This window comes from Paenibacillus nicotianae (genome assembly GCF_042681745.1).
Classification (GTDB): Bacteria; Bacillota; Bacilli; order Paenibacillales; family Paenibacillaceae; genus Saccharibacillus; species Saccharibacillus nicotianae.
In genome coordinates this window covers 115344-228813 of record NZ_JBHUGF010000009.1, presented here as the reverse complement: position 1 = coordinate 228813, position 113470 = coordinate 115344, and the positions used below count along the sequence as shown (strand labels likewise).

The 113470-nt window shown below is 39.6% G+C and carries 108 protein-coding genes, 1 riboswitch and 1 other annotated feature (1 of these 110 running past the window's edge); of the genes, 77 read left to right on the top strand and 31 right to left on the bottom strand.

Annotated elements, in window-relative coordinates; genetic code table 11:
• The first annotated feature begins 355 nt into the window (after nucleotides 1-355).
• The 13 genes from ACFSGI_RS04205 to ACFSGI_RS04145 all read left to right on the top strand — a co-directional run bounded on the left by ACFSGI_RS04205 (nucleotide 356) and on the right by ACFSGI_RS04145 (nucleotide 12617).
• Nucleotides 356-685 carry a hypothetical protein gene (locus tag ACFSGI_RS04205; RefSeq protein ID WP_204826870.1) on the top strand — a complete coding sequence of 110 codons (330 nt, stop codon included), beginning with the start codon at nucleotides 356-358 and terminating at the stop codon, nucleotides 683-685.
• A gap of 271 nt (nucleotides 686-956) precedes the next feature.
• Nucleotides 957-1628 carry a PspA/IM30 family protein gene (locus ACFSGI_RS04200; RefSeq protein WP_204826869.1) on the top strand — a complete coding sequence of 224 codons (672 nt, stop codon included), beginning with the start codon at nucleotides 957-959 and terminating at the stop codon, nucleotides 1626-1628.
• A 1-nt stretch (nucleotide 1629) separates the two neighbouring features.
• Nucleotides 1630-2130 (top strand): PspC domain-containing protein, encoded by a 501-nt coding sequence (locus ACFSGI_RS04195; RefSeq protein ID WP_204826868.1) that lies wholly within the window; start codon nucleotides 1630-1632, stop codon nucleotides 2128-2130.
• 1 nt (nucleotide 2131) lies between these two features.
• Nucleotides 2132-2869 (top strand): PspA/IM30 family protein, encoded by a 738-nt coding sequence (locus ACFSGI_RS04190; RefSeq protein ID WP_204826867.1) that lies wholly within the window; start codon nucleotides 2132-2134, stop codon nucleotides 2867-2869.
• A gap of 172 nt (nucleotides 2870-3041) precedes the next feature.
• On the top strand, nucleotides 3042-3710 hold the full coding sequence (gene liaF / locus ACFSGI_RS04185) for a cell wall-active antibiotics response protein LiaF (RefSeq protein WP_204826866.1): 669 nt from the start codon (nucleotides 3042-3044) through the stop codon (nucleotides 3708-3710).
• A gap of 170 nt (nucleotides 3711-3880) precedes the next feature.
• Nucleotides 3881-4942, top strand: a complete 1062-nt coding sequence (locus tag ACFSGI_RS04180; RefSeq protein ID WP_204826865.1) for a sensor histidine kinase — start codon at nucleotides 3881-3883, stop codon at nucleotides 4940-4942.
• Nucleotides 4943-4946: 4 nt separating this feature from the next.
• Nucleotides 4947-5597, top strand: coding sequence for a response regulator (locus ACFSGI_RS04175; RefSeq protein ID WP_379282510.1), 651 nt, complete (start codon nucleotides 4947-4949; stop codon nucleotides 5595-5597).
• A 140-nt stretch (nucleotides 5598-5737) separates the two neighbouring features.
• Nucleotides 5738-7294, top strand: coding sequence for a glucose-6-phosphate dehydrogenase (gene zwf / locus ACFSGI_RS04170; protein ID WP_204826864.1), 1557 nt, complete (start codon nucleotides 5738-5740; stop codon nucleotides 7292-7294).
• Between the two features lie 260 nt (nucleotides 7295-7554).
• Nucleotides 7555-9006, top strand: coding sequence for an alpha/beta hydrolase family protein (locus tag ACFSGI_RS04165; RefSeq protein WP_204826863.1), 1452 nt, complete (start codon nucleotides 7555-7557; stop codon nucleotides 9004-9006).
• 48 nt (nucleotides 9007-9054) lie between these two features.
• Nucleotides 9055-9447: a MerR family transcriptional regulator gene (locus tag ACFSGI_RS04160; RefSeq protein WP_204826862.1), complete on the top strand. Its 393-nt coding sequence runs from the start codon at nucleotides 9055-9057 to the stop codon at nucleotides 9445-9447.
• Between the two features lie 85 nt (nucleotides 9448-9532).
• Nucleotides 9533-11116: a peptide chain release factor 3 gene (locus ACFSGI_RS04155; RefSeq protein WP_204826881.1), complete on the top strand. Its 1584-nt coding sequence runs from the start codon at nucleotides 9533-9535 to the stop codon at nucleotides 11114-11116.
• Nucleotides 11116-11823 carry a potassium channel family protein gene (locus ACFSGI_RS04150; protein WP_379282528.1) on the top strand — a complete coding sequence of 236 codons (708 nt, stop codon included), beginning with the start codon at nucleotides 11116-11118 and terminating at the stop codon, nucleotides 11821-11823. Before ACFSGI_RS04155 ends, ACFSGI_RS04150 begins: the two co-directional genes overlap by 1 nt.
• The gene (locus ACFSGI_RS04145) at nucleotides 11820-12617 is read left to right on the top strand and encodes a TrmH family RNA methyltransferase (protein WP_204826860.1); all 798 of its coding nucleotides are present in this window, start codon (nucleotides 11820-11822) and stop codon (nucleotides 12615-12617) included. The genes ACFSGI_RS04150 and ACFSGI_RS04145 overlap by 4 nt, the downstream gene beginning before the upstream one ends.
• Before the next feature lie 150 nt (nucleotides 12618-12767).
• On the opposite strand, the gene ACFSGI_RS04140 is transcribed toward ACFSGI_RS04145, so the two are convergent.
• Nucleotides 12768-13997, bottom strand: a complete 1230-nt coding sequence (locus ACFSGI_RS04140) for a multidrug effflux MFS transporter (RefSeq protein WP_204826859.1) — start codon at nucleotides 13995-13997, stop codon at nucleotides 12768-12770.
• A gap of 241 nt (nucleotides 13998-14238) precedes the next feature.
• Here ACFSGI_RS04140 and lipA point away from each other — a divergent pair, with 241 nt between their 5' ends.
• Nucleotides 14239-15132: a lipoyl synthase gene (gene lipA / locus ACFSGI_RS04135; protein ID WP_204826858.1), complete on the top strand. Its 894-nt coding sequence runs from the start codon at nucleotides 14239-14241 to the stop codon at nucleotides 15130-15132.
• The gene (locus tag ACFSGI_RS04130; RefSeq protein WP_379282506.1) at nucleotides 15133-15753 is read left to right on the top strand and encodes a YutD family protein; all 621 of its coding nucleotides are present in this window, start codon (nucleotides 15133-15135) and stop codon (nucleotides 15751-15753) included. It abuts the gene before it with no gap.
• Nucleotides 15754-15852: 99 nt separating this feature from the next.
• On the opposite strand, the gene ACFSGI_RS04125 is transcribed toward ACFSGI_RS04130, so the two are convergent.
• Nucleotides 15853-16659: an NAD kinase gene (locus tag ACFSGI_RS04125; protein ID WP_204826857.1), complete on the bottom strand. Its 807-nt coding sequence runs from the start codon at nucleotides 16657-16659 to the stop codon at nucleotides 15853-15855.
• A 547-nt stretch (nucleotides 16660-17206) separates the two neighbouring features.
• Between ACFSGI_RS04125 and ACFSGI_RS04120 the strand changes: the two genes are divergently transcribed.
• Both ACFSGI_RS04120 and ACFSGI_RS04115 read left to right on the top strand, forming a co-directional pair.
• Nucleotides 17207-17584 carry a globin domain-containing protein gene (locus ACFSGI_RS04120; RefSeq protein ID WP_204826856.1) on the top strand — a complete coding sequence of 126 codons (378 nt, stop codon included), beginning with the start codon at nucleotides 17207-17209 and terminating at the stop codon, nucleotides 17582-17584.
• Between the two features lie 24 nt (nucleotides 17585-17608).
• Nucleotides 17609-18322: a DUF2225 domain-containing protein gene (locus tag ACFSGI_RS04115; RefSeq protein ID WP_204826855.1), complete on the top strand. Its 714-nt coding sequence runs from the start codon at nucleotides 17609-17611 to the stop codon at nucleotides 18320-18322.
• An 81-nt stretch (nucleotides 18323-18403) separates the two neighbouring features.
• On the opposite strand, the gene ACFSGI_RS04110 is transcribed toward ACFSGI_RS04115, so the two are convergent.
• Together ACFSGI_RS04110 and ACFSGI_RS04105 are read right to left on the bottom strand one after the other, a co-directional pair.
• Complete coding sequence (locus tag ACFSGI_RS04110) at nucleotides 18404-18637, bottom strand: hypothetical protein (RefSeq protein WP_204826854.1); 234 nt, start codon at nucleotides 18635-18637, stop codon at nucleotides 18404-18406.
• Between the two features lie 2 nt (nucleotides 18638-18639).
• Nucleotides 18640-18792, bottom strand: coding sequence for a YycC family protein (locus tag ACFSGI_RS04105; RefSeq protein WP_204826853.1), 153 nt, complete (start codon nucleotides 18790-18792; stop codon nucleotides 18640-18642).
• A gap of 215 nt (nucleotides 18793-19007) precedes the next feature.
• Between ACFSGI_RS04105 and ACFSGI_RS04100 the strand changes: the two genes are divergently transcribed.
• Together ACFSGI_RS04100 and ACFSGI_RS04095 are read left to right on the top strand one after the other, a co-directional pair.
• The gene (locus ACFSGI_RS04100) at nucleotides 19008-20813 is read left to right on the top strand and encodes a M3 family oligoendopeptidase (protein WP_204826852.1); all 1806 of its coding nucleotides are present in this window, start codon (nucleotides 19008-19010) and stop codon (nucleotides 20811-20813) included.
• A 320-nt stretch (nucleotides 20814-21133) separates the two neighbouring features.
• Nucleotides 21134-21541 (top strand): O-methyltransferase, encoded by a 408-nt coding sequence (locus ACFSGI_RS04095; RefSeq protein ID WP_204826851.1) that lies wholly within the window; start codon nucleotides 21134-21136, stop codon nucleotides 21539-21541.
• A 299-nt stretch (nucleotides 21542-21840) separates the two neighbouring features.
• Here the strand turns inward: ACFSGI_RS04095 and ACFSGI_RS04090 are convergent, their stop codons facing one another.
• Nucleotides 21841-22821, bottom strand: a complete 981-nt coding sequence (locus tag ACFSGI_RS04090; RefSeq protein ID WP_204826850.1) for an aldose 1-epimerase — start codon at nucleotides 22819-22821, stop codon at nucleotides 21841-21843.
• A 103-nt stretch (nucleotides 22822-22924) separates the two neighbouring features.
• Nucleotides 22925-23199 (top strand) — a binding site (T-box leader).
• A gap of 45 nt (nucleotides 23200-23244) precedes the next feature.
• Here ACFSGI_RS04090 and trpS point away from each other — a divergent pair.
• Nucleotides 23245-24234, top strand: coding sequence for a tryptophan--tRNA ligase (gene trpS / locus ACFSGI_RS04085; protein WP_204826849.1), 990 nt, complete (start codon nucleotides 23245-23247; stop codon nucleotides 24232-24234).
• Between the two features lie 23 nt (nucleotides 24235-24257).
• On the opposite strand, the gene ACFSGI_RS04080 is transcribed toward trpS, so the two are convergent.
• On the bottom strand, nucleotides 24258-24443 hold the full coding sequence (locus ACFSGI_RS04080) for a hypothetical protein (RefSeq protein ID WP_204826848.1): 186 nt from the start codon (nucleotides 24441-24443) through the stop codon (nucleotides 24258-24260).
• Between the two features lie 308 nt (nucleotides 24444-24751).
• Between ACFSGI_RS04080 and ACFSGI_RS04075 the strand changes: the two genes are divergently transcribed.
• Genes ACFSGI_RS04075 through ACFSGI_RS04065 form a run of 3 tightly spaced genes read left to right on the top strand, consistent with a single transcriptional unit; the run spans nucleotide 24752 to nucleotide 27786 of the window.
• The gene (locus ACFSGI_RS04075) at nucleotides 24752-25747 is read left to right on the top strand and encodes a FecCD family ABC transporter permease (protein WP_379282500.1); all 996 of its coding nucleotides are present in this window, start codon (nucleotides 24752-24754) and stop codon (nucleotides 25745-25747) included.
• 2 nt (nucleotides 25748-25749) lie between these two features.
• The gene (locus ACFSGI_RS04070; RefSeq protein WP_204826846.1) at nucleotides 25750-26775 is read left to right on the top strand and encodes a FecCD family ABC transporter permease; all 1026 of its coding nucleotides are present in this window, start codon (nucleotides 25750-25752) and stop codon (nucleotides 26773-26775) included.
• A gap of 60 nt (nucleotides 26776-26835) precedes the next feature.
• Nucleotides 26836-27786 carry an ABC transporter substrate-binding protein gene (locus ACFSGI_RS04065; protein ID WP_379282526.1) on the top strand — a complete coding sequence of 317 codons (951 nt, stop codon included), beginning with the start codon at nucleotides 26836-26838 and terminating at the stop codon, nucleotides 27784-27786.
• Nucleotides 27787-27917: 131 nt separating this feature from the next.
• On the opposite strand, the gene ACFSGI_RS04060 is transcribed toward ACFSGI_RS04065, so the two are convergent.
• Nucleotides 27918-28913, bottom strand: a complete 996-nt coding sequence (locus ACFSGI_RS04060; protein WP_204826845.1) for a metal-dependent hydrolase — start codon at nucleotides 28911-28913, stop codon at nucleotides 27918-27920.
• A 481-nt stretch (nucleotides 28914-29394) separates the two neighbouring features.
• Between ACFSGI_RS04060 and cyoE the strand changes: the two genes are divergently transcribed.
• Entirely contained in the window at nucleotides 29395-30336 is a 942-nt protein-coding gene (gene cyoE / locus ACFSGI_RS04055; RefSeq protein ID WP_379282498.1) for a heme o synthase, read from the top strand.
• A gap of 78 nt (nucleotides 30337-30414) precedes the next feature.
• Here the strand turns inward: cyoE and ACFSGI_RS04050 are convergent, their stop codons facing one another.
• On the bottom strand, nucleotides 30415-30750 hold the full coding sequence (locus ACFSGI_RS04050) for a toprim domain-containing protein (protein ID WP_204826843.1): 336 nt from the start codon (nucleotides 30748-30750) through the stop codon (nucleotides 30415-30417).
• Nucleotides 30751-30931: 181 nt separating this feature from the next.
• On the opposite strand from ACFSGI_RS04050, the gene ACFSGI_RS04045 reads away from it, so the two are divergent.
• The 16 genes from ACFSGI_RS04045 to ACFSGI_RS03970 all read left to right on the top strand — a co-directional run bounded on the left by ACFSGI_RS04045 (nucleotide 30932) and on the right by ACFSGI_RS03970 (nucleotide 49073).
• Nucleotides 30932-31390, top strand: a complete 459-nt coding sequence (locus ACFSGI_RS04045) for an ATPase (RefSeq protein WP_204826842.1) — start codon at nucleotides 30932-30934, stop codon at nucleotides 31388-31390.
• Nucleotides 31391-31420: 30 nt separating this feature from the next.
• Nucleotides 31421-32575 (top strand): CvpA family protein, encoded by a 1155-nt coding sequence (locus tag ACFSGI_RS04040; RefSeq protein ID WP_204826841.1) that lies wholly within the window; start codon nucleotides 31421-31423, stop codon nucleotides 32573-32575.
• A gap of 131 nt (nucleotides 32576-32706) precedes the next feature.
• Nucleotides 32707-34728: a peptidoglycan D,D-transpeptidase FtsI family protein gene (locus ACFSGI_RS04035; protein WP_204826840.1), complete on the top strand. Its 2022-nt coding sequence runs from the start codon at nucleotides 32707-32709 to the stop codon at nucleotides 34726-34728.
• A 167-nt stretch (nucleotides 34729-34895) separates the two neighbouring features.
• Nucleotides 34896-36902 carry a peptidoglycan D,D-transpeptidase FtsI family protein gene (locus ACFSGI_RS04030; protein WP_204826839.1) on the top strand — a complete coding sequence of 669 codons (2007 nt, stop codon included), beginning with the start codon at nucleotides 34896-34898 and terminating at the stop codon, nucleotides 36900-36902.
• A gap of 200 nt (nucleotides 36903-37102) precedes the next feature.
• Nucleotides 37103-38134 (top strand): metal ABC transporter solute-binding protein, Zn/Mn family, encoded by a 1032-nt coding sequence (locus tag ACFSGI_RS04025; RefSeq protein ID WP_204826838.1) that lies wholly within the window; start codon nucleotides 37103-37105, stop codon nucleotides 38132-38134.
• Between the two features lie 50 nt (nucleotides 38135-38184).
• Nucleotides 38185-38988, top strand: a complete 804-nt coding sequence (locus tag ACFSGI_RS04020) for a metal ABC transporter ATP-binding protein (protein WP_204826837.1) — start codon at nucleotides 38185-38187, stop codon at nucleotides 38986-38988.
• Between the two features lie 190 nt (nucleotides 38989-39178).
• Nucleotides 39179-40096 (top strand): metal ABC transporter permease, encoded by a 918-nt coding sequence (locus ACFSGI_RS04015; RefSeq protein WP_204826836.1) that lies wholly within the window; start codon nucleotides 39179-39181, stop codon nucleotides 40094-40096.
• Nucleotides 40089-40979, top strand: a complete 891-nt coding sequence (locus ACFSGI_RS04010) for a metal ABC transporter permease (protein WP_204826835.1) — start codon at nucleotides 40089-40091, stop codon at nucleotides 40977-40979. The genes ACFSGI_RS04015 and ACFSGI_RS04010 overlap by 8 nt, the downstream gene beginning before the upstream one ends.
• 287 nt (nucleotides 40980-41266) lie before the next feature.
• Nucleotides 41267-42019 (top strand): Cof-type HAD-IIB family hydrolase, encoded by a 753-nt coding sequence (locus ACFSGI_RS04005; RefSeq protein ID WP_204826834.1) that lies wholly within the window; start codon nucleotides 41267-41269, stop codon nucleotides 42017-42019.
• 77 nt (nucleotides 42020-42096) lie between these two features.
• Nucleotides 42097-42582 carry a DUF456 domain-containing protein gene (locus tag ACFSGI_RS04000; protein ID WP_204826833.1) on the top strand — a complete coding sequence of 162 codons (486 nt, stop codon included), beginning with the start codon at nucleotides 42097-42099 and terminating at the stop codon, nucleotides 42580-42582.
• Nucleotides 42583-42718: 136 nt separating this feature from the next.
• Nucleotides 42719-44338 carry a putative polysaccharide biosynthesis protein gene (locus tag ACFSGI_RS03995; RefSeq protein WP_204826832.1) on the top strand — a complete coding sequence of 540 codons (1620 nt, stop codon included), beginning with the start codon at nucleotides 42719-42721 and terminating at the stop codon, nucleotides 44336-44338.
• A gap of 13 nt (nucleotides 44339-44351) precedes the next feature.
• The gene (locus ACFSGI_RS03990) at nucleotides 44352-44708 is read left to right on the top strand and encodes a thioredoxin family protein (protein WP_204826831.1); all 357 of its coding nucleotides are present in this window, start codon (nucleotides 44352-44354) and stop codon (nucleotides 44706-44708) included.
• Nucleotides 44709-44947: 239 nt separating this feature from the next.
• Nucleotides 44948-45895, top strand: coding sequence for a COX15/CtaA family protein (locus ACFSGI_RS03985; protein ID WP_379282524.1), 948 nt, complete (start codon nucleotides 44948-44950; stop codon nucleotides 45893-45895).
• A 179-nt stretch (nucleotides 45896-46074) separates the two neighbouring features.
• A riboswitch (SAM riboswitch) is annotated at nucleotides 46075-46223 on the top strand.
• Between the two features lie 183 nt (nucleotides 46224-46406).
• Nucleotides 46407-47423, top strand: coding sequence for a methionine ABC transporter ATP-binding protein (locus ACFSGI_RS03980; RefSeq protein ID WP_204826829.1), 1017 nt, complete (start codon nucleotides 46407-46409; stop codon nucleotides 47421-47423).
• Nucleotides 47423-48091, top strand: a complete 669-nt coding sequence (locus ACFSGI_RS03975) for a methionine ABC transporter permease (protein WP_204826828.1) — start codon at nucleotides 47423-47425, stop codon at nucleotides 48089-48091. Before ACFSGI_RS03980 ends, ACFSGI_RS03975 begins: the two co-directional genes overlap by 1 nt.
• A 148-nt stretch (nucleotides 48092-48239) precedes the next feature.
• Entirely contained in the window at nucleotides 48240-49073 is an 834-nt protein-coding gene (locus tag ACFSGI_RS03970) for a MetQ/NlpA family ABC transporter substrate-binding protein (RefSeq protein WP_204826827.1), read from the top strand.
• 106 nt (nucleotides 49074-49179) lie between these two features.
• Here the strand turns inward: ACFSGI_RS03970 and ybaK are convergent, their stop codons facing one another.
• Nucleotides 49180-49689 carry a Cys-tRNA(Pro) deacylase gene (gene ybaK / locus ACFSGI_RS03965; RefSeq protein ID WP_204826826.1) on the bottom strand — a complete coding sequence of 170 codons (510 nt, stop codon included), beginning with the start codon at nucleotides 49687-49689 and terminating at the stop codon, nucleotides 49180-49182.
• A 234-nt stretch (nucleotides 49690-49923) separates the two neighbouring features.
• Here ybaK and ACFSGI_RS03960 point away from each other — a divergent pair, with 234 nt between their 5' ends.
• Complete coding sequence (locus ACFSGI_RS03960) at nucleotides 49924-50694, top strand: SDR family oxidoreductase (RefSeq protein ID WP_204826825.1); 771 nt, start codon at nucleotides 49924-49926, stop codon at nucleotides 50692-50694.
• A gap of 168 nt (nucleotides 50695-50862) precedes the next feature.
• Here the strand turns inward: ACFSGI_RS03960 and ACFSGI_RS03955 are convergent, their stop codons facing one another.
• Nucleotides 50863-51108, bottom strand: a complete 246-nt coding sequence (locus ACFSGI_RS03955) for a NifU family protein (RefSeq protein WP_069326216.1) — start codon at nucleotides 51106-51108, stop codon at nucleotides 50863-50865.
• Between the two features lie 175 nt (nucleotides 51109-51283).
• Between ACFSGI_RS03955 and ACFSGI_RS03950 the strand changes: the two genes are divergently transcribed.
• Nucleotides 51284-51538, top strand: a complete 255-nt coding sequence (locus tag ACFSGI_RS03950) for a YuzB family protein (protein ID WP_204826824.1) — start codon at nucleotides 51284-51286, stop codon at nucleotides 51536-51538.
• 79 nt (nucleotides 51539-51617) lie between these two features.
• Here the strand turns inward: ACFSGI_RS03950 and ACFSGI_RS03945 are convergent, their stop codons facing one another.
• A complete protein-coding gene (locus tag ACFSGI_RS03945) occupies nucleotides 51618-52694 on the bottom strand; it encodes an NAD(P)/FAD-dependent oxidoreductase (RefSeq protein ID WP_204826823.1) in 1077 nt (358 codons plus the stop codon).
• Between the two features lie 286 nt (nucleotides 52695-52980).
• Nucleotides 52981-54087, bottom strand: coding sequence for an aminofutalosine synthase MqnE (gene mqnE, locus ACFSGI_RS03940; RefSeq protein ID WP_204826822.1), 1107 nt, complete (start codon nucleotides 54085-54087; stop codon nucleotides 52981-52983).
• A gap of 456 nt (nucleotides 54088-54543) precedes the next feature.
• On the opposite strand from mqnE, the gene ACFSGI_RS03935 reads away from it, so the two are divergent.
• A complete protein-coding gene (locus ACFSGI_RS03935; RefSeq protein WP_204826821.1) occupies nucleotides 54544-54906 on the top strand; it encodes a HesB/IscA family protein in 363 nt (120 codons plus the stop codon).
• A gap of 337 nt (nucleotides 54907-55243) precedes the next feature.
• Here the strand turns inward: ACFSGI_RS03935 and ACFSGI_RS03930 are convergent, their stop codons facing one another.
• The 3 genes from ACFSGI_RS03930 to ACFSGI_RS03920 all read right to left on the bottom strand — a co-directional run bounded on the left by ACFSGI_RS03930 (nucleotide 55244) and on the right by ACFSGI_RS03920 (nucleotide 56480).
• Complete coding sequence (locus ACFSGI_RS03930) at nucleotides 55244-55426, bottom strand: hypothetical protein (protein ID WP_204826820.1); 183 nt, start codon at nucleotides 55424-55426, stop codon at nucleotides 55244-55246.
• A 34-nt stretch (nucleotides 55427-55460) separates the two neighbouring features.
• Nucleotides 55461-55841, bottom strand: coding sequence for a cupin domain-containing protein (locus ACFSGI_RS03925; protein ID WP_204826819.1), 381 nt, complete (start codon nucleotides 55839-55841; stop codon nucleotides 55461-55463).
• 93 nt (nucleotides 55842-55934) lie between these two features.
• Nucleotides 55935-56480 carry a TetR/AcrR family transcriptional regulator gene (locus ACFSGI_RS03920; RefSeq protein WP_204826818.1) on the bottom strand — a complete coding sequence of 182 codons (546 nt, stop codon included), beginning with the start codon at nucleotides 56478-56480 and terminating at the stop codon, nucleotides 55935-55937.
• Nucleotides 56481-56613: 133 nt separating this feature from the next.
• Between ACFSGI_RS03920 and ACFSGI_RS03915 the strand changes: the two genes are divergently transcribed.
• Both ACFSGI_RS03915 and ACFSGI_RS03910 read left to right on the top strand, forming a co-directional pair.
• Nucleotides 56614-57861, top strand: a complete 1248-nt coding sequence (locus ACFSGI_RS03915) for an acyl-CoA dehydrogenase family protein (protein ID WP_204826817.1) — start codon at nucleotides 56614-56616, stop codon at nucleotides 57859-57861.
• A gap of 197 nt (nucleotides 57862-58058) precedes the next feature.
• A complete protein-coding gene (locus ACFSGI_RS03910; RefSeq protein WP_204826816.1) occupies nucleotides 58059-58832 on the top strand; it encodes a hypothetical protein in 774 nt (257 codons plus the stop codon).
• Nucleotides 58833-58905: 73 nt separating this feature from the next.
• Here the strand turns inward: ACFSGI_RS03910 and ACFSGI_RS03905 are convergent, their stop codons facing one another.
• From ACFSGI_RS03905 to ACFSGI_RS03880, 6 genes are all read right to left on the bottom strand, one after another.
• Nucleotides 58906-59727 (bottom strand): hypothetical protein, encoded by an 822-nt coding sequence (locus tag ACFSGI_RS03905; protein ID WP_204826815.1) that lies wholly within the window; start codon nucleotides 59725-59727, stop codon nucleotides 58906-58908.
• A gap of 290 nt (nucleotides 59728-60017) precedes the next feature.
• Complete coding sequence (locus tag ACFSGI_RS03900) at nucleotides 60018-60617, bottom strand: hypothetical protein (protein WP_204826814.1); 600 nt, start codon at nucleotides 60615-60617, stop codon at nucleotides 60018-60020.
• Between the two features lie 378 nt (nucleotides 60618-60995).
• A complete protein-coding gene (locus tag ACFSGI_RS03895; protein WP_204826813.1) occupies nucleotides 60996-61223 on the bottom strand; it encodes a hypothetical protein in 228 nt (75 codons plus the stop codon).
• A 149-nt stretch (nucleotides 61224-61372) separates the two neighbouring features.
• On the bottom strand, nucleotides 61373-62011 hold the full coding sequence (locus ACFSGI_RS03890; RefSeq protein WP_379282482.1) for a TraX family protein: 639 nt from the start codon (nucleotides 62009-62011) through the stop codon (nucleotides 61373-61375).
• A gap of 12 nt (nucleotides 62012-62023) precedes the next feature.
• On the bottom strand, nucleotides 62024-62221 hold the full coding sequence (locus tag ACFSGI_RS03885; RefSeq protein ID WP_204826811.1) for a hypothetical protein: 198 nt from the start codon (nucleotides 62219-62221) through the stop codon (nucleotides 62024-62026).
• Between the two features lie 163 nt (nucleotides 62222-62384).
• Nucleotides 62385-63383, bottom strand: a complete 999-nt coding sequence (locus ACFSGI_RS03880) for an NAD(P)/FAD-dependent oxidoreductase (protein WP_069326229.1) — start codon at nucleotides 63381-63383, stop codon at nucleotides 62385-62387.
• Nucleotides 63384-63947: 564 nt separating this feature from the next.
• Here ACFSGI_RS03880 and ACFSGI_RS03875 point away from each other — a divergent pair.
• Both ACFSGI_RS03875 and ACFSGI_RS03870 read left to right on the top strand, forming a co-directional pair.
• Nucleotides 63948-65141, top strand: coding sequence for an NAD(P)/FAD-dependent oxidoreductase (locus tag ACFSGI_RS03875; protein WP_204826810.1), 1194 nt, complete (start codon nucleotides 63948-63950; stop codon nucleotides 65139-65141).
• 1 nt (nucleotide 65142) lies between these two features.
• A complete protein-coding gene (locus ACFSGI_RS03870; RefSeq protein WP_204826809.1) occupies nucleotides 65143-65400 on the top strand; it encodes a hypothetical protein in 258 nt (85 codons plus the stop codon).
• A 61-nt stretch (nucleotides 65401-65461) separates the two neighbouring features.
• Here ACFSGI_RS03870 and ACFSGI_RS03865 read toward each other — a convergent pair whose 3' ends face one another.
• From ACFSGI_RS03865 to hemQ, 3 genes are all read right to left on the bottom strand, one after another.
• Complete coding sequence (locus tag ACFSGI_RS03865; RefSeq protein WP_204826808.1) at nucleotides 65462-67489, bottom strand: methyl-accepting chemotaxis protein; 2028 nt, start codon at nucleotides 67487-67489, stop codon at nucleotides 65462-65464.
• A gap of 293 nt (nucleotides 67490-67782) precedes the next feature.
• On the bottom strand, nucleotides 67783-69801 hold the full coding sequence (locus ACFSGI_RS03860; RefSeq protein WP_204826807.1) for a methyl-accepting chemotaxis protein: 2019 nt from the start codon (nucleotides 69799-69801) through the stop codon (nucleotides 67783-67785).
• A 318-nt stretch (nucleotides 69802-70119) separates the two neighbouring features.
• The gene (gene hemQ / locus ACFSGI_RS03855) at nucleotides 70120-70869 is read right to left on the bottom strand and encodes a hydrogen peroxide-dependent heme synthase (RefSeq protein ID WP_204826806.1); all 750 of its coding nucleotides are present in this window, start codon (nucleotides 70867-70869) and stop codon (nucleotides 70120-70122) included.
• A 320-nt stretch (nucleotides 70870-71189) separates the two neighbouring features.
• Here hemQ and ACFSGI_RS03850 point away from each other — a divergent pair, with 320 nt between their 5' ends.
• From ACFSGI_RS03850 to uvrC, 4 genes are all read left to right on the top strand, one after another.
• On the top strand, nucleotides 71190-72752 hold the full coding sequence (locus ACFSGI_RS03850) for a replication initiation and membrane attachment family protein (RefSeq protein WP_204826805.1): 1563 nt from the start codon (nucleotides 71190-71192) through the stop codon (nucleotides 72750-72752).
• A gap of 29 nt (nucleotides 72753-72781) precedes the next feature.
• Complete coding sequence (gene dnaI, locus ACFSGI_RS03845; protein WP_204826804.1) at nucleotides 72782-73744, top strand: primosomal protein DnaI; 963 nt, start codon at nucleotides 72782-72784, stop codon at nucleotides 73742-73744.
• A gap of 175 nt (nucleotides 73745-73919) precedes the next feature.
• Complete coding sequence (gene trxA / locus ACFSGI_RS03840; RefSeq protein ID WP_465264549.1) at nucleotides 73920-74246, top strand: thioredoxin; 327 nt, start codon at nucleotides 73920-73922, stop codon at nucleotides 74244-74246.
• Nucleotides 74247-74453: 207 nt separating this feature from the next.
• The gene (uvrC, locus tag ACFSGI_RS03835) at nucleotides 74454-76520 is read left to right on the top strand and encodes an excinuclease ABC subunit UvrC (protein ID WP_204826803.1); all 2067 of its coding nucleotides are present in this window, start codon (nucleotides 74454-74456) and stop codon (nucleotides 76518-76520) included.
• 133 nt (nucleotides 76521-76653) lie between these two features.
• Here uvrC and ACFSGI_RS03830 read toward each other — a convergent pair whose 3' ends face one another.
• Nucleotides 76654-78453, bottom strand: coding sequence for a CPBP family glutamic-type intramembrane protease (locus tag ACFSGI_RS03830; RefSeq protein ID WP_204826802.1), 1800 nt, complete (start codon nucleotides 78451-78453; stop codon nucleotides 76654-76656).
• 235 nt (nucleotides 78454-78688) lie between these two features.
• Between ACFSGI_RS03830 and ACFSGI_RS03825 the strand changes: the two genes are divergently transcribed.
• Nucleotides 78689-80029 carry a TrkH family potassium uptake protein gene (locus tag ACFSGI_RS03825; RefSeq protein ID WP_379282475.1) on the top strand — a complete coding sequence of 447 codons (1341 nt, stop codon included), beginning with the start codon at nucleotides 78689-78691 and terminating at the stop codon, nucleotides 80027-80029.
• Between the two features lie 10 nt (nucleotides 80030-80039).
• Here ACFSGI_RS03825 and ACFSGI_RS03820 read toward each other — a convergent pair whose 3' ends face one another.
• Entirely contained in the window at nucleotides 80040-80957 is a 918-nt protein-coding gene (locus ACFSGI_RS03820; protein WP_204826801.1) for a LysR family transcriptional regulator, read from the bottom strand.
• Between the two features lie 277 nt (nucleotides 80958-81234).
• Here ACFSGI_RS03820 and ACFSGI_RS03815 point away from each other — a divergent pair, with 277 nt between their 5' ends.
• From ACFSGI_RS03815 to ACFSGI_RS03775, 9 genes are all read left to right on the top strand, one after another.
• Entirely contained in the window at nucleotides 81235-81903 is a 669-nt protein-coding gene (locus tag ACFSGI_RS03815) for a succinate dehydrogenase cytochrome b558 subunit (protein WP_204826800.1), read from the top strand.
• A gap of 178 nt (nucleotides 81904-82081) precedes the next feature.
• Nucleotides 82082-83824 carry a succinate dehydrogenase flavoprotein subunit gene (sdhA, locus tag ACFSGI_RS03810; protein ID WP_204826799.1) on the top strand — a complete coding sequence of 581 codons (1743 nt, stop codon included), beginning with the start codon at nucleotides 82082-82084 and terminating at the stop codon, nucleotides 83822-83824.
• Nucleotides 83825-83876: 52 nt separating this feature from the next.
• On the top strand, nucleotides 83877-84665 hold the full coding sequence (gene sdhB / locus ACFSGI_RS03805; RefSeq protein WP_204826798.1) for a succinate dehydrogenase iron-sulfur subunit: 789 nt from the start codon (nucleotides 83877-83879) through the stop codon (nucleotides 84663-84665).
• Nucleotides 84666-84784: 119 nt separating this feature from the next.
• Entirely contained in the window at nucleotides 84785-85582 is a 798-nt protein-coding gene (locus tag ACFSGI_RS03800) for an AAC(3) family N-acetyltransferase (protein WP_204826797.1), read from the top strand.
• Nucleotides 85583-85651: 69 nt separating this feature from the next.
• On the top strand, nucleotides 85652-86428 hold the full coding sequence (locus ACFSGI_RS03795) for a DUF3891 family protein (protein WP_204826796.1): 777 nt from the start codon (nucleotides 85652-85654) through the stop codon (nucleotides 86426-86428).
• Nucleotides 86429-86723: 295 nt separating this feature from the next.
• On the top strand, nucleotides 86724-87665 hold the full coding sequence (locus ACFSGI_RS03790; RefSeq protein WP_379282522.1) for a metallophosphoesterase: 942 nt from the start codon (nucleotides 86724-86726) through the stop codon (nucleotides 87663-87665).
• Nucleotides 87666-87944: 279 nt separating this feature from the next.
• Nucleotides 87945-88688: a metallophosphoesterase family protein gene (locus ACFSGI_RS03785; RefSeq protein WP_204826794.1), complete on the top strand. Its 744-nt coding sequence runs from the start codon at nucleotides 87945-87947 to the stop codon at nucleotides 88686-88688.
• 17 nt (nucleotides 88689-88705) lie between these two features.
• A complete protein-coding gene (locus ACFSGI_RS03780) occupies nucleotides 88706-89347 on the top strand; it encodes a GNAT family N-acetyltransferase (protein ID WP_204826793.1) in 642 nt (213 codons plus the stop codon).
• Entirely contained in the window at nucleotides 89344-90279 is a 936-nt protein-coding gene (locus ACFSGI_RS03775) for a DMT family transporter (protein ID WP_204826792.1), read from the top strand. Before ACFSGI_RS03780 ends, ACFSGI_RS03775 begins: the two co-directional genes overlap by 4 nt.
• 321 nt (nucleotides 90280-90600) lie before the next feature.
• Here the strand turns inward: ACFSGI_RS03775 and ACFSGI_RS03770 are convergent, their stop codons facing one another.
• Both ACFSGI_RS03770 and ACFSGI_RS03765 read right to left on the bottom strand, forming a co-directional pair.
• Nucleotides 90601-91410: a histidinol-phosphatase gene (locus ACFSGI_RS03770; protein WP_204826791.1), complete on the bottom strand. Its 810-nt coding sequence runs from the start codon at nucleotides 91408-91410 to the stop codon at nucleotides 90601-90603.
• Nucleotides 91411-91693: 283 nt separating this feature from the next.
• Complete coding sequence (locus ACFSGI_RS03765) at nucleotides 91694-92596, bottom strand: LysR family transcriptional regulator (RefSeq protein ID WP_204826790.1); 903 nt, start codon at nucleotides 92594-92596, stop codon at nucleotides 91694-91696.
• A gap of 407 nt (nucleotides 92597-93003) precedes the next feature.
• On the opposite strand from ACFSGI_RS03765, the gene ACFSGI_RS03760 reads away from it, so the two are divergent.
• The gene (locus ACFSGI_RS03760; protein ID WP_204826789.1) at nucleotides 93004-93462 is read left to right on the top strand and encodes a chemotaxis protein CheX; all 459 of its coding nucleotides are present in this window, start codon (nucleotides 93004-93006) and stop codon (nucleotides 93460-93462) included.
• A 123-nt stretch (nucleotides 93463-93585) separates the two neighbouring features.
• Here ACFSGI_RS03760 and ACFSGI_RS03755 read toward each other — a convergent pair whose 3' ends face one another.
• Entirely contained in the window at nucleotides 93586-94722 is a 1137-nt protein-coding gene (locus tag ACFSGI_RS03755) for a S1C family serine protease (protein WP_204826788.1), read from the bottom strand.
• A 12-nt stretch (nucleotides 94723-94734) separates the two neighbouring features.
• Nucleotides 94735-96051 (bottom strand): zinc-ribbon domain-containing protein, encoded by a 1317-nt coding sequence (locus ACFSGI_RS03750; RefSeq protein WP_204826787.1) that lies wholly within the window; start codon nucleotides 96049-96051, stop codon nucleotides 94735-94737.
• A 299-nt stretch (nucleotides 96052-96350) separates the two neighbouring features.
• Here ACFSGI_RS03750 and ACFSGI_RS03745 point away from each other — a divergent pair, with 299 nt between their 5' ends.
• The 15 genes from ACFSGI_RS03745 (at nucleotide 96351) to ACFSGI_RS03675 (ending at nucleotide 112613) form a co-directional block, all read left to right on the top strand.
• Nucleotides 96351-96755: a hypothetical protein gene (locus ACFSGI_RS03745; RefSeq protein WP_204826786.1), complete on the top strand. Its 405-nt coding sequence runs from the start codon at nucleotides 96351-96353 to the stop codon at nucleotides 96753-96755.
• A gap of 100 nt (nucleotides 96756-96855) precedes the next feature.
• Complete coding sequence (locus ACFSGI_RS03740) at nucleotides 96856-97635, top strand: SDR family NAD(P)-dependent oxidoreductase (protein WP_204826878.1); 780 nt, start codon at nucleotides 96856-96858, stop codon at nucleotides 97633-97635.
• A gap of 206 nt (nucleotides 97636-97841) precedes the next feature.
• Nucleotides 97842-99323 carry a DEAD/DEAH box helicase gene (locus ACFSGI_RS03735; RefSeq protein WP_204826785.1) on the top strand — a complete coding sequence of 494 codons (1482 nt, stop codon included), beginning with the start codon at nucleotides 97842-97844 and terminating at the stop codon, nucleotides 99321-99323.
• Between the two features lie 10 nt (nucleotides 99324-99333).
• Nucleotides 99334-100080, top strand: a complete 747-nt coding sequence (locus ACFSGI_RS03730; RefSeq protein WP_204826784.1) for an ABC transporter ATP-binding protein — start codon at nucleotides 99334-99336, stop codon at nucleotides 100078-100080.
• A 2-nt stretch (nucleotides 100081-100082) separates the two neighbouring features.
• Entirely contained in the window at nucleotides 100083-101309 is a 1227-nt protein-coding gene (locus ACFSGI_RS03725; RefSeq protein WP_204826783.1) for an ABC transporter permease, read from the top strand.
• 405 nt (nucleotides 101310-101714) lie between these two features.
• Nucleotides 101715-102929 carry a PucR family transcriptional regulator gene (locus tag ACFSGI_RS03720; RefSeq protein WP_204826782.1) on the top strand — a complete coding sequence of 405 codons (1215 nt, stop codon included), beginning with the start codon at nucleotides 101715-101717 and terminating at the stop codon, nucleotides 102927-102929.
• A 231-nt stretch (nucleotides 102930-103160) separates the two neighbouring features.
• Nucleotides 103161-104297 carry an alanine dehydrogenase gene (ald, locus tag ACFSGI_RS03715; RefSeq protein ID WP_204826781.1) on the top strand — a complete coding sequence of 379 codons (1137 nt, stop codon included), beginning with the start codon at nucleotides 103161-103163 and terminating at the stop codon, nucleotides 104295-104297.
• Nucleotides 104298-104547: 250 nt separating this feature from the next.
• Nucleotides 104548-104820 carry a DUF6809 family protein gene (locus ACFSGI_RS03710; RefSeq protein ID WP_204826780.1) on the top strand — a complete coding sequence of 91 codons (273 nt, stop codon included), beginning with the start codon at nucleotides 104548-104550 and terminating at the stop codon, nucleotides 104818-104820.
• A gap of 250 nt (nucleotides 104821-105070) precedes the next feature.
• On the top strand, nucleotides 105071-106222 hold the full coding sequence (locus ACFSGI_RS03705) for a YhgE/Pip domain-containing protein (protein ID WP_204826779.1): 1152 nt from the start codon (nucleotides 105071-105073) through the stop codon (nucleotides 106220-106222).
• Between the two features lie 129 nt (nucleotides 106223-106351).
• Entirely contained in the window at nucleotides 106352-106945 is a 594-nt protein-coding gene (locus tag ACFSGI_RS03700) for a TetR/AcrR family transcriptional regulator (protein WP_379282465.1), read from the top strand.
• Nucleotides 106946-107434: 489 nt separating this feature from the next.
• Complete coding sequence (locus ACFSGI_RS03695) at nucleotides 107435-108646, top strand: branched-chain amino acid ABC transporter substrate-binding protein (RefSeq protein ID WP_204826777.1); 1212 nt, start codon at nucleotides 107435-107437, stop codon at nucleotides 108644-108646.
• 132 nt (nucleotides 108647-108778) lie between these two features.
• The gene (locus tag ACFSGI_RS03690; protein WP_204826776.1) at nucleotides 108779-109765 is read left to right on the top strand and encodes a branched-chain amino acid ABC transporter permease; all 987 of its coding nucleotides are present in this window, start codon (nucleotides 108779-108781) and stop codon (nucleotides 109763-109765) included.
• Nucleotides 109766-109774: 9 nt separating this feature from the next.
• On the top strand, nucleotides 109775-111043 hold the full coding sequence (locus ACFSGI_RS03685) for a branched-chain amino acid ABC transporter permease (protein ID WP_204826775.1): 1269 nt from the start codon (nucleotides 109775-109777) through the stop codon (nucleotides 111041-111043).
• A gap of 65 nt (nucleotides 111044-111108) precedes the next feature.
• The gene (locus ACFSGI_RS03680) at nucleotides 111109-111912 is read left to right on the top strand and encodes an ABC transporter ATP-binding protein (RefSeq protein ID WP_204826774.1); all 804 of its coding nucleotides are present in this window, start codon (nucleotides 111109-111111) and stop codon (nucleotides 111910-111912) included.
• Nucleotides 111909-112613 (top strand): ABC transporter ATP-binding protein, encoded by a 705-nt coding sequence (locus ACFSGI_RS03675; protein WP_204826773.1) that lies wholly within the window; start codon nucleotides 111909-111911, stop codon nucleotides 112611-112613. Before ACFSGI_RS03680 ends, ACFSGI_RS03675 begins: the two co-directional genes overlap by 4 nt.
• Before the next feature lie 156 nt (nucleotides 112614-112769).
• Here ACFSGI_RS03675 and ACFSGI_RS03670 read toward each other — a convergent pair whose 3' ends face one another.
• Nucleotides 112770-113470 carry the 3' portion of an aminotransferase class I/II-fold pyridoxal phosphate-dependent enzyme gene (locus ACFSGI_RS03670; RefSeq protein WP_204826772.1) on the bottom strand. The gene runs 598 nt beyond the window's last position, so the window shows 701 of its 1299 coding nt (coding positions 599-1299); the start codon falls outside the window, past its right edge; its stop codon occupies nucleotides 112770-112772.

Genomic DNA, 113470 nt, shown 5'->3' with positions numbered 1-113470 from the left:
AGTATGTAGTATGTAGTATGTAGTATGTAGTATGTAGTATGTAGTATGTAGTATGTAGTATGTAGTATGTAAAAAATCATTAAATACTGTTAATTAAGTATCCCTCTGATATTTCATAATGACTCCCCGTCTAAGGTCTAGGATAAAAAACCACCTATAGTCCATTTTGCAGAAACCCATTCTACTTTACAATGTGTATATAAGGCAAAGACAACATTTGCTACAACCAGATATGAAAGTGAAAAGATACATACTTTATAACTCTAAAGTATTGTTATCTGGCTCAAAATTGCGATCTAAGAAGTGTATACCGAAATTGACGAGTATCTATATCTAGGTAAAGGAGGTGGAACATTTGCGTATAAATCGTAAAAGTATAGCTGCTTTTGCTTTAATTATTATTGGTGTGTTAATGGTTTTTGGCAAATTTGTACCTGTTTTACATAGTCTGTTCGGTTACCTGATTGGACTATTATTCCCGGTCGCATTGCTTGTACTTGGATATTATGCTTTACAAAGTGGACGTCGATTTTTGGGGATTACATTATCGGTTATAGGTGCTTGTATCCTTTTTGCTAAATTGTCTTGGATTATCGGACCTGCTATTGGAATCGCATTAGTATGGTGGGGTTATTCATTACTAAAAAATCGTCACCATCAACAAGAACAGAATAGAATGTTCTAACCAGATAACATCATTGATGTAAATCACTTCTTACTTGTTAGTGTGTAGTCTACGAATGGGTAACATTCTAATAAAGACCTTTATAATGTACGATATAAAAATAGTAAGATGTAATTGCAAAATATCGTAAATTATTATTGGAAAAGTAGTAAACTATTATTCATAGTTGATTTCATCTGTTATTCATACTTGTTCGATATGATGCAATACGATATAGATGAATATCAAAAAAAGATCATTTGTGATCAAGCAAGGGAGGGAGCAATTATTCATGAACGTTTTTAAACGTGTACGTGATATTACAGTGGCTACTTTAAATGAAAGATTAGAACAGAGTCAAGATCCTGTGAGAATGATTGATCAATTTCTTTTAGATACACGACGTGCTATTACGGAAGCTGAACAATTGCAACATCATGTTACTCAACATACACGTCAGTTGAAACAACATGTAGATCAAGCATCTGCGATGCGTAAAAAACGCGAAGAACAAGCGATGTTAGCTTTACAAGCAGAAGAAGAAGATTTGGCTCGTATGGCTTTGCAAGAAAAAGTAATGTATGAAGAAAAAGAGAATCAATATAATGAGTTGTTGGATCAAAATACTGAAGCTTTGCGAGAAGTACAGGTTCAATTAAATACATTAAAGTCAGAGTATCAAGCAGTCTATAGCAAACGTGAGTATTATTATGCTCGTATGGAGACTCTTCGTTTGCAACAACAGATGAATCGTCGTTTTGGGAATGCTGTACAAAGCACACCTCAAGCATTTGGACGTTTAGAAGATCGAATCTCAGATTGGGAAATTGAAGCCAAAGCGTTACGAGATTTGCGAAATGGTGATTCTTATTCTTCTGGTTCAGGCACAACAAATGGTGTGTCATTAGATGAAGAATTAGAACGTTTGAGACGTAAGCTTGATGCAGATCGTAAGGAGGAGTAATATGCGTCCGAAGTTATATCGTTCAAATCATGATAGGATTTTGACGGGACTGAGTGGCGGTCTAGCTGAATATTTTCAGATTAATCCAACATTGTTACGGGTTCTGTTAATATTAAGTATTCCTTTTACCGGAACAACGACAGTGTTGATCTATATTATTGCAGCACTGATTGTGCCTAAGCAGCCACCGGTCTATCGTCCTTTTGAACAAAATCCTTTTCATGAAGAATATCCTGAGGATCGTTATGGTCCACGTCAAAGTTATGGCGGATACTGGGGTACTTCACAAAATGCGTATGAACCTAATACGTATGATGCTCCACACAAAAGCAATTCTCGTTATTTTGGGAAAAATCGCCCTCCACAACAAGCTCCAGATCAGACATCAAAATCAAATGGTGATCTTGATTCGATGATGGAAGGTATTGAAAATAAAGCTTTGCGTAAAGAAGTAGAACAATTAAGAAAAAAAGTCGCTCAATATGAGAAGGGAGATTTATAATATGGGAGTTTTTAAAAGATTGAAAGATATGACTAAGGCATCGGTGAATGATTTACTAGATAAGGTAGAAGATCCAATTGTAATGTTAAATCAATATCTACGTGATATGGAAGCAGAAATTCATCAAGCAGAGGTTACTGTAGCTAAACAAATGGCAAATGAACGTCGTATGAAACAACGTTTTGATGAAGCTGCACGTGTAGGTATGCAACGTGAAAGCCAGGCAACGGCTGCACTTAAAAATGGTCAAGAAGAAGTTGCTCGTAAATTGCTAGAAGAAAAATTGTATTTTGATCAAAAATTCACTGAGTATTCTGAAATGCACAGTCAAGCTAAAGATCAAGTAACAGATATGATGAACCAATTGCATGAAATGAAAGACGAGTTCTACAAAATGCGTAACAAACGTAATGAATTGGTTTCTCGTGCTCAAATGGCAAAAGCGAAAAAACAAATGGCTCAAGTGAGTTCTGTGAACTCGATTGACAAAGGCGGCGCTTCGCTTGGATTTAACCGTATGGAAGAAAAAATCATGCAAATGGAAGCAGAAGCAGATGTAATGCGTGCTCCTTACCGTTCTGGTTATGGATCAAGCCCGTATGTAAGTGCAGAAGATGCAGAAAAACAACTTAGAGTGGATGAGCAATTGAATTTGCTGAAAAGTAAATTAGCACCTAAAACGATTGAATCTAATCCATCTGAAGGCCCATCTCTTTCTAAAGACGATACACAATATTAATCTATCTTTGTGAGCATACTACGTGTTCATAGATATAATATAGCTATTCATAAATGTAAATTATAGTTATTGAAATGACAATATGATATGCTAGAACAGGCGAAGCCATACAGCGTATGTGTCATCATGCGGGTATGGCTTTTCTATTATTAGCAGTAAAGGAGGTGCGGTTATGGGAAGAAAAAGAAAAATATTTGCAGTGTTATTAATTGCGATTGGGTTGCAGGTGCTTTTAGGTGTATCATTTGGCTTTTTTACGGTTGCCGCACTTCTTTTGTTGCTAATTGGAATTATGCGTTTACGTAGTGGAGCCATGAGACAAGGATATATTTTTGGCGGAATAGGATTAGGGTTATTATTATTAGATCATTTGATGATTGTAATCGGGGTTACTTTGATATCGTTAGGATGGTTTTACGTACATGCGAATAAGGCACACCGGGGACAGCCGTATCGTTTGCAACAGAGGTTTATCACGAATGTTCGTTACGACCGTGAACCCTGGATGATGCAAAGTTCTAGTTCATGGCATGCTATCGGAGATATTGATTGTGATCTGTCGCTGGCTATGCCTGATGAGTCGGAGACGGTTCTTTATTTTCAAGGGATATTAGGAGATTTGGATTTTTCGATTCCAGAAGATTATGGTGTAGAAATTGAAGCGTATTTATTGTTCGGTCAAATTGGTTGTGAATCGAATGGATATCCTGTAGGAGAGCGTCAACAAGGAGTTCAGAATCGATTACAATGGAAATCGGCTAATTATGTGACCAGTAAACAAAAAGTGAAATTGGTTATTTCGTATATTGCAGGAGATCTGAATATTCGATTGTCCTCGTAATCTTTTTTATTAAAAAGTAAACTTTTATAGCACAAGCACAAGCACAAGCACAAGCACAAGCACAAGCACAAGCACAAGCACAAGCATAAAATATCTGTATGAAGCTGTTGAAATTGAAGTGATAAAATTATGAAAAGTTCTAACGTCAAAGAAGCAGGAGGACTTGATACGTGAAAAAGAGAAAGCCTGCTGACTTGATTGTCCGCAGTATGAGTGAAGGGATTTTGTTATCCTTCTTATTACTGATTATTATTATTTATGTATTATATACGTCTGGTCATTTGCAGATCGATTTATCCTGGCCTTCTTTATTACAGACTGGTGCGGCATTATTAGTACCGGTTATTGTTGTGGGTGGATTATACGGATTATATCATGCACTCAGGCTTAAAATGCGTTTGGATAAATTAAGAGATACGTTATTGATGTGGGAAAAAGGCAACTGGTCACAAGCTGCTCCTCAATGGGGCAATGATGAATGGTCAAGACTGGGTGAGCAAATTGATCGTATCGGTAAAAAGTGGGAAGATCAGATCAGTAGTCTACAACGATTATCTACTAATAATGCACAATTAGCAGAGCAAGCTAGAATTACAGCAATTATCGAAGAACGTCAGCGATTAGCGCGAGAGTTGCATGATGCTGTTTCTCAGCAATTATTTGCGATCTCGATGACAGCGACAGCTATAGGACGTACCTTTGATAGTAATCCAGCGCGTGCCAAACGTCAGGTTGAACTGATCGAAGAAATGTCATCTGTAGCACAATCCGAAATGAGAGCGTTACTATTACATCTTCGTCCTGTCTATCTAGAAGGGAAGCGTCTATCTCAAGGATTACGGGAATTGATTCGTGAATTACAAGCCAAAATTCCGATGGAAATCAATTTGGATATGGATGATGATCTACGGTTATTAAAAGGGGTAGAAAATCATATTTTCCGTATTGTGCAGGAGTCTTTATCAAATACATTACGTCATGCCAAAGCCGAACGGATGGAGATTCGGATCGTGCAAAAGGTGGATTCGGTACGGGTGACTTTGAAAGATGATGGAATCGGATTTGAGTTAAATGAAACGAAGCAAGCTTCGTATGGCTTATCTACGATGAGAGAACGAACGAATGAATTGGGAGGAACAATCCAGTATATAACGGCTCCTGGAAAAGGAACACGTATAGAGATTGTGATTCCGATTGTGACTTTAAATACAGAAGAAAGCAGGTGGGCATAATACTATGGAAAATGATGAACAATTGATCAAAGTACTATTAGTTGATGATCATGAGATGGTTCGTATTGGACTTGCGGCTGTATTGGACACAGAAGACGGTATTGAAGTAGTCGGTGAAGCAAGTAACGGAGAAGAAGGTATTCGTCTTGCGCAAGAATATAAACCGGATGTAATCCTGATGGATCTAGTAATGGATGGGATGGACGGCATCGAAACAACAAGACGTGTATTGCAAATTAATTCTGATTGCAAAGTCATTGTACTGACAAGTTATTTGGATGATGAAAAAATGTATCCTGTGATCGAAGCAGGCGCTTTTAGTTATTTGCTCAAAACCTCGCGTGCTAGTGAAATAGCAGATGCTATTCGAGCTGCTGCTAGAGGACAATCTGTACTAGAATCGCAGGTAGCTTCTAAAATGATGAGCCGCTTTCGGGAGCCTCTTGAACGTGCATTACATGAAGAATTAACAGATCGTGAAATGGATGTACTTCGATTACTGGCAAAAGGGAAATCGAATCAAGATATTGCAGATGAATTAATTATCGGTATCAAAACGGTAAAATTCCATGTTACGAATTTGCTAGCTAAGCTAGGGGTAGAAGATCGTACACAGGCTGCTATCTATGCCTATAAAAATGGATTAGCCGAGTGATTTACTGCTGGTGCACAGGTATCAATTTTATTTGCAAAAGATATAAGTACTTCTTATAGTGGTCAGATAGCGATAGATAGGGTAATTATGGTAGAATACGTTTACCACATTACAGATTTTACATAGAAAGTTGAGGAGCTATGACTGGAAAACAAAATCTTGAGACATTGCAGACACCAAGTGCGGTATTTTTCATTTTTGGAGCAACCGGGGATTTGGCAAGACGTAAATTGTTTCCTGCTATTTATAGTTTGTATCGTGAAGGTAAACTTGCAGAGGATTTTGCAGTCATTGGTGTAGCGCGTCGACCGCGTACCAATGAAGAATTTCGGGAAGATCTCCATCAGTCTATCATAGAGTTTTGTCGCTACAAGATCGGAGCCGAAGAAGAGTGGACTCGATTTGCAGAACATTTTGAATATAAATCGTTAGATATTAACAATGTCGCTGGTTTTCAAGAGTTGAAAGAACAAACAGAAGTGATTGAAAATAAATACGGTATCCCAGGCAACCGATTCTTTTTCCTTGCCCTTGCACCGGAATTGTTTGGTAGTGTATCGCTTAACCTTCGGGCAGGTGGCATGATGGATGGTACAGGCTGGAATCGTCTGGTCATCGAGAAGCCTTTCGGATATGATCTGGAATCTGCACGTAAGCTTAATGCAGAAATCAATGAAGTATTTGAAGAAGATGAAATTTATCGTATCGACCATTATTTAGGAAAAGAAATGGTTCAAAATATCGAAGTGATTCGATTTGCGAATGCTTTTTTTGAACCTTTGTGGAACAATCAGCATATTTCTAATATTCAAATTACACTTAGTGAAACGGTCGGTGTAGAAGAACGTGGTGGATATTACGATCATTCAGGCGCACTACGCGATATGGGGCAGAACCATATGTTGCAAATGTTAGCCATGATCGCGATGGAACCACCAAGTCGTCTACTGCCTGAAGATATTCATGATGAAAAAGTAAAAGTGCTTCGTTCTCTTCGTGCATATACGACACCAGAAGAAGTGGATCAAAACGTAGTACGTGGTCAATATACAGCAGGTGAATCTAAAGGCAAAACATTACCTGGATATCGTGAAGAAGACAAAGTAGATCCTGCTTCAAATACAGAAACGTATTTTGCCGCGCGATTATTTGTAGATAATTTCCGCTGGTCAGGTGTACCTTTCTATATTCGTACAGGGAAACGTCTACCTGTAAAAACAACTGAGATTATTGTAGAGTTCAAGCGGACACCTACCAATGTATATCTTGGACAACGTCATAATCTAGAACCAAATCTATTGGTAATTCGTGTGAATCCAATGGAAGGTATTTATATCAAAATCAATGCTAAAAAACCGGGTTCTGATTCTGAAATTCAACCACTTGCTATGGATTTTTGTCAGAGTTGTATGATCGGAATTAATTCACCTGAAGCTTATGAAAGCTTGATCGAAGACGCGGCGCAAGGTGATTCAACATACTTTACCCGTTGGGATGAAGTATCTGCGGCTTGGAGCTTTATAGATCATATTGCTGAGGCTTGGTCACAACATCCTAAAGATGTAAAACCATATCCTGCCGGTTCTTGGGGGCCAGATGCAACTCATCTATTGCTTCAACAAGATGGATATCATTGGTGGCCTGTAAATGGTCAAGATGAAGATGATGTTATCTGGCAAATGGGAAGTAGCAATTAACGTTAAATTGTATCTATATGTTTAAATAAGTCGTTTCTTTTATTGCCGTTTGGGGCAGTGGGGAAGCGGCTTTTTTGTTTTGAAATACGTTAGAAAATGAGACTTTGATAAAAAGCAAAAAGCAAAAAGCAAAAAGCAAAAAGCAAAGCGAAAATAAAAGCTTGACCTTGAAGTATACTTCAACCCTTATGCTGGATAAGCGGGGCAAACTGATATGCAGTGCCATATTCTAAGCCGCCGGATTGAAAGGATGAGGGAGAATGAGAATATTTGAAATGATTTTACTTGGTGGGGGGCTACTGGCATCTGGATTATTTATCTTTGGACATCGACGCCGATGGTTGGATACTACTACCGTTATTATACTACTCGTATTGTATAGTCTACATGCTGTGCTAGAAGGGATACGCATCCAAATGGCTCCAGCGTACGGATTAGATGTTGTTCTGTTGATTGTAGGTCTGATACGAATAGTACATCCAGTAGTAGCGCCTAATCGACATTTATATCGGACAAAGCGCATATTGCTAACTGTATTGGTATTAGCCGTTTCGAGTGTAGCAGTCTATGTGTCAAATCTGCTACCTGTATTTACGATGCCACAACCGACAGGTAGTTACGCTATCGGGACAACAGTGCAACATTTGACAGACGATTCGCGTGAAGAAACATTAACTTCCGAGACAGGTGATAAACGTGAACTGATGGTGAACGTCTGGTATCCGGTTGATCCAGAAACAGTAGTTGGACGACAGACAGAAACGTATCCTTCTGAATTGGGTAAAGCGATTAGCCTGGTATTTGGTATACCCAAGATATTGTTTAGTCAGACATCACTGATTCATACCCATGTGGTCAGCGATATAGCAATATCAAAAGCTCAAGCAGAGTATCCAGTTGTTTTGTTTTCGCCGGGGGTACGTTCTACCCGTTTTCAAAGTATGACTGCTATAGAGGAATTAGTGAGCCGAGGTTATATTGTAGTAGGGATCGATCATCCTTATACCTCAGCAGAAGTATCATTTCCAGACGGACGGACAGCAACATATAAGCCTGATCCGACAGGTATTACTTCGTCAGAGTTGTATGCATATAATGTAATTGGTGTTGGTATTCGCGCGGCAGACGCTAGCTTCGTGCTCGATACGCTAACAGAGTGGCAGAAGCAAGATCCGCAGGGCTTACTAACTGGACGAATAGATTTGAATCGGGTAGGTATGTTTGGTCATTCTTATGGCGGAGCAACAACAGCAGAAGTGTTAGCTACTGATTCTCGCTTCAAAGCTGGTCTTAGTCTGGAAGGTGGTTTCTGGGGTAAGGTGGCTCATACTGATCTTCAACAGCCATTTATGTATCTAATTACTGGAAAAACAGCCCGTAGTCTTGACCCTACTGTTAAAGAAAAAGATGATGTTTTTTATGAACAATTTGCAGGTGATCTGAATCGTGTAATGACAAATAGTAAAAACGATACGTATTATGCGAAGGTTGCCCCTTTCTTTCATCAGAGCTTTACTGATCTTGCGTTGATTGCACCAGCGCTATTTGCTAAAGAGATCGATCCTATTCGCAATATTGATATTACGCGTGCATATACAGCCGCGTTCTTCGATCAGTATTTGAAAGGTGAGGCGCAGTCTTTATTAAAATCTACATCTATTGCGTATCCCGAAGTGAAGTTCGATCAGACGTACACGCGTATTCAACACTAAACGATAGTATTATATAAGCACATTATCAAAGTGAGGGAGGGTTAAGCAATGGAAGGGATGACACGCGGACAGCTAGCAAAACAGACTGGTGTCAGTATGGCGGCAATCCGTTTCTATGAAGACGAAGGCATCTTGCCCGCTCCCGTACGTAGTGAAGGTGGGTACCGTCTATATTCGGATGACTATCTGGTAATGCTCAAATTTATCAAAGATGCTCAGTCGCTTGGCTACTCGCTAAACCGAATCGGAGATATTCTTCAGTTACTCGGTCGTGGAACAGGAATCGAAACGTTAAAAGAAGCAGTACGTACTCAAATAGAAGAGATCGATGCAGAAATACGCAGGCTGGATGAATTAAAGACAAGCCTGCTCTTTTTGTTAAGCAAAGAAGATGCAGCAATTGTGAGCTATGTAGAATCATTCCGACGCAATGGAAAATAGCACATGCCCGCGATTTCTTCTCTTATTTTGTGCTGTAAATGTGTTATAATAGAGGGATGAACCAAGAGGAGAAGGGAACGTGGAAATGAGTAAAACGATAGATCAAGCTTTGCAAAATGAAGTCGACAAACGTAGAACGTTTGCCATTATATCTCACCCGGATGCCGGGAAAACAACTTTAACAGAAAAATTATTGTTATTCGGGGGCGCAATTCGTGAAGCGGGTTCAGTGAAAGCCCGTAAAGCTAATAAACATGCGACCAGTGACTGGATGGCGATTGAGAAACAACGGGGGATCTCGGTTACTTCTTCAGTAATGCAATTTGATTATAATGGACATCGTATTAATATACTGGATACACCAGGTCACCAAGATTTTAGTGAAGATACGTATCGTACATTGACTGCGGCAGATGCAGCAGTGATGTTGATTGACGTCGCTAAAGGTGTCGAAGCACAAACGATCAAACTATTTAAAGTGTGTGCGCAACGTGGTATTCCAATTTTTACATTTATTAATAAGTTAGACCGTGAAGGACAAAGTCCTTTTGAATTGATGGAAGAATTAGAGCAAGTATTGGGTATTCGCTCTGTACCTATGAACTGGCCGATCGGTATGGGACGCGAGTTGTCTGGTGTCTATGATCGAATGAAAACACAGGTCGAATTGTTTAATGGTAAAGACCATTCTACGATTGAAGTACAAAAAGTAGAAGATTATCGCGATCCGATTATTAAAGAAATGGCTGGCGAGTTTTTGTATGATCAACTCGGTCAGGATATTGAGTTGTTAGATGTAGCAGGAGATCCTTTTGACTATGATAAAATATTACGTGGTGAATTGACACCGATCTTCTTCGGTAGTGCAGTTAATAACTTTGGTGTGCAGACATTTTTAGAAAACTTTTTAGAACTTGCACCTAAGCCAGAACCGCGCCGTAGCACAGCAGGTATGATTGATCCAATGAATGATAAGTTCAGCGGGTATGTATTTAAAATTCAAGCGAATATGAATCCAGCTCACCGCGATCGTATTGCTTTTTTACGTGTGGTATCTGGTAAATTTGAACGTGGTATGAGTGTTCGCCATGTACGTGCAGGTAAAGAAATCAAACTGGCACAACCACAACAATTTTTGGCACAAGATCGTGATATCGTCCAGACCGCTTATCCTGGCGATATTGTAGGTTTGTTCGATCCGGGTATTTTCCGTATTGGAGATTCGTTAAGTCAGGGTTCTGATATCGTATTTGATGAATTGCCTACGTTCTCACCAGAGATTTTTGCTAAAGTGACGGTCAAAAATGCACTGAAACACAAGCAATATCAAAAAGGAATCGACCAACTGACAGAAGAAGGTACGATTCAAGTATTTAATACCGTTAGCTTTGATGAAACAATTCTCGGCGTAGTTGGACAATTGCAATTTGAAGTATTCGAATATCGGATGAAAAATGAGTATGGTGTAGATGTACAATTGCAACGCATGCCGTTCCAATTTGCACGTTGGATCATTACCGATAAAGTAGATGCTTCCAAATTCCGTATTAACTCTACACTCGTGAAAGATAAAAAAGGAAATCATGTTGTGTTGTTTGAAAATGAGTATGCGATGCGTACAGCAATCGATAAAAATCCAGATGCTCAATTTTTGGAAATGGCTCCTTAATATTAAATACAGCGTATGCTTATGAAAAGCTTGGAGGTTACAATATGCCTAGAAAGCAGTATGCCATTATTGGTATCGGACGCTTTGGTTCTAGCATTGCCAAAACATTGAGTGAGATGGGCTTTGACGTATTGGCTATCGATTCAGATGAACATCGTATACAAGAAGTATCCAAAATCGTAACTCAAGCCGTAACAGCAGATTCTACCGATGAAGAAGCTTTGCGTTCCTTGGGATTGCGTAACTTTGATGTAGTGGTAGTTGCAATTGGAGAAGATATTCAATCCAGTATCTTAACCACACTGATTCTCAAAGAAATGGATATTCCAACGATTCTGGTTAAAGCACAAAATGAACTGCATGGTAAAGTATTGACTCGGATCGGTGCAGACAAAGTGATTTTCCCAGAACGTGATATGGGTGTGCGGGTAGCTCATCATTTAACATCGCCTAACGTACTCGATTATATCGAGATTTCAGAAGATTACAGTATTGTGGAAATGAAAGCTTCTGAGCCAATGATCGGTTCGAATCTAAAAGAACTCAATATTCGTGTCAGATATAGCTGTAATGTGATGGCAATCAAACGAGGCAGTCAGATGAATATTGCGCCTTCACCGGATGAGCGCCTCAAACCGGATGATATTCTGGTCATTGTTGGGCAAAAAAATGATCTGCTTAAAATGGAATTAGGGCTAGAAGAATGACCGAAATTCTATCGACCCAGAATGCGAAAGTCAAGGAATGGGCGCAATTGCTTGAGAAAAAGCATCGGGATAAGCAGGGTAAATTTATTGTAGAAGGTATTCATCTAGTGAGTGAAGTTCTTCGCAGTGATTGGGATATCGATTGTATCGTCTATGATACAGAAAAAGGGATTCCTGCTGAACTACGTGATGATATTGCTAGTTATTCTGGTGGGGCTCAGTATATTGCTGTATCGGAAGCTATACTTGCCAAATGCACAGATACCAAAACACCACAGCCTGTTTTTGCTATTGTGTACAAACGTAACGCGCTTACAGATCGCCTGCTAGAGATTGATCATAGTCTGGTCATGGTACTGGATAATGTTCAAGATCCAGGCAATGTGGGCACGATTATTCGTAGTAGTGATGCGGCAGGAGCAAACGGTATTGTACTTGGTAAAGGTTGTGCTGATCTGTATAATCCGAAAACGATTCGTTCAACAATGGGTTCATTGTTTCATTTGCCTGTGATCGAAAGTGATCTCAGTGAGCTGTTACCTGTTGCGAAGCAAAACGGGCATCTAGTGCTAAGTACATCGTTACAAGCTACCCAATCTTGTTATGAGTTTGATTTTACAACAGGAGCCTGGATCGTGATTGGTAACGAAGGTAAAGGCATTTCGGCAGAAGTATCAGAATTAGTGGATCAACATATTTTGATTCCGATGCAAGGGCAAGCAGAGTCGCTGAATGCGGCGATGGCATCGACAATACTGCTATTTGAAGCGATGCGTCAGCGGATATCTTACTAATTATAATATGACGTTTAACTATAACAAAAAGGAACTTCATCTGAAAAGAGAAGTTCCTTTTTTGTCGTAGCGGGTATGCTATGATTTGATCAATCGTAATACAATCTTTATAAAAATAACTCTTATAAAAAATAGAGCACATATATACTTTTATACTTTGACAGGTTTTCTCACCAAACCGATAAAGCATAGTACAGCGAGCACTTCGGCTACTAAAATAACCACACTCATCGGTACAGCAGTGAGTCCACTACCGAGTCCTACCAATGGAGAAGCTGCTCCACCTAATAGAAGCGGAAGCAGTCCTAACAGCGCAGAAGCGCTTCCTGCGGCATTGCCCTGACTTTGCATCGCGAGTGAAGTCGATGTAGCCCCTACAGAACCTACACAAGATACGACAAAGAATAACATGATAGCAATAGGTAACAGTCCACCACCTGCGATAGCAATAATCAATAACAATAGAGCGGCGGTAAAAGCAATTCCTAGACTGATTTTCAAAATAACCAGTTCACCGTATTTACCAGATAGACGACCTGCTAATTGAGCGAAAATGACAATGCCTAATCCGTTTATAGCAAAAAACAAACTAAATCCTTGTGCAGAAACACCGAATATCGTCTGCACGACAAAAGGAGAACCTGCAATATAAGCAAACATCGCGGCTGTAATAAATGCTTGTGACAACGCGAATCCGATAAAATGACGATCCTGGATCAATCGTCCAAATGTACGTAATGTAGAACTCAGTCCACCTGAAGCTTTGCGTTCATTCGATAATGTCTCCGGCAAACCAAACAATACCATAAATAACATGACTGCACCGATAATTGCTAACACAATAAAAATACCTTGCCACGGTACAAATTTCAGTAATGCACCACCGATAATAGGAGCGGCAATAGGAGCAACGCCGTTGATCAACATTAACAAGGAGAAAAATTTGGTTAATTCATGCCCGGAATACAGATCTCGCACTACAGCACGCGAAATCACTATGCCAGCGGCTCCTGTAATACCTTGAATAAAACGTAGCACAATCAGTAGACCGATACTTTGTGTTAACGCACAACACAGCGATGCTACTGTATAAAAGATCAATGAGATGATCAGCGGAGTACGTCTTCCTTTCACATCACTTAGTGGGCCAACAAGCAGTTGTCCGAATGCCAGACCGAGCAGACAAGCAGTTAGACTGAGTTGTGCCAGCGAAGCATTGGTATTCAAATGTGCAGCTAGTGTTGGTAAAGCAGGTAAGTACATATCGATTGATAATGGAGCAAACGCAGATAAAGAACCTAAAATCAAAGCAATCCATAACCGTTTTGAACGGGTTAAGGAAGATGCTGTTAAAGGTTGATTAGATGAAGCTTTGTTCATTTATTTCCTCATTCCTTTCTTCTATCAACGTACAGTATACGGGACTAGGTTAACATTTTATCTAATGGATGTTTAGACAAATATGCTACTGTACATCCTTACAATAGTATTTAGTGTAAACGAATAAAGTACAGTAGGAAAGCCTAATATTTCGGTATGCATTAATTCGTGTTATAATAAATCCCAAAAGATTGTAACATCCTGAAAGCCAATTACACCCGAGGAAGGAAGGTCAACTATCTTGTCCACTAAAGCCAAACAACCGAAACCTGAATGGATCAAAATCAAGATGACCAATGACAGTAACTATCAGGAAATTAAAAGTATGATGCGTTCCAAAACTCTTCATACCGTCTGCGAGGAAGCGCGCTGTCCTAACATTTATGAGTGCTGGGCGAATCGTACAGCTACTTTTATGATTTTGGGAGATATTTGTACACGTGCTTGCCGTTTTTGCGCAGTCAATACGGGGATGCCTACGGAGCTTGATTTGCAAGAACCAGAAAGGGTTGCGGAAGCGGCTGAAAATATGGGGCTTCAACATTGTGTTATTACCAGTGTAGCTCGTGATGATCTGAAAGATGGCGGAGCAAATATTTTTGCGGAAACAATTCGTGCCGTTCGCAAGCGTTTACCACTTTGTAGTGTCGAAGTGTTAATCCCTGATTTTATGGGAGATATTGATTCACTCAAAATTGTTATGGATGCTAAACCGGATATTCTGAATCATAATATTGAAACAGTGGAACGGATGTCTGACCGCGTTCGTGCAAGAGCTAAATATCCTCGTTCTATGGAATTATTACGTAACTCCAAAACACTACAACCTTCGATTCCAACCAAATCTAGTATTATGCTAGGTGTAGGTGAAGAATGGGATGAAATTTTAAAAACAATGGATGACCTTCGTGCCATGGATTGCGATATTATGACGATTGGACAATATTTGCAGCCTTCACCAAAACATTTGGATGTGGCTAAATATTATACTCCTGATGAATTTGCAATTTTAAAAGAAGAAGGATTAAAGCGTGGATTCAGTCATGTTGAGTCTGGTCCGCTTGTCCGCAGTTCCTATCATGCGCATGAACAGGTTCAATCCGCATCGAAGTCGAAGGAAACCTCGACGGTCTAAATGCTGAAAGGCGGGAGAACCTTGATTCAAATCGGCGGTAAAACATACGAAATTATTAAAGAGCATCGTGATGGTTGGAATGCAGAAATATTCCGTGAACGATATAGTGAAGTATTGGATCGGTATGATTATATTCTAGGAGACTGGGGTTATAATCAATTGCGTCTCAAAGGATTTTATCGTGATGGACATCCCAAAGCTGGCAAAGATACTTCTTTATCCAGCTTGACTGAATATATTAATGAATACTGTAACTTTGGCTGTGCTTATTTTGTATTACAAAAAACAAAAGAAGTCGCAGAACCACCAAAGCCAGCGAATGGAGAAAAAGCAGAAAAGTCTGAGAAATCCGAGAAATCGTCTAGAGGACAAGGAAATCATTCTAAAAAAGACAAGCAGGAAAAAACAGCTTCCAAAGCTGTGCCTGCATCTGCTCCAGTTGCGCCTGCAACTCCAATAGTACCTGTTGTAGAAACAGTAGAAGTAGTAGAAGTAGTAGAAGTACCTGTTACAGAAAAGCCTGTAGAACGTTCCACAGAGCCTGTACAACCGCTATCTGTAGAAAGCCAGACAAAAGTCGAGGCAGAAGTGAAACCAAGCGAAGAAAGTTCCAAATCTTAATTTTATCGTTTACAACAAAAAGCTTCCAATTCCACAATCACTGTGGCGTTTGGAAGCTTTTTTAGATGTTGCTAAAGTTAGGCAATATTATCGTTCCTATTATCCTAGAAATGATTGACGTACACGATTCCAAAATGGATAAGGACGATAACGTGCAAAGCTTACTTGCTTTTTGGAAACCTGGCATCGAATTGAAATCAGATCATCAAATGACATATTTAAATGATCCATAGTCAATTGTAGCTTTTGCGGTTTGCGTGAATGAATATCACAATGATGATGTTTAGGTAACATTAAAGAAGAACCGAGTGTACGATAAATCCGGTTGTTGATCGAAGCAATCTCAGCGATCTGAAGAGCTTCAATCGTTGGATGTACCATAGCACCACCAAGTGCTTTGTTATACGCAGTACTTCCAGAAGGTGTAGATACACAGATTCCATCACCGCGGAACATTTCAAAAATCTCATCGTTGATATCGACTTGAGCGACTACAGTCGTTCCGTCTACCCCTTTGAGTGTAAATTCGTTAAGTACCGTATGATGAGTCGTTCCGCTCTTCGTCTGAATATCCAATTCGATTAATGGATATTTGACGATTTTGGGATGACGATCTGATGTCGATGACTCGCCCGCCATAAAATTAACCAAATCAGCCAATTCATCTGCTTTCCAGTCAGCATAAAATCCTAAATGCCCGGTATGAATACCGACAAATGCTAAGTCTGGGATATGATCGATAAATGTGTGAAAAGCATGAAGCATAGTTCCGTCTCCACCAATAGATACGACGATCTCTGGTGATTCAGCATCTAGCTGAAATCCGCGTTCGGCAGCAAGCTTATGGAATTGCTCGCTCAGTTCGATAGATAATTGATCTCCACGATCAAGCACATAGTATCTCAAGTTTGGAAAGCTCCTTTGTCCTTTATCGTTAAATCCTTTGTAAATATACTCACCTTCGATGATAATCAATTCTTGAGCGGAACACAATGTTTAACTGTAAATCTATTTTAAATTAAATAGGGTTTAGTCATACGACTGATACATAACGGACATAATGTAGGGTTCTGTAAAGAGTTTGTAATCTAATTGTTAAAGAAAGCGTTTGCAAAAAGGGTTATATTCTGCAAAAAGGTATGATAAAATAAAGGTATAAATGGTCGTCGGAATTGTCAATGATTGTTAGTACACACTTAGAATGGAGTGATGAACATGACTACAAGCATTCTTGCCGGTATTCTCGTATGTCTATTCGTGTACGTCATTCGTGCTTCCTTTGTTCAATCTGGTGAAGAGGATCGAAGCATGTATTGACCTAGACCGCACTTGTATTTTACATTATATTTTTTTATATATTATATATGGATGAAAGACGCTAAAGAAATCTTTGGCGTCTTTTTTATGATATAATTTGACACATGACGTATCGAAAGAAAGTTGGCGAGCAAGAGTGAAATTTGATCAATCTTTATATGTATTGCTAGGCGAAGCAGATGGCATCAAGCGCTTGGTCGAAGCTTTTTATCCTAAAGTACAGCGTGATCCTTTAATCGGGCCGCTTTTTCCTGAAGATATCAATCCTGTGATGGAGAAACAATATATGTTTCTTTCTCAATTTTTTGGAGGTCCTGCGCTTTTTTCTGAAGCTTATGGTCATCCGATGATGCGAGCGCGTCATATGGGTTTTGAGATTACCGATGAAAAAGCAGATGCTTGGTTAGCCTGTATGAATGAAGCTTTGAAGGAGCTCCAGATTGAAGACGAATTGCGTATATTTGTAGTAGATCGTTTATCAGGGCCGGCTCATCATTTTGTAAATACGCATTAATTTGATTTGGGGGAAGTGGGTTAGATGGAGGGGACAACAGAGTTAGAGCCGTTATATACGATAAAAATTACCTGTCCACAGTGTGATGAAGAATTCAAAACAAGTCGTGTTCGTCCGAGTATGAAAAGAGCTTCCAGACGTGACTCTGACTTTTGTGCTTATTATCAGCATGAAAATCCTGATTTTTATGTGGTACGGATGTGCCCGCATTGTGGATTTGCTTCTACTGAAAATTCACAAGCAACTTTAACAGATCGTCAGCGTGAACTGTATATGGAGCAGATCGGCAGTCGATTGATTAAGCGTGATATGGGTGGACATCGTACAAGAGAACAAGCTTTAGAATCTTATAAATTCGCATTAATGTGTGCACAAGCGATTGGGGATCGAGAACGTATTATTGCGAGTTTTCTTCAACATATCGCCTGGATACATCGCTATGGAGGAGAAACAGAGCAAGAACTTCGTTTTCTACGCTATTGTCTGGATTCTTATATTAAAGTGTATCAGATTGAAAGTGTTAGCGGTGGGGACGCCAAGTTACTGTATCTGATCGGTGAATTGCATCGCCGACTCGGTGAATTTAATGAAGCGGTGAAATGGTTCTCACGCGTTATTCATGATAAACGGATTACAGACTCTGCGATGATTCGAGCTTCGCGTGAACAATGGGCTTTGCTACGCGAACAAATGTTATCTAAAAATATGGATTTGCCAGAAGAAATGAAAGAATCATAAATCACAAATAGCGGACACTCTTGTAAGTTCTAGAGTTGTCCGCTATTTGTTATCATTGATCTATACTTATACGATTGAACTTTAGTGACGAAGGACTGTATCTGCTAGCAAATAATCAGAATCGGTATCCAATAAAGTGATTCGATTACTGCAACAAGGGAACACCAGTAATTTTTTTTTACCTTCATGAATCGAAATTAATTCTTTCGGTTTGAGAGGTAAAATTATATTTTCTGCCTGACAAAACGGACATTGATGAACATAGATATCATTCATAATAATGTCGTATGGCCAGGTCTGATTAAAAGGAATCATAATTATTCGTTGCCGCCTTTTTCATCTTCTTTTGCCAGTTCAGCAATTTTTTGAAGCAGGATATGCTTGGGCATATGCATCAGTTGTTCTAAAGGTACATTCAGCTTTTCTGCCAATTTGACTGCGGTATCTGCCGAAATCTGTAGTGGTTGCATAAAGCTTCCCTCCTATCTTGGAATATGATGATTTAGAGTATACTATACTTATACCCACTTGACGATGGTACAGTAAATCAAGCATTATATTTGTTATGATTTATACATAGATTTGAAATTGTAGCCAATAATCGGCATACTTGTAGCTACAAGCAAAATAATCAATCATTCCAACATATGTCTATTTACAGGCAGATACAGAAAGGTGTGCTATGATGAACCATCCTATTCAACCTACATGGAATTTAGAAACGATTTTTGCTGGAGGGTCCAGTTCAGAAGAATTGCAGACTTTTTTACACACGTTATCTCAAGATATTCAATCTCTTTATCAACAATTAGAGTCGATGACACCGCCACAACAGGTTACAGAGACTAAAGCATATGATGGGTTGTTAGATCAGCTACAAGCTACACGTATTCGGTTACGTGAAGCCTCTTCTTTTGTCGGTTGTCTGAATGCTCAAGATCAAAGTGATAAAGAAGCTAATCGCCTCGGATCATCGATCTCCACAATGTCAGCTAACCTGCAAGGTGTATTTGTACGTTTCCATAGCTTATTGGCTGCAACAGCCGATGAGATATTCCAACAATGGGTAGGTCGTCCTGAGATTGCACCGATAGCTTTTTACCTGACAGAAAATCGTTCGCTGGCACGTGAAAAAATGACTCCTGAACTCGAAGGATTGGCTTTAGATCTTGGTGTTGACGGTTATCAAGGTTGGAGTAAAATGTACGATACGATTGTAAGCCATATCCAGATTCCTTTTGAACAAGATGGCAAAACGGTGATGTTATCTGCAGGACAAGCAGCCAATAAAATGCATGATACCAATCGTGAAGTACGCGAAGATATGTTCCGCAAGTGGGAAGAAGCATGGGGCAATGCAGAAGATTATTGCGCCGACACCCTTAACCATCTTGCTGGATTCCGTCTGAAATTATATGAACGTCGTGGTTGGGAACAAGTATTGAAAGAACCTTTAGCGATTAACCGCATGTCTGATCAGACGTTGAATGCAATGTGGGATGTTATTGTTCAAAATAAACCGGTGTTTGTCGATTATCTCAAACGCAAAGCGCACATTTTAGGCGTTGATCAATTAAGCTGGAATGATGTAGATGCACCGATAAGTACAGTAGATAGTCATGTCGATTATAATGATGCTGCCAAAATTATTGTTGATCAATTCCGCAAATTTAATCCTGAGATGGCTGATTTTGCAGAACATGCTTTTGATCAAGGCTGGATCGAAGCTGAAGATCGTGCTGGCAAGCGCCCAGGTGGGTTCTGTACGTCTTTACCACTCAGTAAAGAAACACGTATCTTTATGACTTACAGTGGCACAGCATCCAATGTATCTACGTTAGCGCATGAGCTAGGACATGGATATCATCAACATGTGATGAATGATCTGCCTGCATTTAGTCAAGGGTATGCTATGAATGTAGCAGAGACGGCTTCTACTTTTGCTGAAATGATCGTAGCTGATTCGCTAGTGAAACAAGCTCAAAATGAAGAGGAAAAAGTCTCTTTGTTAGAAGATAAAATTCAACGCAGTATTGCATTTTTTATGAATATTCACGCTCGTTTCTTATTTGAAACACGTTTTTACGAGCAACGTCGTACAGGTACTGTAAGTACAGATGAGCTTAATCGCTTGATGGAAGAAGCGCAACGCGAAGCATATTGTGATACATTGTCTTCTTATCATCCACATTTCTGGGCTTCCAAACTTCATTTTTATATTACAGGTGTACCTTTCTACAACTATCCGTACACATTTGGATATATGTTCAGTACAGGAATTTATGCTCTGGCTCAACAAGAAGGAGCAAGCTTTGCTGCGAAATATGATGCACTATTGCAAGATACAGGACGTATGAGTGTAGAAGAATTAGCACAAAAACATCTAGGTGTAGATCTAACTCAACCTGATTTCTGGCAAAATGCGATGAATGTGAGTATTGCTGATGTGAAGTTATTTATGGATATGACTGCTGAGCAAGTCAATCAGTAATCTGTTAGATTATTAGATATATTATTAAAATTAATAAGCATGAAATACATGAAAAAAGATATTCACGTTGTGTTCTTACTCCAAAAGAATACAGTGAATATCTTTTTTTATTCAAGGGGAACAAACCTAGTAAAATCCAGTTATACCGTTAAATAGTGAAAAAAAGCGAAGGTAAATATAGGAATAATAATCGATTTTTGTCGAATAGTAGTAAAAAGTACCTAATTGTTAAAAATAGTATTGATCAGACCGTAAATTGGCACTATAATGAGTCAGAAGTCCTACATTAATAAGTGTTTTAGAGAAAGGAAGGGGAAAAAATGCCTAAGAACGATCTAGTTTCTCTAGCGAGACAACTCGACATCGTGTTCAAGGAGCTTGAAAATGAATTAACCAATCTGGATTCGGGTACTGTATTTATTCAGATTCGTAACAACACAGTTGGTAAATTCGGTATTAAACACAACCCGATCGCAGGAAGAAATGGGGAGTGGAACGGTCCAGAAGAAGGATTAAGCAGTATTCAGATCAAATCGTTTCGACAAATGGCAATTGAATCGCTAAAATTCAAAAATCATTGGACGCATGGGGAAATCAGTTACGAATTTGCTATTCGTAAAGGAATGATTGCGGTCGATACTACGATTGAATCCAACTATAATATGGCTAACCATATGATTCGCTATCCAAGAGCTACATACAGCGAAGTACAATCCGAGTTGTCCTAATATAGACTAAGCAAGCTTACAGCAATATATTCCCATCATTATTCAGATCATCATGTTTACTGCACTCATACCTTATATTTTATAGAACTCTACAGAAGTACGACGTGAATCTGCACGTCACTATATATTCGATGAATCTTTATAAGAAGGAATAGCAATATAATAGCCATACGAAAAAAGATGACTCCGATAAGAGTCACCTAGGCGTGTAGATACTTATGTAACAATAAGTGGTCTGCACGTTTTTTCGTTATGACAGCGTGATTTGAAATCTGTGATATTATCCTAAAATACTATTTTTATTTGAGTTGAGTGTACTTTTCAATCACATCCATTTGTAGACTAAATTCGACAGGCTGTGCAGGAGCAACATCAATTAAGCCTGTAAAGTCTTGTGAATGTGTAGAGTTGGCTGCATCTGGCAATGTGGTATAAGGCTCAATACATAAATATTGATCACTTTCACCTTTGGTATAGAGTACCCAATATTTGAAATAATCAGGATCAGCCGAATAACGAATACCATAACCATCATCACGAGTTAATTCTGCACTGACCGGGCGCTTATCACCGATCCGAAGCAGATTATCCCAGTTGCGATTTGCCATATTCATCCCTGTATTTAATGCTTCCCATTCATCTAAAGGCACGACTTCGCCTGTAGGAATCTGTTCAGCATCTTGAAGCAATTGATCGCTAACCGGAATCTTCAATGTCCAACGCTGTGGTTCACCATCTAATAAGAACCACGTATGTAGACCGAATCCAAATGGAGCAGGTGTATCGCCCAGATTGGTTATTTTCATACGTTGCATTAGTGAAGTACCTTGTAATTGTAACGTCATTTCTAAGCGAAGTGGAATAGGATATTGGCGCATCCAGTTCGGATCATCGGCTGTTAATAATTCAGTTGTAATCGTGCAACCTTCATCATTTTCATCAATATCAGATACACGCCATGCCTGGGTACGGTGCAATCCATGAATATGATTGTCATTGGCTGTATTTTGATCAAATTGATATGTTGTTCCACTATATTCAAAATGTCCACGACGGATTCGTCCAGGTGGCATCAGCATAGGCATGCCAAAGTGATACGGTTTTTGCAAATAAAAATCAAGATCACTTTCTTCCGGGCGGCGCAAAATCTCACGATTTTCTTGCAAGTCGCGAATGCCGATAACATTGTTACCAAGTCTTGGAAGCAATGTGACTTCTAACTGCTGACTTTTCAAAATATACGTGTCATAACCGTTCCATGTTCCTTTGGTTACTTTCATGGCGCTGCTCCCTCTTTCTGCATCGAAATATACATCCATGATAACAGATTTTGAGTGAAATTGGGATTTGACAATGTCAGATTTGCCAATTATGATGAGATCTAAGAATACGATGACAGAGAGTAGTAAGCAAAAAGAGCTTCTTCAGAAAGCTGATGGATGATGCGAATCAGCGGGGAACTTTTGCCGAATGGACTCTGGAGTGCTGTGCTGAACCAGACATCTGCAATACAATTGCGATGCGTCTGTAGTAGGTAGGTCGGTGGTTCGCCGTTATCGGAACACATTCAAGATTGAAATAATGCTTATAGCGTATATCCATATACGTCTATATTATTTTGATGAATAAGGGTGGCACCACGGTCACACGTCCCTTGCAGGATGTGGGCTTTTTTTGTTTTCTAAAATAAGGAGGAACAATACATGAAAACCGTATTATCAGGCATTCAACCAAGTGGTTTGTTAACTATTGGTAACTATATCGGTGCAATGAAAAACTTTGTGGCACTACAAGAAGACTATAATAGTTACTTTATGGTGGTGGATTTACACGCGATTACAGTTGCTCAAGAACCAGCAGCATTACGCGAAGCTTCAGAATCAGTAGCAGCATTATACTTAGCAGCAGGACTTGATCCGGTAAAAGCAAATATTTTCTTACAATCACATGTTCCTCAACATGCAGAACTGGGATGGATTATGACGACACTTGCAGCTATGGGCGAGTTGGAACGGATGACTCAGTTCAAAGATAAGTCAGAAGGTAAAGATTCGGTAGGAGCAGGATTATTTGTATATCCAGCATTAATGGCAGCAGATATCTTATTGTATAATGCCGATTTGGTTCCTGTAGGTGACGATCAGAAGCAACATTTGGAATTAACGCGCGATCTAGCAGGACGATTCAATCATCGTTTTGGAGACTACTTTACAGTGCCAGAACCATTTATTCCAAAAGTAGGCGCACGTATTATGTCACTGGATGACGGTACGAAAAAAATGAGTAAAAGTAATCCGAATGTAGGTAGCTTTATCGCGTTACTAGATCCACCGGATGTCATTCGCAAAAAGTTAAGTCGCGCGACTACAGATTCAGGACGAGAAGTGATGTATGATCCACAGAACAAGCCGGAGATCAGTAATTTGATGAGTATCTATTCTCAATTCTCAGGGCTTAGTCTGGATGAAATAACAGCTAAATATGAAGGACAAATGTACGGTGGATTTAAAAAAGAATTAGCAGAGGTTGTCGTTGCAGGTCTAGAACCGTTACAACAACGTTATCGTGATATTCGTGAATCAGGAGAAGTGCATCAAGTTCTCCGCCAGGGTGCTGAAAATGCACAAGCCGTAGCGGAGAAAACATTGATAGCTGTAAAAGAACGCATGGGCTTTTTACCTGCGCAACGTTAATTTACAATAAGAATAGCAGTATGCTACACAGTAGGTGTTCCTGCTTGACGTTGACGTTTGGCTTTGGTGACAAATCCCCAACCGATATTACCGATAGCAACAACACCGAGCAATATTGCTAACCATGCAGAATAAGAGATAGCGATTGCACAAAACATTAACAACACAATAGAAGAGACGGCAAACCACAGCGAAAGACCTTTACTCATGATGGATAGCCTCCTGAATGATATGGTCCGATCATGCGGACATATGCTTGAATAATAACTACTTTCTATTGTGCCTGAGCATACTATAAGGGTCAAGTCTCATTCTGAAATGAAATTGATGATATGGTCATAGCCAGATAAAGTAATACTTGTAAAAGCCTGTACTTTCGGTAGAAATATCGAAGTACAGGCTTTTTTAAATTCTAATTGATTATTATTCTCAATTGTGTTGAAATAAGAAAGTGTTATTCCTAAATAGAGATGATCGATGGTTATAGGAGGTTTTTACAGACACGACTATGAATAGAATGAAAAGTATACAAGTTAGTTTCTTGTTTCTCGTTGCACTGATTGTGTTGGTGTTATCGATATTTATTGCTGTGTCTTATGGCGCCAAATCATTACCATTGGGAACGGTCTGGAATGCTGTATTTCATTATGATTCTACTGTGACTGCTCATCAAATCGTATATGATATTCGCTTGCCGCGTGTATTGGGTGCTGTTTTTACAGGGATGGCATTTGCAGTCGCCGGGGCTTTGATGCAAGGGGTCACTCGTAATCCTATGGCAGATACAGGCATACTTGGAGTAAATGCAGGAGCGGCTTTTGTAGTAGCATTATGCTTTGCTTTTTTGCCTCAATTATCGTATTCGTATTTGATGTTGTTCTCGTTTGTAGGAGCAGCGCTTACTACCCTACTAATTGTAGTGTTGGCTTCATTTACACCAGGTGGTCTGAATTCTTTGAAGTTAACGGTTGCCGGGGCTGTGATTGCGGCGATGTTACATTCATTAAGTACAGGGATTGCACTCTATTTTGGATTGAGTCAGGATCTGGCTTTCTGGTATGCAGGCGGTGTATCTGGTGTGACATGGGAACATCTTCATCTATTGATCCCTATCGTAGTCATAATTATTATCTGGAGTATCACTATGGGACGTTCTATTAGTTTTCTAGCGTTAGGCGATGAGACGGCTGTGAATCTAGGTATTCGTACAAAATGGGTAAAAGTACTGGCAATGATAGCGGCTGTTATGTTAGCAGGTTCTTCTGTAGCTGTTGCAGGTTCGATCAGTTTTGTAGGATTGGTTATTCCTCATATTGCCAGACGCTGGATCGGTGTGGATTACCGGCTAGTGATTCCATTCTCCGCATTGTTAGGTGCTATTTTATTAGTGTGGGCGGATTTCGCTTCACGAATAGTGAATCCACCGCAAGAATTTGCGATTGGTGCTATGGTAGCACTCGTTGGGGTGCCATTCTTTCTTTATTTAGCTCGTAAAGAAGGAAGGGGATTATAACTATGGATATTCAACAGTTGCATAATCGCAAACAACGCCGCGCACTCTGGATGATGAGTATTATGATGGTTGTAGCTGTCATTATCGTATTAATAAGCCTAAATACAGGCTCAATCCGGTTATCGCCGCTCCGTGTAATGTGGACATGGTTAGGGCAAGGCTCCAAAATTGAGAATCTTATTATGTTCCAGTATCGGCTTCCGCGTATTTTAATCACTATTTTGGCAGGGATAGGTCTGGGAGTTGCCGGAGCTGTTCTACAAGGTGTGTCCCGTAATTCACTTGCTGATCCAGGCATATTAGGGATTAATGCCGGAGCAGGATTTGGATTGATCATTTTTGTTTCTTTTTTCCGCACAATGGAAGGTTCGATTGCTTTGCTGATTCCTTTATTTACCTTTGGCGGAGGGGTATTGATTGCTTTAATCATCTTTATGTTATCGTATGACAGACAGCGAGGTTTGCTTCCTATTCGTCTGATTTTAGTAGGGATCGCTGTGGCAGCCGGTATTAGCGCGATTACTTTATTGCTCTCGTTGAAATTAGATCCAGATACCTATGCTTTTGCGGCAACATGGTTGGCTGGAAGTGTATGGGGTAGAGATTGGATTCATGTCTGGTCTTTACTTCCCTGGATCATTATATTAGTTCCCTGGGTATATCTACGTTCCAAAACGCTAGATATGTTTGTATTGGGAGACGAGATTACGACAAGTCTAGGTAACTCTACAACGAAAAGCCGCATAGTGTTGTTATTACTAGCGGTGGGATTAGCTTGTGCCAGTGTTTCTATGGTGGGCTCAATTGGATTTATCGGCCTAATTGCTCCGCATATTGCAAGACAATTAGTAGGTGCTCGCCATCAATATATGATGCCAGTAGCCGCGATGATTGGAATGATTATCATGCTCAGTGCGGATACGATCGGACGCTCGATTTTCCAACCGAATTTTGTACCAGCAGGAGTTGTAGTGGCACTGATAGGCGGCCCTTATTATATTTATATTTTATTTAAAAAAACAGTCTAATAACAAAGTATTCACTCAACAATGATTGAATACATATGATGGAGGAAATATCGGATGAATATCAAAAATAGTATGGTAACAAGTGTGTTTATAACAATAATGATCCTGTTAGCAGCATGTGGACAACCGGCGGCTTCTACAACGTCTTCGTCTGCTCCTGAATCTTCTTCCAGTATGGTAAAAGAAGAAAATGGAGTTATCGTACATGATGCCAAAGCCAAAATTGCTTCTATGTCGATCCATATTACTAATAACCTGCTAGCATTAGGTATCCAACCGGCTGGTTCTGTTATCGGTGGAGATGTGAAAGACTTTTTACCACATGTAGCCGATCGTCTTAAAGGAACAACAAAATTGGGAGTTGTGACTGACCCTGATATGGAAGCATTACTTGCTCTACAACCGGATGTTATCTATATCGATAAAGAATACTCCGGTAAAGATCTTGCCAAATTTCAGCAAATTGCACCTACAATTGTGATAGATATGGATAAAGGAACATGGCAAGATCAGCTTAAAGAAATAGCTACACATGTAGGGCTTGAAAAAGAAGCGGATACATTTGTTGCACAGTATGAGACAAAAGCAGCCCAAGTCAGCACATTGATTCATACCAAATTAGGCGCAGACGCTAAAGTGATGGCGATTCGAATGACGCCTAAAGAATTACGTGTGATGAGTACAGCGCGTCCGCTAGGGCCGATTATGTTTGAAGATCTGAAGCTGAAGATGGCAAATGGATTAGATCAACTTTCAAAAGACGAGCCATATGAAGTCATTTCCAAAGAAGTTTTGCCTGATTTTGATGCAGATGCGATCTTTGTGATTATTAGCAAAGGTAATGATGCACAAACGAATTTTGACGAATTGGAAAAAAATCCATTATGGCTTAATCTCAAAGCCGTTAAAAACAAACATGTCTATGTATTGGATGGACAAAAGTGGCTTGATTATTCTTCTTTAGGACAACAAATGGCATTGGAAGATGCAGAGCAATTATTTAACAAATAAATGTAATCAATAGCAGATAATCCGTAAATAAAAAACCTCTAATCAGAATCTAGTCATATCCAGCATCTAACGCTGTATATTTTCTAGATCAATTAGAGGTTTTTTTCTAGTCTATTATTTAGTGATCAGCGTTAGCCTACATGTAGACCTAAACGATCATTCATTTTGTCAGGGCTTAACCAGCCTACATAAGAATCAATCGCATTATAATTACGATCCATAACCACTACGCCTACAAAAGGATATTGACGACGATGGCGATAACGAACATCTGCCCAACGAACAATATAACCAGTTGATGTTTCTTCTACTTCTGAGACGGTATACGATGAAAAATAAAGCAAAGCACGAATATCGCGATGTTGGCGAGAAGCTTCAATGGCTGGATGCTCCATCGATTCAATATAGTCTGCCCAGATTAAGCGATCTGGACTGTACCATCCCATTCGATAACTGCCATCTTTTTTGGCATGAACCACATGCCAGCGACGCAATGAAATCGTTGGAATCAATACATAATGTCCATCAGGTTCAGGAGAACGACCGTTTTCAATATCCAATTCTTCTACTTTTTTCGTTAAAACAAAATGAGTCACTGTACGCCATACATAATAGAGTGCAATTACTACATAAAGGGTAATGAATAATGGAGCAGGTGCTACTAGACCTGTAATCCATAACAATAAAGCAAGGATATGCGTACTGAAGATAAACGGATCAAAAATATTAATAATATTCCATGATATCCACGTATCACTAAATGGTCTGACCGCTTGTGTTCCATACGTATTAAATAGATCGGTAAATACATGCACCATCACAGCAATAGCTGTCCATAGCAGTACATGCCATATGCCGGCTGGATGGATCAACAGCGATGTACCTACACCAATCAACAATATCCATAACGCCATAAAAGGAAGCGAGTGCGACATTCCTCGATGATTGCGTATATAAGTTGCGTTATCTTTGAATCTCAAAATCGTATCAAAATCCGGTGCTTGTGAACCTACAATCGTAGCTACCATCACAGCAATAGCTAATCTTGGATCAGAAGCGACTACAGGATCCACATAAGCAAGTCCAGCAAGTCCAAATCCCATAGCAAAATGGGTGGCAGTATCCATTACAATTTCTCTCCTTTAGCGCTTGGCAGTAAAAGCGCGACATCTTCTGATGTGATAAAAAATGATTTTTGTGAAACAAAATATCTTACGATAAGCGCTTGGCAGTAAAAGCGCAACATCTTCTGGTGTAATCAAAAAGCTCTATACTTTATTGATATCGGCAACATTTTCAAATGGATTATAGCTATTTTACATGATATACGTAATATTTACCTGTTCAGATTATGATAAACCAATTGTAAAAAGATGAATCTCAGACCTATCAAGCAGTCTGTCAATAATTTGTCATAAACGGTGCTACAACAATGAATCCAAAAGACTTTTAATAATAGGTATGATAAAGTGAATAGTACCTATGGTGTATTCGGCAGGGCATGTGTCCCTATTTTAAAGAAAGATTGTATGCTTTGCAAAATTGATGTTAATGGTATTACAAGATATTGCGCTTACAAAGTTAAGCGCTAGGGAGGAACATATCAGCGTGGATAAACAAATCAGTTACCAGACTTCTTCGGATTCCACCACATCTTCTACCGAACCTTCCCCTTCAGATCAACCGGTGACTTGGAGAGATTTTGTAACGCTTGCCAAGCCAGGCATTTTGAGATCGAATCTGATTGCAACGTTTGGTGGATTTTGGCTAGCTTCTGGTTGGAATGTGGATTATATCCATTTATTATGGACATTATTGGGCACGATGTTAGTCATGGCGTCTTCGTGTGTATTTAACAATTATTTTGATCGTGAACTGGATACCAAAATGATACGGACACAAGATCGTATACTAGCCACACGTCGTATCTCGCCTTCTATCGTGCTCTGGTATGCGATTATATTAGGGATACTCGGATTAAGTGTCCTAACCCTATTTTCAGGTCTGCTTGCAGCCGCATTTGGTGTGCTTGGAATGGTTGTCTATGTGATTATCTACACGCTATGGCTAAAGCGTTCATCTACATGGAGTACGTCACTTGGCGGGATATCAGGAGCGATGCCACCGGTTATTGGGTATGTAGCAGTTACCAATCATGTTGATCTGGGTGCATGGTTACTATTTGCAATGTTATTCTTATGGCAACCACCACATTTCTGGGCATTAGGGATTCGTCGTGTAGAAGAATATCGAGCAGCAGGGTATCCTCTTTTGCCAGTCGTTAAAGGAATCAAGCGCACAAAATATCAAATGCTTCCCTATATTGCTCTGTTAATTCCTATTCCTATTTTGATGTATATGTACAACTATACAGGTATTATTTTTATGATCGTATCGCTTATACTGTCTGTGTTGTGGTTCGGGATGGCAGTAGCCGGATTCAGCAAACAAGATAATGACAAATGGGCAAAAACTGCTTTTATTTTTTCGATTAACTATCTGACGATTAGTTTTATTATGATGATTATAGATACTGTTCATAAAGGATAATGTTCTACCTATATCTAATACTGTGTACAATCATAAAAAAGAACACCACAAGAGAGACAACTCTATGCGGTGTTCTTTTTAATAGATAATTGGATAAATAATATACTCTTCCAAGCCCGCCTTTTCCAATTGAGCGACAAGATATTCATCTGGTGTGCCTTCCACACCAGCGTAACCACGTCGGGTATACAGATGAGTGGCATCTGGAAATGTATCGCGCAATACACCGCGGATTTTTTTACCAGCAGGATCGTTGTCCATAAATAAATACACTTCATCATGTCCGATTTGTTTGCGTAGCTTTTCTAATTTCAAAGCATTGAGTGTGCCAAATGTACATTCTATGCTTACTTCTTCTTTTAATAAGTGACGTAAACGACTACGATCATTTTTGCCTTCGACAATAATATGCATCGTATTTTCTCCTCTCTATCATTGTAATAGATCAAAAGATAGCTTCCTACATAAAGCGATCTAGAGTGTTTGCTGACATATCATCAATACATCTTGTATAATGAACAAAGATTATAGAATAGGGTATGTATTATTACACAAATGAATTCATCATGAAAAATGAAAGTTGGAGGTTAGAGTTATGGATTGGCAAGTATGGAGTGAGTTTTTTAAGCAAAATTGGCTAATCATTCTGGTTGCCTTAATTATACTATTTCTAGTTATTAATCTGGTTAAAACGGTGATCAAATGGTTGATCGTTATTATTATTGCTGTCGCTTTATTTATATACAGTGGAATTTCTATGGATCAGATTAAAGATACGGTATCCGGTGTAACTGAACAGACCCTTTCTGCTTTGCAACAAGAAGCAACAGAAGTGATGAAAAAAGAAGCCGCTGACGCCAAATTTGAAAAAAATCAAGATGGGACATATACGATTCGCACAACCAATCTTGAAGTATTAGGAACGCCAGGCAAAAGCACAGTAGGTGTTACTTTCCGCGGTGTGTCTTTGGGTGAATGGGATGTGAAGGGAACGATGAAATCTTTTATTGAAGAAGCTAAATCGAACGCTAGCACATCAGGCAACCCTTCTTAAATAGCATGATCAAAATGTAGGGGGACCTGTATGACAATGAATGAACTATCCACGTTTTTCGATAGCAGTCCAGTATCGGTTTTGATATATGTCATTATAGTATTCTCCATTATTCAAGGGATACGTCATGGAGCAGTACGTTCTGCAGGTCGGTTGTTATCGTGGGCTGGACGCACGTTGTTGACCGTTTTGGCGCTTGTACTCGCTGCTCCTTTTGCATTGTGGGCTTCTCCTTATGTGCAGTCTTGGGCGCAAAGCGTATCTTCTGTAACACCGGAAGGTCAATTGGAATGGTGGCGTGAAATGTATTATTCAGCGATTTATTTAATTTCTGAATTTTCTTTATTGCGCTTTATTGTGTTATTTGTGTTGAGCTATGTGGTAGCAAGTATCGCTTTTTCATTGCTAACCGTCTTGCTTTTACCTGAAAAATGGAGCCGGAATTCTATGATGGCAGAACCTAAACGTTCTTCATGGTGGAATCGTCTAGCAGGTGGAGGTATAGGGCTTCTTAACGGAGCGGTTCGATCTATTATAGTCATTTTGATTTTATTTATTGTTGTCAGCTTGTATCCAAGCACCACAGTAACTTCATACGTAGAAGGTTCTGCTCTGTATCGACAAAGTGTAACAACTGTGATTAAGCCGTTGACTGGTTCTTTTGTAGCCGATACATTACCTGTGTTTACCAGTGCAGTGGAAAAAGAACTAACCGGTATTTTTCAACGGAAATACGATGTGGTTGATCGTAGTATTCCATCAGATATTGAAGATGCGGCGGCAGCAATTGTAGCCAAAGGAACTAGCACTGAAAGCAAAGCTCGTTTGTTATATGAATGGGTAGGTTCCCGGGTGACCTATGATTATAGTAAAGTCGAAAATTATGAGCAACGCGGAATCTGGCATGAGCAAAATCCTGAAGAAACATTTGCTACTCGTAAAGGGGTATGTATCGATTATGCTCGCTTGTATGCTGTGATGGCACGTTCTCAGGGAATCGATGTAAGAGTCGTTACAGGTCTTGGTTATAATGGACAAGGTGGTTATGGCCCTCACGCGTGGAATCAAGTGTATTTGCCTGATTCAGAGAAATGGGTTCCGCTTGATCCAACATGGGCTTCAGCAGGAGATTGGTTCAATCCACCCAAATTTGCAGAAACACATATCGAGCAAAGTGTGTTGTAAAAGAGCGAAAATATTCAACAGCAGGTTGTCTATGGTATGATAAAAAAGTTCAAATGTCGCCTCGTTTTATAGTTGATGTACAGAATGATAGGCATCATGTAGTGCCGTAAGAGAAAGGGAAATGTTACAACATGAATAAATCGGGTATGGACGATTCGTCAAAGCGCGAGTTGAAAAACCAACGTCAGTTTTCGATTCGACTGAATGTGTTTTTCTTTGCGACCTTTATTATTTTTAGTGTGTTAATTGTTCGTCTAGCGGTATTGCAGTTTGTAGAAGGGCCAACGTTAAAAGAAAAAGAAGCAAGTATTTCAAGTAAAAGTACGCCTATTCCACCGATTCGTGGCAATATTATGGATGCATCCGGTGAAAAGATTGCTTACTCTACGTCGTCTCAGTCCCTCTATTTTACTTTGGAAAAAAACTACTCTTTAGAAAAAAATAAAGAAGAATTATATGGTATCGTGAGTAAACTTAAAAAAGTATTTAATCAATACGGTAAAAAAGAAGAAACGATGACAGCAGATCAGATTATCGAAGCGATGGATATTACGTATCGCAAAAACTTTGGTTATACGCCACGTCGGATCAAAAAAGATTTAACCAATGAGGAGATTGCTTATTTCCTTGAACATAAAGATCAATTTCCAGGTATCGAAATTGTAGAAGAAAGTGTTCGACATTATGATACCGATCGTGTCGCTGTGCAAACTGTAGGTTACTTATCTTCGTTTGCCGGTGTGCGGAATACAATGGATCATTATAAAAACAAAGCGAGATTAGAAGATCCGCAAGAAAAATATCTAGATACCGAATTTGTAGGTGTGGATGGTATAGAGTATGCGTATCAAGATGATCTACGTGGTAAAAATGGTCTGAAAACTACGCCTGTTAATGCAATGAATATTGCAAGCGGTCGTACAGAATTGACTGCTCCTGAAAAAGGGAATAACGTCTGGATGACCATTGATAAAAATGTACAAAAAACAACGCAACAAGCGATTACCGATCAATTATCTTTTCTTCACTCTTACCGTAGCGGTTCATCCTATGCTCCTAATGCACAAACAGGATATGCAGTAGCGATGGAAGTCGATACCGGAAATATTGTCGCTATGGCAAGTATGCCTGATTACGATTCCAATGTATGGGAAAGTATGACGGACGACAAATATAAAGATATTCAGCATTATTATGCTAACGGAGCGATTCGCGAAGTATATCGTGAAGGACATGCTTCTTCGATGGTATTGATGGGTTCTGTTATTAAGCCTTTGAGTGTATTGATAGGATTAAAAGAAGGATTGTTCACTCCTTATAGTGGTTATCAAGATATTGGATTTGCGCAGTTTGGTAAAGCAGGTTATGAAACCAAAGTACGTAACTCTAGCAATCACGTATATGGTTATTTAACTCCTTCTACAGCGATCGAACATTCATCGAATGCATTTATGGTCGATATGGTTGGTAAAAAGCTATATACCAAATATGGTGGCGAATCTATCAATGTCTGGGATAAATATATGAAAGAATTTGGTCTGGGCGTATCTACGAAAAGTGGACTTCCTTATGAAAGTGATGGCTCAGGCGAATATATGAATCTTGAAGCCGCAGGTAGTGCGCAGGCAGCGATGGCGTACGCTTCATTTGGACAACAAGGAAAATATACAACATTGCAATTGGCACAATATGTAGCAACGTTAGCGAATAAAGGCACACGTCTTAAACCTCAATTGGTAAGCAAAATTACCGATGCAGAAGGCAACATTGTACAGAAAACAAAAGCACAAGTTGTGAATCAAATTGATTTCCCAGATTCATACTGGTCTGCGATTAAGTCAGGGATGAGAAGTAAAGTATCTGGATTTGATGGTTTCCCGTATGATTATGCTCGTAAAACCGGTACATCTCAGCAATCGGTATATGGTCATTTAGTGGATAATGGTGTATTTATCGCTTATGCTCCACGAGATAATCCGAAGCTTGCAGTAGCAGTTGTTATTCCAGAAGGTGGATTTGGTGCGCAAAGTGCGGCTCCAGTCGCTCGTAAAATCTTTGATGCTTATGATCAAGAGTACGGATTAGACGGTATTCCGAAAAAAGTATCAGAAGCAAAAACAACAGATCAAGCAGCAACTACAAGTAACAATTAATGGTAAAAGTAAATCTGTATGTTCTAAATATGTGTCAGCAGGTTCCTTTCGATAAGGAACCTGCTTTTTTGTTATCTTTTTGTAGTCTACATCTCGTTAACATATGTTAAAATGAAGAAAGAACAACATTATATGGAACGAAATACATAGGAGGTTCAACAACCCGAATGAAAAAGTGGAATGATCAATCATCAGAGGACCTCGAAGTCAGTCATCGGAAGCAATTTTCGGTGCGTTTGAATATATTCTTTTTCTCTGTTTTTGTTATTTTTAGTGTGCTTATTGTGCGGTTGGCTATTTTACAATTTGTAGAAGGTCCTACATTGAAAGAAAAAGAAGCTTATGTGGCTAACGACATCACCCCGATTGTTCCGACACGAGGTAATATTTATGATGCTACAGGAACCAAAGTCGCTTATTCGCTTTCAATGCAATCGTTGTATTTTACACTGAACAAAGATTATCGCTTGGATAAAAATAAGCCGGAATTATACCAAATTATTGGTGATCTCAAACGTGTATTTAATAAGTACGGTGATCCTGATCGGAAAATGACAGCCGCAGAAATTGAAAAAGAAATGGATATTAAATATATTAAAAACTACGGCTTCACTCCACGCCGAATCAAAAAAGATTTGAGTAATAGTGAAATCGCTTATTTTCTTGAACACAAAGATCAATTTCAAGGGATAGAAGTAAGAGAAGAAAGTGTACGTGAGTACAGTAAAGATCAGTTGGCTGTACAGACAGTAGGTTATCTTAAAGCATTTTATGGTGTGAAAACTTCAATGAATAAATACAAAAATCGTGCTCGATTAACAGATGAAGAATCTCGTTATATAGATACTGAATTAGTAGGTGTAGATGGTCTTGAATATACGTATCAAGATGAACTTCGCGGAACTAATGGTGTGAAAAAAACACCGATCAATGCACTGAATCGTGTCAATGGACGTGCTACATTAACACCTCCTGTTAAAGGTAATAATTTGTGGATGACCATTGATAAAAATCTACAATTAGTTGCTCAACAAGCGATCACAGATCAACTTGCATATTTACATTCATATAGTAGTGGGAATGCTTACGCACCTAATGCACAAACAGGATATGCAGTAGCTATGGAAGTCGAAACAGGGAATGTGGTAGCTATCGCAAGTATGCCAGATTATGATTCGAATATCTGGGGAAATGCTCCTAGTCAAGACCAGATCAACGAAATTCTGTCTCGCTCTGCCAACGGTACAATTCGAGAAGTATATCGAGGCAAAGGTGCTTCATCGATGGTTTTGATGGGTTCTGTTATCAAACCATTAAGTGTATTGATTGGAATGGAAGAAGGACTATTCACACCGTATGCTGGTTACTCGGATCGTGGGTCTGCGAAATTCGGTAAAGCCGGTCATGAGACTCCTGTACGTAATGCATTAGGAGAAGTACTTGGTTATTTAACACCTACAACAGCTATACAGAAATCATCAAATGCTTTTATGGTTGATATGGTCGGTAAGCGTTTGTATAACAAATACGGTGGAGAATCAGTTAACGTTTGGGATAAATATATGAAAGAATTCGGACTTGGTGTAACCACACAAAGTGGGCTTCCTTATGAAAGTGAAGGTCGGGGAGAATATCTAAATCTTGAGGCCGCAGGTAGTGCACAGGCAGCGATGGCATATGCTTCTTTCGGACAGCAAGGACGTTATACAACATTGCAATTGGCACAGTATGCAACAACACTTGCGAATCGTGGTAAACGTCTCAAACCTCAATTTGTAAGCAAAATTACAGATGCAGAAGGTAACGTTGTCAAAAAAATTAAACCAGAAGTATTAAATACCGTAAACTTCCCCGATGAATACTGGAATACTGTTATTCAAGGGATGAAAAGTAAAGTGCCTGTATTTGAAAATTATCGTTATGATGTTGCTCGTAAAACAGGTACATCTCAGCAATCTATTTATGGTAAGTTAGTCGATAACGGGGTATTTATTTCTTTTGCTCCGCGTAATAATCCGAAATTAGCTATTGCTGTAATGATTCCTGAAGGTGGCTTCGGTTCTCGAAGTGCGGCTCCAGTCGCTAAAAAAATCTTTGATGCGTATGATGAATATTATGGATTAGATGGAGTACCTAAAGGTAAAGCAGTAACCGAAGAAACAACAACAGAATAGAAATTAAAAAGTAAAAGCAAGGGGCAAATTAGCCTCTTGCTTTTTTTTGCGCTCTACTTTAAAATTTGCACAAAGGAAACATTATTTCCTTATATAAAAATATAGTCATATAAGAAAAATAATTGCTTCAATGTAAGATTTATCGTTTAGATTATTGGTATATAAAGATGGAGTATTTTGAAATGATAGGAGGATCATATATGTCGGTTAATCGTTCCAGATCATCATGGGCACAAGCATATTTAATTCATAAGCGTCATCGGAAATCAGGTATATCTGCTCCGTTATATCAACGTATCATATACGGAATCAGTATCGCTGTAATTGTATTGATTCTTAGTGGATGTACTACGATTCAGGGAGCTGTTGATGATTCACCTTCTTTTGAAGAAGGAGGCAAATTACGAATTACAGCAACAACAGGCATGATTGCTGATGCGGCTCGTGAAGTAGGTGGAGAGCATGTGACAGTGACCGGATTAATGGGTCCTGGTGTCGATCCTCATATGTACAAAGCTTCGCAAGGAGATATCCGTAAGTTAGATGATGCTGATCTCGTATTGTATAACGGATTGCATTTAGAAGGTAGTATGACCAAGATTATGGAGAAAATGAGTAAATCTCGTCATGTGGTTGCTGTAGCTGAAAATATCGATCCTGCACAGCTTCGCTACAGTGAAGATGGAGCGACCGAATATGATCCTCATATCTGGTTCGATGTGAACCTTTGGATGAATGTTACACAGACAATAGAAGCAGCATTGATTGAAGCCGATCCTGCACACGAAGCTGATTACCGTCAGAATGCTACTCAATACTTAACTGCATTGAATGAATTGCATCAGGAAGTACAAAGTAAAATCGCCAGTATTCCAGAGTCTGGTCGAGTGTTGATTACAGCTCATGATGCTTTTGGATATTACGGTGATGCTTACAATATCGAAGTCAAAGGATTACAAGGGATTAGTACAGCCGCAGAATATGGCTCTAAAGACGTAAGTGATCTACGAAATGAACTGGTTGAGCGTGGAATCAAAGCGGTATTTGTAGAGTCTAGCGTGCCTTCTAGATCGATGGAAGCTATTATTGCAGGTGCTCAATCGATGGGACATACCGTTGAAATAGGAGGAGAATTATTCTCGGATGCGATGGGTGAAGCAGGCACAATCGAAGGAACTTATATCGGCATGGTACGACACAATACAGATACGATTGTAGAAGCGCTCAAATGATATAGAGGATTAACACATTTCAATCTTTTATTACACAAGGAGGTCTATGTATGACAAGTTCTGCTTTTACCAGTATTCGTGTAACAGATAATGATTCCCAATCGTTACCTCTTCAAGTCTCGGGACTGACTGTAGCTTATCACAAAAAACCGGTTATACAGGACGTATCATTTTCATTAGCACCCGGACGACTTATTGGTCTGATTGGGCCAAATGGAGCTGGCAAATCCACATTGCTAAAAGCATCCTTAGGCTTAGTTCCTGCAATCGCAGGTCATGTCAAAGTATACGGCAAAACATATCAACAAAATCGTAAAAAAATCGGCTATGTCCCCCAACGTGAATCGGTGGATTGGGACTTTCCTACAAATGCTTTAGATGTTGTGTTGATGGGCACGTATGGACGATTAGGTTGGTTCCGTCGTCCTGGCAAACATGAACAGGAAACAGCAATGGAATGTCTGCGCAAAGTAGGGATGGCGGATTATGCACAGCGACAGATTAGCCAATTGTCTGGTGGACAACAGCAACGTATTTTTTTAGCTAGAGCTTTGGCTCAACAAGCTCAATTGTATTTGATGGACGAACCTTTTGCCGGAGTCGATGCTACCACAGAGAAAGCGATTATCTCATTGCTAGAACAACTCAAAGCCGAAGGTAAAACAGTTCTGGTTGTTCATCACGATCTATCGACAGTAGAAGATTATTTTGACGATGTATTGTTGCTTAATCGTACCTTGATTGGTGCAGGCGCAGTAAAAGATATCTTTACTGCTGACATGTTGCAAAAGACATATGGCGGCAAAATGGCAGTGTTGCAAGGTAAAGAAGGCGTTGTACTTGCGGGAAAATAAGCGCTTATCATGCCAAACGCTGAATGTAAGATCTTTTGCAAAGCAAAAATCATATTTGATTGGAATAGAAGAAGTCGCACTTATGGTGCTAAGTGCTAGATGTAAGATATTTTGCTCAGCGAAAATTATGTTGGATTGAAATACAAGAAGTCGCACTTATCATGTCAAGTGCTGGGGGTGAGGAGAGTATATGTGGAATACGATAGGGGCTTTGATACTTGATCCGAATGTGCGCTGGATTATTGTCGGTTGTATGTTACTGGGATTGAGTAGTGGAGTGATTGGTTCCTTTATGGTTTTACGCAAGCAAAGTTTGATCGGAGATGCACTGGCTCATGCGGCTTTGCCGGGGATTTGTATTGCTTTTATGTTGAGTGGTGTGAAATCGACAGGTGGCTTTTTTATAGGCGCATTAGTTGCTGGTGTGATCGCTACATTCGGTATTCGCTGGATCACACAATATTCACGTATCAAGCAGGATGCGGCAATGGGGATTATTTTATCTTTCTTTTTCGGAGTAGGGGTATTGTTACTAACTCATATTCAACATAGCGGAGATGGAGGACAAAGTGGGCTGGATAAGTACTTATTTGGACAAGCGGCTTCTATGATGCAAAGTGATGTGTATGTGCTTGCAGGCATTAGTCTATTGATGATTGTAATCTGTATCGCTTTATTTAGACTATTTAAATTGATCAGTTTTGATCCTGGATTTGCACGAGGAATGGGATTGCCGGTTGCTTTTTTGGAGCAGTTATTATTGCTGTTGACCGTTATTATTGTAGTCGCAGGGATTCAAGCCGTTGGTGTAGTCTTGATGTCTGCATTATTAATTACACCTGCGATTGCTGCACGCTTTTGGACAGATCGTCTGCATATTATGGTTATCCTATCAGGTATATTCGGAGCGCTTAGTGGACTGATTGGAACACTGTGGAGTGGGATGGTATCTCAATTGCCAACAGGCCCGGTTACGGTGCTTGCTGCTACTGTATTTTTTGCAATTTCTGCACTAGGTGCTCCAAGGCGTGGATGGTTAGCCAAGCTATGGTCGCGTAAGCAGACCAAAGACCAATGGCATCGTCAAGGAGGAATAAGCCATGAGTAGTGATTTTTGGATTATATTAACGGCTTGTCTGATGTCAGCGGCGTGTGGGCTACTAGGTTGTTTTCTTATTTTGCGTAAAATGGCATTGATCGGCGATGCGATTAGCCATGCAGTATTACCTGGAATTGCGATCGCTTTTCTACTCAGTGGCACACGAGATTCGTTAGCGATGATGATTGGGGCGACTGCTCTTGGATTGCTTGCTGTATTTCTGATTCAATGGTTGCAAAATTCAGGCATACAATCGGATGCGTCGATTGGGATTATTTTTACAGCACTCTTTGCGATAGGTGTTATTATTATCAGTCTCAATGCTCGTAATATTGATCTGGATCTCGACTGTGTATTATTCGGTGAAATTGCTTATGTGCAATGGGATACGTGGACAGCCAACGGTATCGATATGGGGCCACGTTCGGTCTGGATGTTAGGATCAGCATTATTGATTATTTTACTGTTACTGGCTTTATTTTATAAACAATTCAAAATTTCAGCTTTTGATCCTGCGATGGCTGTTGCTTGTGGGATTCCGGTGATGTTATTCCATTATTTATTAATGGGGATGGTATCGATGACTTCTGTTGCTTCGTTTGAAAGTGTTGGAGCGATACTGGTTGTAGGTATGTTGATTATTCCTGCTTCTACAGCTTACTTGCTTACAGATCGTCTGGGTAGAATGTTGATGTATAGTGTACTTACAGGAGTCGTGAGCTCTATTATTGGTTATTATACAGCATATGTGCTTAATGCTTCGATTGCAGGCAGTATTGTTACTGTAGCAGGTATATTGTTCGGATTTGCTTTTGTATTTTCTCCGAAGCATGGAATATTGATGCGCCGATTACGTCAGCGACGTTCTAACAGAACAGTGATCGCTGAATAAGGATTGTACTAACAAAGTGTGAATCTATGCTCTTTAATCATCTTGTAAGTATAGAAAGTGAAGCAACATCATCGGTCTACACATGAATGTAAACAATTTGCAAAACATCCTGTAATATTGCAGGGTGTTTTGATTATTTTTCACATGTAATTTACAAAAGCTTTTGTGACCGCTATAACATCTATGTTAAAATGAGCCTGATATACCTGATGATAACTGACTGACTCTACTAGATAGCATACACATAACAATAGAAATAGGAATGAAGAAAGGGACGATATGACAAAATGACAACACGTAAATATAAGTTACTCGCTTTAGATATGGATGGAACATTATTAAATGATAATCATGAGATTACACTGGAAACGATTAAATGGATTAATAAAGCGATGGATGAAGGTATCCATGTATGTCTATCTACAGGACGCGCAGCTCATAGTGCAATGCCATATGCCGAGCAATTAGGCTTAGATACTCCGATGGTAACTGTAAATGGTAGTGAGGTCTGGAAAGCTCCTCATGAGCTTCATCGCCGTACACTGGTTGATCCTGATCTGATTCGTCAAATGTATGAATTAGCTATTGAAAAAGATGTCTGGTTCTGGGCATATACAGTAAAAGGTCTGCATAATCGTGATAACTGGTTAGAAGAAGGTACAGACCTTACAAGTATTGAATGGCTCAAATTCGGCTACAATACAGAAAACGATGAACTTCGTTACCAGATTTTGATGGCATTACAGGATATGGGCGGACTTGAGATTTCCAACTCGTCTCCACATAATCTGGAGATCAATCCACTCGGTATTAACAAAGCGGCTGGTATTCAAGAAGTGTGTCAGTTGCTCAATATCGATATGTCTGAAGTGGTTGCTGTAGGTGATAGCTTAAACGATTTAGCCGTTATTCAAGCAGTAGGTCTAGGCGTAGCAATGGGCAATGCTCAAGAACCTGTAAAAGAATCAGCAGATCTAGTCGTAGGTTCTAATAATGATGATGGTATTGTCGAAGTGATTCGCGATTATATCCTTGTCTAAAAAAAATTATGCAACGCGTTAAGCTTTCTTCGAGTATATATGTATAGAAAGATTACTGGGAGGAGTGAACCCTACCGATGGAAATTCTCGGTTGGAGCTTAGTCATTATTTTATTTATTGTCGGTATTGCAGGTGCTATCTATCCTGTATTGCCGGGCGCGTTAGCTATTTACTTTGGCTTTTTCGTGTACGGATGGTTTTTCTCATTCGCTGAATATAATGTATTTTTCTGGATTATTCAGACATTGATTGTAATTGTACTGTTTGTTGCAGATTACATTGTCGGTGCGTATGGAACCAAAAAGTTCGGCGGAACCAAGCTCACCGTTATTTTATCGACGATCGGCTTGATTATAGGGCCATTTGTAATTCCTGCGTTTGGTCTAATCTTAGGCCCGTTGATCGGTGCAATTCTTGGTGAATTGATTTCAGGTAAAGATTTTCAACAATCGCTCAAAGCTGCCTGGGGTACGATGCTTGGATTATTCACCAGCATGGTAGTCAAGATTATTTTGCAAATCGCGATGATCGTTATTTTCTTTATCTGGATTTTTGTATTTTAAAAAATAACCCGCATTGCTTAGATGACTATAGGTTGTCTATAATAGAGGTTGTTGAAAAAGCCCAAGACCGGAAGGCATTTCAGCCTTCCGGTTTTTTGGTATGGTTGAGATCGGGCGTGAGAAAAGGGGAACCGTTTTGTCTAAAACAGAGTCATTTGTTAGAGGAACCGTCATATTAGCGGCTGCTGCTTTAATTGCACGCGTGCTAGGTTTGGTACAACGTGTACCGTTAGAGCATATGTTAGGTGTAACAGGGAATGCATCGTTTACAGTAGCTAATAATTTGTATTTGATGTTATTGGCAGTAGCAACAGCAGGTATTCCAAGTACACTGAGTAAAATGGTATCTGAACGTTATGCACTAGGTAGACCGGCAGAAGCACAACGTATTTACTTTGCAGCGTTGTTATTTGCAGGTGTGATTGGTGTGATTATGACAGTAGGTTTGTATATTTTTGCACCATTTTTTGCTGTGTATAGCTCCAAAGTGCCTGAAGCGATTTTAGCTATTCGAGCTATTGCTCCGTCTTTATTACTGTTTCCGATGATTGCGATGATGCGCGGTTATTTTCAAGGACGTAACTTAATGATTGCAGGCGGTATTTCTCAAATTGTGGAGCAGATTGCACGTGTGTTTACCGCTATTTTGCTAGCTTATATTATTTTACAATTAGGGTATGGCGGGGTCGAAGCTTCTGCCGGTGCTTCTTTTGGTAGTGTGCTTGGTAGTATAGGTGCATTTGCGGTCATGATCTACTATGCTTTCAAAATGCGTAAACAAGATCAATTAGAAGGTATCGATGCTAGATCAGACAAAGATCATGCAGTCATTCCATTAACACAAATTTATGGGGATATTTTTAAATTATCGATTCCTATTGTGCTATCGTCATTAACGATTCCAGCCGTTTATTTTATCGATAGTATATTGGTCAAACCTTTATTAATTGGACAATTAGGCGATGCTATGGCTACCAATGTGTTAGCAATTTTGGGAGCTAGAGCACAAAGTGTAGCAGGGATTCCACCGATTCTGGCTATTGCACTGAGTCAATCGCTAATTCCAATTATTTCGGCTGCGTTTGCTAGTCGCAAAATGGAACATTTGAAAAATCAAATTACTTTAGCGTTGCGAATTTCTGTACTTACCGGTGTTCCGATCGTATTAATTTTCAGTACAGCAGCATATTCGGTCAATGGATTATTATTTAGTACGCAAGAAGGAGCAGGTATTATTGCTGCTTTAACGCTGGGTACGATTTTCCAGATTACTATGATGACGACCAATTCGATGTTAATCGGGATTAACAAAGCGAATTTATCGATGGTGCATGTCATGATTGGTATCGTTGTTAAATTAATAGCTAGTTTTGCTTTAGCTCCGTTTATTGGAATCTACGGCATTATTGCAGGAACCGCATTATGTTTTATTACGATTACATGGATGAATATTCGTTCTTTACGCCACATTGTGACTTTCTCTGTGTTAGGCAACCGTTGGATCGGATTTATAGTGACAGTGGTCGTACTAGGTGGTATCGGTCTATTACTGAATCAAGTCGGTATTGTATTAACAGCTTATATGAATGATCGGGTTGCATTTTTTATCGGTTGTTGTATGGTAGGAATAGCGATATTATTGGTATATCCTGTTATGCTTGTTCTGCTAAAAGTGGTTCGAGCGAATGAACTGGATTCATATCCAAAAGTATTGCGTAAAGTTTTCCGTCCATTAATGCGTCTACAAAAGAATTAGGAGGAATAGCACAATGCAACTTATTAATAGTAAAGAAGATTTCACTGCCGTTACTCACTCTTCGCAGTTAACAGTCGCTGTATTCAAAGCAGACTGGTGTGGAGATTGCCGATATATTGATCCATTTATGCCTGAAGTAGAAAGTCAGTATGCAGATCGTCTAACGCTTGTAGAGGTAGATGTGGAAGCAACAGGTGATGTGAGTCAAGAACAGAACATTCTCGGTATTCCAAGCTTTGTCGCTTATGCGAACGGCAAAGAATTAGTACGCTTCGTGAATAAAGCACGCAAATCTCGCGAAGAAATCGAGCAGTTTTTGGATCGCGCTGTGGCTGTCTATCAGACGTTGACTACATCAACAGTGGAATAAAAAGAATGTATATATAAATGCTTACTAACCACCTGTTTTTATAAAGGGTGGTTTTTTACTATGTAAAATATCATTTGTTTGTTGACACGGTTCTGTCATAATACAAGGATTGATCATTTTTTGTCACAATCCAGTGGTTCCGTCTATTTTGCAATCAGGTATACTAAAGTAGGACATAAATATTGTGTAACTATCATATAAAATAGCGGGTGATTCTCTAAATGGCAAGAAAGTTCAGAATAACAACTACACATCTAAAATGGTTGAGCTTTGTCACCTGTGTTGTTATGTTTTTGGCAACAATGGGGGGACTTGTAGTAACCAAATCAGGTTCAGGACTCGGTTGCGGAACAGAATGGCCATTATGCCATGGTAAATTTGTACCTGCGTATACGATTGCTTCACTGATCGAGTATTCGCATCGAGCGATTAGTGCTCTAGCAGGATTCACAGCATTATTTTCTTTTATTGGTTTTATCTTTTTTAATAAGCATCGTGAACTTAAAGTATATGCATCGTTAACCTTACTATTTGTGTTAGTACAAGCAGCTATGGGTGCATTGGCTGTTGTATTTTCGCAATCTGCTCCAATTATGGCCTTACATTTCGGATTTGCAATGATTGCTTTTGCTAGTTCGTCGATGATGGCACTTGGTGCAAGGCGGATGGATCAGCAAAAAGGAGATTTACCGATTCCAGATGAACCACCGGTGAGTAAAGGGATGCGTAATCTGACATGGTTCGCAACGATCTATACGTACATGGTGGTGTATACAGGAGCCTTTGTAACGCATACCAGTTCTAGAGGTGGGTGTTCAGGTGTATTACTATGTAATGGTTCAATTTTACCGGAATTATCTGGTGGAGTAGCTATTGCATTTCTTCATCGCGTAGCAGCATATAGTTTGTTAATCGTGATTGCAGTATTAGCGCACTATGCGTACCGTCGTCATCCGTATAATCCAGGTATTCGTAAGTTAGGTGTAACTGCAATTGTATTTATTATTATGCAGATTCTGAGCGGTATGTTGAATATTGTAACGATGAAAATCCCTGAATGGTATTTCTTCTCCAGTATGTTGCATACGTTGTTGATTCAGATTTTGTTCGGTGTGTTATGTTATATGAGTGTACGAGTATGGCAATTAAGTCGTGGTACACGTGGCAAATTAGGACAAAATGTATAGTAGTAGCACCATGTGGTAGAGCTTCAAAAAGGGAATACACACCAAATTATTAGTGTCTTATGAACAAATGATGAAGAATTTCTAATTTCCTTAGGAAATATTCATTTTTGCTTTGACAAAGAGTGTGAAGTTCACTATACTGAGAAAAGATTTTCATTTTCATTCGAATTTTTCATATTTTCTTATCGAGAGTGGTGGAGGGACTGGCCCGATGAAACCCGGCAACCGATTTTGGAACAACTCATAGGTAGTTTTCCAAAATGTCATGGTGCTAATTCCTTCAAAATGGCGTGTGCAGTTCGTACATAGCGATTTTGGCAGATGAGAAGGAAGTATCTCTAATAATAGAGAACCCTTTTCTGCGAAAGGGTTCTTTTTTTGTATAAAGAAGAGAGAAGCGAATACCGACATATATGATAACGAGAATATATCCGACTTATTCGATGGCTTATATATGATTAATGTAATATGAGTATAGGAATGATGAAATAGAAGGAAGGAGCACCTATCTGTGATTGAATTAAAAAGTATTACCAAAACGTATGGTAAAGGGAAAAATCTAAGCCCTGCGTTAAGTGGTATAGATTTGAAAATAGAAAAAGGCGAGATTTTCGGCGTTATTGGTCATTCTGGTGCAGGTAAAAGTACATTGATTCGATGTATTAATTTACTAGAACGTCCAACATCCGGTGAAGTATGGATCGATGGTGTCGAGATGACCAAGCTGAACAAAGCACGTTTACAAGCAAGACGACGCAAAATAGGAATGATTTTTCAACATTTTAATCTATTATCTTCAGCGACAGTATACGAGAATATCGCTTTTCCTTTGCGCTTAGTCAAAACACCTGAACGCAAAATCAAAGAAAAAGTGAAAGAACTGCTAGCTCTTGTTGGACTGGAACAACATGCAAGTAAATATCCTGCTCAATTGTCAGGCGGGCAAAAACAGCGTGTCGGTATTGCTCGGTCGCTAGCGAGTGACCCTGATGTATTGCTCTGTGATGAAGCAACATCTGCTCTTGATCCTCAGACCACGAATTCGATTCTGAAATTGCTAGTCGATATCAATGAGCGCTTTAATTTAACGATTATTTTAATCACCCATGAAATGCATGTGATTCAGAGTATTTGCGATAAAGTAGCTGTTATTCATCGGGGTGGTATTGTAGAACAAGGTGCAGTAACGAATGTTTTTTTGAAGCCACAGCATGAAGTCACACGCGATTTTATTTTAAATGAGTCCAATAATGCTGAACTGCTAACTACTTCATGGACAGCACCAAATGTTCCTAATTCATTGACTGTCAAAGTGTCTTTCTTAGGAGATAAAACGTACGAATCGATTCTGTCGCAAACGGTACGTCAAACAGGAGTAGATTTCGCTATTTTGCAAGGAACGATTTCAACATTGAAAAATGTACCTTATGGACAGTTGATAGTTCGCTTTGAAGGAACAGAAGGAGACATTACGCGTACAATCGATGGATTGACCGCTGAAGGTCTTGATGTGGAGGTGATCAACTGATGGGTGAATTAGATTTTTCACAAATTGATTGGAATGAATTCGGGACAGCGACCTTAGATACACTCAAAATGGTAGGAGCTTCTGGATTGTTTACATTAATTTTAGGATTACCTTTAGGAATTTTGTTATTTATTACAGGGCGTTCTACTGTAGCTTGGGTTCGTTATTTCTATGCAGTTATCGCATTTATCGTTAATATTTTGCGTTCGGTTCCATTTATTATTCTGATCGTAGCCATATTGCCATTAACGCAAATTCTAGTAGGAACAACGATTGGTGTACTTGGAACGATACCACCATTAGTAATAGCCGCCGCACCATTTTTTGCTAGATTAGTAGAAACCGCACTTCGTGAAGTTGATCGTGGTGTGATTGAAGCAGCAAATGCTATGGGAGCTTCGTTGTGGCAGATTATCACGCGCGTTCTTGTACGTGAAGCGATGCCAGGACTACTTGCAGGCTTGACCGTTACTGTTGTTGCGCTAGTGTCGAATACAGCGATGGCTGGGATGATCGGCGCAGGAGGACTGGGAACGCTTGCGATTAACTATGGTTATTACCGTTATGATACAGCGATCATGTTAGTTGCTGTCGTCATCATGGTGATTATTGTACAAATTCTACAAATGCTTGGTGATCGTCTAGTTGTTCATTTTTCTAGAAGATAAGAATCAAGCTAGATTATAAAATACTGAACAGGTCATAAATAAAGGTTAGTAATTCTGCTGAGTATATCTAGCTTTATGTGCCATAAAAATATTCAGCGTCTTTATATATTAGCTTAAATATCAAAAAACAAACAAAGGGGTAGAGAAGATGAAAAAATGGACTTTGATTTTGCTAAGTATTATGTTGGTTGCGATCGTATCGGCTTGCGGTAATAAAGCAGCAGACAACACAGCAGCAACAGGAACAACAGAAGGCGGAGCAGAAACAGTGACATTGAAAGTAGGCGCAACAGCAGTACCTCACGCTGAAATCTTAAAGCATATTCAACCTGCACTTGCTAAAGAAGGCGTTAATTTACAAGTCGTCGAATTTACAGATTATATTCAACCTAACGTTCAATTGAACGGTAAACAGTTAGATGCGAACTACTTCCAAACATTGCCTTACCTTGAAGAGCAAAACAAATCTCGTAGTATGACGTTAAAAGCTGTACAACCTGTACACATCGAGCCTTTTGGAGCTTATTCTACAAAATATAAATCTATCGATGAATTGCCAGACGGTGCAAATATCGCTATTCCTAACGAAGTATCTAACGGAGCACGCGCTTTGATTTTGCTTGCTAACAATGGATTGATTGAATTGAAAGACAAAACAAATATCACTTCTTCTGTAAAAGACATTACAGCTAATCCTAAAAACTTTAAATTTACACCGATGGATGCTGCTTTTATCACTAGACAATTGGATCAAGTAGACTTGGGTATGATTAACATGAACTATGTATTAGAAGCTAAAATCGATCCTAAATCTGCATTGTTGACAGAAACAAGTAGCGCACCTTATGCGAACTACCTGGTCACTCGCGAAGACAACCAAAATGATCCAGCTATCGAAAAATTGAAAAAAGCTTTAACATCTGATGATGTTAAAAAATTCATCGAAGATACGTACAATGGTGCTGTAATCCCTGCATTTTAATTAAAACGTAATTACTGAATTTATTTCAAGAGGGCATGACTTTTTTATAAGTCATGCCCTTTTTAGGTGTTTACTTTTTATTCGGCATTATTAAAAATTCATAGTTTTATATTGTATTGGCACGATTTTCTCCAATGATAACATCATGAACGAGAGGTGTATGTATAGCACGAGTCACCTCTATAAGATCCTGTGGAGCAAGTTCTACTTGCATCCCTATTTTGCCTGCGCTGACAATCATCGTTTCAAGGATCATCGCTTCTTCATCGATAAAAGTAGGATACAATTTCTTCATGCCGATAGGAGAACAGCCTCCTCGAATATAACCTGTCCATTTCTGCAATTCATTTACAGGTAGCATATCTAGTTTCTTTTCTCCCGCTGCTTTGGCTGCTTTTTTAAGATCTAATTCGGCGCCTACTGGAATCACAAAAATAAATAAGTTATCTTTACTTTGGATCACTAATGTTTTGAATACCATTTCAGGTGGTTTATTAATTTTAGCGGCAACGGCGTTACCATGAATTTTGCCATCTTTATTGTCGTATTCGATAATCTCATATGAAATATTGGCTTTGTCTAAAATGCGCATCGCATTGGTTTTGCTAGTATTCATCGAATATACCTCCTTCTACCAAACAGCGTAATATATCTATTATAAACTATCTTTTTGCTGTTCGTATTCCTAGTTGCGGTGTTGTTTGATGATCCTTTTGACATCTATAGGTCAAGGTCTGTACACTAGATAAGAATAAGTATCATCCAAAAGTGACAATACAAACGTATTATAGGATAGAAGTGAAATATAAGTAGAAGATATGCGATAGCATTGTTTAGAGGAGGAACTTTTTTGGATCGGAAAATTGCCCTGATTACAGGCAGTGCCAAAGGATTAGGAAAAATGACGGCGCTTACGCTAGCGAGTCAAGGCTGTGATATTGCTCTAAATTATATGAATAGTCATGAAGAGGCTGTACGTCTACAATCTCGTATTGAAAATATGGGGGTACGTTGTATCGCTGTACAAGCAGATATTTCTATTGAAGAAGATATAGACCGGCTTGTAGACGAGGTAGAACAGCAACTAGGCGGTATTGATATTCTTGTAAATAATGCAGGCCCTTTTATCCGGGAACGCCGTTTATTCGCTGATTATGAGCGTGCAGAGATTATGTCTTTGATGCAAGGTAATCTTATTGGAGCGATGTTATTAGACCATCGTGTATTACCTCATATGCGCCAGCAGAAATGGGGACGCATTATTCATTTTGGATTTGGACATGCGGCTGAATCCAGATCCTGGCCTCAGCGTGCAGTCTATGCGGCAGCCAAAGTAGGATTGGTTTCGTTTACCAAAACGTTGGCTGTAGAAGAAGCGGAAAATGCGATTACGATTAATATGATCTGTCCTGGAGATATTCGGGGAGACAACAAAGAAAAGCGGATAGCTGATGTGCTTGATCTGAGTGATGATGAAACGCCGCGTGGTCGTCCCGGAAGTGGAGAAGATATATCGCGCGTGATTTCTTACCTATGTCATTCCGATTCTGACTTTATTACAGGCAATATTATGGACATCTCGGGTGGGCTTGATCCGATTCGTCCTTATATTAAAGGATAGATTGAAAGCGAGCGTATCTAGGCTGTAGAGTACATCTATAATCTGAACTTGGATATTAAAAACAACAGTCACCAACAAAAAAAGCGTCCTGTTCCCCGAAGGAAACAAGACGCTTTTTGTTATGCCACGAAGGCAATCTATGATTACCTCTGTATAGAAAAGTCTGAATTAGAATACTTGGACAACCTCTTGCACACCTTCAACTTCTTCGAAAAGGGCGCGCTCGATACCAGCTTTAAGCGTGATTGTTGAACTTGGGCAACTACCGCAAGCTCCCATCAACTTAAGCTTAACGATACCATCCTCAACGTCTACTAATTCAACGTCGCCGCCATCGCGTTGCAAGAATGGACGCAATTTGTCCAGAACTTCCAATACTTCATCGTACATTTCTACTTGTACACTTTCACTCATATTGTTCAACTCCTTTCGTAACTATATTATAGTATAAATACACCAAAATTTCAGCATTTACGCAATGATTTTTATACTCATTTCAAATTTCTTTCTAAAAATGACAATATAGGTGCATATTCAGACACATTTTAGTGTATGATGTTCAAGGTACAACGATTGGAGGAATACACATATGAGACCGATTATAGAGTTTTGCCAGAGCAATATGCATACCGGCACAGATCAGGTAATGAAGAAATTAGAAGCAGATCCTGACTATGATATTATAGAATACGGTTGTCTGGGCAATTGTGGTCAATGTTATGCTATGCCTTATGCTTTAGTGAACGGAGAAATCGTGGCATCGGAAGATGCAGAGACACTATATACGTTAATTTTAGAAAAGGTTAATGAAGCTGATGCTTGGGCTGATCTCGATTTAGATTGAGATCAGCTTTTTTTTGTGGAACAAGCAACAACATAATCATAACGATCTATATCAAGCAGGGACAACTGAAAAAGTAATCCTAGCCGAAATGATGTTTGGACATCCAGAGCACGCCACTTTTCAGGAGACGAGGCACTTTACCGGTAACTGAACTTTTGCCACCGAATCCAAATCCTGTACCGAAGCCTGATTTTTTACCTAAAGCACCCAAAGTACCTTTAAGTTTGAGTGGTTGTACTTTTGGTTGTTCACCTTTCCAACCTGCTACAATTACATTCGCAATCTGCTCCGCTTGGGCTTCTGCCGCTTGTGCACTAGCTGCGAAAGGAAGAGAAGCACAATCTCCGCATACAAATACTTCAGGACGACCTGGAATACGATACAAATCATCCAGAATCACACGTCCAGAGTTATCTTGATTGACATTCAATTCATCGATCAATGGAACAGGACGAATACCTGCTGTCCAGACCGTTACATCTGCAGGAATACGCTCAGATTCACCATTGTAGACGCAAGATCCTTCTACACGACTGATATTGATATGGTTGCGAACTTCTACATTATGCTCGCGGAACCATTCTTCTACATATTTAGATAAACGTGGAGGAGAAGAGGACAATAGACGCTCACCACGGTCTAGAATACGCACATTTAGATCTTCACGACTTTCACGAATCTCTGCTGCAATCTCTATTCCGCTTAATCCTCCGCCTACAATATTCACTGTAGCTTGTGGCGGCAAATTATTAATTTTTAAGTACGTATCGCGAGTAGCTGTGAATGATTGAATTGTACTGGTATATTCAGCAGCGCCAGGGACACCGTGGAAATTATCGGTACAGCCTAAAGCGATCACCATTTGATCGTAAGTCAATGGTTCGCCATCTTCAAAAGAAATGACTTTATCTTCTAAATTAATACCTGTTACATCGCCATAACGAGTAGTGATTTTGGCATGTGTTGGGAATTTTACACGCAATTCAAGATCAGAAGCAGTACCTGCTGCTAGCGCATAATATTCTGTTTTCAGCCCCTGGAAAGGCATGCGATCTACTAAAATAATTTGTGTGTCTGCTGGAATCTTGTGATCTAATAATTCGTGGGCCAATGTAACCCCACCATAACCTGCACCGAGTATAACTAAATTTTTCATGATATCTTCTCCTTCTGGTAGATAATAAATAGATGAGAATCGCGCATGATCCCCATAGTCATAATGATTTCAAAAATCATAAACATAGAGGCAAGTCATCCGGCGCAGAGAAGGCAGAGCGGTGAGCCGGGTGATGCCTTTTTTGCCCAAAAAGCCACATATTGACAGCTTTAAGGCGTATAAACGGGCTTTACTTCTAAGATACAGCGATACGATATCCAAAAGGTATCCACTGTATGATTAAGTAAAGCCCGGGGTATGATGAAATGTTGAATAGACGTAAAGACTATTCGTATACTTGAATTTCGTTGTAGAATGTATCACGTTCTACTGGAATACGTCCTGCACCTTTGATCAGCCAGATCAACTCTTTACGAGTTAAACCTTCTGGAGTCAAAGCACCTGCTGCGTGACTGATACGTTCTTTGATAATGGTACCGTGAGCATCGGAAGCACCAAAAGTTAAAGCCATTTGTGTTAATTGAGTACCAATATTGATGAAATAAGCTTTAATATGATCGATATTGTCAAGCATCAGACGGCTGATCGCGATTGTTTTCAAATCTTCATAAGCCGAGTTACGACGCATAATACTTGCATTTTTGCTTTTCGGTTGCATAGACAACGGAATAAAAACAAGGAATCCATTCGTTTCGTCTTGCAACTCACGAATTTGCACCATATGACGAATACGATCTTCATAGCTTTCAATCGAACCGTATAACATCGTTGTGTGTGTACGCATACCCATATTGTGAGCAGTACGATGCACTTCTAGATAACGATCTACGTTTGCTTTATCGACACGCATTTTCTTACGATATTCATCCGATAAAATTTCTGCGCCACCACCGGTTAACGATTGCAATCCTGCTTCACGTAATTTGGTGAGTACTTGCTCGATATTCAATCCACTGATACGTGTAAAGAAATCAATTTCAGCCGCAGTATAAGCTTTTAATACTACTTCTGGAAAAGCTTCTTTGAGCGCTTGAAGAGAATCAACATAATATTGGAAAGGTACATTGTTATTGTGACCCCCAACAATATGGAATTCACGAACGCCAGGATGATAATGTTGTTGAACATAATCAACCATTTCCTGACCACTTAGTGTATAAGAACCTTCTTCGCCTTCGTCTTTACGGAAGTTACAAAATGCGCAATGAGCTTCACATACATTGGTAAAATATAGACTCATATTTTCAATAAAATAAACCTTTTTACCATTTTTGCGTAAGTTCGCTTCATTCGCCATTTGTCCGATGGTAAGGATATCATCACTCTCATATAGATATACCCCATCTTCAATAGATAAACGCTCACCAGTACGTACTTTGTGGAAAATTTCTGCCATACGGGTATCGGTTTGTGGTGTAATAATAGTAGACATGCTAGGTTCCTCCTGTTCTCCTTAAAACTTCTGTCTATCTTCTGTGATGTCCGAATCTTGTAAGACGTTCTTGTCATTGTCTTACACCAATAAGGAGTCAATGAATAATAGCAATTAAAAAAAGCACACCATATATGCTGTGAATCCTAACAATAAAAATGCCAAAATAACTTCATCTTTGAACGCATACTATATAATATACAACAAATTACATAACATAGTCACCTGATTTGAAGAATTAATGTGAAAAAAGTTACAACGGCACATAAGGTGTAACGATGTTTTGTTTTTGACAGAATTTCGACATTTCCTGTCATCCTTCACTTACCCATTATAAACCTCTCATGTAACGCGGGCAATACAATTACTTAAAAAATGAAAGATTCTGCGTAATGAATAAGCCTTGAGTGCAGTGGAACAGAAGAGTATAATGAAAAAGAAAAGGAGGGGATATCATTGATTACAATTAGTGATGCAGCAGCTTCACGCATGAAAGGCATTATGGAAGATCAAGACATACCCGGTCTATTCGTACGCATCGGTGTAAACCCGGGCGGTTGCAGTGGATTCTCTTATGCTATGGGCTTTGATAGCGAAGAAACGGATAAAGATATATATATGACTATTCAAGATATGAAAGTCGTTGTGGATAAAGAAGACCTGAAATACTTGAACGGTTTGGAAGTGGATTTTGAAGAATCCGGTATGAGTGGTGGATTTACGATTCATAATCCAAATGCTGTAGCAACTTGCGGTTGCGGATCAAGTTTCCGTACACGCGAAGAAGACGAAGTATTGGCTCAACCTTGCGAAGATTAAGATCCTTTCGTAAATAACGATGAAATTAAAAAGATCTCGAAAGCGTACATTCACGTATTTCGGGGTCTTTTTTTTGTATACAGGATTTAGAGATACATGTAATTAGAATTGAACCTATATTGAAATTGCAAAAAGGAGGATACGATCATGGCGACAATAGATGAACACGCATGGGCATTTATGGGCGGGGTGTATTTGGCAGCAGTAGGCATGTTTTTCTTGGCTTGGAAAGTAAGTGATATTTTATTTTTTCAATAAAAGGTTGGTTTGAACAGGTTGTAAAATTTAAAATATCAAAAAAGCGAAACCTGATCTTAACGGGCTTCGCTTTTGTTATTTAAATATTCACTTTTTGTTTACGGTATTTCTGAATCATTAAGAAGATTAATCCTGCTATCATCACATAAATACTCACAATTAATACGGTTCTGCCATAAGGATGTTCAGAAATAATCATAATATTGCCAATAATCGATAAAAACGTTCCAATCAGTGAAATAATTCCATCTTTGCTCCACATAGACAACAGCTCCTTGATAGGTTGAGTATGGGTATTAAGATGACAGTTGATCTTCGATCGACTTGGTTAATGGAGACTCCACATCACCTGTATGCTTGGTGCTTACCGATTCAATCAATACCAATCCGCATTCTTCTTCTGCTAGTGGATTATGCATTGCTCCTTTAGGCACGATATAAAATTCCCCTTTTTCCAGCGTAACATCTTCAGTGTCTTCTAAGCGAATCACAAGCTTGCCATAAACGACTAAAAATAATTCATCTTCATGATCGTGCTTATGCCAGACTAATTCACCTTTGACTTTAGCGACTTTGACATATTGATCATTCACTTGTCCAATCACTCGTGGTGACCAGTGTTCTGTAATTTTAGCTAACTCTTCTGCAATATTGGTAGGGTTCAGTAGTTGTAACATATTTAACACTCCATTCTGCATTATATGTATAGAACAAATCGTTCTTCTATTTAAGTATACCTCAACCTGTGCACCATATTAATCTTTACTATTCTAATTTTTAAGAAAATCCCAATCCATGATTGATTTTAATTTGGTGTGCAACTGTTCTTGATCGATCGATAGTCTGTTATCTATCCACCAATGAAGCACCCCTAATATAGCGCCCACATAAGCTTCTACTTTAATTTCAATATCAATTTTGCTCATATGTGTAGAATGAGCAGTAACGTATTCTTTAATGCCGTCTCCCATATCACGACGAATAATATTGCGTAAGGAATCTTTTTCTTCAGATAACAGTTGAGAAAATAAATTTTTATGCTTGGTAGTAACGGTTAGTAATTCTTGAAAAATCTCTGTAGGTGTATGATGAGCAACTTTAAATTCTTCTTCTGCAATCTGTCTTAATGTATGCGAAAGCAATTGAAATTTATCATTGTAATGAGTATAAAAGGTAGTTCGATGAACCATAGCTAGATCACAAATTTGATTAACTGTAATCGTTTCAAAGCTTTGTTTTTCGATAAGTTCTAATAAAGCTTGCTGTAACAATTTATGGGTGCGTTTGACTCGAAGATCTTCTTTCTTTTTATCCATACAAAAGCTCCAATCTGTATTGTTATTCTACATATTCAGCGTTTTGATTCTTGTTGTGAGTAATTATACATCATACTATTTAAACTACAAACAGCAATTAGTATACATCTGTAGAAAATAAGGAGAGATAGATATGACTAATTTAGATGCAAGATATCAACTTACGAACGAAGAAGAGCAACTTTTACAACGCGCAACAGACTTGTTCCCTTTATTGCGAAAATATGGACAGCAAATAGATGAAGAGCGACATATTCCAGAAGAACTGATCGAGCAGATTTCGGCGGCAGGGTTATTCAGACTTTCGACTCCTCGCAAATATGGTGGATATGAAGTAAGTATGCACGCGTTAGTAGAAATTATTTCAGAAGTAGCTAAAGGAAATGGTTCAGCAGGTTGGGTAGTACAGATTGTGAACGGTAATAATTTTAATGCCGCTTTATCTTTACATCCTCAGGTGTTGGATTTGATTTTTGAAAAAGAGCAAGAAGTTCGATTCTGTTCGGTATTGCAAGGACGTAAAGTGAATGTCCAAAAAGTAGAAGGGGGATATGTAGTAGAACATGGTTTATGGGGATTTGGTTCAGGTTCCAAACATGCTACACACGCGTTACTCAATCTAAAAGATGCTCAGTCGTCTAAGGAAAATGCAAGCATGCTGTTAGCAGTAATACCGATGAGTGAAGTTACGATTGTAGATGACTGGTACACTATGAGTCTGAGAGGTTCATCAAGTAATAGTCTACAAATCAATAATGTATTTATTCCTGAAGTGTATGTTGTGGAGCAGAATACGAATATAGAAGACCATCAAAATGCTCCGGCGGCAGGGTTAGAACGTTTCTACGAATACAAACCATATACTAATATTATAACAACACTTACTACCGGCATAAGCGCTATTCTAGGGTTAGCTAGAGGAGGGCTGGACTATTTTGTTGAAACAGCTAAGCGTAAAGGAATAACGATGACGACTCACAGCATCCAAGCAGAAGTAGGGCATATTCAGTATAAAGTAGGGCTTGCTGCTATGAAGATCGAATCAGCGCATTTACACATTAATCGTTCTATCGAAAGTCTTGAGTATCATATCCAGACCAAACAATTATTTACTGAAAAAGAATTTGCTCAAATTCAAACCGATATCGGATATGCTGCTATGTTGTGCACAGAAAGTATAGATATGTTGATGGTCGAAAGTGGGGGTAGTGTGATTGCAGATGCTAATCCACTTTCGCAAATCTATCGGGATATCCGTGGTGGAGCCAATCATGCACTGACTACAGCTTCTACAGGGCTAGAATTATATGGACGCATATGGCTAGGATTGCAACCGCAAAATATACTAACTCTTTCTTATCGCTCGATGTTAAAAGTGTAATTACAACATGACAGAAGATATACGATGAACAAGATCACTATGGTTTTGGGTAGCTCTAATTAAAAAAGTCACTAACATAACAGAAACCTTAAAATCTTTTTAACAACTATTCACAAGGAGTTCATATGCCTCTTTTACAATAGCTTTACAGCCAGTACATCATAGGATGACAGGCTACACACAAGGAGGCAATTGAGATGAAAAAATGGACATTCCTTTTAGGAACAACGATGGCGCTCGCGATGTTAGCGGGATGCAGTACAAATAGTGACACCGCATCGACAGCACAGGCGACAAATACAGCAAATGCTTCTGCAACTGACGCTACTACACAAGGTCAAGATATCGCTCAACAAGGCACAGAACAAGCAACGGCTGATCTGATCGGTAAAATCAAATCTATCGATGGCAACAATATCACGTTATACAAATCAACGATAGATCCTTCTCAGATGGGTAAAGGTAGAGGCAGCGGTGGCATGAGTGCACCACCACAAGGACAACCAGGTGATGGGGGTGCTTCTCCAGCAGATGGTGGACAAGTTCCTCCAGCTACGCCTGATGGAGAGTCTGCGCAAGTGCCAGCGAATGCAGGCTCACAAGCTCCAGTTACGTCTGGAACATCAGGTACTACCGATGATAGTGCAACCAACGCTGCTTCGTCTAAACAAGGCGGTATGGGCGGAAAAGATATGTTTTCTGATGAAACAGTGACGATTACTGTATCAGATAGTACAGTGATCTCTGCAATGACCATAGAAAATAATGAAATGACGACTACAACTAAAGCACTTTCTGATCTGAAAGCAGATGATGTTATTAACGTATGGTTGAACGCTGACGATTCTTCGTTAGCAGACCAGATTCAGATTGGTACTGGTATGGGAGGTGGAATGAGAGGTGGTCAGATGAAAGGTGATACTTCTAGTTCAACCTCTTCAGTAACAGATACCACATCTACAGATAGCTAATAATATAGCAAAAAAGAGTGAACAAAAGTGTTCACTCTTTTTTTATACTCATCTATAGATAAATATCGTTATTTTATGAAGAAGATTCTTCTGTCGCTACTGGAGCAGAAGCATTTGCCGGTGGCGTAGGTGGGGTACTTCCATCTACAGGTGGAGCCGGTGGTGTAGGAGGAGTACTTCCATCTGCTGGTACTGGTGGAGCTGGCGGAGTGCTTCCGTCTTTAGGTGCAGGTGGTGTAGGAGGCGTTCCTCCATTTGCTGGTGGTTGTGGAGCTTCATGTACTTCAATTTTAGTTGCTTGTTTACTGGTATCTGATGCAAGTGTTACCGCGATATGATCGCCAACATTAAGGTCTGATAATGAAATAGTCGTTTCAACATGTCCTTTTTCTGGACTGTGTGACGTTTTGACAATATCTGTGCCACTATAGACATTAATTGTTACACTTGTTCCTTCTGGCAAAGGTCCTTGCGGTTTGCTATACGTATCTTTGCTGACTGTTGCTTTTGTAGATGATTTTGTATAGGTAGACCCAGATTTATTAGTTGCTTTACGATCGTTTGCAGGTAACGGTGGTTTTTCAGGAGCTGTTATTGTAATTTGGTTACCATTGATCGATTTAATTTGACCGATAACATCTGCTTTTTCACCTTTCAATCCTGGGCCACCATGTTTACCAGGTGCAGGTGGAGTAGGAAGATCAGTAGGAGGAACTGGAGTTGTTCCATCCGGTAATGCAGGTGCATCTGCAAGCACCGCGCGTTGCTGTGATTGTACAGATGTAGATTTCGATTGATCTGAAGAAGATGCTGCAAATGCAGATGGAGCTGCTACAGCACCTGCAATAAGAGCTGCTGAGAAAGCTACGTTAGATAATACTTTAAGTGTCTTCATGAATATACCTCCTTTGATTTGAAGGACTGTTCAATAGGCACGTCCTTAAACGGAAGTATAGAGAGCGATTATGAACTCAATGTGAACTAAAAATGAATAGAACATTAAAACCCTAGCATAACTATAACATTGTCTAAACAAGAGTAAATAAAAGAAAAAGGCAGGAAACCGCTAGCTTCAACGGTTCACTGCCTTATTGTTTCAACAAGAGATGCTTTACATTTTGTGGGAAAAAGATTTGAAAAATATTTTAAAAATGACGAATTAGATGATTATTTGTGTATCATCGTTCATTTAGTTGTGGTTGATTTTGCTGTCGATTTGATGGTTGTGGTTGCTTTTGGAGCTGTGGTAGCAGGCATGATTTCGATTTTGGTCACTTTGGTTGTACCGGAAGCCAGTGTTACAAAAATAACATCGCCTGCTTTAAGACTGGATAATGTTTTTTTCGTTTCGGTTGCTTTGGTACTACCAGCGGCACGTGTTACGCTGACAATACTGGTAGCACTGCTTACAGTGACACTGGTTGTCGTTGTACTGAAAGATTGAGCGGGTGGAGTCGTTCCTGTTCCTGTGGTTGGAGCAGAGCCACTAGGAGGAGCAGCAGGCGCTGTCCCGCTAGGAGGAGCTTCTCCTGCTGCTGGAGCAGTCGTTCCTTCTTTACCAGCAGGGATATCCGGTTGAGTAGAAGATTTGTATAACGTAATTTTGCTACCGCTAATCGATTTTATTTTACCGATCAAAACATTATTCATTGCTTTGGCATCTTTAGCTGCTGTTGTTGTCGATTTGGTCGTTGTCGCTGCATGAGCTGTAGACAAAGTAGAGACAGAACCTAGTAACAAAGCTGCGGAAAGAGCGACACCAGAAAGTACTTTTAATGTTTTCATAAATCATATTCCTCCTAAAGGTAATAACACATTTGTATAATCTATTCCGTCGAGGTCTTATGCCTCTTCACGTAGTATAGATGCGTAATATGAATTGCCTATGAACATATACTTTAGAAATACTGAACAAATTCTTAACAATAATTAAGATATAGCTAACAGCCAGTTAAGTAGATCAATGCAGTAATCTAAATGACATAGAAGGAGAAATAAAAAAATCCCTACTTTATAAAAAGTAGAGATGTCGACGTGGTATATAATCATGTGATGAATTATTTGAAGCACAATGAAAAAAGAACACAAAAAAGCCAGTTACTCGCTTCCTCTTCACAAAGAAAAAGCAGACAACTGGCTTTTACATATACATTCAAATCATAATCAATCCGTTTGAAACATAGTCGATTCACGAGAATATAAGCTTTTGGTTCCAGATTGCAGATTCCGAACACGAACAGATTCATTCGTATATGCTTCTACATAACCACGTCCAATTTCACAATATACGCCAGCAGGATCTTCCTGCCATACTGTAATCAGACTGCCAGACAGTCCAGCGGTAAAAAAGTCCATATCTTCTGTAAGTGTGTGTTTTTTGTTCGATTTCATGGGGGTTCCCCTTCCTATATTTAAAACTGCCTATACCCGACAGATTACTTCCGGTAACGATTATACTCTAAGATGTACTGATAAGGCGATGGTTTTTTGTATAAACACAGAAAAAAATCGGGAAGTCATATATTCCCGATTTATATTTGTTAAAATGCCAAACGTATGATCGCAATAATCGCTAAATGCGCGGGATAAAAGGAACGCCATATCCAGCGTGGAGGTGAATAAAAATGTGCTTTTGGATACAATTGCAGATGAATTGCAATCAGAGTCGTTGCCAGAACACTAAATACTTGTATATCTGAAAATCCTCCAAACAGCACAAACACAATAGTAAGCGCCAAATGAGCAACAATCACCCAATAGCCGATCGTATAACGAAATACCAATACTAACAAAACGCCGTACATCCCATAATCCGTATGTAGTTGATCTGCCAACCAGCCTACAGCAAGGATCAGAAGAAGTGAAACCGGAAAATATTTCAGTGATAGTTTATCAATTGCGATCAGTAAAAGCAAGGAAAGAAATAACGTACAGACTACATTTAAATTGTAAGTGTCAAAAGCGTACATAAAAGGAAGTTGGGATAAAGCTGCAATAATCAGTAGTCGAATCGTATATTTGCGTACATTTCGTGTACGTTGATAACCAAGTACGAGAAAATAACAATAGATAGGAAAAGCGATTCTACCAATAACACGCAAATACCGTTCATCTGGAAAGAAAGCATACCCCAAATGATCGGTTAGCATCGTAAGCATAGCTAACCATTGCACAGGCATACCTCCTTTTCGTTACTTCATCAGACTAAAATTAAATATCGTTTGTACAATTAATGAAATAATAAGTAATCCAAATACCGAAAAGCCGATTCCTGCACCTTTACGACTTTCTTTAAAAAATTTGCGACTTAATGCAAACACAAGTCCTGCAATCGCTAACAATACAAGCACGATAATAATACGAAGAAAAATAAATACACCAACGCTCACTAGGGCACCTCCTGCAAATTTTAAATAATCTTATGTTTACTATACGACATATTGAGGGGTGTAATCCAAGCAAAAGGTGAACATTTCGCAAAACCACAACAAAAAGCTCTTTTCTTCAACGGATTCCTGATCCAATGAAGAAAAGAGCATTGATAAAATGAGACTACATTTTCATATTACTACTGTGTCCTGGAGACAATTTCGCATCAGGATCAACATATACTTTAGCATTATTGATAGCGGTAGGTGCTTCACCGAAACCAACAGCAATCAATTTAAGCTTACCAGGGTAAGTGGTGATATCTCCAGCAGCAAAGATGCCTTCTACATTCGTCTCCATACGAGAATCGACTACAATAGAGTTGCTATTGATCTCAATACCCCATTCAGCGATAGGACCAAGTGAAGAGATAAAGCCAAAGTTAACAATAACATCATCAACTTCGATTTCTTGAGTTTCTTTTGTTTTGACATGAGAAAGAGTCACACGCTCTATCGTGTCTTCACCGTGCAATTCTGTAATTTCTGTCGGTGTAATGATTTTGACGCCAGAAGCATTCAAGTTCTCTACACTATGTTCATGAGCGCGGAATTTGTCACGGCGATGGATCAAGTATACTTCAGCCGCGATCGGTTCGATCATAAGCGCCCAGTCGACAGCGGAATCGCCTCCACCACTGATCAATACTTTTTTACCTGCAAAACGGCTCAAATCGCTCACAAAGTAATGCAGATTGGTTTTCTCAAAGTGGCTAGCATTTGGTAAATCTAGACGACGAGGTTCAAATGCGCCTACGCCTGCTGTAATAATCACCGCTTTACTTTCATGTGTACCTTTATCGGTAGTGACGACAAAGTGACGATCTGCTTTCTTTTCTACATTAAGTACTTTTTCTTCCAAACGAATATCAGAATCAAAATGATTCATCTGTTGTTGTAAGTTGTTCACTAGCTCTTGGGCTGTGATTTTCGGAAATCCTGCTACATCATAAATATATTTTTCAGGATAAAGGGCAGCTAATTGTCCGCCAAGTTGAGGCATACTTTCAATTAGTTTCACTGACGCTTGACGCATACCGCCATAAAAAGCAGCAAACATCCCGGCAGGCCCTCCACCAATAATAATAATATCGCTTAGTTCGTTGTTTGTTGTAGATGACACTTCACAAGCACCTCCGTAAATTAGTTCGATCTTACCCAATTATATATCATAAAGAGAATATTTTTAAAACGACAATTCTCCAAACCGCTCGTATCCATCTTATCGCAATCTATAAAAGTAAACAAAAAATAAATAAACCGCATCTTTCTAATGCATAAAAATATATAAAAAGATAGATAAAAAATTAAATTTACTCTTGATATTTTAAAGAAAAATAGATATCATTTCAGTTGGGCTAATGATGTCATGTGACGAAAATAGAACATTTTTTTCAGAAAACGTAAATTTTTTTGAACATATCCGCTAGAAAGAGTACAATATAATGTGACATATCCTATTGCGCTTTTATGATGAATGTAATCATTTGTCTACTGTTGTGTATATTTTCACAATTTTATGAAGGTATACAGAGCAATCATGGTTATATATGGGTATCAACTATTTTAACTGATTTTATCGTTTCAGTGCAAAGTCTATTGTTAATGATCTTTACCAAGTATTAATGTAGGCGATGTACTTCAATGAAATACATTCTAAGTGAATCATTGGAAGGGGAAAATGAATATGAGTAGCATTCCTAAAATTGTTATTTTGGGCGCAGGTTATGCAGGTATTCTTGCTGCACAACGTTTGCAAAAAGAACTGAACTATAATGAGGCTGACGTAACTTTGGTTAACCGCCATGACTATCATTACTTTACAACACACTTGCACATGCCAGCAGCAGGTACAGACAAATTGGATAATGCGCGTGAGCAAATTTCCAAATTAGTGGATGAGTTCAAAATCGATGTTGTTAAATCGAATGTACAAGAAATCATCCCGCAAGAGAAAAAAGTTATTTTGGAAGACGGAACATTGTCTTATGATCACTTGATCATTTGCCTAGGTGGCGAACCAGAAACTTTCGGTATCCCAGGTATGCTTGAAAATGCGATGACGATTCGCAGTATCAACTCTGTACGTAAAATCCGTGATCACATTGAAGCTCAATTTACAGCTTACAAAGTAGATAAAAAACCAGAGCGTTTGACTTTCGTAGTCGGTGGCGCAGGTTTCACAGGTATCGAGTTTGTTGGTGAATTGTCTGATCGTCTACAAGAATTGTGCAGAACTCATGGTATTAGCCGTTCTGAAGTTAAATTGTACAATGTAGAAGCAGCTCCAACAGCATTGCCAGGTTTCGATCCTGAATTGGTTGAGTATGCTATGAAAGTTCTACAAAATAAAGGCGTAACATTCAAAATTGGTGTTGCGATCAAAGAATGTCTAACTGACGGTGTTATCGTTGGTGAAAATTCTGAAAAAATCCATGCAAACACTGTCGTATGGACAGGTGGTATCCGCGGTAACCGTCTTGTTGAGCAAGCTGGATTTGAAGCTATGCGTGGACGCGTTAAAATCGACGAATACTTGCGTGCACCAGGATACGAAAATGTATACATCATTGGCGATAGCTCGTTGATGTTTAATGCAGAAGGTCGTCCTTACCCACCTACAGCGCAAATTTCGATGCAACAAGGTGTACTTTGTGCACAAAACATCGTAGCTGCTATTCGTGGACAACAACCTAAGAAATTTGTATTCAGCAACAAAGGTACTGTAGCATCGCTTGGTAAAGGCGAAGCAGTAGGTGTTGTTGGAGATCGCAAATTGAAAGGTTTCGTTGCTGCTCAATTGAAAAAAGTGATCGATATTCGTTACCTATTTATTATTGGCGGCGTATCGCTTGTAATGAAAAAAGGAAAATTCTTATAAGATGCGTCACTGTAGCGTTCAGGTACGTGGGCTTCTTACGCGTGAAGAGCTGGATCGGTATAATGGATTGATTGAAGTCGGTGGATTTTTGGAAGAGCAGGGTCGTTATGATCTTGCTTATCCTATCCAAAAAGAAATCGATATTCTAATCTTACCAGCGATCGAACGTTTGAAAGACAAAAGTCGTGCACGAGATCGTGATGATCAGGAATATCTAGCATCATTAGAACGTGATCAAGATTTGTCTGAAGAAGTCTAATTTGAAATGCTCATCAAAAAGCCAGGTCCTTTATAAGGAACCTGGCTTTTTGTGTTGTGTATTAAGAGGCATTGTTGTGCTTTGTTGTAGCGGAAGGAGTAGGAGCATCTGCTTGAATTTTGAATTGTCCGATTTCTTTTAATAAATGATCTGCACTTTCAGACAGGTGTTTGGATGAAGTAGAGATACTTGCAATCGATTGAGTCTGTTCGATTGTAGAAGAAGCGGCTTCTTCTGTAGCAGCAGCACTTTGTTCGGATACAGCCGCAAGCCCTGTAATTACATCAGATACTTGGTTAGCACTTGATTTTAGAGAAGTGACTCCATCCGATACATGAGCGATCTGTGAAATAATACCGTCTACCGATGAGCGAATTTGTTCAAAAGAATCTTTAGTCTCATCGACAGATTGTTGCTGTTGAACAGTCGTATGACGGAACGAAGATAATTCAAGTGAACTTTGTTTACCTGCTTCGTTTAATTGAATTAATAGTGCATCAATATCAGAAGCGGAATGAGAAGCTTGTTCAGCTAGCTTACGCACTTCACTGGCAACAACAGCGAATCCTGCTCCATGTTCACCGGCACGTGCAGCTTCAATCGCAGCATTAAGAGATAAAAGATTAGTTTGATTACTGATTTCGCGAATCACATTCGTTATCTGAGCGATTTCATCTAATTTGTTCAATAAAATAGCATTAGAAGCTTCTACCCGTTGAGTAGATTCTTGTCCGGCTTGCGCTAATGATGTTTGTTGAGAGATCGCTTGTGTACCACGCTGCATCGCATCATTCACTTCACTGATCATATGCGAAGCTTCATTAGCACTGGCAGCTACTTTTTCCAGAGAACCTGTCATATCCATCACCATTTCAGCACCGGATTGGATCGATTCGGCTTGATCGCCTGCGCCACGAGCAATTTCTTCAATAACAGTAGAAATTTGACCTGCGATATCGCCTGAATTGGTAGCATTACGATACATTTCAGTAGATGCTTGATTGACACCTACCGCTGATTGAGACACAGTCTGAATTAAGTTACGTAAAGCGGTCGACATCGTATTAAAAGCAGTGCCTAACTGAGCAATTTCATCTTTGCCTTTAACAGGTACAATCACTGTTAAGTCGCCTTCAGCTAATTGTTGAGCGCTTTTCTTCAGAAGGATAATCGGTTTAACGATACGAACAGCTACCCAGAAAGCTAACAAAGCGAACAATAAAGTAAGGGCGATAATAACTATCGTATATTGATTACGTAATTGTGTGTATTCAGCAAAAGCTAGTTTTTTAGAAGTAGAAGAAGCAACAATCCAATTGATTCCTGGAATTTTTTCATAATACAGTAATTGAGGATCGCCTTTGTAACTATATTCAACGCTTCCTGAATTTTGACTAAGTAGAGTATCGGCTATATTGGCATAATCGGCTTGATCTTTAAGTGGTTTGTTAACAAAAGAAGCATCAGGGTGAGACATTACATTTCCATTGGGATCGATCAAAAAGGTAAAACCGTTATTTGTTTTAAGCGTATCGATATAGCTAGTAATCGTAGATAATAAAATATCTTCCGCGATTACACCAGCAAAGTTGCCTTGAGGGTCTTTCAGAGGAGCACCAATAAAGATCGCTTTATATGTTTTGGTACCAGCATCTTCATAAGGAGCACTGATAAATAGTTTGTTGGCTTTTTTAGTTTCTTGATACCATGGTCTTGTTCGAGCATCATAACCTGCGGGAGCAACCCAATCGCTACCATCCAGAAAAGTACCATCTTCTAACGAGAAATAAATATCTGAAATACTTTTTGCGTTACTCTCATCTTTAAAAACTTGCAGATGTTTTAATGTAATTTGATCTAGAGGAACAGTGCTGTTGATTAACGAAGCTAGTGTTTCTACTACTTTACTATTCGTATTAATCCAACCATTGATTTGTGTAACACCTTGAGTTACTGTTTTTTTGACATCGGCATCTACCGATTGAGTGGCTTGTTTTTTGATAATGTATAGAGCAGACCAACCCACAGGAACAGCAATCAAAATAGCAGTGGCTATAACAAGCAAAATCAATTTTACTTTTAAAGTCATATATACTCCTCTTTTCTATACATATATAAAAATAACGAACAAGTCTGGATATCATCTAGTTGCTTGTTCTTTATATCGTCATCCAAACTTTAATTAATTACCTTTTCCGACAATAATTTTCTTTATTTTTAATATATCTGTCACAATAATGATTCTTTAGTCCTAAAAATAAATGTTTCATTTCGCAAATGGAATAAAATATTAAATATAAGATGAAGAATTAATGAATAAATATATAACAAAAAAAGCTATGCTCTTTATAAAAGAACATAGCTTTTTTTTGGGATATACAATTATTGCTTATTATTGGTAAAAGTCGGAGTTGTAGCTGAAGAATCTTCGATTTTAAACTGTCCGATTTCTTGTAGTAAATGGTTGGCACTTTCAGACAATTGTTTGGATGAAGTCGAAATACTGGTAATCGATTGCGTTTGTTCTACGGTTGAAGAAGCTGCTTGCTCTGTAGAAGCGGCACTTTGTTCAGATACTGCTGCAAGTCCAGTAATGACATCAGATACTTGATTAGCATTAGACTTGAGTGTAGTGATTCCTTCTGACACATGACCGATACGTGAAATAATATCATCTACCGATTGACGAATATGTTCAAAAGAGTTTTTAGTTTCATTAACAGATTGTTGCTGTTGCACTGTCGTATCGCGGAATGAAGATAATTCTAGTGAACTTTGTTTGCCTGCTTCATTTAATTGAATAAGTAACGCATCAATATCGGAAGCGGAATGAGCAGCTTGCTCGGCTAGCTTACGAACTTCACTGGCGACAACAGCGAATCCTGCACCATGTTCGCCTGCACGTGCTGCTTCGATTGCAGCATTAAGCGATAATAGATTGGTCTGGCTACTGATTTCGCGAATCACGTTTGTAATCTGAGCAATTTCATCTAATTTCTGGATCAAAATTGCATTAGAATCTTCTACGCGTCGAGTGGAAGCTTGCCCGGCTTGAGACAACGCGGTCTGTTGACTGATAGCTTCGGTACCGCGATTCATAGCTTCATTCACTTGAGTGATCATATGAGCAGCTTGCTCTGCACTGCTAGATACTTTGTCTAAAGAATTGGTCATCGTCATCACCATTTCAGCACCGGATTGAATCGATTCGGCCTGTTCGACAGCACCGCGAGCAATTTCTTCGATAACGGTAGAAATCTGTCCAGCGATATCTCCTGAATTAGAAGCATTACGATACATTTCAGAAGAAGCTGTATTTACTCCATGAGCAGACTGCGATACCGTTTGAATCAAGTGACGAAGAGCAGCAGACATCGTATTAAAAGCAGTGGCTAGTTGAGCCACTTCATCTTTGCCTTTAACTGGAACATGAACAGTAAGATCACCTTCAGCTAATTGTTGAGCACTTTTTTTCAAAAAGACAATAGGTTTGACGATACGAACAGCTACCCAGAAAGCAAAAGCAACAAATAGTAACGTTAGTATGATAATAGCAATCGTATATTGATTGCGTAATTGTGTGTATTCTGCAAAAGCTAATTTTTTAGAAGTGGAAGAAGCAACAATCCAATTGGTACCTGGAATTTTACTGTAATAGAGTAATTGAGGATCACCTTTATAGGTGTACTCGGTACTACCTGAATTTTGACTTAGCAACGTATCTGCAATAGCGCTATAATCGGCTTGATCTTTAAGAGGTTTATTAATAAAATCCGCATTAGGATGAGACATCACATTACCATGTTGATCTAATAAAAAGGTAAAACCACCGCTAATTTTGATATTGTTAATATAATCTGTAATCGTTGATAACAAGATATCTTCAGACAATACACCTGCAAAATTGCCCTGATTGTTTTTTAGTGGTGTTGCAATAGAGATTGCGTAACCATCTGTTGTTGCATCTAAATAAGGATCGCTAATAGATAACGCATTAGTTTCTTTGGCTTTTTGATACCACGGACGTTGCCTAGCATCATAACCAGCGTCAGGAACCCATTCACTTCCATCGACAAATTTGCCATTTTCAAGTCCAAAATAAATATCTGATATACTTTTCGCATTTGAAGCATCTTTAAAGACTTGTAGATGTTGTAAGGTGATTTGATTGAGTGGCACTGTTGCATTGATAACAGAGCCGAGGGTTTCGATTACTTTACTGTTGGTATTAATCCAACCATCGACTTGTGTGACTGCTTGAGACACTGTATTTTGAAGTGTGGTATTGACTGATTTTGTAGCTTGATTTTTGATAATATACAGTGCTGACCATCCAATAGGGACAGCAATTAGAATAGCAGTCGCCATTACTAATAGAATCAATTTGACTTTTAACGTCATAAGTACCCCTCTTTTCTATGCCACTATGCAAATGATGTTATGCGACTTTGAGCCCTTAATTGTTGTTTATATCGTCAATTCTTCTGTATTTATGTATATGTTTCGACAAAAAGATATATAAATAAGAAATTATTTTTCTTATTATTGAGTCTCAAGTACTAATAGAACATGAATGTATAAACAAGCTATTGTATGCAAAATATAAACAACAAAAAAACCTCTGCATAAGGTAGTCAGTAAGACAACGCAGAGGTTTTTGAGTAGATATTCTGTTTATGATTGGTAACTAATTGGTATCCAAATCAAACGTAAAAGAGATTAAAGTTTGAGCATTTCTTCAAATTTATCTGTATCTAAGATGCTACCTACATAAAATGAACCAAATTCTCCAAAACGAGCACTTGCTTCATCAAAGCGCATTTCGTATACTAATTTTTTAAATTGAAGAGCATCGTCTGCAAATAACGTTACGCCCCATTCCCAATCATCCAGTCCAACAGAGCCGGTAATGATTTGTTTGACTTTACCTGCATAACTGCGTCCTATCAATCCATGACTACGAATCATTTCACGACGTTCATCCATCGGAAGCATATACCAGTTGTCGCCTAGATTACGAGTTTTGTTCATCGGATAGAAACAGATATAACGAGAATCCGGTAAAGCTGGTTTTAGGCGGGCAAGAATATGTGGATTCTCCATCGGATCGCCTTCTACATGGCTAGCCATATAGCTACTAAGTTCTACAATGCTCACATACGAATATGATTTTTTGGTAAAACTAGCGAACGTTGTTTTGTTAAATTCATTTTCAATCGCATTCAAATCTTCCAATGTTTCACGTAAGTGCATCATCATAAAGTCAGCTTTTTGTCCAACGACTGTATAAAGAACTGTACTACCGCTACCGTCATTGCTAACAGCTTGCCAATCATGAATAAGAGCGTTCAATTCATCGATCGCACCTGCACGTTCTTCATCGTCTGCGGCTTTCCAGGCATGCCAATCAATCGTACGAAAATCATGTAGTGCATACCAGCCTTCAAGCGTAGCTACTGCTTCATTCATAAAATCACTCCTATATATTAGTGGAAACTATTGTTATTCATGATTATACTTACACATCTTGATCTATTGTAACCGAAGGAGTCTGCACAGAGCAATTGACTTCACAGTCTGTTCATGGTTGCTTCATCATAATTATGTAGAAGAATAGAACAATCTCTAAAATATATTCATTTCTAGCGTAATGGCGCAAAAGGATGATTGTTATGGAGATCGAAGGTGTTTATGTTCCAAATTCACCTTTCTTTTCAGCATTGAAATTTCAAAATTTGTGTTAGAATAGAATTCCGCATGCACAGGAGCAAAAAGAGAGGGGGCGGATCATGCGCATTAAGAATCTACTTCATTTTACCGAAAATCACCGATATTGCGTGTACCGCGAATTTGGTATAGGTGCGCTGGATGAACGGATGCTCAGTCTAGTTTATCAACCGTTAACAGGGGCTTTTGCGATTAGTGTATATCGATTATTGTGTGAGCATGTCGAAGCACAGCAAGTAGGCTATTCCCCGATAGAACAACAGCGTCGATTATTTTTAACGTTAGGGCTTGAACCGGGGGAACATGGACGTAAATTTTTGGTAGAACAGACTTCGTTATTAGAAGCTGTTGGGTTATTGCAGACCAACCGAGTATATTTCCCTGATCAGGATGATTATATATATGAATATGAATTACAACAGCCGCTATCACCAAGTGAATTTTTCCGAACACAACATTTAACATTGTTGCTACGAGACAAAATGGGCAAATTTGCGGTGTTATCTTTGCGCGAACGCTTTTTAGCCAAAGAACCGGATGGTTGGGGTGACAACACGGTTCAGAAAGAAAATATTTCACAACCGTTCTATGATATTTTTGAATTGAATACACATGTGATCGATTATGAATTAGAACAGGCGTTGACAGAAGTAAGCGCGCAACAGCGTAGCAGTCAGCCGAAGCTAAGTGAAGATGATCTGATTAACTATGCAGATATTATTCGCTATTTCCCGCGTGGATCGCGTAATCGTATCTATGTCGAAAAGTTACGCTTTTTACCAGAACAGATGAATGTACTGAGTTATATCGCTTACAAATATCGTCTGGATATTCAAGATATTTGCCGGATGCTCGATGAAGATGGCGTATTTGATACCAATGGTGAACTGGCAGAAGATGAAATTCAACGTCGTGCTAATCTGCAATTCCGTCAAGGCAAAAAGCGTCAGGAAGAACGACAGATTCATGAAGCCAAAGTAATCTCGCTTCGAGAAGAGAAAAAAGAAGAATCTCAAGATTTACCTGTAGAATATGCAGTTGAAATGGAGTATTATCTGGAAGTACCGCGTCAATTTACAAGCAAATGCGATATTCATCAATATAATACAATTCTACGCAATGAACCTTATACACGCGTTCTGGAAATGTTTTATCCAGGTAGTGTGCCTAACAGTGTGAATGATATATTCGAACATGTCGATATTAATTATAAATTGTCTGAAGAAGTGGTTAATGTACTGATACATTACTTGCTGGCGATCAAAATGTCTCAACCGGGTGAACGCTTGAGTAGTAAATTTGTCGATTGGGTAGTGACTAATATGCTTAATCAACAAGTCGATACGTATGAAAAAGCTGTTCGTTATGTTAGAGAGCAAAACAAGCTCGATCTCAAAATCAGCGATCAAGCGAAGCTACAAGCCAAAGGTGGAGCAACAGGCGGTAACAAACGTACCAATACACGAACATATAATAGAGCAGCTAATGCCAAGCCGGAGATTCCGATTGTCAAAAGCGCACGCGAAGGTAGTAGTATCGTATCTGATGAAGAAATAGCAGAAGCGATGCGACTTGCTGAACAAATGCAATCTGGACAAGATCGTGTCCAAAAAACCAATAGTTGAGTTAACGCAAAAGGAAGGGGCAAACTGCCATGGAATCCCTCGGTGATCTGTTACGGCAGATGAAAAGTCCGCGCTTTCGGGAAGAATCACAAAAGATTGCCGGGCGTCTACTCAGTGATCCGCTTGTGCTGGAATTAAGAGCACAGCATCCAGAGCTTACCGATCAGGAACTCATGACGAACCTCAGTAAGCTATATCAATATGTAGGCGATCGTGGTCATTGTGATAACTGCCCGGGATTGGATAACTGTCCCAATGACTTTCAAGGGCATTACACCAAATTGAGTGTAGAACCTTCTGAAAGTGGAGCCAAGTTATACGACCGCAAAACACCTTGTCACAAACAATTAACAAGACAACACGAGCAACAGGTCAAACAGCGTATTCATAGCTTTTATATTGATGAACGCGCATTGAATGAAGGTTATAATCCCAAAGAAATTGTAGCTAAAGATTCGAATCGTGTACCCGCAGTTGTACAGATTTTTCAATATATTAGTGAAACCAAGCAAAATGGATTATCTCCACAAGGGTTGTATTTAGAAGGTGGATTTGGAACAGGCAAAACATTTTTGGCGTCCTATCTACTGCACGAGTTAGCCAAAGTCGGTCATACCGGCGTTATTGTTTATATGCCTGACTTTGTAGAAGACTTGAAATCGATGTTTCAGGATAACAATCGAATGAAAGAAACGATGGATATTATGAAGCATACCGATCTGTTGATCTTCGATGATATCGGTGCTGAAAATTTAAGTTCATGGGTAAGAGATCATGTACTGGGTTCGATTTTAAATTATCGGATGAATCGCAAACCGACATTTTATACTTCTAATTATTCGTTGGCTGATCTGCAAAAGCATCTTAGTTTTACGAATAAAGATGGCGAAGAATTTTATAAAGGGGAACGTTTGATGAATCGTATCAGTCCTTTTGTAAAGGTGATTCGGGTTGAAGGAGAAAATAAAAGAGGCGGTATGAGCAATAAATAGTATGCACCTCTCGTTATTTATGATACAATACTTACTAATTGATAGATAAGTATGAATAAATCGTAACATCTGTTTCGGAAACTCCAATGTTGTGTTATAATAAAGGAGTCAGCAATGACGAGACTTGTTTAATGTTTAAATAATATTAATTCAAAATAAAAGTTACTCAAGGAGGATATTTCACATGGCTATCGTTAACGTATCTGATCAATCTTTCACAAACGAAGTTGAAGGACAAGGAACAGTATTGGTGGATTTCTGGGCACCGTGGTGTGGCCCTTGTAAAATGCTTGCTCCAATCTTGGACGAGTTATCTACAGAAGTAGGCGACAGTGTTAAAATCGCTAAAGTAAACGTAGATGAAAACCCTGAAACAGCTTCACGTTTTGGTGTTATGAGTATTCCTACAATGATCTTCTTCAAAGATGGTCAACCTGTAGATAAAGTAGTAGGCTTAAACTCTAAAGATGCTCTTAAATCTATTCTTGCAAAACATCAATAATTTGTAATACGTAAATCCTGCCGATTTACTCATCATGAATCTTTATCATAAGTATTATGAGTTACCAATAGACATAAGTGAGTGTATACGACTAGCTTATGTAAAACCTCCGGTCATGCACCGGGGGTTTTTTAGTTGTATAATTAGGGTACAAAGTACTTGGTATTAAAAGTACATTTGTTCTATATCGTTAGAAAGGAGAGATTTATGGACTCTCATATGGATCTTATTCAAGAACAAGAACAAGCGATGAACAATATTCGCAACAAACTCGCATTGTTACCGGATTTATCTGGTTGTTATTTAATGAAAAATCGTGAAGGTACTATTATTTATGTAGGTAAAGCGAAAGTGCTCAAAAATCGGGTTCGCTCTTATTTTACAGGGAGTCACGATGGTAAAACGCAACGTCTGGTTGCCGATATTCGTGATTTTGAATATATTGTGACTGCAAGTAATATGGAAGCTCTGATTCTGGAATGTAATCTGATCAAAACGCATCAGCCTAAATATAATGTATTGCTTAAAGATGATAAAACGTTTCCGTATATCAAAATTACCAATGAGCCACATCCGCGTCTGGAAGTAACGCGACGTATTCTTAAAGATAAAGCCAAGTACTTTGGCCCTTATCCGAATGCTTTTGCCGCTCAACAAACCAAAAAATTGTTGGATCGTATGTATCCATTGCGTAAATGTAAAGTCATGCCCAAAGAAGTCTGCTTGTATTATCATATGGGGCAATGTCTTGCACCTTGTGAATTTGAAGTTCCTCAACAATCGTATGATGAAATTAAGCAAGAAATCAGCAAGTTTTTGAGCGGTGGTCATGAAGAGATCAAAAAAGACTTGCAACGCAAAATGGAAGAAGCCGCAGAAGATTTGTATTTTGAACGCGCAAAAGAATTACGCGATCAAATTATTAATATCGATGCCTTAATGGAAAAACAAAAAATCACGATGGCGGATGCCAAAGATCGTGATGTATTTGGATTTGCTGTAGATAAAGGCTGGATGTGTGTACAGATTCTATACATGCGTCAAGGTAAAATGATTGAACGTCATGCTTCGGTATTTCCTTTTTACGGAGAACCTTACAATGACTTTATGTCTTATGTAACGCAGTATTATAGTGAAAATCCTGCTATGCCTCAAGAAATTATGTTGCCTGTAGAAGAAATAATGGCAGATGCAGACACAGATGTTAATGAGCAAGCTATCGATCATGCCGAAGAAGTAGGATTAGATAGTAGCGACAGCGAACAAATCGACTCAGAAGTAGCTAGTGATCGTGTCGCAGAAGAAGGAACAGCTTATGCGGTGCATACGACAGAGCAGTCTGTTGAGCAAGCAGAAGCCGCTAATGCTGTAGCAGAAAGTGCTAACAAGCAAAGTGGACAAGCTGAAAATAGCGAACAAGCTGATCCTTCAAGCAGTGCAGCCGCTCTTCAACAATGGTTGGGCGTGAAAGTTCTGATTCCTCGTCGTGGACTCAAAAAGCAAATGACAACGATGGCACAGGATAATGCTAGAGTATCACTGGATGAAAAATTCCGCCTAATCGAGCGTGATGAAGAGCGTACGTCCAAAGCAGCAGGTAATCTAGGACAAGCGATTGGACTAGAAAGTCTAGAACGGATTGAAGCTTTTGATAACTCTAATATTCAGGGAACCAATCCTGTATCGGCGATGGTTGTGTTTATTGATGGTAAGCCGGCTCGCAAAGAATATCGTAAATACAAAGTCCGTACTGTTGAAGGTTCGGATGATTATGGAACAATGCGTGAAGTTATTCGTCGTCGATATGAACGTGTAGTCAAAGAAAATTTACCGATGCCTGATCTAATTGTTGTCGATGGTGGTAAAGGACAGATTTCTGCGGCGACCGATGTATTGGAAAATGAATTGGGTTTATTTATCCCTGTCTGTGGACTCGTAAAAGACTCCAAGCACCGTACATCTCAATTGATGGTCGGTGATCCCGCAGAACCTGTAAATTTAGCGCGCGATAGTCAGGAATTTTATCTGTTGCAACGTATTCAAGATGAAGTCCACCGCTTTGCAATTACGTTCCACCGGGAGCAACGTGGTAAATCGATGATTACATCGCAATTGGATAGTATTCCGGGGATCGGAGATAAACGTCGTAAGCTATTGCTCAAGCACTTTGGCTCACTCAAAAAAATCAGAGAAGCCAGTGTAGACGATTTCCGCCAATTGGGTATCGGTGATAAATTAGCGAAGCAGATTTTGGATGCTTTAAAAGAAGAGTAAAGACATCAATAATATGGATACCATTAAAAAGTAGACCTGAGTATTGTCGTTATAAGTTAAGTCTATACATTTAATAAAAATAGTAGCGTAATATAATCCACAAAAGACGGATAAAAAAAGAGTAGCCATTAGGCTACTCTTTTGGTTTATTCTCATGATCAGACGGTGGAACTTGATTCGTATATTGCTGAAATTGTTGTGGATGATCTGGATACTGTTGCTGTCCTTGTGCAGGATCATAATAAGCTTGTGGAATCGGTGCAGGCGGTACATAAGGTGGATAAGCATTTTCGACACCTTTATTTTTGGTAAAAGTATAGATGATGACAGCTACAATCGCTGGTAAAGCAATATAGAATGCACCAAGCAATACATTCACTATTCCACCCATACTGATTAGACTGAGTGACATCAAAATACTATCAAAGATAACGTGTGCGAATACAGCCGCGATAAAGCCATAACGTAAAAAGATAAAGCTGAACAACAAACCGATAAATAATAATTCAATTGGACGGGAATATACCGGATAGATCGGATATAATGTATGTCCAAGCGCCCAGATCATCGTTGTAATAAAGCACGCTACAAAAGTGTTACGTACTATTTTTTTCAGCATAGCGATACCGAATAGACGATAAACAGCTTCTTCGCCAATCCCTGCCATCCATGCTAATAACGGGAACAATGCTGGATAGATCATATTGTAAGGTGAGCTAGTATCATCTGTAGCAGAATACACACCAAGTGCATTTTCCAGGATCAAATAAATAATCGATTGTACCCCTAGCAAAATGAGTGCATACAAGTAACCTACAGCTACGCTATGCAATACATATTTGCCATAACCGAGTTCTTTAGAACGTGGCCAGATATTGATTCCTCGTTCTCTCCATAATCCATCTCCACCCACAAAAGAGAAGTAGAGTAAAATCGCCATCAGTACATTTAAGATCAATTGTAGACCAATAATGACATAAGAAACGATTTTGTTCGATTCACCGAGTGTAATATCGACCAGAATAGGCCACATATTGAGCACGCTGAACACGGAGATAGCACAGTAGATAATACTGAGTACGATACCTCGTTTGAATGAAGTATGTCTACGTTTTAATGAACCAAATACGATAGCCAGTACACCAAGTACAAGCGTGAACAATCCATAACCGAGTGCTGTTAACCAACCAGCTAACGTAGTCTGTTCTTTTACATACGCAGTATACGTATCCGGCGGAGTTAGTACCGGCTGGAATGAACGAATCTGTCCATATTCATACGTGAACTTGAGCTGTAATTGACTATCTCCTAATTTGCTATCTGTAGCATTATAAAGCAGGTCTTGTTGATTGCCTTTGGTCTGTAACGTTAATTGACCAGCATCAAATCCTAATGCTTTCAAAATAGGTTGTGCTTGTTCTTGCTTTTCGCTTAATGTAACAGATTCATCTTTTTCTGTGGTAGCTGTAGGGTCAAGACTAAAGGGTTGTGCTAGGCCTGTCTTGTTATCATACATAGAAAAAGCAACCACTTTACCGGTATTCATATGTACATCAATATCGAGTGCATCCCCGGTACCTACATCTGGATAATGAACACGAAACACATCATAAGGAGCTACTTTTTCTAATTTTTGCATATACGTTTGTGTTAATTTTTCTTTGGCTACATAACCGCTCAATTCAGCATTCGTATGATACGTGACTGAAGGAGCAGGCAGATCCGGCAATACCAGAGTATCACTGGCAAAAGCTTTGGCGCTGTCGATCGCTTTTTCCTGGCTGATTACATTGACTTGTTGAACTTCTAATGTGTCTGAAGCGGTCGAAGGGAATACTTGTAAAAGTAAAAATAATACCAGTCCGACAGCAGCAAGCACACCAAGAATTTTGTAATTCGGTCTGAGCTGGACGGGTTGTCCGGTGGGGTTCATGAACATCCTCCTTCAATTTTAAAAATACCTATTTAGTAGAGGGATAGATATTTTGTGATACATAAATTCTTTATAGTTAAGCTTTGTTGCATAGATACTACTAAATGTTAGTGTAACGTAATCTTTTTTTGATTGCAAAACGCTATAGCCGTCTGTTCTCAGAGCCACTATAATCAGAAGCAGTGAATAGATTTGAATAAGTCACATTTTAGAGAATAGAGAGGTTGGATTCATTTTGAGAAATAGTTTTAAAATAAAAGTTTGGACACCACCTCGTATTCTTGCTTTAGGCTATGCTATCTGTATTTTATTAGGAACATTATTATTGATGTTACCTGTTGCTCATCAAAGTGGAAAAGGCTTAAGTTTTTTGAATGCTTTTTTTACAGCAACATCAGCGACTTGTGTAACAGGTCTAGTCGTTGTGGATACCGGAACCTTTTTCTCGACCTTTGGTCAAGTAGTTATCATGTGTCTGATTCAGATCGGTGGACTAGGATTTATGACGATTGCTACATTATTTGCTTTGGTTTTTCGAAGACGTATTTCTTTACGAGAACGTCTGGTGTTGCAGGAAGCAATGAACCAAGGAGATATGGAAGGTATTGTTCGTTTAATAAAAAAAGTGATTTATTATTCATTTGCTATTGAATTGATTGCTGCATTGTTATTTACGCTACGCTTAATGGCAGATTTTCCGCTGAGGCAAGCGATGTATTATGGTGTGTTTCATGCAGTATCTTTATTCAATAATGCCGGGTTTGATTTGTTTGGTCATTATAGTAGCTTTACCCGCTATGTATCCGATCCAGCCATCAATATCATATCTATGGCTTTGATCGTATTAGGCGGACTCGGATTTGTTGTATTGTCTGATTTGATCGAATACCGCAAAAATCGTAAATTATCGCTACATTCCAAAGCCGTATTATGGATGACTTCTATTTTGCTTGTTGGAGGATTTGTACTGGTTTTGATATTTGAATTTACGAACCTAAAAACGATTGGTAGCTTAAGCTGGGATGGTAAGTTCTGGGGTTCATTATTTCAATCAGTGACAACAAGAACAGCAGGAGCGAATACGCTAGATTTGACGCAATTAAGACAAGCTACACTATTTCTAACGATTATTCTTATGTTTATTGGAGGTTCACCCGGTTCGACAGCCGGTGGAGTCAAAACAACAACTATTCTGCTGATTGTTGGAGCAGTAATCAGTATGGTCAAAGGGAAAGAAGATGTTGTTCTATTTTATTTTCGGATCAACAAAGACCGGATTTATAAAGCATTAACGATTACAGTGTTTTCTTTATCATTAGTCATTGTAGCGACGATGATTCTAACCATGACAGAAGCGACTGACTTTCTAACTGTTTTATTTGAAGCCACTTCTGCATTCGGTACCGTTGGATTGTCTCTTGGATTAACACCTAATCTAAGCACTGCTGGTAAATTAGTGATCTGTTTATTGATGTTTGCTGGACGGGTAGGCATGATTACACTGGTCTGGGCACTTGCTCCCAAACAAGATAAAGAACTATATCGTTATCCTGAAGGTAAGATCATGATTGGTTAGATAAGTATATTTATTCATCCAAGCGTATAGGATCATTCATCGTTTCAAATTGTTCTTTGGTATCAATAATCCATTGTCTGGCTGCTGAACCTAGATCAGAACTTTCACTATAAAGCAGACAGGTAGTACGGCGAGTCTGTTCCAGTTCGGGAATATGAAGTGACACCAGCTCATTACCTGACAGTAACTGTTCGCCCACATAAGATTTGGGTAATAATGCAGCAGCCATACAAATAGGTAATAAACGGACAATAGCTTCAAATGAATCAATCTCCATGCGCAGATCGGGCATAACGGTATAGCGATGAAACACATCATCGATTAATTTACGATACCATGTTCCTTTTGAGAAAATAATCATAGCCAAACCTTGCAAATCTTGCATGGTGATATCTTTTTTATCTGCTAGTAGATGATTACCGGGGACGACTAATTCCAAATGATCGTCAAATAAAGGGACACAAATAAGGCCGGATTCATGAATAGCCGAAGCGACAATACCTACATCTACTTTTTTATCACGTACAGCATTGACGATTTCGTGCGTTTTGCCGGTAATCAATTTGAGCTCTGCATAAGGATGTTTACGTGTGAAGCTACTCACCAGTGGGGGCAATGTCGTCTGTAAGGTCGTCAGACTCGCTCCAAAGGTAACTGTAGTCTGATCTTCAGACTTATAGCGGTTAAGGCTTTGCAGGAACTTGAGGTTCTGCTGACGCTGTTCTAAAGCAAATGTATACGTAAGTCGTCCAATCGATGTCAATTCAAGTCGTTTGCCATTGCGATTAAACAGAGAGACACCTAGATTTTCTTCTAATTTAGAGATTTTACGAGACAGCGCAGGCTGAGATAAATTTAATAATTTAGAAGCTTGATTCAGACTGGATTGTTCTACAACGACCGCAAATATATCAATATCTTCTAGCATCTGGAATTTATCCTTTCCTCTTATGCGTTTTAGTTATAACAATTAATAATTATATTGCAATTCCATTATAAGTCAAAGTAGAGTAACATAAAAAGTGACACAACTTGTTCACAGGATTTGAGCATTGTGAACAGATTGTAAAGCTACGGAAGATGGGGACTTCCTACGCGGAGATTAACGAAGGTCCGAACATCTCTCGTTGATCCACGTCCGGGACAGCATTAACCAATGACTGTCACTATGAAAACGCTCTTATTATGAAAGGGGAACGTCATTCATGAAAGGGTTTTACGCCAGAAGGTTACACTCATTATTAGGGGTCATTCCGCTCGGAGCTTTTTTTATTGAGCATATGATTACCAACTTTTCTGCATACGAAGGCGGAAAAGAATCCTTCGATAAAAGTGTGGCATTTTTGAATAACCTGCCACTTGTTTTGGTTTTGGAGAGTTTATTCATCTTTTTACCACTGATTTATCATGGAGTCTACGGTCTGTATATCGCTTATCAAGCGAAGCCAAACAATGCGAATTACGGTTATGAACGTAACTGGCGCTATACACTTCAGCGGATTACTGGTGTAATCACGTTCGTGTATATTGTATGGCATGTATTTGAGACTCGTTTCCAGGTTGCTCTTGGTAATGTTACTCATGAGCAATTAGGCGGAGTGATGTACAATATCGTGACCAATCCAGTAACCTTCGTACTTTACACTATTGGTGTATTGGCAGCTTCGTTCCACTTTGCAAATGGTCTATGGTCTTTCCTTGTAAGCTGGGGAATTACAGTAGGGCCAAGAGCACAACGTGTATCTTCATACGTATGTATGACACTTTTTGTGATCGTATCGATCATGTTTATTTTGTCTCTTGTCGCTTTCCGCAATATGGAATTTGAAGACCCAACGGTTGCATTGCAAGCGATTCGTCATTTTGTAGCATAAACATGAAGTCATATCAGTGCATAGCACAATAGATATACTGTAATACCTTATATTTGCTTCACTCAGCTCATAGTCGAACAGATGTAACGTGATGAACGGTGGCAGGTGAACCGTTCTGCTGTTCGTTTAGGATAGAAGAGTTATAAGGATTAGTAGGCTAAGGGGAGGGTAAATCGTTATGGCAACATCCAATATTATTGTCGTGGGCGGTGGGCTAGCTGGCTTGATGTCTACTGTCAAAGCAGCAGAAGCAGGCGTTCATGTACATTTATTTTCATTGGTACCGGTCAAACGTTCACATTCCGTATGTGCGCAGGGCGGGATTAATGGAGCTGTAAATACAAAAGGTGAAGGAGATTCACCATGGGTGCATTTTGATGATACTGTATATGGCGGTGACTTTTTAGCGAACCAGCCACCAGTTAAAGCCATGTGTGAAGCAGCACCTGGGATTATTCACTTGATGGACCGTATGGGAGTTATGTTTAACCGTACGCCAGAAGGATTGCTTGATTTCCGTCGTTTTGGTGGAACCAAGTTTCACCGTACCGCTTATGCAGGCGCAACAACAGGTCAACAATTGTTGTATGCACTGGATGAGCAAGTACGTCGCTGGGAAACAGCCGGTCTGGTCACCAAGCATGAGAACTGGGAATTCCTTTCTGCTGTATTGGATGATGAAGGCGCATGTCGTGGAATTTGTGCACAAGATCTTCGCAACATGGAAGTAGTTACGTTCGCGGCAGATGCTGTTATTTTGGCAACAGGTGGACCGGGTATTATTTTCGGTAAAACAACCAACTCGGTAATTAATACAGGAACAGCAGCAAGTGCTGTGTATCAACAAGGTGTACATTATGCGAATGGAGAATTTATTCAAATTCACCCGACAGCTATTCCAGGTGACGACAAGTTGCGTCTAATGTCTGAATCTGCACGTGGTGAAGGTGGACGAATCTGGACGTATAAAGATGGTAAACCGTGGTATTTCTTGGAAGAGAAATATCCGTCTTATGGTAATCTCGTTCCCCGCGATATTGCAACACGTGAAATTTTCCAAGTGTGTGTAGATGAGAAATTAGGGATCAACGGTGAAAACATGGTTTACTTGGATCTATCTCATAAAGATCCAAAAGAACTGGATGTTAAATTAGGTGGTATTATCGAAATCTATGAGAAATTCATGGGTGATGATCCACGTAAGATTCCGATGAAAATTTTCCCGGCAGTTCATTATTCAATGGGCGGTATGTGGGTAGATTATAATCAGATGACTAATATTCCTGGTCTATTCGCTGCTGGTGAATGTGAGTACCAATATCATGGAGCGAATCGTCTAGGTGCTAACTCATTAGTATCAGCGATCTACGGTGGTATGGTGGCAGGGCCAAAAGCAGTTGAATATATTAAAGGATTGAAAAAATCTGCTGCGGATATGCCAACAACGATGTACGATCAAATTCGTAAACAGCAGGAAGATAAATATACCAACCTGATGAATATGCAAGGTAATGAAAATGCGTATGTCTTGCATAAAGAATTAGGTGAGTGGATGACTGACAACATGACGGTAGTTCGTTATAACGATAAGTTGCAAGCAACGATCAACAAGATCAAAGAGCTAAAACAACGTTATACGAAAATCAATATGAATGATTCATCCAGTTGGAATAATCCTAGCGTAGCCTTTACGCGTCAATTGTGGAATATGCTTGAATTGTCTGAAGCAATGACACTTGGAGCATTAATGCGTGATGAGAGTCGTGGAGCTCACTATAAACCTGAATTCCCAACACGTAATGATGAAGATTTCCTCAAAACGACCAAAGCAACTTGGACGCCAGATGGTCCACAGATTTCATATGAAGATGTGGATGTATCTTTGATTCCACCGCGTATACGTGATTATTCCAAAGATTAAGACACATGACACCTATCTCAAGTGAAGTGATTAATTTAAGGGGGCATTAGAAATGGCGGAAGTCTCAACACAGAGTCACCCAGCTAATGTAACGGCCAAAAAAAACGTCAAGTTTATTATTACCCGTCAGGATAAGCCGGATAGCCCATCATATACAGAAGAATTTGAATTACCTTATCGTCCAGGGATGAATGTTATCAGTGCGCTGATGGAGATTCAACGTAATCCTGTAGACAACACAGGTAAAGCAACAGCACCTGTCTGCTGGGAATCCAACTGTTTGGAAGAAGTATGTGGAGCTTGCTCTATGGTCATCAATGGCAAGCCACGCCAAGCTTGTTCTGCTCTAGTGGATAAATTAGAGCAACCGGTTCATATCGCTCCTATGAAAACTTTCCCAGTGGTACGCGATCTTGTTATCGATCGTAGCCGTATGTTCGGTGCACTGAAAAAAGTAAAAGCGTGGATTCCGATTGATGGTACGTATGATCTGGGTGCAGGTCCGCGTATGCCTGAGAAAAAACGTCAATGGGCTTATGAATTGTCGAAATGTATGACTTGTGGTGTATGTCTAGAAGCTTGCCCGAACGTGAATGACAAAACAGACTTTATCGGCCCTGCGGCATTGTCTCAGGTTCGTCTGTTCAATGCTCATCCAACAGGTGAGATGAATAAAGAAGATCGTCTGGATGCATTGATGGAGCCGGGTGGTATCGAGGGATGCGGTAACTCGCAAAACTGTGTACGCTCTTGTCCAAAAGGTATTCCATTGACTACTTCGATTGCAGAAATGAATAAAGAAACATCCAAGCATATGTTCAAACGGTGGTTGGGTGTATAATGGTATAGTCGTATATACGATCATACCGGGTTGATAGTAAGCCACTGATCAGGCGGGTTCCGTATAAAAGCGGAAACCCGCCTTTTATCTTGAACCGGTGATAGACAGGAGTGATGGGAATGATCAGTGAAAGACCAATAAGTTATGATCAATTAGTAGAAGAATTTAAAACATTAGGCATTACAGAAGGTATGAGTATTCTTGTACATTCTTCTTTGAAAAGTCTGGGCGGCTGGATTCCGGGAAGCGCTGAAACCGTTATCTTGGCTTTGGAAGCAGTATTAGGAGAATCAGGGACATTGATTATGCCTACTCAAACATCGCAATTAACCGACCCTAAAGGGTGGATGTATCCACCTGCTGAACAGCGTTGGTGGAATCTGATCCGCGAAAGTATGCCTCCTTATGATCCTGATTTTACAGTGACAACAGGCATGGGCGTTATCGCTGAAACGTTCCGCAAACAAAAAGGAGTCTATCGTAGCGCCCATCCTCAAGTATCGTTTGCCGCATGGGGTAAACATGCAGAAGAATGGATGAGCGATCATGATCTTGATTTTGGCTTGGGTAGTCATTCTCCTTTACAAGATTTATATAACGCTAACGGGTATGTCATGATGCTAGGAACGACATATCATACGAATACATCGATTCATTTGGCAGAATATATTGCAGAATGGAACGGCAAAAAAGAGATTACAATGAAAGCTCCTATGATGACAGATGACGGTAAACAATGGGTAAAGTTTAAAGATTTGAATTTTGATTCCGATGATTTTGACGAAATTGGAGCCGATTTTGAACAGGATTGTCCGCATTTATTTACACAGGGATATATAGCCAAAGCTAAAACGCTGTTAATTCAGCAACGCGGACTGGTTGATTATGCGGCAGGTTGGTTGGAAACTCATCGTTAAGGATAAATAATTAGAAGTAGTACTTGATAGAAAACAGTAGATATCGCTTATATAGAGAGGGGAATAGTTATGATTTGGAGAGAGCATGAAGATGATTTTATTATGATTCGCCAGCATGACCACGCCAAATTATCAGGAGAATTCGCCCGTCATTTCAATCCTGAGTATATCGAACAAGATGAACGTTGGGATGAAGTGTTGATCGGCTGTGAGCAACATGATCGCGGTTGGATTCCTTTAGATGAGATTCCGCTATGGGACGATGCGAAGCAAATTCCATTTTCATTTATGCATTTTCCAGAACCTGCGAAATTGGTCTTTTACAGATATGGAATTAACGAATTGGAAAATATGACTTCTTATGGTGGGATGCTTGCCAGTTATCATTATGCTGCTCTAGTGGGACATTATGGTGAAGAAGATCCATTTGGTATCGCTTTTGTACAAGAAGAGAAAGAACGTCAAGAGCGACTTAAAGCGCAGTTAAACCCTAATGAAAAAGCACTGAAATTTCACCGATCTATCTTGGAATTATGCGATGATCTATCCTTATATGTATGCTTGAATGATCCTGGAGTGAGTAAAGAAAACGAACAGGATTGGTGGAAAGAAGGATTTGAAGTCGGGAAAAAATTTGCGTTTACAAACGATCAAGCGATTATGCCGAAATGGGTCGATGAGCATACCGTGAGTCTGTCTCCATTCCCTTTTGAAGCTCCCTTCACACTGGAATTGGTCTATCGCAAAGTGACCAAAAAAGATATCCAACAATCCGGTATTGCTCAAGCATTTGCCGATGCTGAAAAACAAACATGGAATATCGAATTTGTCTCATCACAATCGTAATCGATGAGGTGTGGTATCTCTTAATAGTTGTTACCATACAAGTACGCCTGTTAAGAGATACATATTTACATAAGCGTTTGGCAATAGAAACGCGACCGAGTTCAAAAAGAAAAAGATTTTTGCAAAGCAAAATATCTATTCCTAAGCGTTTGGAAGTAAAAACGCGACCGAGTTCAAAAAGAAAATTTGATTATGATTAAAGTGTAAACTGGATAGTGTACTATCGTAAATTTGACGATAGCTGTTGGATTCGGCACAATAAGCATAATATGTTTAACCGCCTGCGGGCAGCCGAATCCAAAGGAGGAATTTTAGCCTGAATGCCTATTACTCTTTATATACACTTGATAATCCGATAACAATTCCTTTTTATTTTAAATATAAATATGATATCACCCGTAGACAATTTCTGAAGCGAAGCACGATTGTAGTCGCTTCTTTGGGGCTGGGAACAGCAGGATATACGTGGCTAGGAGAGCCAAATTGGCTAGACAAAGTCTATATCGATTTGCCACTTCCTCAGTTACCACCGAGTCTAAACGGGATGAAATTAATTCAATTTAGCGATGTCCATCTAGGTATGGGCAAAGAAGCATCTGATCTAGAAAAGTTAGCCGATATCATTATGGCGGAAAAACCAGATATGATTTGTTTTACAGGAGATATGGTAGACGATGATCCAACACCGTTACAAGCAGGAGTGACAGCACTCCAGCAAATGTCTGCTCCTTTAGGCAAATTTGCAGTATTAGGAAATCACGATTATTTGCAAGATGTTCTATCTGTCTCTAATATGATGGAACAAGGCGGATTCAAAATGTTAACGAACGAAAATGTACAGATCAAGCAACCGGATGGAACACTTGCGATTATTGGTCTGGATGATCAGCTACTTGGCAAGCCTAATGTGAATAAAGCTACAGCAGATATTGGGAAAGATGCTTGTCGCATTTTATTGATGCATGAACCGGATTATGCTGATAAGATTCCGATTAATTTTGGATTTCATTTGCAATTGTCAGGTCACAGTCATGGAGGGCAGATTCGATTACCATTGTTTGGTGCAGTGATTACACCTCGTGGCTCCCGTAAATATATTATGGGCTGGTATCAAGCAGGCCCACAGCGTCAGCTTCCCCTTTATGTGAATCGCGGTATTGGAACGTCTCAAGTGCCGATTCGCTTTCTCTGTCGACCGGAATTGACGATATTTACGCTCAGACGAGCAGATAGTTAATGGAAGTAGAAGAAGTTGCATTTATAATGCCAAATGCTGAATGAAAGATATTTTGCGGAGCAAAAATCATAGTTGATGGGACTAAAAGAAGTCGCATTTATAAAGCCAAATGCTAGATGAAAGATATTTTGCGGAGCAAAAATCATAGTTGATGGGACTAAAAGAAGTCGCATTTATAAAGCCAAATGCTGAATGAAAGATATTTTGCGGGGCAAAAATCATAGTTGATGGAAGTAGAAGAAGTCGCATTTATAAAGCCAAATGCTAGGGGGAAAAGAAATGGAACGTATTGCTTTGGTGTCTGATATTCATGGAAATTATCCGGCTTGGCAGGCGGTATTAGCCGATATAGATCAAAAAGGAATCAAACGTATTTTTTGCCTCGGTGATCTGGTGGGTAAAGGCCCGGATGCTGTCAAAATTACCGATGAAGTCGCTTTACGGTGTGAAGTGATTATTCGTGGGAATTGGGAAGAACTTGTTGCTCGTATGAGTGAAAACGATGAATTGTTTGGCTGGCAAGCCCGGCAATTGGGTGCAGAACGGGTCAAGTTTCTAGCCGAGTTACCATTTCGTCATGAGTTTTTATTAAGTGGACGCTTGGTATCGTTAGTTCATGCATCGCCTGAAAATGTTTTTCATCGTGTACAACCGTGGGACGATCTAGAGCGTCGGATGGGTATGTTTGCACCGATTATTAATCAAGATACCCAAGAATCGCTTATTCCAGATATCGTTGGTTATGGAGATATTCATAATGCATATATGCAACATCTGGAAGGTCGATTATTATTTAATACAGGCAGTGTAGGTAATCCATTAGATATTCCAGCCGCATCGTATGCGATTTTGGAAGGGGATTATTTATCTGAAGTGATCTCTCCCTATTCATTGCAATGGGTTCGTGTTCCTTACGATATTGAACAAGCGGTACAAGACGCCCGAGATGCAGATATTCCTGCACTGGATTACTATATTAAAGAATTGCGCACCGGTGTGTATCGTGCGATGCAGCAAGACTAACCATAGGAGGAATGGCGATGTTGAGTAAACAGGATTTGAAAAAGGGCTTTCCTGATCTGTATACAGACCGACTCAAACTACGCCGTCTAACTGCGCAGGATGTGGAAATTTGGTGGGAGTGTGCCAGTGATCCACAGGTGATGAAATATTTGTACGGAGCGAAAGAAAGCAAAGAGTATCAATCGTTACAACCTGACCGTCTGGGACGAAGAGTCGAAGAAGCTTTTCGTAGTCTCAGTTCGATGCATTTTGCGATCACTTCCAAAGAAGATAGCACATTATATGGCGTATGTTCTTTTCAACGGTGGGACGAACGTGCAGCACGCGCAGAGATAGGATTTGCGCTTTGTCGTAGCCATTGGGGTAGAGGGTATGCTGCTGAAGCCGCAAGTCGGATGGTTGAATTTGGCTTTGAAGAGATGGGCTTATCTCATATTGTAGGACGTTGTCATGCAGATAATGCGCTGTCTCAACGTGTACTTGAGAAAAATGGAATGCGTCCACAACAACCTTCTTCCAATGCAGGTATTCAGAGTTACTGGGAAGAGATGGGCATCTTGATCTATTCGGTTGCTCATACTGAATACTTGTTGCGCAAAGAACGTGCAGCTTCACATAGTCATAGTCAAGACAGAAGCGGAGGCGCTTCTTCTTCATGAACGGACAACAGTGGTTTACCCGTCCGCTTGGTATATGGAGCAGTTCACTCATCGCTACGATTTTGTGGGGAAGTGCACTGCCTTTTATCAAGTTAAGCTATGCTCATCTGGGGATAGAAAGTCATGATATTTTTGCGCAATGGTTATTTGCGGGGTATCGTTTTACTTTAGCGGGATTACTCTTGATGGCACTGGCGAAAATACTCAATCCTAAAGGACAACCTATTCCGCATATTCCTGCCAAACGGTTAATTCAGTTATCGGTATTTCAGACATTACTACAATACATTTTTGTCTATGCGGCACTTGGATTGGGATCAGGGATGACGATGTCGATTATTGCAGGCTCTGTGTCTCTATTTCAAATGTTATCGATTCGGTGGATCGACAATACAGAACGGTTATCGATGCGCAAATGGTTGGGGTTACTGCTTGGATTTACAGGAATTGCAGTCATGGGATTTGGTCAAAGCGGAGGCAATGTGCATTTTGGCTTTGGATTAGGGGAGCTACTGATGTTATTGTCTGCACTGACTGGAGGATGGGGTAATGTGTTAGCAAGACGTGAAGCAGGGATAGAACCGATCCTAAGTCTAACAGGTCGTCAGATGTTCTGGGGCGGTCTAGGATTGATTGTTATTGGTTCTTTAACCGGACATCCGTTTCCTTTCCAATGGGATCTAGCGGCTGTATGGATGCTTCTATACCTTGTTGTATTGTCTGCTGGAGCATTTGCACTATGGAATACAGTGATGAAATACAATAAAGTAGGCAAAGTATCGATGTATCTATTTTTGACGCCTTTATTTGGAGTAGTATTATCTGCTCTGTGGTTAGATGAAAAGTTATCGATCTGGGCAGCACTTGCATTACTTCTGGTCGCAAGTGGGATTATACTGGTCAATCGGGAACGTATTGTACATAAAGGGTAAAATTTTGTTATACAACTGCAATAGTGTTGCAACTCAATTCCAATAGAAAAAAGGTATGATGTTCTCAAGACCCCCTTTTTGAATATATGATGGACCTGCGTGAGTGCAGGTCTCTTTTTTTGCGCTTTGATTCTTTATATCATTTTGCAAACATAAAAACTCTAACCTCTGTGTCTGTAAAACACTTCAATAGCGAAGGTCTAGACAGTCAAAGGTTAGAGTTATATTTTTTTACTTATCTTGTATGCGTGAAAAACATTTGAGAGCCCTACGGCACATCATCTTTCAACGAGAGTGCAGATAAGTATTACTACAAACGAATTATAACGCAACAGCTTGACGTTGTTTTTGCTTATAATAGACCCATTCAGTAAAGCCGATATCACGCAATTTTTGAGCGACTTTATCAAAATCATCGCCGACTCGTTGCGGAATATGAGAATCAGAACCAAATGAAATATCTACACCGAAATGATGAGCACGTTCTAGAATTTCATCGACTGGATGCCATAGTCCACACACTTTGATTTTACCGGATGTGTTAACTTCGATCGCTACACCACACTCAGCAATCACCTGTAAAGTACGATCTATCGCTTGTGGAGCTTCGATTTGAGTGAAATCAGGATAATTGCTTTTGATTGCATCGATATGTCCAAGAATCTGGAACATTCCGCTACGAGCAGATTCAGCGATCATACGGAAATATTCTTCTTTCGTCGCAATCTGGTCTGCGTTATTCATGCCTTTCCAGCGTGAACGATCAAAAATACTATAACCACTACTATAATGAACAGAACCGATAATGTAATCAAAAGGGTATTGAGACAGTATTTCGTGATAAAGCTTAGCATGATCCGGGAAATAATCGGATTCGATTCCAAGCAATACATCGATTTTGCCTTCGTATTCTTTTTTGAGGTCTAATACTTCCTGTACATAATGTTGAAGCTCGCTTTTACCCATAGCTATTTTAGGAAAAGCTTGATCGACATCGCTACTGAAAAAGGGAGTATGATCTGAAATGCCGATCACTTGAATATCAGCAGCAATCGCAGCTTCTATATAATCGCGAATATCGCCATCCGCATGTCCACAACGATAATGATGGGTATGAAGATCAAATTTCATAATAATCGCTCCTTAAGCGCCTGGTTCAATCAGCGCAATTTCTTGTAGTCAATCGAAAATGATTTTTGCAAAGCAAAATATCTTACTTATGCGCTTGGCAGTATAAGCGCAACTTCTTATAGTCAATCAAAAATGATGTTTGCAAAGCAAAATGTCTTACCTATGCGCTTGGCAGTATAAGCGCAACTTCTTATAGTCGATCAAAAATGATTTTTGCAAAGCAAAATATCTTACCTATGCGCTTGGCAGTATATACTTGATGTATTCACAGATTATGTCTAGCTTACTCTGTACTGATAAATTGATCGGCAGGCATTCCTTTAAGATCGTCTAGAAATTGGCGCATCGCCGAGTTCAGATACCTGCCTGATTTATAAATCAGACCTACAGGATGACTTACCTCAAATTCAGGCATAGGAATCATCACCAGTGTACCATGACGTAATTCACTTGTTATAGACTGTCTGGAGATAATGGCTACACCGAGATCAATTTCAACCATCCGTTTTACTTCTTCACTACTGGACAGTTCCATTACAATCTGAGGTTCGATCTGGTGTTCTTTAAATACTTCATCTACAAATCGACGACCTACCGTATCTGGAGATAACATAATCAAAGGCAGATGTTGCAAATCTTGAATGTTGGCTTTTTTGGTACGAGCTAAAGGATGCTGTGGAGAAACGACTAACTCAAACATATCATAATATAAAATAGACGTATTTAAATTCGGATTGCGTTCAATCAGATAACTAATGCCGACATCGACCAGCCCATTTTCTACACTATGATAGACCTGTGAAGAAGACATCGAATGAATCATCGTTTGAATCAGTGGAAATTGATCTTGGAAATAGGAAAGTACTCTCGGTAAAATCTGAATCGCTATTGAAGTCGGCGTACCCAGCGTAATACGTCCTTGCGGAGTCTCATCCAGATCAGATAACCGTTGCTTTAATTGCTCAACAATCGCTAACATCTGCTCAGCATGCTCTAAAAAAACAACCCCCTGATCGGTTAACGTAACCGGTTGGTTCCGATCGACCAGTACCGTTTTAAATTCATCTTCTAGACTTTTAATCTGAGCAGATACTGCAGGCTGAGTGAGATTTAGTAGTTCTCCTGCTTTACGGAAGCTCATTGTCCGCGAAATGGTCAATAAGGTTTCCAATTGACTGATATTCATGAGTTCCTCCTTATGTATGCCAAATTGTTAAATACTTGCATAGAAGATAAAGTATTCAACAATCGATACCTATCTAAATTATAGGGGATTACACAAAAAGCATCAATGCAGGAAGAAATCTTTAAAATCTATTAACATAAAATGTACATAAATCAGTGTCTGCGACCGATAATAAGTAAAGACAGTTAAAAAGACCTAAGATTTAGAAAAAAAGAGCGATAAATTTACCAGTAAATGTCGATTTTTAAGATTATCAGCAGTAGATTTGCAAAAAAAATTAAAAAATGGAAGATACATCAATGATTCTAGATGATTTGAACTAGGTTATAAGGTATAATATCCATAATATCATAGGTCAAAAGTTGTATTTAAATATGAACCCAATTGTAAAGGGGAGTAAACGAATTATGAAAGCGGAAGTAATCAATCCATTTTTGGAAGCGGCGCGTCTCGTTATTGGACAAGTAGTACAAGTGGCTCCTTCCACAGGAAGCCTAGGCATCAAAGATATCGAGCTAGTTGACGGTTATATCTGGATTCAGATCGGAATGACCGGACAAATGAGTGGAGATATTATGTTTGGTATTGAAGAAGCAGTAGCGTTGCGTATGGTTTCAGCAATGATGGGTGGTTTTGTGATTACAGAGATGGACGAAATGAGTCAAAGTGCTATCTCAGAATTAGGCAACATGATTAGTGGTAATGCAAGTACCATTTTATCCAACCAGGGCGTTACAGTAGACATTACACCTCCAAAGGTAATGAAGACGAGTGCCATGACTGGATTTGTATCCGCCAAAGCATTAACAATTCCTTTGTTAATGGATGGAATCGGAGAACTCGATATTCAAGTAATGATCTCTTAATCGGCAAAACCATCTGTATACTTCCAAAGAGTACAATAAAACCTCTTCTACCTGATCGTACAGGTAAAAGAGGTTTTGTTGTATTTTTATAGATTATAGATGTAATAAGCAGAAGAAAAGAAGCTACGAGTTCGATTTGGTACCTTTACCACTCAATATTTTCAAAATATCATTTTCATAACCTAATACATAATTAAGCTTGTACGAGCTGTACACTGTTCCTGTATCTTTACGCTCTTCGGCTGTAATTTCAACAGTGACTTTGACTTGATCTCCATCTTTGCTGGCAATGATTGAATCGATCGATACTTCGCCTGTCTGAATATAACCCTGACGGAAATCGGCATAAGACAGATTACTTTGCCAGCGACTACCGAGTAAAGAATACGCTGTAACATAATCCTGCATACTTAGACTTTCGTAAAAGTAACTAACGATATATTGAGCTTCGTCTTCAATCGAAGGCATATCATAGTCCACATCTTCTGAGGAAGCAGAGGTAGTGGGTAATTCTTTCATCGGATTTTTCGACCATTTCTGTACAGTCTCTTGAATCTCGGAGACAGGAATACTGAAACCGATCGTATTCGATTCGCTTGCCATCGCTGAATTAATACCTAACACTTCACCGGTATCTGCATGAATGAGTGGCCCTCCGCTGTTACCCGGGGCGATAGGTGCACTGATTTGATATAGATTGGTATACACATAAGGATCGATCGTAAAATCACGCCCCAGTCCACTAATAATGCCGGTAGTGATTGTATTTTGTAAGCCAAGCGGGCTACCGAGAGCCAGTACATTATCACCTACATCGGCAGTATTATTTTTTGACAATAGTAATGGTTCTGTCCCAGCTAGCTTAGGCACTCTAACGACAGCGATATCCATATCAGTTCCGATACCGATCACTTTACCATCTAGCGTACGGGCATCGGCTGTTTTCACTTTGACGTTAAGTGCTCCGGCAACAACATGCGCATTGGTGATAATATCTCCTTGCTGATTATAAAGAAACCCTGATCCTAGAGATCCATCATCTAATTCAATCATCACGACTTTTTTCTGAGTATTAAAAATAACATCTTTTAACGCTGGACTTCCTGTAGACGCTTGGGTAGCGGTAGGGGTAGCAGTTGCTACTAAAGGTTTATTCGGTAATTGAGCAGGAACAGTACGATTAATATACATAAAGGAACCTATACCTGCTGCAACAATGACTACGCTGGCAAGACTGCTAACTATCCATGCTTTATTCATATAGGTTCCTCCTTAATCCAGATACCATGTAATATTATCAACCTGTATCGTTACTTCTTCATACCAATCATATTCATAAGCGCTGTAAGATCCTGTAGCCCCGACAGCAAGATCGTAAGGTTCGACAGATGCAGAAGAAGAAAATAGATAATTACCAGCCGCATCATAACCTGAATAGTAGACCGTAATCGAATAAATAGGTTTGGTAGCTACATTTTTGACTTCACCGTAGATTTCTATATCTCCGTATTCGTTGAGTTGTACGTCGAGATTCGATAATTCTACGCCGGCTGTTCGGTTTTTCAAATCTTCTTCTTCAGCTTGTTGAATCGCTCGCTCAATACGCTGTTTTTCAGCAAGTTCAAACGCTTCTTTTTCGGAAGTGATACGCTTTTGTAAAGATAGCAATTTTTCATCTTTGCTCGAATATTGTAGTCCTGATTTGACGGCGGCTGTTGCTTGACTAAAATCATTTTGTTGGAGAAGTTTTTCTGCATTTTTCATACTGATCGTTACAATTTTGGTAATAATCAATTGATGTACTTCTTTAGCTTCCTGATTGTTTAATCGATCTACTTCATCAAGCTTATAAGCTAGCGCATCGATTGTATCCAATTGGTCTAATTCTTTTTTTACTTGCAGTACAGCCAGCAAATCTTGATTGCGATTGGCTAAAGTTTTCTCTTGGTCAAATATAGGTTCTTTGCGAGAATCTAAAGCTTTTTGCAAAGTGATCAAAGATTGTTCCGCAGGTTCTAACTGATTTAGCTTGAGCTTGGAAGAGACGGTTGTTAATTTGGTATGGATACGATTGGCTGTCTCAATCATACGTTGATCTGTAGTTAATACTGTATACGTTGGACGCAGTGTAGTAGCTTGCGTAATCTTGGTAAGAGCTGGTTCATACTGACCTTTCAGTGCAAGATTACTAGCTTCTTGATGTAACTGGGTGACTTGATGATTAATATCTTGTTGATGTTGATACCACCAAAATAACGTACCTGCTATCCCTAGCAATAGTATAGTTGGTATAATCCATGTTAGATGACGTATTGGAGAAGCAGGTAATTGAGTAGGTGATCCTGATGATGAGTTCGATGATGTAGGTGGTGTAGCGTGAATCTGATCCTGATCACTAGGCTGTGAATCAGTAGAAGGTGAAGACGAATGAGAACGAAGTTGATCTAGATAGTCAACAGGAGGCTGTTCGTTACGTATTTCCTGTTCCTCAGGTAGTGATGACTCTGATTGTGTCTGAAGTCTAGCTCCACATTGACTGCAAAAAACAGCATCATCCGGCTGATTCGCCCCACAATGGTTACAATACATTATAATTCCTCCTTAAAGCGCTTTTAGTTAAAAGCGCGACTTCTTGTAGTGAAATCAATAATGATTTTTACGAAGTAAAATATCTTACGCTAAGCGCTTGAAGTTAAAAGCGCGACTTCTTCTAGTAAAAGTAACCAAGTAACTGAATAAAATATAACATGTTTTATTGATGTTGAGGAAATAATTTCCTATAAATAAAGCGTTACCAAAAAAGGTCATTTGGCAGTTGAGACCTATCAAAGTATAATGAAAAAGAATTTTGTAGATACGTAGGCTGTTACAGATACAGGAGGATATATATGTCACCAAAAGCAAACCATTCGATCTCTGTTCTGATCTATCGTTATCAAGGACCGAAAAGAAATATAGGATTTACATTATCGCCTTTTAATATGGAAGAAAATGAAAAAGACATTTCATTACAAGATATGCTGTTTATATATAATGAGGATTTTGATTATATTCGTCCTTTATTAGATAAGCATTTTCCTCTGGTTAATCCTTATACGATGGAGACCATGAATCAATTCGATCCCTGCTGGGACAATCCGATCCGTAAAGAAATATGGTTGGCTGTTTTAGAAGAACTCCATCAACAGCACATAGAAGATGAAGAACTGGCAATCTTCTGGCAACAATTCAAGACATGGATCAGTACACATGTACAGAACGCCGACGGCATCGAAGTAACAGGCAATCTGTAACTGGATACACAAGTGATAAATCCATACTCTATAGATAAAATAAACATCAATTTTCGGGTAGGTACAAAAGGGAGGAATGCAGTATGTTTACTGCGATACTATGGTAAAACTCACGAATAAAGTCGTTCTGATCACAGGAGCTTCTAGCGGGCTTGGAGCAGGAGTAGCTTCTTTATTGGTCGAAAAAGGAGCGATTCCGATTCTGACTGCACGTTCGGAAGATAAACTAGCGACCTTATCCAAACAATTAAAAGGTGAACATCAAATTATTCGTATGGATGTTCAGCAAGATGAGGATGTACAGCGCGTAGTGGCTCAAGTTATCCAACAATATGGTAAAATCGATATTTTGCTTAATAATGCCGGTTACGGGCAATTCAAAACGATAGCCGAAATGCCCATTGAAGATTACAAAACGATGATCGATGTCAATTATCTAGGCATTGTCCGTTGTACACAGGCTGTACTTCCCCATATGTTAACCGCAGGAACAGGGCAGATTGTAAATATTGCTTCGCTAGCAGGTAAATTTCCAACAGCCAAATCAACATCGTATACAGCAACCAAACATGCTGTACTGGGATTCACCAATGCCTTACGACAAGAGTTGAGAGAAACCAATATCAAAATTTCTTCTATTAATCCGGGGCCGATAGCGACAGCTTTTTTTGATCGTGCGGATCCTTCAGGGGATTATGTTAAAAATGTGAGCCAATTTATGATGACTACGGACAAAGTCGCTCGCGATATTGTTAAAGTAATGGAAAAACGCAAAGAAGAGTTGGATTTGCCACGTATTGCAATTCCAGGGATGCGTTTGTATGGACTTTTTCCACGATTTATTGATCGGTTAACCTATCGTTTATTTGATCGGAAATAAAGGAATAGTATGCTTGATCCACTGATCCAGCCGGTTCGTATAGAACCGGTTTTTGGTGCGGTATGATTATATTTGGTGTCCTCTCTGTTTTCGCATATAATAGTAGAGTGTTGTACTCTGTCTGTTTACTCATGTATTAGAATATAAACAAGTGTTGAATAGTTTGTACTTATAAAATGATTCAAGGGCTTGAAAGGATGAAATGTATGGAATCAAAAGTGAATTTTCTCGGACTAGGCATCCATGAATGGTTAAATGATGTACTAGAACGTTATGGGATTACGGAGCCTTCTCCGGTGCAAGCAGAGGCTATTCCTCATTTGCTCGAAGGAAAAGACGCGATCGCTCAATCGCAAACAGGTAGCGGTAAAACGCTAGCGTATTTATTACCTGTATTGCAACAAGTCGATCCAGAGCGCAAGCAATTACAAGCGATGATCTTAGCACCTACACAAGAGCTTGCGATGCAGATTGTACGTGAAAGTGAACGTTATGGCGCAGAGCATGGCATTATGACGCTTGGTCTGATCGGTGGAGCGGCAATGAAACGTCAGATTGAAAAGCTCAAACGTCATCCGCAAATTGTAGTCGGAACACCAGGACGTATCAGTGAATTGATCAATCTGCGCAAGCTAAAAATGCACCTTGTGAACACACTGATTGTCGATGAAGTCGATCAAGTGATCGGACTTGGTGGCGGTAGTGATGTGAAGAAAATTATTCGTAGCACACGCAAAGATCGTCAATTGGTCTTTTTATCTGCTACTGTTAATGAAGAGATTCTAACACTGGCGAATCGTGAAATGAATGACTTGCTAGAAATCGGAATCGAACCGGACACACGTACATCGTCAGGGATCGAACATGTGTATTTTGTAGCGGAAGAACGGGATAAATTAGAAATTCTACGTCGTGTATTACGCCATTACAACTCTCCGCGTTCACTCGTATTCGTTAATGATACGAACGATATTGCAGAAGTAGAAGCCAAGTTGAACCATCTAGGTCTATCTGCGCGTGTATTGTATGGTGATGCGAACAAAGTCACACGTAGTACCGTCTTGTCTCAATTTAGAGAAGGTAAAATCAAAGTGCTTGTCGCGTCTGATGTAGCGGCGCGAGGACTGGATATTGAAGGGTTGAATCTGGTAGTCAGTCTTGATCCTGCGTTTGATACCGATCATTATGTACATCGCAGTGGACGTACAGGACGTATGGGTAAAAAAGGCGTAGCGGCTTCGATTATTACCGAACGTGAACGGTTTATTATGCGTAAATTCGCTGATGCTCTGCATATCGATCTACAAGAGCATGTGTTAAAAGGTGGAGCTGTACTGACACTGGAGCAACAACAAGAACGTGAAGAATCGTATCGTGCTTCGCGCGCCAAAGCGGCGGCAGCTCGTTCTGCTCGTCCTACAGCTACACCATCTGTGAAAAAAGAAACTAAAGCTGCTGAACCTCGTGTATCGGTAGAATCTTCTGTAAATAAAGAAACGAATACGAATACCAGTACACCAACAGCTCGCCCGGCAGAACGTGAGTTCAAACCAAGAACATCGTCACCTGCGGCTAAAGTGAATCCGAAAACAGATAAAAAGAAACGCAAACCAAAAGTAGATACCAAAAGTAAAGGTGCACCGAAATGGTTAAAAGAAAAACGAGCTGCATCTCAAGACGAAAAGTGAGGTAACAATAATGGAACAGGTAGCTATACTTAACGTGGATCACCTTAGTGGTGGATACAGTCGTGGTAAGCCTGTCCTGCATGATATCAGCTTTGAAGTCGGTCGTGGTGAGATGATTGGACTGATTGGTCTGAATGGGGCAGGAAAAAGCACAACCATGAAGCATATTTTGGGGTTAATGACTCCGCAACAAGGTGAGATTCGGATTCAAGGGTCTACATTGGCTCAAGAAACCGAGCAATATCGGGCTTCTCTTGCTTTTGTACCAGAATCTCCGCAATTGTATGAAGAAATGACGGTACGGGAGCATCTGGAATTTACGGCTCGTGCATATAATGTGAGTCAAGCGGATTATGAACAACGTTCTGCTCATTTGATCAAGCTGTTCAATATGGGAGACAAAGAAGATAGTCTGTCGATGCACTTATCTAAAGGAATGAAGCAGAAAGTGATGATTATGTCTGCTTTTGTTGCTGCTCCTCCGCTATATGTGATCGATGAACCTTTTCTAGGGCTTGATCCGCTAGGTATTCGGTCATTGCTTGATTTTATGGTACAGACCAAAGAAAGTGGATCATCGATATTACTCAGTTCACATATTTTGTCGACGATCGAAAATTATTGTGATCGATTTATCGTGTTGCACAAAGGAAAAGTAATTATTCAAGGGACATTGGAGCAGATTCGTGAGCAGACGGGTCAGCAGAACGTACCATTAGAACAGATTTTCTACGATCTGGTTCAGGACGGGCTGTAATTATGAATGATCTGCTCAAGTTACGTCAGCAGAGGCAACAAGCTTTTTGGGGAGAAGTGCTTCCTTATTTACGCTATGTGATGCAAAGCGGACTCGCCATCGTCACTTTTTTTCTGCTCATTGTATTTGCAGCATGGTATACGACATTTTTGCAAAATGTACCTCAAGGTCTGCCGGTACACTGGATATTATTGATTTTATTCACACCGTTATCTATCTATGGTAGTGTGCGTACGTATATGCGGACAGCCGATATTGTATTTATGTTGCCACTTGAAGTGCGGATGCGTGAATATTTTGCGCCAGCATGGCGGAGCAGCGTAATCGGGAAAACGATCTGGTTGTTGATTCTAGCACTGGTTGCTTTTCCATTTTATGTACGAGCAGATATGAATGCGAAGTCGTTAAGTTTACTTGTCATTGTACTGATTGTTGCCAAATGTCTTGGTAGTTACGGAAGCTGGCAAGAATTGCGGATGAATACAGCGGCTGCTCGTGTTGGTTATCGTCTATTACGCTATGTATTGATTATCGGATTACTGGCGGCATTCCTCTGGTTGCCACTGATGACTGCTCTGATCGCAGTCGTTGTGATTGCTCTGGTCTATCTGGTGTTATTGCGTATTCCTGGCAAAGCTTCTGTACCGTGGGAACGATTGATTGCGACCGAAAGAAATCATGCCGCAGGTGTAATGCGTCTACTCGGTTGGTTTGTCGATGTACCGAATGGAGAGCGTAAAGTCAGTCATCGTCGCTGGTTATCTTTTGTCGGTAATCGTGTACCCTGGATACCAGCCAAAGCGTTTCGTTTTCTCGTATCTAAAACATTGGTTCGTGGAGAGTTGTTACCAATCTTGATTCGCTTTGTGATTATCGGTATTGTGTTTGTCTTGATTACTCGTGAATCGTGGTTCGGGATTGTCGTGTATCTGCTGTTTATTTTGTTAGCCGGTATGCAAATGACCAGTCTACGTAAGCAACATACGGACACGCTCTGGTTGTCAATCTATCCGATTCCGCCTGAATCGCAACGTCTGGAAACGGTCAAATTAATTACACAGACACAAGTGTGGATTACACTATTGCTCTGGCTTCCACTTGCAAGCGCAGGCGATCCGTTGCGTATGATTTTGACATTTATTGCAGGCTTAGTAGCAGTCTGGCTCTATCGCCGTTCACTCAATCGCAAATGGCTTAAAGATATCGAAGCCGAAGCTGAATTTGATTAACGTTCAGTGCTTAGTAGGATAAGTGCAACTTTTTCTAATACATTTTTCTACTACAAGGAAAAAGTGATGTTTGCCAATTAAAATAGCTCGCGTTGAACTTTCTTCAAGCATATTCGATATGATGTTATATTATTTGCAGTCCAAATGGCTTCACATAGCTTAGCTATGATGTAGGATGATATCCTATCTGTATGTATAGAACTTATGATTGAAATATATGATTTTTGTAACGAACCTGTTGGTCGATCTGCCACTTTTGATGTGGTTGATCATGATCAACAGGTTTTTTTAATAATTAATACCAAGTTGATTATCCAGAATTGTAAATTCCAGAAAAAAACAGTATATTCAATAAAGCCTATAATGTATCGAACGGGTAAAATTGCTTAGTACAGGTGGTGCGCTATGATCCAAAAAATTAACGAAATGGATATCGATAATTTACAAACTTTAGTCGAAAAAATAAGTGAAGTGATGAATACACCTGTCACGATAGAAGATGCCGAACATCGTCTGCTAGCCTATAGTTCGCATGATCCCAATAGCGATCCTGCGCGTATTGCTACGATTGTCGGACGTAAAGTTCCAGAAGATGTCGTGCGTGCGCTGTATGAATCGGGAGCGATGCAACAATTGCTAGATACATGGGAACCTGTACATGTAGAAGGTATGAGCCAAGTTGGTCTCAATAACCGGATGGCGATCGCGATTCGACATTACGATGAGGTACTCGGGTATATCTGGTTGCTTGAAAATAACGGTTCTTTCACTAGCGAGCAAATCCAGCAATTAAAATATAGTGCTACTCTAGCGGCATCCAAAATGATCCAGATGCAAAAGCGCAAACAAAGTATCGATTTTTTTAACCGTTTATTAACAGGTCGATTTACTTCGGAACAAGATGCGTTAGCACAAGCTCGTGAAGTAGGTATCCAAATGCCTGCTTATTCGTACATTCTAATAATTGAACAAGATGGCAATAACGATAGAAATGATTGGTTAGACAAAGCAGTGCAAGCCGCTACCGAATATGCTGTGCGAATTGTACTTCATGTACGAGAACAACATCGGCTGATTCTATTATGTAGCACTGCCAAAACAGCTTCTTCAGTCGCACCTGTCGAACATACCATTGTTCCGCTGGTGAATCGATTATATACGTTACTGCCTCAATCTTCTATAGAATATGGAGCAGGTAGTGTGGTGTCCTCTGTATTAGCGATCAGTCGTAGTTACACCGAAGCACAATATTTACTGCTGTTACATCACCGTTTACCTGAAACGTCTTCTATTTTATATTATCCACAAGCAGGATTTTACCGTTATCTCTTTGCAATGAAGCAAGAAGCCGCACAATTTCCAGCGTCTATGTCTCCACTGCACAAGCTTGCTGCTTACGATCAAGAACACCATAGTCACTTGTTGCATACATTAGCTGTATTTCTGGATCATAATAGTGATGCCAAATTAGCTGCCGGGCAATTGCATGTGCATACCAATACACTGAATTATCGACTCAAACGAATAGCAGAAGTCGGACAGATCGATCTGAACGATATGGCGCAAAAAGTAACATTGTATCTAGAAATTAAGCTTTTATTATTAGAAGAATCTGAATAAGGGTATATATGTAGTACAAAGCTTATCTGTGATGTGAAATTTAGGAGTATGATCTTATATTTTTAAATATATTATGCAATGAAAGTTAGGTTATATGACATATTAGATAACCTTTTGTATTTTTACACAAACCAAAACCTTCAAATTTGGGGAATTAGACGATTACATGACATTTTATCTATCCTATAATGATGACGTAGAGCAAGCACGTACCTTAAAGGAGGAACTGGCATGAGAATTGGAGTCCCAAAAGAGATCAAAAACAACGAAAATCGAGTAGCCATTACACCAGCAGGTGTAGCGACATTGAGCGGAGCAGGGCATGAGGTCTATATCCAATCTGGCGCTGGTACAGGTAGTGGATTTACAGATAGTGTCTACGAACAAGCAGGGGCACAGATTCTAATCGAAGCCGCTCAAGTGTGGAATACCGCAGAGATGGTGTTAAAAGTAAAAGAACCGTTGCCATCTGAATATGTTTATTTCCGCGAAGGGCTAATTCTATTCACCTATCTTCATCTTGCCGCAGAACCGAAGCTGGCTGCTGCTCTCATCGAGCATAAAGTGATCGGGATCGCTTATGAGACAGTAGAAGTGAATCGGACATTGCCGTTATTGACTCCAATGAGCGAAGTGGCTGGACGGATGGCAAGTCAGATCGGTGCGCAGTTCCTCGAAAGTCCGCATGGAGGTAAAGGTATCTTGCTCAGTGGTGTACCGGGTGTGAAAAAAGGAAAAGTGACGATTATCGGTGGTGGAGTAGTCGGAACCAATGCCGCTAAGATGGCTATTGGCTTAGGAGCCGATGTCACGATTATGGACTTGAATCCAGATCGATTGCGTCAATTAGAAGATATCTTTGGCTCGTCGATCCAGACGTTAATCTCCAACCCATACAATATTGCAGAAGCGGTAGCCGCTTCAGATCTAGTAATTGGTGCAGTACTTATTCCTGGAGCCAAAGCACCGAAATTGGTAACCGAAGCGATGGTACAATCGATGTCGCCTAGCTCTGTGATTGTCGATGTAGCGATCGATCAAGGCGGAATTGTTGAGACGATTGATCGGATTACCACGCATAACGAACCGACTTATGTGAAGCACGGAGTGGTACATTATGCTGTAGCGAATATGCCAGGTGCTGTGCCTAGAACGTCTACTATGGCATTGACTAATGCAACGTTACCTTATGTGGTACAGATTGCGAATCAAGGGTTGCGAGTAGCACTTGAGAGTAATCCTGCTTTGAAATTAGGAGTGAACACAGCGGCGGGACGGATGACGTATGCGGCGGTGGCAAGAGATTTGGGCTATACGCATGTGGATGTGAATGAAGCGCTGGTCGAGACTTTTGCGGCGTTGAACTAAGATTAGATAAATAGAAGAAAGAGTTACCGTCATTAGATGATGGTAACTCTTTTTATTTATAAAATACAAAGTAGTCACTCTTATTTAATATAAAAAGTTCATGAATTTTGTAGCATTTAAAATGTTCTTAAATATTATGCGAATTTGCATAAATCATTAGATTCGCTCGGTTGGTAGGATATGATGATTCTGACTTATTTAAAAGAATACATTCAATCGATATCATCAACTACAGAAAGGATACAAAATCATGAGCAGTCTGTTAGAAAGTATCTACTATGGAAACCTACGTCCAGATGAAAAAGCGGTATCTCAGAGCGCAGAATATACACAGATCAGTGAGCAAATCTCGGCTAAAATGGCAGAGTGGAAATTGAAGCTTTCTCCAGAAGAATGGTTAGAACTGGAAATCATGTGGGACTTGTATTACCAGTTGAATAGTATGGATCGTGCAGGTTCGTTTACATATGGATTTCGATTAGGTAGCGAATTGATGATAGAAGTATTAAAAGAAGAACGTTAAGATCAGTACAGATTGAAAAATAGTAGAGGAGTATATACATGCTCTTTATAGAATTACATATTTTTCTAGGCATCTGGGGCAACTCACTAGATGCTTTTTTATTATCCTCATCCATTACATATCTAAAATTTAAAATAAATATTGACAGTAATCGTTTTCAAAATCTATAGTTATCAAACAGTCGTTTAAAACGATTGTTTAAATATGGGAAAAGACAGATACGGTACATATTGCCGATACGGGAGGAATTATGAAACCTATTTTTACAGCATTTATGAAGTTACCTACAACCAAAGTAGGGATTGCAACAGCGATTTTGTTTCAGCTTATTTTTACAATTGTGTGGATGACCGGTTATCAAGGCATTACAGATCGGTTGGATCACTTGAGTGTAGCTGTTGTGAATGAAGATAAAGTATATGGCGATCAGTTGATCACCAGTCTACAATCGTCTTTGCCTGTTGGAGTCAAAACAGGAATGACGTTAGCGGAAGCACAGCAACAATTGCAACAACGTGATGTGCAGATGATTATTGATATTCCAGCCGATTTTGCAACGACTGTACAGTCTCAGAATCCTGCACAATTGCATTATTTTATTAATGAATCCAATCCGATTATGATCAAAAATATGATGACTTCGATAGCAGATAAAGTCACTGCTAATGTTAATAAAGTCGCTGTTGAAAGCGGACTTAAAGGCGTATTTGCTGGACAACTTGCTGATGACCAAGCGCAAACTGCGGCAACGATGATGTCTCAGCGTGTCGTATCTGATATTCAGTCGGTTAATCCTATACAAGGGATGAACAACCAGATGGTGCCAATGATGATGATCCTTGCTTCTTATGTTGGGGCAATGATTATGGGACAAAACTTCCAGATTTCGTCGAAAGCACTGGCAAGTCGGTTCGGACGTTGGTCACGCATGTCGGTTCGTTTGTTAGTGACCGCAGGTGCTTCGATTGTGGTGTCACTGGTAGGGACTTCGCTTGTGGCATTGTTCGGTGGGCAGTTGGGACATGGATTTATGGCGTTATGGGGTTTTCAAGCGTTATTCTTGCTAACCTTTATGCTCGTAGCACAGATGTTTTTATTTGTATTCGATATGGCAGGAATGTTGTTTAATATTTTGATTTTATCGGTACAATTGGTGTCTTCTGGAGCGATGATGCCGCGTGAATTACTGCCAGACTTTTACCAGTGGATCGGGTCTGCGTTTCCAGCGACATATGCTGTACAGGGATTAATGAATCTATTATTCGGCGGTACTGGTGTAGGCAAAGATTGTCTGGCACTGGTATGTATTATGATTGTTGCTCTTCTTATTATTGGAATTGCCACTGCACTACGCAAAGACAAAATGCCTGTCTCTCCATTGGTAGCGATAGCCGAGTCTTGATGATATGATAAAGACAGTATGGCTGGAAAAGATTACTATTCCGCATCATGGAGATACGGATGATTTCTAGCGATAGCAATCAAAGGCAGGGAAGTGAACGTGGTGGATAAAGGTGAAGACCATGTTAAAATGAGAATTTTGCAAGCAACCAAAAAATTGGCAGCAACCAAAGGATTTGAAGCAACTTCGGTACGAGAAATCTGTAAAGAAGCGAATGCGAATATCTCTCTAGTGTCCTACTATTATGGTGGGAAAGAGCCTTTATTCGAAGCGATGTTGCAGGAGTTTATTCCAATTCCCGTATTTTCAGAACAGCTTCGCTATGAAGAAGTGGACCCTATTCAAGGGATGAAGCGACTGATTGAACAGATGTATCACTTTTGCAAATCTGATCCTGAGATTTCAGATATTGTACATCAAGAATTTACGCTACATTCCTCGCGGATCGATATTATTCAAAAGTATACTCTTCCGGTATGGTTGTTGCTTCGTCATTATCTAGAAGCAGGTCGGGAGCAAGGAGTATTTCATTTTCACTCGATTGATCATACCTTTTTGCAGGTGATGGGTAGCATTTTATTTGGCAGTAATGAAGCGAAGTCATTAACGATAGTAACCTTATTAGATATTCAGTTGGTAGAACAAGGCGATCCACTACAAGAAATGATTGTTTATATTTTGCGTGGATTAGGTTGTACAGTTGAACAAATCGATAATAAGTAAGTTACCAAATGCGAAAAAACTCAAGTTGTTAAGTGACTGAAGTAATTATTTATGAAGTCATTTTACAGGGAAGCCAGCATTTATTTTATCTTTGGATAGAACGAAGATGAAGTAATTTGCTGGCTTTTTCTTTTTTATTAAATGTTATATAAATTAACATTAAATGATGAATTTTATTGTATTTATACTATGAAAAAGACTTTATGTTCTTAAAACTAACACATGTAAAATAATAAAATAATCTAGGAAATAATAACTATTATATTTATAAATCAGTTAAAAATATTAAAATAAGTATTGATAACCTAAAAATTAACAGTATAATAAGCTTTAATCAGTTAAAATATAATATTTTTTATGTTATTTGGTATTAGAAGAAATAAATTCTAATTGAATAATATAATGGATATCATTATACTGATGTAAGAAATAGGAAATATAGTTAATTTAATGTGTTACTAAAGTTGACATTATTAAAGGGGGATTATGATGAGAAGCAAGTGGAATGGATTGATGGTTGTAGCATTGATTACAGGATTACTAGCAGGATGTGGAAATGGAGCAACAAGTTCTTCAGGTTCAACTGGTAGTTCGACTGCAAGTACAGGTGGTAAAGTGATCAAAATTGCTACACAATCTCCATTATCCGGTGGTAGTTCTATTCAGGGCGAAGCGATTAAGCTTGGCGCTCAGATGTCGATGGAAGATCACAAAGAAGAGTTTACCAAATTAGGATATTCACTTGAACTGGTTCCTTATGATGATCAAGGTGATCCCAAAAAAGGCGTAGCCAATGCTGAATTGATCGGAGCTGATCAGCAAGTATTAGGCGTTATTGGGCATCTCAACTCCGGCGTATCTATTCCTTCCTCTGTTGTCTACGAAAAATACAATATTCCGATGATCTCCCCAGCAAGTACCGCTACAGAATTAACCGATCGCAAACTCAAAGTAGTCAATCGTGTCGTGGCACGCGATGATTTTCAAGGGCCAGCCGCGGCTGAATATGCTATTAAAACGGCAGGAGCCAAAAACATTTTTATTATACAAGACAAAACAGCTTACGGTCAGGGATTGGCGGAAGCTTTTCGTGATGCCGCTCAAGCTCAAGGAGCTACGATTTCTGGCTATGAAGGCATAACCGTCGGTGAAAAAGATTTTAACGGTGTACTTAATATTGCGGCTACCCAAAAGCCCGATTTTATATTTTTTGGCGGATTGTATGCAGAAGCAGGTCTGTTGATTAAGCAAGCTCGTGATAAAGGAATTACCGCTCCGATTATGGGCGGAGATGCACTGGATTCTTCAGGGTTAGTGGATATTGCTGGCGCTGATGTTAAAGGAGCATTGTACAGTTCGGTAGCTGGAGATATCAGCAAATTACCGGACGGACAAGAATGGACAGCACGTTATAAAGAAGCATTTGGTAAAAATCCAGAAGGGTATTCTGTCTATGCGTATGATTCGATGAGTGTGATGTTAGAAGCGATCAAAACAGCGATGGGTTCAGGGACAGAAGCGCCTGCTCGGGATGCAGTACGAGACGCTGTGCGTGCGACCAAAGATTTTGAAGGCGTAGCGACCAAAGTAAGCTTTGATGATATCGGAGATAATGCGTATGCGAAAGTCTTTATTTACAAATTCGCTGACGCTACGTATCCAGGATCACTCGAAGCAGAGATTGCTCAACCTGCGAAATAAGCAATTCTTTTCCAAACAAAAGCCAAAAGGTATGTGCTGTGCTATACACATCTTTTGGCTTTTGTTTTAGAGTATTTTTGCAATATCATCCTGTAGCGAAATGACGAATGAGCGTATGAAGGGAGTAACTGAATGTTCTCAAGTATTTTGCAGACTTTACCTCAAGTATTGATCGATGGTCTGGCGCTAGGTGCAATCTATGCTGTAGTAGCACTGGGTTATACGATGGTATACGGTATTCTCGAATTAATTAACTTTGCGCATGGTGAGATTTTTATGACCGGTGCTTTTGTAGGGACTGCGGTTTTGTTTGGCTTTCAGGGGGCAGGTTGGTTAACGGGTATGCCGGCATGGTTATCGTATCTGCTTATTATTCTAATCGCGATGCTCGTTACAGGTGCGCTTGGTGTCGGGATTGAAAGGGTCGCTTATCGACCGTTACGCAAAGCGCCCAAGTTAATCTTATTGATCTCTGCTTTTGGAGTCTCATTTGTGTTGCAAGATGTGATTCGATTTATCGCTGAACTCAAAACAGGTAACTATATTATTAGCACACCGCAGTTATTTGATCAGCGTTATCAATTGCCTCTTTCTTCGATATCCAGTTGGTTTACTGATGCTTCAGTTAAAGCGAATACATTGTTTATTTTTGTAATTGCAATCTTGTTAATGATTGGACTCGATATTTTTGTGAATCGCACCAAATGGGGCGGCGCGATGCGTGCAGTCGCGCAAGATCGGGAGACCGCTTCACTGATGTCTATTAATGTGAATAAAGTGATTGTGCTAACATTCTTTATCGGTTCTGCTCTCGGTGGATCAACAGGGGTATTATTTGCACAACAGTATGGAACAATCGATCCGTATATTGGTTTTATTTTGGGCCTCAAAGCGTTTACAGCGGCTGTGCTTGGAGGAATCGGAAATATTCGTGGAGCGATGTTCGGCGGAATTGTACTGGGTGTACTTGAAATGTTTGCTTCATCGAATCTAGGCATTTTGACAGGTGGTAATTTTGGAGCAGAGTATAAAGATGTATTTGCTTTTATGATTCTGATTATTGTACTGATCTTCAAACCGGAGGGTATATTCGGCAAAGCAATCAAAGAGAAAGTGTAGGTGAAACCGATGGGAAAGTTACAAACGATGTTGCAAGCCAATAAACTTGCACAAGGATTACTATTAGCTGCATTTATACTTGTTACCGCAGGCGCTGTCTATTTGATCGACCGTTCGGTCACTGCCTTTCTATTGATGCTAGCTTCGCTGTTGCTGTTGTACTATACATCATTTACCAATGGGATGAAATGGAGTATTGCAGTATTTCTACTGGTCATTGTGATTCCATTCGCAACTTCAGGCGGTACGTCGCGTGAATCGTATATGGAAGTGGCTACTCAGTGCGGTATCTATGTAGCGATGGCGCTCGGACTAAATATTGTAGTAGGATTTGCAGGATTGTTGGATATGGGGTTTATTGCTTTTTTTGCTGTAGGCGCCTATACATACGGCATTTTTGCGACAGGGCAAGCCAATAATTTTATCTCAGGCGAACTGTTTCCATTATCCGGTGAAAGCTTCTGGATTTTTATTCTTATCGGAGGTTTTATTGCAGGCATCTTCGGTATATTGCTCGGTCTGCCTGTGCTACGTGTCAAAGGTGATTATTTAGCGATAGTGACACTTGGATTCGGGGAGATTATTCGAATTATTTTTAATAATTTAGAAAAGCCGGTCAATATCACCAATGGTGCGATGGGCTTGTCTTCGATTCAACCGCCGGATTTGTTCGGCTTTCAATTTACATTTCCTCATCAATTTTATTTTATTGTGATTGGGATACTGTTAATTGTTATCTTCGCGGTAAGGCGGTTAGAACATTCACGTCTAGGGCGTTCTTGGAAAGCGGTACGTGAAAATGAAATTGCTGCGCAGTCGATGGGGATTCCTTTGATCCGTACCAAGTTGATGGCTTTTGCCATCGGTGCTTCTTTTTCAGGAATGATGGGTGTGGTATTTGCTGCCAAGCAGACCTTTATTGATCCAACTAGCTTTACCTTGATTGAGTCGATTACGATTCTGGTGATGGTTGTGCTGGGTGGAATGGGTAGTGTACCGGGTGTGATTTTAGGAGCGAGTCTGGTCACGATTCTGAATTTGCAGGTGTTGACCGAATTTACAAGCTGGCTCAGTCAATTATCTCAACAGGGAATTTTGGAAGTGCCCAATGCGTTATCTCCTTCTAAAATGCAACGTTTTATTTTCGGTATGATCTTGATTCTGGTCGCTATTTTCCGCCCGAATGGATTAATTGCTGCTAGAAATCGCAAACTTCCCAAAGAAGCGGTGCAAGATCCATCTCCACCGGTGTCCAAGTCAGAAGTACAACCCGATTAAAGTGAATTGTACAACCTAAATATAGAGAGCGATCTGATACTAGCGAAGTAGAAAGGAGCATCAAGATGAGTGACTTACCCGATCACAGTGTATTAAAGGTAACAAATCTGCTCAAACGCTTTGGTGGCTTAACGGCTGTAAATGGAGTAAATTTTGATTTTCCGAAAGGGCAGATTTCAGCAGTAATCGGGCCAAATGGAGCAGGTAAAACTACTTTTTTTAATATGATTACAGGGATATATGTACCGGATAAAGGCAATATTGAATTGGACGGAGAATCGATTGTGAATAGTAAGCCTGATCGAATCACCAGTCGTGGCATTGCTCGTACATTTCAAAATATTCGCTTATTCGGCAGTATGACTGTACTTGAAAATGTGCAGGTGGGTATGCATATTCATTTGAAAACAGGGATTATCGGTACGCTACTCAATTTGCCTCGTGTCCGTCATGAAGAACATGATTCCCAACGTGAAGCATATCGATTGCTGGAGTATGTAGGTCTGGCAGAATGGTATAACGAAGAAGCAAGCAGTCTGTCATATGGCGCACAGCGGCGATTAGAAATTGCCCGCGCACTTGCCGCCAAGCCCAAAGTATTACTGTTAGATGAACCTGCCGCAGGCATGAATCCACGCGAGACGTCTGAATTAACAGGATTGATCCGCCGTATCCAGCAAGAGTTGGATATTTCGATTATTTTGATTGAACATGATATGAAATTAGTGATGGAATTATCGCATCATATTCTCGTACTGGATCATGGGGAAAAAATTGCTGAAGGTGGGCCGGAAGATATTCGTTCGAATCCGAAAGTGATTGAAGCGTATCTCGGTAAAAGTGCGGTCGAGGAGGAGATACAGATATGAGTCTGATTGAGCTAAAAAATGTACAAGCTTTTTACGGCGGTATTCAAGCGTTAAAAGGAATCAATCTGGAAGTGAATGCAGGCGAGATTGTGACTTTGATCGGTTCCAATGGTGCTGGCAAATCGACCACACTCAAGTGTATCTGTGGACAGGTGCAGACCAAAGGTGAAATCTGGTTTGATGGCAAAAAAATCACTTCGCTTGAACCGCATGTCATAGCGCAAAGTGGTATTGCTCATGTACCGGAAGGGCGACGTATTTTCCCGCGCTTAACGGTAAAAGAAAATTTAGAAATGGGTGCTTTTTCGGTCAAAAGCAAAAAGCTGATCAAAGAACGAATCGAAAAGTCATTTGTTTATTTTCCACGACTCAAAGAGCGTTATCATCAGACAGGTGGCACGATGAGTGGTGGTGAACAGCAGATGCTTGCGATTGCTAGAGGATTGATGATGAATCCCAAAATCTTGCTGTTAGATGAACCTTCAATGGGTCTTGCTCCGGTATTGGTAGATCAGATTTTTGAGATTATTCAGGAGTTGAATGATACGGGGATGACCATTCTACTGGTAGAGCAAAATGCGTATCAAGCCTTACAGATTGCCCATCGGGGGTATGTGATTCAGACGGGAGAGATTATTCTACAGGATGATGCGAAAGTACTTCTGACGAATAATCAGGTAAGGGAAGCTTATTTGGCATAAGTTCATAGGCTTTGAAAATGGGGAGTATAGCTACTACCGAAAATACATTTTTTATTATCATTGATGTTAGTATGTATTGATAAAAGTAAAAAAACTCCTGTCGTGTAGTGATCTCGACAGGAGCTTTTTTGCTTATAGAAGTTAGATTGAAATGAATTAGCCTTTTTTCACATCTTGGACTGCTTGGTAGATCAAGTTGAACAGGTCTTCCAAATATTCTTCAGCGATACAAGAGAAAGCCACGCGAAGATCATGTGCGCCAAGAGCGATTGTACCTACTTCGTATTCACGTAGTAAGCGTAGACGAACGTCTTCTGCAGATACATCTTTCAATTTAAGGCACATAAAGTATCCCGAGTTGAACGGATAGTATTCCCATGCATCCTGATATTGATCAGTATCGAGCAATTGTTTGACTTTATTCGCTCTGCCTTTCATGATTTGGAACTTTTCTTCTTTTTGCGCTTCAAAATGTGGATCTTGCAACGCTTTTAAAATAAACGTCTGCGATGGATGCGGGCCGCTAGAAATGGTTGCACGGATAATACCCAGTGTTTTTTGTTCTAGAGCTACAATCGCTTCTGTATTTTGCGCGCCATAGGTGATAAAGCCAACGCGGAATCCCCATACATATTCTTCTTTAGTCGCGCCATCGACTTTGATCGGTAAAATACGTGGGTGCAAGTCAAGCAATGAACCGAATAATGATTCATGCAAAGAATCTTCGAAAAACAATCCGAAATACGCATCATCTGTCACCACGACTACATTGATTCCTGCTTCCGCAGCTTCGTTGATAGCAACCACGATTTTTTTACCATCGGCTACACTTGGTGTGTAACCTGTCGGGTTGTTAG

Coding starts and splice junctions, on each gene's coding strand:
- ACFSGI_RS04200 (WP_204826869.1), top strand. CDS start 957: ATGAACGTTTTTAAACGTGTACGTGATATTACAGTGGCTACTTTAAAT.
- ACFSGI_RS04195 (WP_204826868.1), top strand. CDS start 1,630: ATGCGTCCGAAGTTATATCGTTCAAATCATGATAGGATTTTGACGGGA.
- ACFSGI_RS04190 (WP_204826867.1), top strand. CDS start 2,132: ATGGGAGTTTTTAAAAGATTGAAAGATATGACTAAGGCATCGGTGAAT.
- liaF (WP_204826866.1), top strand. CDS start 3,042: ATGGGAAGAAAAAGAAAAATATTTGCAGTGTTATTAATTGCGATTGGG.
- ACFSGI_RS04175 (WP_379282510.1), top strand. CDS start 4,947: ATGGAAAATGATGAACAATTGATCAAAGTACTATTAGTTGATGATCAT.
- zwf (WP_204826864.1), top strand. CDS start 5,738: ATGACTGGAAAACAAAATCTTGAGACATTGCAGACACCAAGTGCGGTA.
- ACFSGI_RS04165 (WP_204826863.1), top strand. CDS start 7,555: ATGAGAATATTTGAAATGATTTTACTTGGTGGGGGGCTACTGGCATCT.
- ACFSGI_RS04160 (WP_204826862.1), top strand. CDS start 9,055: ATGGAAGGGATGACACGCGGACAGCTAGCAAAACAGACTGGTGTCAGT.
- ACFSGI_RS04155 (WP_204826881.1), top strand. CDS start 9,533: ATGAGTAAAACGATAGATCAAGCTTTGCAAAATGAAGTCGACAAACGT.
- ACFSGI_RS04145 (WP_204826860.1), top strand. CDS start 11,820: ATGACCGAAATTCTATCGACCCAGAATGCGAAAGTCAAGGAATGGGCG.
- ACFSGI_RS04140 (WP_204826859.1), bottom strand. CDS start 13,997: ATGAACAAAGCTTCATCTAATCAACCTTTAACAGCATCTTCCTTAACC.
- ACFSGI_RS04130 (WP_379282506.1), top strand. CDS start 15,133: ATGCTGAAAGGCGGGAGAACCTTGATTCAAATCGGCGGTAAAACATAC.
- ACFSGI_RS04115 (WP_204826855.1), top strand. CDS start 17,609: ATGGAGGGGACAACAGAGTTAGAGCCGTTATATACGATAAAAATTACC.
- ACFSGI_RS04110 (WP_204826854.1), bottom strand. CDS start 18,637: ATGATTCCTTTTAATCAGACCTGGCCATACGACATTATTATGAATGAT.
- ACFSGI_RS04105 (WP_204826853.1), bottom strand. CDS start 18,792: ATGCAACCACTACAGATTTCGGCAGATACCGCAGTCAAATTGGCAGAA.
- ACFSGI_RS04100 (WP_204826852.1), top strand. CDS start 19,008: ATGAACCATCCTATTCAACCTACATGGAATTTAGAAACGATTTTTGCT.
- ACFSGI_RS04095 (WP_204826851.1), top strand. CDS start 21,134: ATGCCTAAGAACGATCTAGTTTCTCTAGCGAGACAACTCGACATCGTG.
- ACFSGI_RS04090 (WP_204826850.1), bottom strand. CDS start 22,821: ATGAAAGTAACCAAAGGAACATGGAACGGTTATGACACGTATATTTTG.
- trpS (WP_204826849.1), top strand. CDS start 23,245: ATGAAAACCGTATTATCAGGCATTCAACCAAGTGGTTTGTTAACTATT.
- ACFSGI_RS04080 (WP_204826848.1), bottom strand. CDS start 24,443: ATGAGTAAAGGTCTTTCGCTGTGGTTTGCCGTCTCTTCTATTGTGTTG.
- ACFSGI_RS04075 (WP_379282500.1), top strand. CDS start 24,752: ATGAAAAGTATACAAGTTAGTTTCTTGTTTCTCGTTGCACTGATTGTG.
- ACFSGI_RS04070 (WP_204826846.1), top strand. CDS start 25,750: ATGGATATTCAACAGTTGCATAATCGCAAACAACGCCGCGCACTCTGG.
- ACFSGI_RS04060 (WP_204826845.1), bottom strand. CDS start 28,913: ATGGATACTGCCACCCATTTTGCTATGGGATTTGGACTTGCTGGACTT.
- ACFSGI_RS04050 (WP_204826843.1), bottom strand. CDS start 30,750: ATGCATATTATTGTCGAAGGCAAAAATGATCGTAGTCGTTTACGTCAC.
- ACFSGI_RS04045 (WP_204826842.1), top strand. CDS start 30,932: ATGGATTGGCAAGTATGGAGTGAGTTTTTTAAGCAAAATTGGCTAATC.
- ACFSGI_RS04040 (WP_204826841.1), top strand. CDS start 31,421: ATGACAATGAATGAACTATCCACGTTTTTCGATAGCAGTCCAGTATCG.
- ACFSGI_RS04035 (WP_204826840.1), top strand. CDS start 32,707: ATGAATAAATCGGGTATGGACGATTCGTCAAAGCGCGAGTTGAAAAAC.
- ACFSGI_RS04030 (WP_204826839.1), top strand. CDS start 34,896: ATGAAAAAGTGGAATGATCAATCATCAGAGGACCTCGAAGTCAGTCAT.
- ACFSGI_RS04025 (WP_204826838.1), top strand. CDS start 37,103: ATGTCGGTTAATCGTTCCAGATCATCATGGGCACAAGCATATTTAATT.
- ACFSGI_RS04020 (WP_204826837.1), top strand. CDS start 38,185: ATGACAAGTTCTGCTTTTACCAGTATTCGTGTAACAGATAATGATTCC.
- ACFSGI_RS04015 (WP_204826836.1), top strand. CDS start 39,179: ATGTGGAATACGATAGGGGCTTTGATACTTGATCCGAATGTGCGCTGG.
- ACFSGI_RS04010 (WP_204826835.1), top strand. CDS start 40,089: ATGAGTAGTGATTTTTGGATTATATTAACGGCTTGTCTGATGTCAGCG.
- ACFSGI_RS04005 (WP_204826834.1), top strand. CDS start 41,267: ATGACAACACGTAAATATAAGTTACTCGCTTTAGATATGGATGGAACA.
- ACFSGI_RS04000 (WP_204826833.1), top strand. CDS start 42,097: ATGGAAATTCTCGGTTGGAGCTTAGTCATTATTTTATTTATTGTCGGT.
- ACFSGI_RS03990 (WP_204826831.1), top strand. CDS start 44,352: ATGCAACTTATTAATAGTAAAGAAGATTTCACTGCCGTTACTCACTCT.
- ACFSGI_RS03975 (WP_204826828.1), top strand. CDS start 47,423: ATGGGTGAATTAGATTTTTCACAAATTGATTGGAATGAATTCGGGACA.
- ACFSGI_RS03970 (WP_204826827.1), top strand. CDS start 48,240: ATGAAAAAATGGACTTTGATTTTGCTAAGTATTATGTTGGTTGCGATC.
- ybaK (WP_204826826.1), bottom strand. CDS start 49,689: ATGAATACTAGCAAAACCAATGCGATGCGCATTTTAGACAAAGCCAAT.
- ACFSGI_RS03955 (WP_069326216.1), bottom strand. CDS start 51,108: ATGAGTGAAAGTGTACAAGTAGAAATGTACGATGAAGTATTGGAAGTT.
- ACFSGI_RS03950 (WP_204826824.1), top strand. CDS start 51,284: ATGAGACCGATTATAGAGTTTTGCCAGAGCAATATGCATACCGGCACA.
- ACFSGI_RS03945 (WP_204826823.1), bottom strand. CDS start 52,694: ATGAAAAATTTAGTTATACTCGGTGCAGGTTATGGTGGGGTTACATTG.
- mqnE (WP_204826822.1), bottom strand. CDS start 54,087: ATGTCTACTATTATTACACCACAAACCGATACCCGTATGGCAGAAATT.
- ACFSGI_RS03930 (WP_204826820.1), bottom strand. CDS start 55,426: ATGTGGAGCAAAGATGGAATTATTTCACTGATTGGAACGTTTTTATCG.
- ACFSGI_RS03925 (WP_204826819.1), bottom strand. CDS start 55,841: ATGTTACAACTACTGAACCCTACCAATATTGCAGAAGAGTTAGCTAAA.
- ACFSGI_RS03920 (WP_204826818.1), bottom strand. CDS start 56,480: ATGGATAAAAAGAAAGAAGATCTTCGAGTCAAACGCACCCATAAATTG.
- ACFSGI_RS03915 (WP_204826817.1), top strand. CDS start 56,614: ATGACTAATTTAGATGCAAGATATCAACTTACGAACGAAGAAGAGCAA.
- ACFSGI_RS03910 (WP_204826816.1), top strand. CDS start 58,059: ATGAAAAAATGGACATTCCTTTTAGGAACAACGATGGCGCTCGCGATG.
- ACFSGI_RS03905 (WP_204826815.1), bottom strand. CDS start 59,727: ATGAAGACACTTAAAGTATTATCTAACGTAGCTTTCTCAGCAGCTCTT.
- ACFSGI_RS03900 (WP_204826814.1), bottom strand. CDS start 60,617: ATGAAAACATTAAAAGTACTTTCTGGTGTCGCTCTTTCCGCAGCTTTG.
- ACFSGI_RS03895 (WP_204826813.1), bottom strand. CDS start 61,223: ATGAAATCGAACAAAAAACACACACTTACAGAAGATATGGACTTTTTT.
- ACFSGI_RS03890 (WP_379282482.1), bottom strand. CDS start 62,011: ATGCCTGTGCAATGGTTAGCTATGCTTACGATGCTAACCGATCATTTG.
- ACFSGI_RS03875 (WP_204826810.1), top strand. CDS start 63,948: ATGAGTAGCATTCCTAAAATTGTTATTTTGGGCGCAGGTTATGCAGGT.
- ACFSGI_RS03870 (WP_204826809.1), top strand. CDS start 65,143: ATGCGTCACTGTAGCGTTCAGGTACGTGGGCTTCTTACGCGTGAAGAG.
- ACFSGI_RS03865 (WP_204826808.1), bottom strand. CDS start 67,489: ATGACTTTAAAAGTAAAATTGATTTTGCTTGTTATAGCCACTGCTATT.
- ACFSGI_RS03860 (WP_204826807.1), bottom strand. CDS start 69,801: ATGACGTTAAAAGTCAAATTGATTCTATTAGTAATGGCGACTGCTATT.
- hemQ (WP_204826806.1), bottom strand. CDS start 70,869: ATGAATGAAGCAGTAGCTACGCTTGAAGGCTGGTATGCACTACATGAT.
- ACFSGI_RS03850 (WP_204826805.1), top strand. CDS start 71,190: ATGCGCATTAAGAATCTACTTCATTTTACCGAAAATCACCGATATTGC.
- dnaI (WP_204826804.1), top strand. CDS start 72,782: ATGGAATCCCTCGGTGATCTGTTACGGCAGATGAAAAGTCCGCGCTTT.
- uvrC (WP_204826803.1), top strand. CDS start 74,454: ATGGACTCTCATATGGATCTTATTCAAGAACAAGAACAAGCGATGAAC.
- ACFSGI_RS03830 (WP_204826802.1), bottom strand. CDS start 78,453: ATGAACCCCACCGGACAACCCGTCCAGCTCAGACCGAATTACAAAATT.
- ACFSGI_RS03820 (WP_204826801.1), bottom strand. CDS start 80,957: ATGCTAGAAGATATTGATATATTTGCGGTCGTTGTAGAACAATCCAGT.
- ACFSGI_RS03815 (WP_204826800.1), top strand. CDS start 81,235: ATGAAAGGGTTTTACGCCAGAAGGTTACACTCATTATTAGGGGTCATT.
- sdhA (WP_204826799.1), top strand. CDS start 82,082: ATGGCAACATCCAATATTATTGTCGTGGGCGGTGGGCTAGCTGGCTTG.
- sdhB (WP_204826798.1), top strand. CDS start 83,877: ATGGCGGAAGTCTCAACACAGAGTCACCCAGCTAATGTAACGGCCAAA.
- ACFSGI_RS03800 (WP_204826797.1), top strand. CDS start 84,785: ATGATCAGTGAAAGACCAATAAGTTATGATCAATTAGTAGAAGAATTT.
- ACFSGI_RS03795 (WP_204826796.1), top strand. CDS start 85,652: ATGATTTGGAGAGAGCATGAAGATGATTTTATTATGATTCGCCAGCAT.
- ACFSGI_RS03785 (WP_204826794.1), top strand. CDS start 87,945: ATGGAACGTATTGCTTTGGTGTCTGATATTCATGGAAATTATCCGGCT.
- ACFSGI_RS03780 (WP_204826793.1), top strand. CDS start 88,706: ATGTTGAGTAAACAGGATTTGAAAAAGGGCTTTCCTGATCTGTATACA.
- ACFSGI_RS03775 (WP_204826792.1), top strand. CDS start 89,344: ATGAACGGACAACAGTGGTTTACCCGTCCGCTTGGTATATGGAGCAGT.
- ACFSGI_RS03770 (WP_204826791.1), bottom strand. CDS start 91,410: ATGAAATTTGATCTTCATACCCATCATTATCGTTGTGGACATGCGGAT.
- ACFSGI_RS03765 (WP_204826790.1), bottom strand. CDS start 92,596: ATGAATATCAGTCAATTGGAAACCTTATTGACCATTTCGCGGACAATG.
- ACFSGI_RS03760 (WP_204826789.1), top strand. CDS start 93,004: ATGAAAGCGGAAGTAATCAATCCATTTTTGGAAGCGGCGCGTCTCGTT.
- ACFSGI_RS03755 (WP_204826788.1), bottom strand. CDS start 94,722: ATGAATAAAGCATGGATAGTTAGCAGTCTTGCCAGCGTAGTCATTGTT.
- ACFSGI_RS03750 (WP_204826787.1), bottom strand. CDS start 96,051: ATGTATTGTAACCATTGTGGGGCGAATCAGCCGGATGATGCTGTTTTT.
- ACFSGI_RS03745 (WP_204826786.1), top strand. CDS start 96,351: ATGTCACCAAAAGCAAACCATTCGATCTCTGTTCTGATCTATCGTTAT.
- ACFSGI_RS03740 (WP_204826878.1), top strand. CDS start 96,856: ATGGTAAAACTCACGAATAAAGTCGTTCTGATCACAGGAGCTTCTAGC.
- ACFSGI_RS03735 (WP_204826785.1), top strand. CDS start 97,842: ATGGAATCAAAAGTGAATTTTCTCGGACTAGGCATCCATGAATGGTTA.
- ACFSGI_RS03730 (WP_204826784.1), top strand. CDS start 99,334: ATGGAACAGGTAGCTATACTTAACGTGGATCACCTTAGTGGTGGATAC.
- ACFSGI_RS03725 (WP_204826783.1), top strand. CDS start 100,083: ATGAATGATCTGCTCAAGTTACGTCAGCAGAGGCAACAAGCTTTTTGG.
- ACFSGI_RS03720 (WP_204826782.1), top strand. CDS start 101,715: ATGATCCAAAAAATTAACGAAATGGATATCGATAATTTACAAACTTTA.
- ald (WP_204826781.1), top strand. CDS start 103,161: ATGAGAATTGGAGTCCCAAAAGAGATCAAAAACAACGAAAATCGAGTA.
- ACFSGI_RS03710 (WP_204826780.1), top strand. CDS start 104,548: ATGAGCAGTCTGTTAGAAAGTATCTACTATGGAAACCTACGTCCAGAT.
- ACFSGI_RS03705 (WP_204826779.1), top strand. CDS start 105,071: ATGAAACCTATTTTTACAGCATTTATGAAGTTACCTACAACCAAAGTA.
- ACFSGI_RS03700 (WP_379282465.1), top strand. CDS start 106,352: ATGAGAATTTTGCAAGCAACCAAAAAATTGGCAGCAACCAAAGGATTT.
- ACFSGI_RS03695 (WP_204826777.1), top strand. CDS start 107,435: ATGAGAAGCAAGTGGAATGGATTGATGGTTGTAGCATTGATTACAGGA.
- ACFSGI_RS03690 (WP_204826776.1), top strand. CDS start 108,779: ATGTTCTCAAGTATTTTGCAGACTTTACCTCAAGTATTGATCGATGGT.
- ACFSGI_RS03685 (WP_204826775.1), top strand. CDS start 109,775: ATGGGAAAGTTACAAACGATGTTGCAAGCCAATAAACTTGCACAAGGA.
- ACFSGI_RS03680 (WP_204826774.1), top strand. CDS start 111,109: ATGAGTGACTTACCCGATCACAGTGTATTAAAGGTAACAAATCTGCTC.
- ACFSGI_RS03675 (WP_204826773.1), top strand. CDS start 111,909: ATGAGTCTGATTGAGCTAAAAAATGTACAAGCTTTTTACGGCGGTATT.